This window comes from Frankia sp. QA3 (assembly GCF_000262465.1).
Taxonomy (GTDB): Bacteria; Actinomycetota; Actinomycetes; order Frankiales; family Frankiaceae; genus Frankia.
Genome location: NZ_CM001489.1, coordinates 5,863,710 through 5,961,351, shown reverse-complemented (window position 1 = coordinate 5,961,351; position 97,642 = coordinate 5,863,710). Strand labels below are relative to the sequence as shown.

Here is a 97,642-nt window from a genome sequence, read left to right as displayed (position 1 = left end):
CCGGCGCCGTGCGGATCGCCGCCAGCTCGCGCGCCCGCTGCCGCTCGACCCGCCGACGGTGACGGTCCCGGGCCAGGCCCTGCAGGGTCAGCTGGACCCCCGCGACCACCAGCACCCCGGTGGCGAGGCCTAGCACGAACAGGCCCCAGATGTCGAAGGAGAGGGACTGCCCCATGATCATAACGTCTGTATGGCCGCTGTTCTCCAGCACCAGATCGGCGGTGAAGACCCCCGCTACCAGCAACAACACGACACCGACGGTTACCACCGGTACCTCCAGAACCATGGACGTGGGCGAAACTGGCCGCGAAGAGCCGATGGGCTCGGCCTACCCGTCTTTGGTCGCGGTGGAACCGCTCCGTCGCAGTGTGATCCGCGGTTCAGCCGACCGCGCCGGTCACCGCGGTGAGAAGGCGCCAGGCGGCCGCCTTGTCGAGCGGCTCGTTGCCGTTGCCGCATTTCGGCGACTGCACGCAGGATGGGCAGCCGGCCGGGCATTCGCACGCGCCGATGGCGTCTCGAGTGGCGGCCAGCCAGGCCCCGATGCGCAGAAAACCCCGTTCGGCGAATCCCGCACCGCCGGCGTGGCCGTCGTAGACGAAGACGCTGGTCCGGCCCGTGTCCGGGTGCAGGGCGGTCGACACGCCGCCAATGTCCCAGCGGTCGCAGGTAGCGAACAGCGGAAGCAGGCCGATGGCCGCGTGCTCCGCGGCGTGCACCGCGCCGGGTACATCCGCGGCCTCGACGGCGGCGCCCGCGAGCAGGTCGTCGGTGACGGTGTACCAGACGGCGCGCGTCCGCAGCTGCCTCGGCGGCAGGTTCAGCGGCTCCTGGCCGAGCACCTCGCCGGTGGCGACGAGCCGGCGCTGGTAGCCGACGACCTGGTTGGTGACCTCGACCACCCCGAGGTGCACCTCCACGTCAGGCAGGACGCGCGACCGCGACGACTCGACGATCCGGATGTCGGTGTGCTCCCGCGCGACCGTCGTCCACTCCGGGGACTCCTCGTGGACGAACGCGACCGACTCGGGCAGGTCCAGGTCGTCCACGACGAAGCTCGAACCCTGATGGAGGTAGACCGCACCGGGGTGCACCGCGGAGTGCGCAGCCGCCGCGTCGACCGTGCCCAGCAGGCGCCCGGTGGCCGTCTCGACGATGCGGACCGGCGGGCCACCGGTCCCCCGGATATCCACCTCCGGCCGGGCCCGCTGGGTCCAGAACCAGCCCGTGGGCCGACGGCGCAGCCGCCCGCGGCGGACCAGGTCGTCGACGACGCGCGCCGCCGCCGGGCCGAACAGGCCCAGGTCCGCCTCGGTGAGGGGCAGCTCGGCGGCGGCGCACTCCAGCTGCGGCGCGAGCACGTAGGGGTTGTCCGGGTCGAACACGCAGGCTTCCACCGACCGGCCGAACACCGCCTCCGGATGGTGGACGAGGTACGTGTCGAGCGGGTCGTCCCGGGCGACCAGCACCGCGAGCGACCGCTGCCCGTCCCGGCCGGCCCGGCCGGCCTGCTGCCACAGCGAGGCGAGGGTGCCCGGAAAGCCGGCGGTGACCGTGGCATCCAGGCCGCTGATGTCCACCCCGAGCTCCAGCGCCGACGTCGTGGCGACTCCGAGCAGGTCCCCCGCGCGCAGCCGCCGTTCCAGCTCGCGGCGTTCCTCCGGCAGATAGCCGGCTCGGTAGGCCGCCACCCGGTCCGCGAGGTCCGAACCGACCTGACCCAGCTCCCGGCGGGCGGTGACCGCCACGACCTCCGCCGACCGGCGGGACCGGACGAACACCAGGGTGCGTACGCCGTCGGCGACAAGATCGGCGAGCAGGTCGGCCGACTCGGCGGTGACCGACCGCCGGACCGGCGCCCCGTTCTCACCGGCGCCGCGCGGCTCGCCCGGCGCGCTGTCCCCCTCGCGCCCGGCCTGCCGCCTCCACAGCAGCGGGGGCTCGTAGAGGACGAAGTCCATCGGGCCCCGGGGCGCGCCGTCGTCGTCGATCACCTCGACGTCGACGCCGGTGAGCCGCCCGGCCGACAGCCCCGGGTCGGCGGAGGTAGCGGACGCGAGCAGGAACACCGGCTCCGACCCGTAGCGCGCGCAGACCCGCCGCAGCCGCCGGACCACCGCGGCGACATGCGCGCCGAACACGCCGCGGTAGCCGTGGCATTCGTCGATCACGACGAACCGCAGCCCGCGCAGGAACTGCGCCCACCGCCGGTGCTGAGGCAGGATCCCGCGATGGAGCATGTCGGGATTGGTCAGGACGAGGCCGGCGTGGGCCCGGACCCAGTCCCGTTCGGCGGCCGGCGTGTCGCCGTCGTAAGTGGCGGCCCGCACCCCGGTGAGTCGCAGCGCACGCACCGCCCGGAGCTGATCATGGGCAAGCGCCTTCGTCGGCGACAGGTAGAGCGCGCGGGCGCCGGGCTGCGCGAGCAGCCGGGACAGCACGGGCATCAGGTATCCCAGCGACTTCCCGGAGGCCGTGCCGGTCGCCAGCACGACGCTGCGACCGGCGTGGGCGGCCTCGGCAGCGGCCGCCTGATGCGTCCACGGCTCGTCGATCCCGGCGGCGACCCACCGCCCACGCAGCACCGGGTCGACCCACTCCGGCCAGGGCGCCCGCCGCCCCGGCCGGGCCGCAACCGGCTCGACGTGCGTCATGCACTGCGCGCGCCGCGCGTCGCGGCGCAGCCCGGCGAGGACCGTGTCCGCGCCGCCGATGTCCGCCGGCGAACCCACGACCGTCGAGGATATGCGCCGTGGCGCCGCAGCCGTGCCGAGGCGTCCGAGCGCCACGCGGCCACGCTCGCCGGCACCGGAGCGACCGCCCCGACCCGACCGACGGCAGGACGATAGGCGATCCACGGCCCACCACTCGACGGACCACCCGTCACGCAACCGCGACTCGGCGCCGCCTACCAGCCCCGTACTGACAAGATCAGGGATAGATTCCAGCAAGACGTCATCGACCACACCGCCGGAATACCGGTAACCGCGATCTGTGTCGCGGCCCACCGGATTGATCCTCCTCGTGGGAGGGTAATGGCGCCGTGATGTCGGTCGCCCGAAGCGCGGGACGGCCGGAGGCACCCAAGGAGGATCCGTGGACCTGTCCCTCACGACTCGCCAGGAAGGCAACCACACGGTCGTCGTGGTGGGCGGCGAGATCGACGTGTACACCGCTCCGAAGCTGCGCGAGCAGCTCATTGATCTTGTTTCCGGCGGGTCGTACCACCTGGTCGTCGACATGGAGGGCGTCGAGTTCCTCGACTCGACCGGCCTCGGGGTCCTGGTCGGCGGCCTCAAGCGCGTGCGCGCGCACGAGGGTTCTCTTCGCCTGGTCTGCACCCAGGAACGCATCCTCAAGATCTTCCGGATCACCGGTCTCACCAAAGTCTTCCCGATCCATTCCTCCATCGAGGAAGCGCTCGCCGCCAGCGAGTGAGTGAGCCGGACATCACGCCTTCGGAAAGGCAGGCACCGCCGTATGCCCACCGTTGAGCTGCGGTTCGCCGCCCTGAACGGACACGTCCGCACCGCGCGGATGATCGCCACGGCGGTCAGCCGCCGGGCCGGGGTCCCCGCCGGAGCCGCCGACGAGATCAAATTGGCGGTCACGGAGGCATGCGCCCGGGCGGTGCGCGTGAACCGCAGACACGCACCGGAGTCGCCGGTGCATGTCGCGCTCATCGACACGCCCGACACCTTCACCATCACCGTCGCGGACTGCGGGCGCACGGGGGACGAGGTCGCGCCGGGTCCCGACGGCGGCCTCGTCACCGCCTCCACGCTGCTGGACCTCGAACCCGAGGCGGCCGACCCGCCCTGGTGGTCCGAGACGCCCGACGACGACTCCGCCGAGGACAGCGCGGGGTTCCCGCCGGGCCTCGGGCTCGCCCTCATCGAGGGCCTCGTCGACGAGGTCGAGATCAGCCGGGGACCGGACGGGGTGGGCACCGTGGTGGCCATGACCTGGCACACCGGCGTCGAGGCCGCGCCCTACCAGGCGGCCCGGTAGAACCGCCCCAGCGGCCCACGGCAGGCGCAGGCGAGCGGGACCGGAAGAAGTAGGCCAGCGACAGATGACCGGCGGCCCCGGGAAGCAGGCCAGGGCAGGCTAGCGGCCCCGGTGAGCGGGCCGGCACAGGCAACACCTGAGAACCGTGCGGCACCTTGCAGCCGTGCGGCGCCCTCACAGCCGTGTAGCGGCGCCCTCACAGCCGTGCGGCGCAGCACGGCCCGCCGCAGAGCCAGGCGGCGCCGTGGACCGGCGGGCCCAGCGGCGCGGACGGCCTCGGACCCTTCGTCCAGCCTCCCGAACGACGGCCGGGGGCCGCCGCCCCGACGAGGTCACCACTCCGTAGAAGTCGCGCTTTTCGGCAAAAGGGTTTTTGCCCGCTACGCGGTTTTTCGGCCCGATCGGCCATTCAGGCCCGCGTTTACGTTATGCAGCCGAACGAGGCCGACCCGGCGGGCGACCGCAGAAAAAGCAGCGCACGTCACAGTCGTGTGGATAGACTCCGCCGCATCTCGCGGACGGTTGATCCAACCGTCGGAGATCCCCTTGTGCTCCCCGTGAGACCTACCGGAAGCGTCGAAAATCGGGATGAATCCGGCCGATCTCACTCCGGGCGTCGCCGGATGCGGCGCCCGGCCGTCACCGTCTCAATGCCGTGGTGTCCGCCGGAACCGGCACCGATGAGCCATCGAAACGCACGGAGGGTGCACAGAGCAGACCGGGAGGAGCCATGTCCCCGATCCACGCCCTGCAGTCCGAGGGCACTGGAGTCGACCTTAGTGGCAACGCCCTCGGCCTGGTCGCCGGTGTGGCGATAATCGCAGCCCTCGCGCTGCTCGTTGCCGGCTACCTGGTACGGGAGGTGTTGGCCGCCAGCCCCGGCACCGCGCGGATGGTGGAGGTCGGGCAGGCGGTCCAGGAAGGTGCGGCTGCCTACCTCAGACGGCAGTTCAAGACGTTGGCCGGATTTGTCGTCGTCATTCCCTTTATCCTGCTGCTCCTTCCGGCCGAAGATACCGGGGCCAAGGTCGGCCGATCGGTCTTCTTCGTGGTGGGCGCCCTCTTCTCGGCACTCGTTGGATTTGTCGGCATGTCGCTGGCGACCAGGGCCAACACCCGCACGGCGGCCGCGGCGATGAGCCGCGGCGAGAAGGCCGCGGTCCGCATCGCCTTCCGGACGGGCGGCGTCGTGGGCATGTTCACGGTCGGTCTGGGCCTGCTCGGTGCCGCGGTCGTCGTGCTCGTCTTCCGGGACTCCGCGCCGCAGGTGCTGGAGGGATTCGGGTTCGGGGCCGCCCTGCTCGCGATGTTCATGCGGGTCGGCGGTGGCATCTTCACCAAGGCCGCGGACGTCGGGGCCGACCTGGTCGGAAAGGTCGAACAGGGCATTCCCGAGGACGACCCGCGCAACGCGGCGACGATCGCCGACAACGTCGGCGACAATGTGGGCGACTGCGCCGGGATGGCCGCGGACCTGTTCGAGTCCTACGCGGTGACCCTGGTCGCCGCGCTGATCCTCGGGGTGAGCGCCTTCGGCGAGCGAGGCCTGGTGTACCCGCTGCTGATCCCGGCCGTCGGGGTCGTCACGGCGGTCATCGGCATCTTCGCGGTATCGCCGCGGGCCGGCGATCGGAGCGGGATGGCCGCGATCAACCGCGGCTTCTTCATCTCCGCGGTGGTGTCGGCGATCGGCGTGGTGATCGTCTCGATGCTCTACCTGCCGACGGACTTCGCCGGGTTCCCAGGGCTCGAGGCAAGCACCCAGTCGGGCAATCCCCGGGTCATCGCGATCAGTGCCGTTCTCATCGGAATCGTGCTCGCCGCCGCCATCCAGCTGCTGACGGGATACTTCACCGAGACGACCCGCCGGCCGGTGCGGGATGTGGCCCAGGCGTCGCTCACCGGTCCGGCCACGAACATTCTCGCCGGGATCGGCGTCGGCCTGGAATCTGCCGTCTATTCTTCCCTGCTCATCGGGGCCGCGGTCTTCGGCGCTTATCTGCTCGGTTCGGGCAGCGTCACGATCGCGCTGTTCGCGGTCGCGCTGGCGGGCACCGGACTGCTGACCACGGTCGGCGTCATCGTCTCGATGGACACCTTCGGTCCGGTGAGCGACAACGCCCAGGGCATCGCCGAGATGTCCGGGGAGATGGACGAGGAAGGAAGCGCCATCCTGACCTCCCTCGACGCGGTGGGCAACACCACGAAGGCCATCACGAAGGGCATCGCGATCGCCACCGCCGTCCTGGCCGCGACCGCACTGTTCGGGTCGTTCACCGACACGGTGACCAATGCTCTCGGCGACGCCGGCGCCCGACCGGAGACCAGCCGCGGCACCGTCGGCGGCCTGAACATCGCCTATCCCGACGCTCTGGTCGGGCTCGTCCTCGGCGCGGCCGTCGTCTTCCTGTTCTCCGGGCTCGCCATCAACGCGGTGGGCCGGGCGGCCGGGCGGGTCGTGATGGAGGTGCGCAACCAGTTCCGCACCAGGCCCGGAATCATGACCGGCAGCGAGAAGCCGGACTACGGCGCGGTTGTCGACATCTGCACCAGGGATTCCCTCCGTGAACTGATTACCCCGGGGACGCTGGCGGTCCTCGCCCCGATCGCGGTCGGCTTCGGCCTTGGTTATCCCCCGCTGGGGGCGTTCCTCGGCGGGGCCATAGCCGGCGGCGTCCTGATGGCCGTGTTCCTGGCGAACTCCGGCGGCGCGTGGGACAACGCGAAGAAGCTCGTCGAGGACGGAAACTACGGTGGGAAGGGCTCGGAGGTCCACGCCGCGACGGTGATCGGCGACACGGTGGGCGACCCGTTCAAGGACACCGCCGGGCCGTCCATCAACCCGTTGCTCAAGGTGATGAACCTGGTCAGCCTGCTGATTGCGCCAACGGTGGTGAAGTACTCGGTCGGCACGGACCGCAACACACCGCTGCGCATCGGCATCGCGCTCGCCGCGGTGGTCATCATCGCCGCGGTGATCGTCGTGTCCAAGCGGCGCAGCTCGGTGATCGCCGGAGATCCTCCTGTCGAGCAGCCGACAACCCCGAACCCGCAGAAGATCAACGCCTGAGGGGAACCCCGCCCCGCCGGCCGGCCGGCACGAGATCCGCTCCGCGCCCGCCGGCCGTCCGGGACACCTCCACCCCGCCCGGCCGTGCGCTCGACCCATTGGCACGGCCGGGCCGCCGCACGGGCACGAACATCGGGGATCAATCACCCAAAGTAACAATCCTGGACCGGGAGTCGTAGCTTCATACCACTGCGGCGCACCCCCGGTCGGGCCCGGTCGGGCCGTCCAGGCGTCATCGGGTGTGCCGTGGGTAAGCGTCGGGCTACCGGGGTCATACCCGGACGGGAAGCTCCGCGGAATCCGACAGCGGCGTACGGTGCTGCGAGGCACCGCTCGCACACCGGCGGCCGCCGCTTGCCCGATCAGCACCCGCCGGACGCACGTTCGCCAGGCCATGCCAGCTCCAGCACCGCGCTCTACTCGAGCAACATCCGCCATATCCGGGACCTACGCTCCGGAGAGGCGACCTACGCTTCGCCCACCGGTCATCGCACCGAGCACGCCGCACCGAGGAGAGAAGTGCCACCGCGCACGAAGACGACGACACGGACGACCGCGCGGTCATCCGCACCGGTCGCCGAGCCCGGCGAGCCCACCGGGACCGGCTCCACGCCGAGTCCCGGCGCGAGCGTGGCCTCGGCAGAGGTGCCCGCCACGCATACGAGCGGCCGGGCGGCCGCGAGCCGGGCCACGGGGAGCAGGGCGGCCGGCCGGTCGGCGACCGGTTCGAGCGGCTCCGCCGGTGCCGCGCCCGAACCGACGCCCGGGTCGGGCACCCGCCTGGTGATCGTGGAGTCCCCGGCGAAGGCGAAGACCATCGCCGGCTACCTCGGGCCGGGTTGGCAGGTGGAGTCGAGCATCGGCCACATCCGCGATCTGCCGCGCAGCGCCGCCGATGTCCCGGCCGCGCACAAGGGCAAGCCGTGGGCCCGGCTCGGCGTGGACGTCGACAACGACTTCGAGCCGCTCTACGTGGTCACGCCGGACAAGAAGCTGCAGGTCAGCAAGCTCAAGGCGTTGGTCAAGGACGCCAGCGAGCTCTACCTCGCGACAGACGAGGACCGCGAGGGCGAGGCGATCGCCTGGCATCTGCTCCAGACGCTGAAGCCGACAGTGCCGGTGAAGCGGATGGTGTTCCACGAGATCACTCCGCAGGCGATCCGCCGCGCTGTCGACAACCCGCGCGAGATCGACGAGAACCTGGTCAACGCGCAGGAGACCCGTCGCATCCTGGACCGCCTCTACGGCTACGAGGTCTCCCCCGTGCTGTGGAAGAAGGTCATGCCAAGGCTGTCGGCGGGCCGCGTCCAGAGCGTGGCGACCCGGGTCCTGGTGGAGCGGGAGCGGGCCAGGATGCGGTTCCGCTCGGCGGAATACTGGAACATCGAGGGCCTGTTCGGCGCGACGGTCGCCCGCCAGAGCTGGCCCGCCGGAACCGACGGCGCAGACGCGGGCGGGGCCGGCGCAGCGGGCGGGGCCGGCCCGGGAGTGGAACGGACGCCGCTGCCGGCGACGCTGGTCGCCCTCGACGGCAACCGGATCGCCACCGGCCGGGACTTCGCGCCGACGGGCGAGCTGACCGCGTCCGGCGTGACCCGCCTCGACGAGGCGGGCGCGCGGGCCCTCACCGACCGGCTGGCCGACGCCGCGTTCGCGGTGCGCTCGGTGGAGACCAAGCCGTACCGCCGCTCGCCGTACCCGCCGTTCATGACCTCCACGCTGCAGCAGGAGGCGGGCCGCAAGCTGCGGTTCTCCAGCCAGCGCACCATGCAGATCGCGCAGCGGCTGTACGAGAACGGCTACATCACCTACATGCGCACGGACTCGACGAACCTGTCCGAGACGGCGCTCGCCGCCGCCCGCAGCCAGGCGGAGAGCCTGTACGGGCCGGAGTACGTGCCGGCCCGGCCGCGTACCTACACCAAGAAGGTCAAGAACGCCCAGGAGGCGCACGAGGCGATCCGGCCCGCCGGCGATCACTTCCGCACCCCCGGGGAGGTCCGCGGCGAGCTCGATCTCGACTCCTACCGGCTCTATGAGCTGATCTGGCAGCGCACCGTCGCGAGCCAGATGGCGGACGCCCGGGGGACCAGCGCCACGATCCGGCTCGGCGCCACGTCGTCGGCCGGGGAGGACGTGGAGTTCTCGGCGTCCGGCAAGGTCATCACCTTCCCCGGCTTCCTGCGCGCCTACGTCGAGGGCGCCGACGACCCCGACGCGGAGCTGGAGGACCGCGAGCGGCGCCTGCCCGACGTCCGCGAGGGTGACCCGCTGGCGGTCCGCTCGCTGACTCCCCGCGGGCACGCCACCAGCCCGCCGGCCCGCTTCACCGAGGCCAGCCTGGTCAAGACGCTCGAGGAGCTCGGGATCGGCCGGCCGTCCACGTACGCCTCGATCATCGGCACGATCCAGGACCGCGGCTACGTGTGGAAGAAGGGCTCGGCGCTCGTGCCGAGCTTCATCGCGTTCGCCGTCGTCGGCCTGCTGGAGGACCACTTTGGCCGGCTGGTGGACTACCGGTTCACCGCGACGATGGAGGACGACCTCGACGACATCGCGGCCGGCACCGCGGCGTCCACCGACTGGCTGACCCGCTTCTACTTCGGCACCGGGGATGGCACCGATCCCGCCACCTCGGCCGGGCTCAAGCACCTCGTCAGCGAGCGGCTCGGGGAGATCGACGCCCGCGAGGTGAACTCGATCCCGCTCGGCGAGACCGACGACGGTACGACGGTCGTGGTGCGGGTCGGGCGGTACGGCCCCTACGTCCAGCTCGGGGAGAGCCGGGCCAGCGTGCCCGACGACCTGGCCCCGGACGAGCTCACCGTGGCCCGTGCGCTGGAGCTGCTGGCCGCCCCGAGCGGGGACCGGGTGCTGGGGGTGGACCCGGCCACGGGTGCGACGATCACGGCCAAGGCCGGCCGGTTCGGTCCGTATGTCACGACGGACACCGACCCGCCGCGCACGTCCAGCCTGCTGCGCACACAGTCGCTGGAGACGCTGACCCTCGACGACGCCGTGAAGCTGCTGACGCTGCCGCGAACCCTGGGCGCCGCCGAGGACGGCGAGGAGGTGACCGCACAGAACGGGCGGTATGGCCCCTACGTGAAGAAGGGCACCGAGAGCCGGTCACTGGAGTCCGAAGATCAGCTTTTCACGGTGACGCTCGAGGCGGCGCTGGCACTGCTTGCGCAGCCCAAGGCGCGTGGACGCCGCCAGGCCGTGCAGACGCCCCCGCTGCGCGAGCTCGGCAACGATCCGGCCAGCGGCAAGCCGATGGTCGTCCGGGAGGGGCGATTCGGCCCCTACGTGACCGACGGCGAGACCAACGCGAGCCTGCGCAAGGGCGACGCCGTCGAATCGATCACCGACGAGCGCGCCGCGGAGCTGCTTGCCGATCGCCGGGCCCGTGGTCCGGCCACCTCGAAGCGCGCCGCCCGAGGCACCGCGAAGACGACGCCGGCGAAGAGCGGCGCCGCGAAGTCCACAACGGCGAAATCCACAACGGCGAAATCCACGACGGCGAAGTCGACAACGGCGAAGTCGACAACGGCGAAGTCCACGACGGCGAAGACGGCCGCCAAGTCCGGAACGACGAAGTCCGGCACCGCTGCCAGGAGCTCGGCGGCGAAGTCGGGCACGGCCAGGACCAGCGCGGCGAAGAGCAGCGCGGCGAAGACGGCCGGCGAGGAGTCGGCGGCCACCGGGTCGTCCGCTCCGGACGACGGCGGTGACGCCGCGGGCGCGACGTCCGGTGGCACCCGCCGGACGGGCTGATGGTCTCGCCGATCGGTCCGGCTCCCGGGCCGGCCGACGCGGCGGGGGACGGCTCGGCGGCGGCGACCGTCGGACCCGACATGGCCAGCTCGACCACGACCATCTCCGTGTCCCCCACGACCGTGTCCCCCACGACCGCGGACGGTCAGCCGGCTTCCGACCGGAGCTCGGAGACGAGCGGCGCGACGACGACGTCGGGAGACGGCGCGAGTCCGGATACTAGTGGTCCAAGTTTGGACAGTAGCGGCTCACCCGACTTCGAGCGCCCCGCCGTCGAGCAGAGCTCTGACCGGCCGAGCTCTGACCGGCCGAGCTCTGACCGGCCGAGCTCTGACCGGCCGAGCTCTGACCGGCCGAGCGCCGAGGGGCCGAACGCCGAGGGGCAGGCCGGCGACATCGACGCGGGTCTGCGCCGCGGTGGCGGTCGGCGACCACGGATGCGGCGCATGCAGAGCCGGCATCCGGTCACGACGGTCCCCTCCCCGCCTCCGAGGTCAAGCAGCGCGACCGGCGACGAGAGCGACATCCGCGCCGTGCTGCGGATCCCCGAGTTCCGTCGGATGTGGATCCAGCTCAGCCTTTCCAGCCTCGGCGACTGGATGGGCCTGCTGGCCACGACCGCGCTGGTCACCCAGCTACAGAACAGCTTCTCGGGGCAGGCGTACGCCATCGGCTCACTGCTGATCGTCCGGCTGATGCCGGCCCTGATCCTCGGGCCGCTCGCCGGAGCGCTCGCCGACCGGCTGGATCGCCGGCTGACCATGGTCGTCACGGACGTGATCCGCTTCGGGCTGTTCGTCTCGATCCCGCTCATCGGCACGTTGGAATGGCTGCTCATCGCGTCGTTCCTGGTCGAGGCGGTCACCCTGGTCTGGGCTCCGGCGAAGGACGCCAGCGTCCCGCACCTGGTCCCCCGGGAGCGGCTCGCCGCGGCGAACACGCTGAGTCTGATCATGACGTACGGCACGGCCCCGCTCGCCGCCGCCATCTTCACCATGCTGGCGACGATCTCGCGGACGCTGGGCTCCAGCGTGTCGTTCTTCCGGGATTCCTCCGTCGACCTCGCCCTGTACTTCAACGCGGCGACCTTCCTCGGCTCGGCCATCGTGATCTGGGGGCTCAAGGGCATCGGCCGGGCGGCCCGCCCGGAGACCGGTCCCGAGCCAGGTTTCCTGGCGTCGATCACCGAGGGTTGGCGCTACGTCGGGCAGGACCGGCTGGTCCGCGGGCTGGTCGTGGGCATCCTCGGCGGGTTCGCCGGGGCTGGTTGCGTGATCGCCCTCGGCCGGCTCTACGTCGAGATCCTCGGGGGCGGTGACTCCGCGTACGGGGTTCTGTTCGGAGCGGTTTTCGTCGGGCTGGCCGGCGGGATGGCGGCCGGGCCGAAGCTGCTCGGCGACTACAGCCGGACCCGCCTGTTCGGCGTCTGCGTCACCGGCGCCGGCATCACGCTGGTGATCGTCGCGATCATTCCGAACCTGGTCATCGCCTGCATCCTGGTGGTCGCGGTGGGGGCGTTCGCCGGGGTCGCCTGGGTGACCGGTTACACGCTGCTGCAGGCCGAGGTCTCCGACGAGCTGCGGGGGCGGACCTTCGCCCTGGTTCAGTCGCTGGTCCGCATCGACCTGCTGCTGGTGCTGGCCGCGGCGCCCGCCCTCGTCGGGCTCATCGGCTCGCACGGCATCCACCTGTGGGGCGACATCACCGTGCGGGCGGACGGTGTCACCGTCGTCCTGCTCGGCGGGGGCCTGCTCGCGGTGGCGGTGGGGCTGTTCGCCTACCGGCAGATGGACGAGCGGGTCGGGGTCGCGGTCTGGCCGGAGCTGTGGAACGCGATGCGCGGCCGGAAACCGGCGCCGAGGCGACCGCGTCACGCCGGTCTGTTCGTCGCGGTGGAGGGGGCCGAGGGGGCCGGGCGATCCACCCAGGTGGAGCTGCTGCGGTCCTGGCTGGCCTCCAGTGGGCGCGAGGTCGTCGTGACATCCGGCTCCGGCGGCACCGTCACCGGCGCGGGGCTGCGGGAGCTGCTGTTCGATCCCTCGACGCGCCTGCACGCCCGCACCGAGGCGCTGCTCGCCGCCGCCGACCGTGCCGAGCACGTCAGCCGGGTGATCGAGCCGGCGCTCGCTCGGGGCGCCATCGTCATCACGGACCGCTACATCGACTCGTGGATCGCCTTCCAGTGCGCGAGCCGGTCGGTCGATGCCGCAGAACTGGCCGTGCTGGCCCAGTGGGCCACCCACGCCCTCGTTCCCGACCTGACCGTGCTGCTGGACCTGCCCGCCGAGCTCGGGCCGCGGCGGGCGGCGGGCGGCCCGCCCCAGCTCCCCGCGGACGCGCGCGACGGCGCACGGGCGGACGCCGTCACCGACACGGACACAGGCACCGACACGGACACAGGCACCGGTGCGATCGGCGCTGAACCGGGCGACGGATCGGGCGAGGAGGCAGGAGCCGAGCTGCTCGCCTACCGCAGCCGGGTGCGCGACGGGTTCCGCCGGCTGGCCCAGGAGGAGCCCGCGCGTTACCTCACCGTCGACGCGAACCGCCCCCGGGAGGAGATCCACGCCGAGATCCGCGCGGCCGTGGCCAGCCGAGTGGAGCGCCGGGCCGTGCCCCTGGGCGTCTGAGCCGGCCGGCGAGCACCGCCGCCCCCGGCCGGGGGGATGATGTGCTCGTGACGGTGTGGGAGACGTTGGTCGGCCAGGAGGCGGTCGTCGCGACGCTGCGGGCGGCCGCGGTGGCGGCCTCCCCCGGCATCCGCGCGGCCGCGGGCGGCGGTGACGGCCCGGCCGGCGCGCGCTCCGGGATGACCCATTCGTGGTTGTTCACCGGCCCCGCCGGCGCGGGGCGGCAGGAGGCGGCGCGCGCGTTCGCCGCCGGGCTGAACTGTGAGCGGGAGCCACCCGGCTGCGGGGAGTGCACCGGCTGCCACACGGTGCTCACCGACACCGCCACCGACCTGCGCACCGTCACGCCGGAGGGGCTCTCGCTCGGCGTGAAGGACGTCCGCGCCCTGGTCCGGGACGCCGCCAGCGCCCCCACCGCCGGCCGCTGGCGGATCCTGCTGCTCACCGACGCCGACCGGCTCACCGAGGCGGCGGCGAACGCGCTGCTCAAGGCGTTGGAGGAGCCGGCGGAACGCGCCGTGTTCCTGCTGTGCGCACCGTCGGTCGAGGACGTGCTGCCCACCATCCGCTCCCGCTGCCGGACGGTCGCGCTGCGGCTGCCCTCCGCCGCGGACGTGCGCGACATGCTGCTGCGGGAGGGCATCGACGAACAGCTGGCCCAGACGGCCGCCCGGGCGTCGCAGGGGCATCTCGCGCTGGCCCGCCGCCTTGCCACCGATGAGGTGGCCAGGACCCATCGGGCGGCGGTGCTGCGCATTCCAAGCCGCCTTGGCCGCGTCGGGGACTGCCTGGCCGCGGCCGCGGACCTCGTGGGTGCAGCGAACGCCGACGCCGAGGCCGCGAACGCCGAGCGGGACGAGGTCGAGACGGAGGCGCTGAAGACGGCGCTCGGCGTCGGTGCGACGGCCGCGGGCGGGAAGTCGAGGTCGGCTCGGGCCCCGAAGGCGGGCGTCAAGGCCCGGTCGATGGTCGTGCGGGGCGCGGCCGGGGCGCTCAAGGAGCTGGAGCGGACCCAGAAGAGCCGCGGGCGGCGCACCGTCCTCGATTCCCTGGACCGTGCTCTGGTCGACCTCGCCGGCCTGTACCGCGACGTGCTCGCGGAGCAGCTCGGCGCGCCGGTCGACCCGATCCATGCCGACCATGCGGCCGAGGCCGCGGGCCTCGCGGCGGGCTCGACCCCGGAGCAGACGCTGCGGCGGCTGGAGGCCGTGCTCGCGACCCGGGCGGCCCTCGCCGACAACCCCGGCCTCGTCCCGCTGCTCGCGGTGGAGTCCCTGACCCTCGCCCTGCGCGACGGCTGACTCCGGCTGCCCGCGCTCGCCCGAACGCCGCCGGCGAACGGGGCGGTCTGGCAAAACGGGCAGCCAACCCGCAAGTCCGGGCATACTCTGATCTGCGACGCAGATCACGCCCGTGAGCGGTTCCGGCACGCCCCGCCCGCCCCGGCGCTGCCGCGCATCGAGCCCGCCTTCCACGCGGGCCACCGTTCCGGCCGGCCAGCCGGCCCGCGGGCCAGGAGAGGTGACGGGCCGGATGCCGATGATGTGCGCGGTGGCGTTCTCCCCGCGCGGCAAGCTCTACTACGCCGATCCGGGTGCCCACACGCCCCGGGTCGGCGACCAGGTCCTCGTGCCCACCGATGATGGTCCCGAGGTCGCCACCTGCATGTGGGCGCCGCAGTGGGTCTCCGACGACATCGGGGACCTGCCCGTGCTCGCGGGGATGGCGCAGGCGGCCGACGTGCAGCGCGCCGAGCTGTCCCGGCGCCGGCGCGCCCGCGCCCGGGTCGCCGCCCGCCGGCTGGCGCGGGAGCACGACCTACCGATGAAGATCGTCGGCGTCGACCACGTGCCGGACACGGGCGGCTACACGATCTACTTCAGCGCGGAGAGCCGGATCGACTTCCGGGAGCTGGTCCGCGACCTGAACCGGACGCTGGCCGCGCGGGTGCGGCTGCGGCAGCTGTCCGCCCGGGACAGCGCCCGGGTGCAGGGCGGGATCGGCTCGTGCGGGCGCGATCTGTGCTGCGCGACGTTCCTCACCGACTTCGAGCCGGTGAGTCTGCGCATGGCCCGCGACCAGAACCTCGCCCTCAACCCGATGCGCATCAGCGGGGCCTGCGGCCGGCTGATGTGCTGCCTGCGCTACGAGCACCCGCTGTACGAGGAGTTCGCCGGGGCCGTGCCCGCCGTGGGGGAGCGGGCCTGCACGCCCCAGGGAGAGGGCCGGGTCGTAAGGCACGACGTGCCCCGCCAGCAGGCGGTGGTGGTGCTCGACGCCGGCGGGCGGACTTCCTGCGAACGAGCCGACGTGTGCCCGTCCCGGCAGGCGCACGAGGCCGCCTACGCCCCGCGCGAGGCCGAACCCCGCCCGGATCCCGGCCCCGCCCCGTCCGGCACCGACCACGCCGGCGTCCACGGGGGCACCGATGACCTCGGCGCGAACCACGCCGACGCCGACTGCGAGGGGGCGGAGTACGACGGTGCGACGGGCGGCGACCCGGGACGTTCCCGCCGACGCTCCCGCCACCGCCGGCGCCCCTGACCGGTCAGGGGCGCCGGGCGGATCACGGGTCGAAGCGGTAGCCCATCCCGCGCAGCGTGGTCACCAGCCGCCGCTGCGGCGGGCGGCCCTCTACCTTGGTGCGCACCCGCCGGACGTGCTCGGTGACGGTGGCAGGGTCCTGGAAGCGGGTACCCCAGACCTGTTCAAGCAGCTCCTCGCGGCTGAACACCCGTCGGGGGTGGCGGGCGAGGAAGGCCAGCAGCTCGTACTCGCGCGCGGTCAGGTCGATCCGCTCGCCGGCAACGGCGACCTCGCGGGCGCGCAGATCGATGGACACGTCGCCGTACACGAGCGGGTCGTTGCCGTCCCCGCTTCGCTGCGGCGGCGGCTCGGCGGGCCGGCGGCGTAGCCGGGCCCGCACCCGGGCGACCAGCTCCCGCAGCGAGTACGGCTTCACGACGTAGTCGTCGGCGCCCAGCTCCAGGCCGACCACGCGGTCGACCTCCTCGGCCCGCCCGGTGAGCATGATCACCGGCACCTCGCTGGTCTGGCGCAGGCGGCTCAGCACGGCGAAGCCGTCCATCCGCGGCATCGCGACGTCCAGCACGACCAGATCGATCTCGGTCGTCTGGAACAGCCGGAGGGCAGCTTCGCCGTCCGCCGCCTCCAGCACGCGATAGCCGAATCGTTCGAGGCTGCGCGCAAGTGCCACGCGCGATGCCTCATCGTCCTCAGCGACGAGGAGCGAGGCTCCTCGTGTCGCCGCTGCTGCAGGTGCAGCGTCCCCGGCCCCGGTCATGAAGCGAAACCCTACGCATCCTCACCGGAACCACTGCAACCGGGGTAGCGGTTTGCGCCGTTCGACGGGCCAGGAGCCGAAAATTGTGACAAGAACTGGATTGCGTGAAAACCGATTGTCACGTCAGTGGCTTCCTTCCCGGGTCGCCATGACAGGCTGATGGGGTGGGATCGCCGGATCGTTTCCGATTTCGCGCCCCAGCGCCCGCCGGATGGCGCCCACGGTTGCCGGGGCGCCCGCCGCGGGCGGGAGCCGTGCAGGAATCCGGGCCAGGCTGCCGGCGCCCCCACACCACCACGCGGCAAGCAGCCGGCCGAGCACCACCGGTCGGCACCACCGACGCATCTGGCATACTCGATCCGGGCCAGTGCGATCCTGGCCGATCGCCGGAGTAGCTCAGTGGCAGAGCAATCGCCTCGTAAGCGATAGGTCGCGGGTTCAATCCCCGCCTCCGGCTCACTCCCCCGCCAAGACGGGCCCTGGCCGGCACGCGGTGCGACAGCCGGGCACGCCCGGGGCGGCGTGTGCGGCGTCCTCGGGTGCGACAATCGATCTCATGACCACGGACGTCACGATCCCCCCGTACGGGGTGCGTAACCGGGTCGAGCGCACCGGGCCGGCGATCCGGGCCGCGCTCGGGCCCGAGCAGCGGGCCGAGTTCGAAGCCGACTTCCACGCGGCCGCCGTCGAAACCGACGACACCCTTGACCTGGCCCCACTGCACCGGGTCATCGACCGCTGGTGGCCCCAGGCCGTGCTCTGCGCCAACCCGGAGATCCAGGCCGGCATCGACGCCGACCGGCGCCGGCTTGCCGCCGGTGACCTGTCCGTGCTTGGGGGGACCACGACCTATCCCCACGCGGACAGCACGGCCGACTAGCTACCCATGGCCCGCTACACGGTCCGCTGGCTCACCTACGCCGAGCACCAGCGAGACGACCTGCCGCCCGCCGGTCACCGTGAGCTCAACCGGCTGCTGGATCGGTTGACCGCAGACCCTCCCCTGCAGGGCACCTGCGACAAGGACAGCGAGCAGTGGACCGCGGCCTTCGGCAGGCACGGAATTCTGCTTTACACCATCGAAGATCGCTGGATCACGATCACCGTACTCCGCGTGACCTGGCTGAACGGCTGATACCGCCGCCGGCCAAGGCCGCCGGACGGCCGGCGCGAGGAGCGCCTCTTCATCCACGAAGCCCGCGGGCCCGTGCATGAAGAGGCGTCGCCGCCGCGCCGGTCGGCGATCACGCAGACCTGGGCTCGGCCTCCTGGTCGTGCCCGTCCACCCCGGCGGCCTCCGCCTCGCGCAGTCGCTTGATGGAGGCGAGAATCTCCCGCTCGGCCTCCTTGCGGTCCACCCAGGAGGCGCCCTCGACCGACTTGCCGGGCTCCAGGTCCTTGTAGACCTCGAAGAAGTGCTGGATCTCCAGCCGGTCGAACTCCGGCAGGTGCCGCAGGTCCCGCAGGTGCTCCTGCCGAACATCGGCGACCGGGACGCACAGGACCTTGTCGTCCGGGCCCTTCTCGTCGGTCATCTCGAACATGCCGATCGTCCGGCACCGCACCAGGCAGCCCGGGAAGGTCGGCTCCTCCAGCAGGACGAGCGCATCCAGCGGATCCCCGTCCCGTCCAAGGGTGCCCTCGATGAACCCATAGTCCGACGGGTAGTGGGTGGAGGTGAACAGCATCCGGTCGAGCCGGATGCGCCCGGTGTGGTGATCCATCTCGTACTTGTTGCGCTGACCCTTGGGGATCTCGATGGTCACATCGAACTCAAGGTCCACTCCGCTCCCTGTCTCCTTCATGCTCAGGCCGGCCCGGTCCGCTCCGGGCGGCCGCCACGTGTGAACTGCTCGTCGGTGCGGTGGGCACGCGCCGGGACACCCGACGGACGCGGCGAAGTGTCGCGGACGACGACCGCCGCCCTCCCAGTGTCCCGGAAGCCACCTCCTGCCCGAGCCACCCGGTCGGCAACGCCACTGCCCGTGCGCCGCCGCGACCGCCACGGCCCCGCGGACGGCACCGCCGGGCGTCGTTCGTACCAGTGCCCACCGACCCCGCGCCGCGGTGCCAAGGTGACGGCGCCACCGCGCGGAACATCCCGGGGACGCGACCGGCGAGCGGGAGCCCGCCTCGCAGGCAGGTGTTCCCCCACCGGCCGCCGTGACCCGCCGGGCGGGCGGGAAAACGCGCCGGACGGCGGAGACGGCCGGGCCCACCCGTTGGTCACCCGGACCGGCGCGGGTCGGCTCACGGCTCGCGCCATACGGTGACACAGCGGCACGCCATGCGCCACCGAGAGCGCCCCGCGCCCAGACCGCCGCGCATCCACCCCCAGCGGCCCACACCCGCCGAGGTGGGCGGCGCCGTCGGCGTCGCCCACCCGCCTTGCGTAGTGTCCGGCGGGTGACGTCAGCCGCGCCGGTCGCTCGGATAGGGGCGCTCACCGCACTGGCCGGCGCCCTGCTCGCCGGTTCCCTGTCCGCCGGTGGCGCCACCGGCGGACCCGTTGCGCCCGGCGCCGGACCGGCCCGGGCGGGGGCCGCGGTCCTCGCGGGTCTGGACCCGGCCGCACCCACGCCCCAGCCCGCGGCGGTCGCCGCTCGCCTTGCCGGCCCGCTCGGCGACCCCGTCCTCGCCGGACCCGCCGCCTTCGTCGTCGACGCGCTGACCGGTCGCGTGCTGCTGGACAACCGCGCCCGAACCCCGGCCGTGCCGGCGTCGACGCTCAAGACGGCGGTCGCCACGGCGGCGCTCGTCACGTTCCCGGACACCCGGCTGCGGACGTCGGTGCTCTACAGCCCACCTCCGGGCGGCACCGGCCTCGCGCCCGGCGGCACGCTGTGGCTCGTGGGCGGCGGCGACCCGACGCTGACCGCGTCGCCCGAGACCGGCGGCTACCCGGCGCTGGCCCGACTCGCCGATCTCGTCGCCCAGGTCAAGGCGGCCGGCATCATCTCGGTGGCCCGGGTGGTCGGCGACGCGTCGTTGTTCGTCGGCCCGGACCGGGCCCCGGGCTGGCGCGACAACTACGTGACCGACGGCGACGTCGCGCCGGTCTCCGCACTGGAACTCGACGCGGGGCGCTCCGCCCCCGGCGCCGAGGGTCCGCGCAACCCCATCCCCGCGGCGGCGGCGACGGCGGCATTCGCGGGGGCGCTCGCGGCCGCCGGGATTCCGGTCGGTGCGGTGGATCTCGGGCGCGCCGAGGCGGGGGCGCGCCGCGTCGCCGCGGTGGACAGCCCGCCGGTGCGGGTACTCGTCGAACGCATGCTCACCGAGTCGGACAACGACCTGGCGGAGAGCCTGGGCCGGCTGGTCGCCCTGCGTCGCGGACTGCCGGCCTCGTTCGCCGGGGCCGCGAGGGCGGTGACCGATACGGTCACCGAACTCGGCATCCCCACGACGGGGATGGCCCTCAATGACGTCAGCGGCCTGTCCACCACCGATCTGATCGCCCCCGCCACCCTCGTGGCGCTGCTGCGCGCGGCCGTCATCCCCACCCGGCCCGCCCTGCGCACCGTGTTGACCGGACTGCCGGTGGCCGGCTTCTCCGGCACCCTGAACGACCGCTATGCCACCGCGGACACGGCGCCGGGCGCGGGTGACGTGCGGGCCAAGACCGGCACGCTGCGCAACGTCAGCAGCCTCGCCGGCCAGCTCGTCGACGCCGACGGGCGGCTGTTGCTGTTCGCCTTCCTGTCGCCGGCCGAGGAGGGGGGCGGCACCAAGGCCGCGCTCGACCGGGTCGCGGCGGCGCTCGCGGGCTGTGGCTGCCCCGCGCCGGCACCGGCCGCGCAGGGCGCGCAGGGCGCGCCGACCGTCCCGACCCGCTGAGACGGCGGTTATCTCGGAAACGACCCGTGACGGCTCAGCCGGCGCCGCGCCCCGGCGTCGGCGACGCGGGAGCAGAGCGCGGGCCGGCCCGGTACGCTCGGATTCGTGGACGCCGAGCTGGTCGACTGGGAACTCGCCGTGACGACGGCGAGAAGGCTGGTCCGCCCCGGCCCGCAGATCACCCGGGAGCAGGCCGGCGAGGTCGTCGCCGAGCTCCGCCGCCTCGCGGTGGAGGCCGAGTGGCACGTGGAGGACTACACCCGCCTCGCGCCGGCCGGCGCCATCACCCCCATCAACGTGGTGGACCGGCCCGAATGGGTGCGTTCCAACGTCGCCGGCCTGCGGGTGCTCACCACGCCCCTGCTCAGCAAGCTGTCCGACCAGCAGCGCGGCACCTTCTCCACGGCCGTCGGCCGGCGGGTCACCGGCATCCAGCTCGGCACGGCGCTGGCCTACCTCGCCAGCAAGGTGCTGGGCCAGTACGAGGTGTTCCTGCCGCCAGAGGAGTACCTCACCGGCCCCGACGGGTCGGCCACGCCGGACGCGGTCGGCCGGCTGAGCCTGGTCGCGCCGAACATCGCCCACGCCGAGGCCACGATGGGCGTCGTGCCGCGTGACTTCCGGATGTGGGTCTGCCTGCACGAGCAGACCCATCGGACCCAGTTCACCGCCGTGCCGTGGCTGCGGTCCCACCTGGAGTCCGAGATCACCGCGTTCATCGAGGCCACCGATCTCGATCCGGACGTCCTGGCGGACCGGGTCCGCTCGGCGGTGGCCGCGGTGCGCGGGGCGGTGTTCGACCGCAGCGCCGACAGCCCGAGTGTGGTGGAGGCGCTCCAGACCCCGGCTCAGCGGGCGGTGCTGGACCGGCTCCAGGCGATCATGACGCTGCTGGAGGGCCACGCGGACCAGGTGATGGACGCCGTGGGACCCCGGGTGGTCCCCACCGTTGCCGACATCCGGTCGAAGTTCGAGGGCCGCCGCGACGGCGGCTCGCCGCTCGACCGGTTCATCCGCCGCCTGCTCGGGCTGGACCTCAAGCTCCAGCAGTATCGCCAGGGCGGCGCCTTCGTGCGGGCCGTCGTCGCCGAGGCCGGGGTGGCGGGCTTCAACACCGTCTGGGAGTCGCCGACGACGCTGCCGACCCGCGCGGAGCTGGCCGATCCCACCGCATGGATGCAGCGCGTCCTCGGCAGCCGCCCGTCGATCTCAGCGTGACTGCCGTGGTCCGCGGGGCTCCCACCGGCTCTTCCAGCCGCCGGCCGGCGCGGTGACCCGGTCCGCCACCGGCGGTGACCACTACGGCGAGGCGGCCGGACCGGTGGGCGGGACGGCTGGCACCTCGCCCGGCCGGGCGGTGCGGGCTGGTCGGGCGCCGGATCCCGCGGTAGCCGCGGTCCGGCTCGCGGTCCGCAACGCGGTCGCCGATCTCGACCCGGGCGCGCTGGTGCTCGTCGCCTGCTCCGGCGGGCCGGACTCGCTGTCGCTGGCCGCGGCGCTCGCCTTCGTCGCCCCCCGCCGGGCCCTGCGGGCCGGCCTGCTGGTGGTCGATCATGGTTGGGACGTCGACTCGACCGAGCGCGCGCGCGGCGTCGCCGAGCTGGGGCGGACCCTCGGGCTGCGCCCCGTGGAGGTACTCACCGCGCACACGCCGCGATCGGAGGGCGCCGCCCGCGACGCCCGCCGCGGCGCGCTGCTGGCCGCGGCGGACCGGCTGGGCGCCCGGGCCGTGCTGGTCGGTCACACCCTGGACGACCAGGCCGAGACGGTGCTGCTGCGGCTCGCGCGGGGCTCAGGGGCCCGCTCGCTCGGGGGGATGCGCCCGCGCGACGGCCTGGTGCGCCGCCCGTTGTTGGGCCTGCGCCGTACGCAGACCCGGGCCGCCTGCCTCGCCGAGCGGCTGCCGGTCTGGGACGACCCGACCAACCAGGACCCGGCGTTCGCCCGGGCGCGGGTGCGCCACCGCGTCCTGCCGCTGCTGGAGGCCGAGCTCGGGCCGGGCATCGCCGAGTCCCTGGCCCGCGGCGCCGAGTTGCTGCGGGCCGACGCGGACGCGCTGGACACGACCGCCGCCGATGCCTACGCCGCGGCCGTCACTGCACCCCCCGGCCCGAACGCGGGCCCGAGCACCGGTCCGATCGCCGCTGCGGCCTCGGGTCCGGGCGGCGGCGAGATCGGCTTCGGTGTGGCGGCGCTCGCCGCCCTGGCCGCCGCGATCCGCGGACGCGTGTTGCGCCGGGCCGCCCTCGACGTCGGCGCCTCGGCATCGGCGTTGCGCGCCGAGCACGTCTGGGCGGTGGAGGAACTGGTGACGCGCTGGCGCGGCCAGAAGCCCGTGCCACTGCCGGGCGGTGTCCTCGCCCGGCGCTGGGCGGACCGGATCACACTCACCGGACCGGTGGCTGCGCCGTGGCCACCCGCCGGACCCGCCGGCCGCGGGCCGGATGCCGCCGCAGCGGCGTACATCGAGGAGGACGATCAGGTGAGCCAGGCCGCGACGACGACGCCCGACGCCGGCAGTCCCCACGACGGCCCGCCGGCGGCCGCCACGCACCCCGACATCGACGAGGTCCTCGTCACCGCCGACGAGATCGCCGCGAAGATCGCGGAGCTCGCGGCCCGGGTCGACGCCGACTACGCCGGCCGGGAGATCCTCCTGGTCGGCGTGCTCAAGGGCGCCGTGATGGTGATGGCCGACCTCTCCCGGGCCCTCGCCGTCCCGTTGACCATGGAGTTCATGGCGGTGTCGTCCTACGGGTCGTCGACCTCCTCCTCCGGGGTGGTGCGCATCCTCAAGGACCTGGACCGCTCGATCGAGGGCCGCGACGTGCTCGTCGTGGAGGACATCATCGACTCCGGGTTGACCCTGTCCTGGCTGCTGAAGAACCTGCGCTCGCGCGGGCCCGCCTCGCTGGAGGTGCTGGCCCTGTTCCGCAAGCCGGAAGCGATCGCGGTCGACGTCGACGTCCGGTATGTCGGCTTCGACATTCCCAGCGCTTTTGTCGTCGGGTACGGCCTTGATTACTCTGAGTATTATCGGACCCTTCCCTTCGTTGGGACCCTGACACCCGCGGCGATCGAGCGCGGGGCCCCGGCCTGAGCCGTCCAGCGCGGCCCGCCCGGCATCGGCGCCGCGGGTGCACCTCCGTGCACCACCGGATCGTCCGGCCCGGAACAGTGCGGGCCGCCGGTCCGTTGGTCGGATGTACGCGCGGTGAGATGCGCGCACCGGCGGTACCCTCGGCACAAGGGAATCCCGATCGAGGGCAGTACACACGTCAGGAGGGTGGAGCGCTCGTGTCCGGCGCTCCAGACAGATGACTCCAAGAAGAATCTTCCGCGGCTGGGTGCCACTGCTGCTCCTGGTCCTGTTCGTGATCATTCTCACGACGGGTGTCCTCTCGGGTCCCAGTGAGTACGGCAAGAGAGACCTGAACTTCGTTCAGCAGCAGATCGACGAAGGCCAGGTGACGAAGGCCAAGATCGAGGACTCGAAGCAGCTCATCCAGATCCAGACGAAGGACGGCCGGAAGTTCGAGTCGTCCTATGTCACCGAACAAGGTGTCGTTCTGGCCAACGAGCTGCGGAACAAGCGCGTCGCCTACGACGTCTCCGTCGACCGCGGAAACATCCTGGTCTCCCTCCTGCTCAACCTGCTGCCCGTGCTGCTGGTGGTCCTGCTGCTGTTCTTCTTCATGAACCAGATGCAGGGCGGCGGCAACCGGGTCATGAACTTCGGCAAGTCCAAAGCCAAGCTGGTGAGCAAGGACACACCGAAGACGACCTTCGCGGACGTGGCCGGCGCGGACGAGGCGATCGAGGAACTCCAGGAGATCAAGGAGTTCCTGGAGAACCCGAGCAAGTTCCAGGCGATCGGCGCGAAGATCCCCAAGGGCGTCCTGCTCTACGGCCCGCCGGGTACCGGCAAGACCCTGCTGGCCCGGGCCGTCGCCGGCGAGGCCGGCGTGCCGTTCTACTCGATCTCGGGTTCCGACTTCGTCGAGATGTTCGTCGGTGTCGGCGCCAGCCGGGTCCGGGACCTGTTCGAGCAGGCCAAGGCAAACGCGCCGGCGATCATCTTCGTCGACGAGATCGACGCCGTGGGCCGCCATCGCGGGGCCGGGCTCGGCGGTGGGCACGACGAGCGCGAGCAGACCCTCAACCAGCTTCTCGTCGAGATGGACGGTTTCGACGTCAAGGGTGGCGTCATCCTCATCGCGGCGACGAACCGGCCCGACATCCTCGACCCGGCGCTGCTGCGGCCCGGCCGCTTCGACCGGCAGATCGTCGTCGACCGCCCGGATCTGCTCGGCCGCGAGGCCATCCTTCGGGTACACGCCAAGGGCAAGCCGATCGGCCCGGACGCCGACATGATGGTCATCGCCCGGCGTACCCCCGGCTTCACCGGCGCGGACCTGGCCAACGTGCTGAACGAGGCCGCCCTGCTGGCCGCCCGGTCCAACCTGAAGTTCATCTCCTCGGCGCTACTGGAGGAGTCGATCGACCGGGTGATGGCCGGGCCGGAGCGCAAGACCCGGGCTATGAGCGACAAGGAGAAGAAGCGCATCGCCTACCACGAGGGCGGCCACGCCCTCGTCGCGCACGCGCTGCCGAACTCCGACCCGGTACACAAGATCACGATCCTGCCCCGGGGCCGCGCGCTCGGCTACACGATGCAGCTCCCGCTGGAGGACAAGTACCTGTCGACCCGCTCGGAGATGCTGGACCGGCTCGCTGTGCTGCTCGGCGGTCGCACGGCCGAGGAGCTGGTGTTCCACGACCCCACCACGGGCGCCAGCGACGACATCGAGAAGGCGACGCAGATCTCCCGGGCGATGATCACCCAGTACGGGATGAGCGACAAGCTCGGCGCGATCAAGTTCGGCACCGAGAACAGCGAGGTCTTCCTCGGCAAAGAGGTCGGGCACCAGCGCGACTACTCCGAGGAGGTCGCCAGCGAGATCGACGTCGAGGTCCGCCGGCTCATCGAGGCCGCGCACGACGAGGCGTGGGAGATCCTGGTCACCTACCGCGACGTGCTCGACAACCTCGTGCTGCGGCTGATGGATACCGAGACGCTGAGCAAGGACGACGTCGCCGAGGTCTTCGCGACCGTGCAGAAGCGGCCTGTGCGCGGCATCTACACCGGGGTCGGTCGGCGCATCCCCTCGGACCGCCCGCCGGTGCAGACTCCGGCCGAGCTGGGGCTGGTCCCCACTGGCGTCGCCGACCTGGTGAAGGACCCCGGTCACGGCAACGGGGCCACCGGCCACGGGGGAACGGGCAACGGTGCGCCCGGAGTGGATCCGGCCGGGCACGGTGGTCCGGTCGGCCCGGTCGGGAATGGGAATGGCGGCCCGGGTGGGCACGGTTATCCCCAGAGCCAGGGTTCACCGGCTCCCACCGGTGGCGACGGTCCGCCCGAGGGGCCGCGGATCGCCAACCCATGGGCCCCGCCGAGCTGGCCGAACGACGACGACAGGAGACGCCGTTGACGTCCGACTCCCACGAGGCGTTCACGGACGAGCGGGTGCACTCCGCAGCGGTGTCCGAGATGGACGCCACCGGATCGAACGGCCTCGGCGGTCCGGGTCCTGGCACCGACGGCAACGGTTCGGCCGCGGCAGCCTCCCCGGTGTCACTGGTCCGGGATCGGGGCAAGCCGCAGCAGGTGCGCCCGTTCGACCACGACCGGGTGGCACGTGCCGTGCGTGAGCTGCTCATCGGGATCGGGGAGGACCCGGACCGCGAGGGGCTGCGCAAGACTCCGGACCGGGTCGCCCGGGCCTACCGGGAGGCGGTGGAGGGCCTCGGTCGGAATCCGTCCGATGTGCTGACCACGGTCTTCGACGAGGGCCACGACGAGATGGTGCTGGTCCGCGACATCGACTTCTCGTCGCTGTGCGAGCACCACCTGGTGGTGTTCTCGGGCCGGGCGCACGTCGCCTACATCCCGAACAACAGGGGCCAGATCACCGGCCTGTCGAAGCTGGCCCGGCTGGTGGATCTCTATGCCCGCCGGCCGCAGGTCCAGGAACGGCTGACCTCCCAGATCGCCGACGCTCTCGTCGACGTCCTGGAACCGCGCGGGGTGATGGTCGTCGTCGAGGCGGAGCACCTGTGCATGTCGATGCGTGGGGTGCGCAAGCCGGGGGCTACCACGGTGACCTCAGCGGTGCGTGGCCAGTTCCTCAGCACCGCGACACGCAGCGAGGGTATGTCGCTGATCCTGGGCAGCCGCCGCTGAGCCGCCGGTCACCCGGGCCCAGCCTCCGGGTGACCGCTCGGCGGCCCGCCATCGTCGCCGGGATGGAAGGCAGCGGGATCGAACGGGACGAAGGCGAGCGTTACAGGCGGCAGGCCTGGATGCCGGAGACGAGGATCCCGCGGGCGCCGAGGTCCCACAGATCGTCCATCGTCCGATTGACCTCCGCGCGGGGCACCATCGCCCGCACGGCGACCCAGTCCTCCCGCTGCAATGGGGAGATCGTCGGCGATTCGTAGCCGGGCGTGATGTCACACGCCTTCTCCAACACCGCGCTCGGCACGTCATAATCCATCATCACGTACCGGCGAGCGACGAGGACGCCCTGCACACGGCGCAGCAACCGCTCGTGTGCCGTGGACAGCTCCGCCCCCCGCTTGGCGATGATGATCGCTTCGGACCGCAGGACCGGCTCCCCGAGCAGCTCCAGCCCGGCGGCCCGCAGCGTGCGGCCGGTCTCGACCACGTCGGCGACCGCGTCCGCGACCCCGAGCCGCACCGCCGTCTCCACCGCACCGTCGAGGGTCACGATGCTCGCCGGAGTGATGCCGCGGCCGGCAAGATCCGCCCGCACCAGCGCCGGGAACGATGTGGCGATCCGCCTGCCCTGCAGCTCCGCCACGTCCGCGAGCGTGCCCTCCGGGGCGGCGTAGCGGAAGGTGGCGTGCGCGTACCCGAGCGGCAGCAACTCCGCCGCGGCGGCGTTGCTGTCCAGGAGCAGGTCGCGGCCGGTGATTCCGAGATCGAGGCGCCCCGAACCGACGTATACGGCGATATCGCGTGGACGGAGGAAGAAGAACTCGATGTCGTGCTCGACATCGGTGACCACCAGCTCCGCGGACTCGCGCCGGGCCTGGTAGCCGGCGTCGGCGAGCAACTGGCTGGAGGCCGCGGACAGCGACCCCTTGTTTGGAACCGCGATACGAAGCATCGTCACTACTCAGCGTCTACGGAGGACAGGGGCGCGATCACAGGTGGGAGTATACGTCGTCCAGGGAAAGACCCAGGGAAATCATGAGGAGCTGACTCCAGTAGAGCAACTGCGAGATCTCCTCGGCTGCCCGGTCGCGGCCTTCGTACTCGGCCGCCATCCACGCCTCGGCGGCCTCCTCGACGAGTTTCTTACCGAGATGATGAACGCCCTTGTCGAGAGCGGCGACCGTACCCGAGTCGGGTGCCCGGCGCTGCCATTTGTCGGCAACCTCGGCGAAGAGTTCGTCGAATGTTTTTCCGTTGGCTGTATTCGGCGCGGCGGCGGTGTGCGTGCTGCCGATCGCCGCGGTGAGATCGCCGGCGGCCTCGACGGGGCGGGGCGCATCCCCGTCCGCCCCGGGTCGGGACAGACGCCCGGACGGCGACGACCCGGGCCGATTGGCAGGAACCATGCTCGGCATGCTACCTGCCACCGGGCCGGCGGCAGCCGCGCCGAACATCGACTTCGACCGCGGACCTCGACAGCCGCGGCGGGACATCGTCGGAGCTCGGTGGCCGCCGGCCCGCGGCCGGGGGCGATGCTGGCGGATTCCGCCGTGCCAGCGCCGCGTTGCTGGTTGACTGGGTGACTGTGTTCCCGCCTGCCCTCGTCGCCACTGATCTGGACGGGACGCTGATCCGCAGCGACGGCACCGTCTCGGCGCGTACCCGCGCGGCTCTGCGGCGGGTGGAGCGGTCCGGGGCGACCGTCGTGTTCGTCACCGGGCGGCCGAGCCGGGTGATGGCGGGCGTCGTGGCGCAGACGGCGGCCTCCGGCCTCGCCATCTGCGCGAACGGAGCGCTCGTGTTCGATCTGGACGCGGGCGTGCCGGTCAGCCACCGGTATCTGGAGCAGGCGACCGCGCTGCGGCTGGCCCGCGCCATCCGCGCCGCGGTGCCGGACGCGGTGTTCGCCGTGGAGAGCGGCGTCCGGTTCGGCCGGGAACCGGCCTTCGAGACGATGTGGCCGGATCCCGAGGAGCTGGTCGCGACGTTCCCCGAGCTGCTGCTGGCCCTGCCGGCGACGAAGCTGCTGGTCCGCCGGGGTGGTCAGCCGTTCACCGAGGTGTATCAGGCGATCGTCGAGCTTGCCGGCACGGACGCCGTGGTCACGACGTCGAGCGTGGACCTGGTCGAGATCGCCGGGCCGGGGGTGTCCAAAGCCGTGGCACTGGCGGAGCTCGCCGCCGAGCGTGGGATGACCGCCCGCGACGTCATCGCCTTCGGCGACATGCCGAACGACCTGCCGATGTTCGCCTGGGCCGGGTACTCGGTCGCCGTCGCGAACGCCCATCCGGACGTCCTCGCCGCCGCCGACGAGGTCACCGCGTCGAACGACGAGGACGGGGTGGCGCTCATCCTGGAGCGGCTGTTCCCGGCGGTGGGCTGAGCTCTCCGCCCCGGGTGGGACCGGCCTCGGTCGCGGCGGTGTTCGCCTCGGTGGGGGTGTTCACGGCGGTGGGGGTGTTCACGGCGGTGGGGGTGTTCGCGGAGTCCACGGGGTCGGCGCCGTCGCCGGCGTGGCGGCGGGGCGCGAGGAGTTCGGCGTAGCTGCGCGTGTACCTGGCGAGAATCTCGCGGAGGTCGGAGGCGGTCAGTGCGGCATACTCCTCGAAGATCTTCGCGTAGATCCGGACCTGGTCTGGATGGTTGTATCCGGTGGCCTCCAGCGTCTCGACCACGACAAGGCTGTCGTCCAGAATCGTGAAACCCTGCACGTGCGGATACTCCAGCTCGGCGGAGCTCGGCACGATCCGTACAGTAACGTTCTCCAGTTCCGCCACTGCGGCAATCCGCTTGATCTGTGCGATCATGTACTCCGGCGGCGCGAAACGGTTACCGAGGACCGACTCCATCAGGATGAACTCGAACCGCCGGGTCGCATCGTAGAGCAGATTCTGCCGCCTGATCCGCAGGCTGACCTTCTCCGCGGTCCGCTGGTACCATGCACCCTCGTCGCCACCGATGGTGATGCGGTGGTAGCCGTTCACGACCCGGCGGGCGTATTCGCTGATCTGGATCAGCCCGGGCAACAGGATCGGCTCGAACTCCCGGATGAGTGTCGCCTCCCGCTCGGCGTCGAGGATCTCCTCCTGGTCGAGGCTCACGCCCTGCCGCCGGGTCTGCATCCCGGTCCCGCCGCCGCGCCGGCGCGGCGTGCGGCGGGCGGCCGACGACTGCAGCCGTTCGGCGAGGTCGACCAGATGCCGGACGAGGTCGGGCGGAGCCTGCAACGTCCGGGCGATCCGCTCCACGTCGGCGGGGCTGGGCCGAAGCAGACCATTCTCAATCTTGGAAATCGTGCTCTGGCTGATGCCCACGGACGAGGCGAGAGCCTGGCCGGTCATCCCGCGGGAGTGGCGCAGCTGCGCGAGTTCGACCCCAAGCCGGTCCGGCGGCGTGGCGTCGGGAGCAGCCGCCGCAGGGGGCGCGCCCTCGCCCTCCATGACCACCTCCGAGGTCGGTCCGTCCCCGCCGGCCACCGCGTGCGCCCCGCCGGCTACGCCTGCGCCGGCAGGCCGCGCGCGGCCGCCAGGAACACGCTGCGGGGGATGCGCACCAATGCCTCGCCGGGCGGCACCTCGCCGGTCGGGATCCGCTGGTCCACTACCGCGTAGCCCTGGACGAAGATGTCCTGATCCTCATCGTTCACATACACCGTGGGACAGTTCGCGCTGGCACACGACGCACTGGCCACCGGGACGAGCCGCATCGCTCCTACCTCTCTGCACCACTGCGCTTCATCCTAGGGATCACGCTCGAGTCAGGACATAGCGCAGTAATAATGATCAGCTCTACGGCGGCGACGCGAATATTCCGGCCGCCCGCGGCATATTGTCACTCTAGGCTGACGACTTGACACCGAAGGCGATAACCGAACGTCACCGCCTGCTCGGTCGAGCCCATCCTCCAGCAGGCACTACCGCGACCTCAAGCAATTCCATAACCACCAAGAGTCGCCATGCGTCGAGACACAACGCCGAGCGGGACCACCACAAATAGTACCGAAACGCGTGAACTAGCAGCCTCTTCGGGCTACCCGCCCACGGGGTGCGGGAACGGAACGTGAGGGTGACGACGGCAACAGTCAGACTCGCCAATCACTGATCGTAGTGTCACGAATATTTTGAGACTCGGTCGGGACAGTCGGCTCCAGGCGAGGCCCGAGCCAAGTCCCGCCCGCCGACGCCCGGTGACGAGATCCGACCCCGGGCAACCACCGGCCGGGGGCGACACCGGCGGGTGCGCCCCTTCGGGCCACCGCACGGATGGGCCCGCGCCCGTCGTGACCGGTGGCACACTCCGGCAATGCCGGGTGTGGTGCGCTTTGCCCGGCGCGGACCGCCCGGAGCGGGCAAAGTGCCCCGTGGCAGGCGCGGCGCAACACGCTTGGCGGACGTTCGGGCGAATAGGCGGGTTGCTCCCGGTGGGCTCGCCCCACGGTAGGCCGGTCGCCCGCAGGCATCGCCGCCGGTGGTCGACCACCGGTGGTCGACCACCGCGGGCGCTGTCGGTCGGAGCCGGGCGCGCCGGGCGCGGCTCGCCGGACGTCGAGCGGGTCAGGCGCTCGAGCCGCAACGATTCCGGCTCGAATCTGAATATTCAGAAATTCTCTTGAGATTCAGGTCATCGTCCCGGATGATTCGGACTAGAGCATCTCGTCGGCCGACGGTCCCGCGGCCCGGATCCTGGCCCGGCGGTCTCCGGCCGCCACTCCGGCAGTCCTCGTCGTCACCTCGATCGACACGGGGGCTCGCCCGACAGGAGGGAAGGCCGCATGCACATCGCCAGCCGGCCGTCCGCGCCACCCTGGAGCGACCCCGACCCCGACCCCGACCCCGACCGCGAGCCCCGCCCGGCCGGGCTGCGGCTGGGCACGATCATCCCCGCCACGGCGCTCGCCCCGGCCGACCTGGCCGGCGCGGCCCTCCTCGGCGCACCGCCGTCCTGGCCGCTGTTGCTGACCTGGGCGATGGTCGCGACCTTGCTCGTGACCGCGCCGGCTGTCGGGCGCGCCCGAGACGGCCGCCGCAGCCGGCCCCGCGCCCGGGGGCTGGCTCAGACGCCCCGTACGCGGCCGATTCCGCCGCCCACGCGGTCCGGTGGCGCCGCCCATCGCTTCGACCCGGCGGGGTTCGAACCTCTCGCGGACCGAATGGCCTTGCTGCTGCGCGACTTCCTCGCCGCCGCCGTCCCCAGGCCGGACCGGCCGGCCCGGCTCGACCTGCGTGCCCCCGCGACGGCCTGGTTCGTCGACGCCTTCACCGCGGCCTCGGACCTGCTCGTCGCCACCAGCCAGGCCGATCGCCCCGCAACCCTGGCCGCCGCCGTGCGGGAGGCCGAACGACGGTGGGGGCTGCTCGACGCGTGGAGCCGCGAGACGGCCGGGTCAGACAGATCCGTCCACCCGAGACCGGATGATCCGGACGCGATCGATCACGATCCGCAACCGACATGAGGCCGCCAGCCCGTCATCGACCACGCGGAGTCGACGGCGGGCGCCGCCACGACACCGCCCGCACGGGCCGGCGCCCCATCGGTCGCCCGCGCGGGCCAGGATAGGGACATGGCGACACCCGTCCATCAGGACCCGGCCTCATCCGGGCTGCCGGCGCACGAGATCGACGCGGAGTTCCTCGCGCTGCCGCGTTCCACACTCACCGACGCGGCCCTGCAGACCGCGCGCGACCTCGGCGCCACCCATGCCGACATCCGCATCGAACGACTGCGGGACTCCTCACTGTCCTTCCGGGACGCCGCCCTGGAGAGCCGCCACGAGGGCGCCACGCTGGGCCTCGCCGTGCGAGTCGTGCACGCCGGGACCTGGGGCTTCGCGGCCGGCGTGGACCTCACCCCGGACGAGGCGGCCCGGCTGGCCCGCGAGGCCGTCGAGATGGCGCGGGTGGCGGCCCCGCTGAACTCCGAGCCCGTCGAGCTCGCCCAGGAACCGGCGCACTCCGACGCGGTCTGGGTGTCGGCGTATGCCGCCGACCCCTTCGCCATCGACGCGCGGGAGCGGATCGAGCGGGTCGGGGGGCTGTGCCGCACCCTGTTCGCGGCGAATGACGTCGACCACGTCGAGGGCCGGTTCGGCGCCGTGATGGAGAACAAGTACTACGCGGATCTGGCCGGCACCTCGACGACGCAGCAGCGGGTGCGGGTGCTCTGCCAGATCGAGGCGACGCGCGTCGACCCGGGCGGCGGCTTCGAGACGATGCGCACCATCGCCCCGCCCGTCGGCCGCGGCTGGGAGTGGATGGTCGCGGGGCCCGCGGCGGGCTGCTGGGACTGGGACGGCGAGATCGCCCTCATCCCCGGCCTGCTGGCGGAGAAGGCCAAGGCGTCGTCGGTCGAACCCGGCCCGTACGACCTGGTGATCGACCCGTCGAACCTGTGGCTGACGATCCACGAGTCCGTCGGCCACGCCACCGAGCTCGACCGGGCGCTCGGCTACGAGGCGGCCTACGCCGGCACGTCGTTCGCCACCCTGGACCAGCTCGGTGCCCTGCGCTACGGCTCCCCGGCGATGACGATCACCGGTGACCGCACCGCCCTGCACGGGCTGGCCACCATCGGCTACGACGACGAGGGCGTGCAGACCCGCCGGTTCGACATCGTGCGCGACGGCACCCTCGTCGGCTACCAGCTCGACCGGGCGATGGCAGCCCGCAACGCGAGTGTGCTCGGGGTGGAGCGCTCCAACGGCTGCGCCTTCGCCGACTCCCCCGGCCACGTGCCGATCCAGCGGATGGCGAACGTGTCGCTGCTGCCGGCGCCGGGCGGCCCGTCGACCGAGGAGCTGATCAGCCGGGTCGACCGCGGCATCTACATCGTCGGCGACAAGAGCTGGTCGATCGACATGCAGCGGTACAACTTCCAGTTCACCGGGCAGCGGTTCTACGAGATCCGCTCCGGGCGGATCGTCGGCCAGCTGCGTGACGTCGCCTACCAGGCGACGACGACGGACTTCTGGGGCTCGCTGGAGGCCGTGGGCGGCCCGGAGACCTACCTCCTCGGTGGCGCGTTCAACTGCGGCAAGGGGCAGCCCGGCCAGGTCGCGGCGGTCAGCCACGGCAGCCCGGCCGCGTTGTTCCGCGGCGTCAACGTCCTCAACACGCGGCGGGAGGCCGGCCGATGAGCCAGGTGACCGGAGCGGAGACCACCCGGGCCGACCGGGCGGGCGCGGTGCCCGAGGCCGCCCACGAGATCGTCGAGCGAGCCCTCGCGCTGTCCCGGGCGGACGGCTGCGTGGTCATCGCCACCGAGTCCAGCTCGGTCAACCTGCGCTGGGCCACCAACACCCTGACCACCAACGGGGCGAGCCGCGACCGGTCGATCACCGTCGTCAGCGTCGTCGGCCGCTCGTTCGGGGTGCGCACCGCCTCCACGATCGACACCCCGGTCGGCGGCCGGGGGGCACGGCCGGGCGACCTGCCGCATCCCACCGACGCCGACGGCCTCGCCGAGCTCGTCCGCGCCGCCGAGGAGGCCGCCCGCGAGGCGCAGGACGCCGAGGACTACGCCGACCTGCTCGGGCCCGCCACCGCCGGCCTGGCCGCGGGCGCCGGGCCGATCGCGGGCGGCGGCGCCTTCACCGACCCGGCGGCCCGCACCGGCACGGCGGTGTTCGCCGCCTTCGCCCGCGACCTCGCCGAGGCCTTCGGCGCCGCGCGGGCGCAGGACAGGCGGCTGTTCGGCTTCGCCCAGCACGACGTGACCACCACCTGGCTGGGCACGTCCACCGGCCTGCGGCTGCGGCACAGCCAGCCGACGGGCAGCGTCGAGTGGAACGCCAAGAGCGGCGTTCCCGGCGGCTCGGTGTGGCACGGGCAGTCCACCCACGACTTCACCGACGTGGACGTGGCCGCCACCGACGCGGCGTTGCGCTCCCGGCTGGCCTGGTGCGAGCGTTCGGTGGAGCTGCCCGCGGGCCGCTACGAGACGTTGCTGCCACCGTCCGCGGTCGCCGACCTGATGATCTACCTGTACTGGTCGGCCGCCGGGCGGGACGCCGCCGAGGGCCGCACGGTGTTCAGCCGGCCGGGCGGCGGGACGCGGATCGGCGAGGCGATCGGGCCGGCCGGGCTGCGGCTGTCCAGCGACCCCGCGGACCCGGAGCTGGCGACGACCCCGTTCGTGACCGCCGCGTCGTCGTCGTCGATGTCGAGCGTGTTCGACAACGGGCTGGCGCTCGGCGCCACCGACTGGATCCGGGACGGCGCGCTCGGTGCGCTCGTGCAGACCCGCGCCTCGGCCCGGGCCACGCAGAGCGCGGTCACCCCGATGATCGAGAACCTGACCCTGGATGCGGGGGGTTCGGCGTCGCTCGACGAGATGATCGCCTCGACTCGGCGCGGCCTGCTGCTGACCAGCCTGTGGTACATCCGCGACGTCGACCCGGAGGTCCTGCTGCTGACCGGGCTCACCCGAGACGGCGTCTACCTGATCGAGAACGGCGAGGTCACCGGGGCGGTGAACAACTTCCGGTTCAACGAGTCGCCGGTGGGCCTGCTGGGCCGCACGGCGCAGATCGGCGCGGCCACCCGCACCATGGCCCGGGAGTGGGCGGACTGGTTCACACTCACCCGGATGCCACCGATGCGGGTGCCGGACTTCAACATGAGCTCGGTCAGCCCGGCGAACTGACCGCCGGGCCGCCTTGGGGTGCCGGCGCCGTCACAGGTAGGCGCCGCGCCCGAACGCCTCCCCGCCGGGCTGCTGCTGCCCGCTCGGCAGCGCCCGGCGGCGCATCTCCTCGAGCTGCGCCCGGGCAGCCATCTGCTGGGCGAACAGCGCCGTCTGCAGGCCGTGGAACAAGCCCTCCAACCAGCCGACGAGCTGCGCCTGGGCGATCCTGAGCTCCCCGTCAGACGGGGTGTGGCCCTCGTCGAAGGGCAGCGACAGCCGCTCCAGCTCGGCCCGCAGCTCCGGGGCCAGCCCGTCGGAGAGCTCACGGATCGAGCTGCGGTGGATCTCCCGCAGCCGGATCCGACTGGCGTCGTCCAGCGGCGCGGCGCGTACCTCCTCCAACAACTGCTTGATCATCGTACCGATGCGCATCACCTTGTCGGGCTGGGAGACCAGCTCGGCCACGGGGTTGCCGCCGGCCGGCTCCCCCTCCTGCTCACCGTTCGGGTTCACCGACCGGGCCGGCCGGCCGAGCGCCTCCTGCGCGCTCTCGTGCAGGGCTCCGTCGGGCCCGACAATCACGACGCGGGGTTCCGGTTGATCCGTCATGACCCCTATCCTGCCCCGTCGGAGCGCGCCACACGGCGCCGGTGCGGCACCGGCCAGTCGGCCGTGGCCGGTCGCGGACAGCCACGGTCGGCCCGCGGCCCGCAACCGTCAGCGCGGGATGGTGAGGATCACCTTGCCGACGTGCCCGAGACCGGCCACATGCCGGTGCGCCGCCGCCACCTCGGTGATCGGGAGCACCTGGTCGATCACCGGCCTGATCGCGCCGCGTTCGACCGCCGGCCAGAACTCGGCGCGGACCCCGGCGACGATCTTGAACTTCTCCGCCGGCGGTCGTGCGCGCAGCGAGGCGGCATGCACCACCGCCCGCTTGTTCAGCAGGGCCCCGAGGTTGAGCTCGCCCTTCACCCCGCCCTGCAGGCCGATGACGACGAGCCGCCCGCCGACGGCGAGCAGCGACACGTTGCGCGGCAGGTAGGCCGCACCCATGTTGTCGAGGATGACGTCCGCCCCGTGGCCGTCGGTGGCCTTGCGGATCACCTCGACGAAGTCGGCGTCCCGGTAGGAGACGGCCACGTCGGCGCCGAGCTCGCGGACCCTGGCCAGCTTCGCCGGGGTGCCGGCGGTGGTGGCGATGACCGCCTCCGGCCGCAGCGCGCGGACCGCCTGGATCGCGAACGTGCCGATCCCCGATGCGCCGCCGTGCACGCAGAAGACCTCGCGGTCGTGCAGGTCGGCGATGCCGAACACGGTCGAGTAGACGGTGGCCGCGACCTCGGGCAGGCCGGCGGCCTCGACCAGGTCGACTCCCGCCGGGATCGGCAGGAGCTGGCCCGCCGGCACGTTCACCCTGCTCGCGTACCCGCCGCCGCCGAGCAGGGCGCACACCTCGGCGCCGATCTCGAACCCGGACACCTCGGGCCCGACGGCGGCCACCCGGCCGGAGCACTCCAACCCGATGATCGCGGAGTCGCCGGGCGGCGGCGGGTAGAGACCCTGCCGTTGCAGCAGGTCCGCCCGGTTGACCGCCGTGGCGACCACGTCAAGGGTTACCTCACCCGGCCCGGGCGCGGGCGGGTCCGCCACGCTGGACCAGGACATGACCTCGGGCCCGCCGGGGGCCGACACCGTCACCGCATGCACCCTCCACACGCTACGACGCCGCCGGCGCCCGCGAGCCCGCCGACCCCGGAGCCCGCCGACCCCGGAGCCCTCACCGACCCCGGACCCCCGGCGAGGACGGCTACCAGCGGTCGTGGTGGAGGACGCTCGCCAGCGGCTCCCGCGGCGCGGGTCGGAAATCCGTACCGATGGTGTAGGCGACGGGCAGCAGCACGCCCTGGCTCACATTCGGCGGGATGCCGAGCAGCTTCGCGACCTCGTCGGCGTAGCGCAGGTGCAGCGACGTCCAGGCGCTGCCGAGGCCCCGGGCCCGCAGGGCGAGCATGAAGCTCCACGCGGCCGGGAGCAGCGACCCCCAGAAGCCGGCCTGCAGCTGCGCCGGGACCTGCGTCGCGTCGCCCTCCAGGCAGCCGATGACGTGCACGGGGACCCGGTGCAGGTTCTCGGCGAGGTACCGGGCGGAGTCGGTGACCCGCTGCTGGACGGCGAGCCGCTCGCCCTCGAAGGAGTCCCGTGCCGGGCCGCCGGCGTCGAGATAGGCGGTCGAGGCGCGCCGGTAGTACTCGGCGATGCCCGCGCGCAGCTCCGGGTCGGTCACCACGATCCAGTGCCAGCCCTGCTGGTTGGAACCACTCGGCGCCTGCAACGCGATCCGCAGGCACTCCTCGACGACCTCCGGCTCGACCGGGCGGTCGAGGTCGAGCCGCCTGCGCACGCTGCGGGTCGTCGTCAGCACCTCGTCAGGGGTGAGGTCGAGCAGGGTCACGATGAGCTCCTTCGTGGCCGCCTCCCGCGCGCGTCACCGGATCAGACCGGTTCGGGTTCGGGTTCGGCGGGTGAGTCCGGCGCCGGCTCGGTGTACGGAGAGGGTTCGTGCGGCGCAGGGGGCAGATCCGGCGTGTCGGGCAGCAGCGGGCCCGGGTCATCCGGGATCGGGGCGTCCGGGTCGAGCGGCGGCGGCGAGTCCGGATGGTGCGGACGGACACCGGCGGACACCGCGGCACGCGGGCACGTCGGGATGGTCGAGGTGAACAGGCTGGACATAGAACCCGCCGTACCCGGTGGTCGGAGCCGCGGAAACATCGTCCCAGCATCGCATGGCCACCGGCCCGCCCACCCGGGGCCTCGCGCCCGGCCCCGAACGGGTCCGGTCGACACACCGACATCTCCATGGAAACAACAAACACGCCATGGTGACAACCAAAGCGATCCCGCGACACGCATGGGCAAACAACAAAACAGCCGGTCCACAACGAACGCCCATTCGGGTGGCGCCGGCCCGCCGAAGGTGCCCGCCGACGGGACCGGTCCGGCCCCCGACCTGGATGGCCGGTAAGTCACAGCGGAGATGGCGGTCCGCACGAGGTGCGGCGCCCGTATCGCCGTATTAACGGTACAGGAACTGATCGGCACTCAGGTGCCACGACATACAGCTGATCCAGTCGCTACCGTCATATGCGCATCACCCTGAACTTTTGGTTCTCTGCAACCAGTCACAGACGACCACAGCATCGACTGTCTGGCCGGCTCCGGGGACGCGCCGGCCAGGACGGGCCCGGGGAGCGTGCCAGTGGAAGCGGTCGCGGCCGACGACGAGCACGAACATCCCCACAGACAGGCGGAGTTCCACGCGTTCTTCGAGAGCCATCACCGTGCGCTGAGTCGCTTCGCGTACCTGCTGACCGGCGACCATGACGCGGCCGACGACATCACCGCCGAGGCGCTCACCGCGGCCTGGTCCAGCTGGGACCGGGTGCGCTCGGCCGAGCTCCCGCTGGCCTACGTCCGGCGCATTGTCGCGAACCTGGCGGCGGACCGGGTCCGCAAGGTCGTGCGTGAGCGGCGCGGGCTGCTCGTGCTCGGGCAGCGCGCCGAGCGATCCGCCCCGGTGCCGGACGTGCCGGCGGTGGTCGACCTGCGCACCGCCCTGATGAGCCTGCCCCCGGGCAAGCGGGCCTGCGTGGTACTCCGCTATGCCTTCGACCTGTCGGAAGTGGAGACGGCCCGGACACTGGGCATCTCCGTCGGGACGGTGAAGAGCCAGACGGCCAAGGGAGTTGCCGAGCTGGAGCGAATCCTAAAGAGAACCGAACTGCCGCCGGCCGAGACGACCCAGGAGGAGGTGACCTCCCGCATGACGCCCGAGCACCCCGACATGCCCCAGGGCGGCACGTCCCGGCCAGGCACGTCCCGGATCAGCGGCGTGCGCCCCGGCTCGGGCCGGCCCGGCGGCGGGCCCGGCACCGGCCAGTCCGATGAACCCGCCGGGCCCGACCGGTCCGCCTTCGCACGGACGGACGAGGCCGAGCCGGCTCCCGGGGCCGGGCGGCACCCTGGCGGCGAGCCGTTCCCGGGCCCCGGACGGCTGTCCAGGCCCGTCCCGCTGCCCCGGCGCGAACCACCGCGGCGCAGACCACTGCCCTGGCACGAACCCGTCGCCTGGCGCGAACCCGTAGCCTGGCGCGAACCACTGCCCTGGCCCGAACCCGCACCCCGGCTTGAACGACCGGGCTGGCCGGGACGACCGAGCTTGGCGGGGTCACCGACCTGGCCCGAGTCGCTGCCCTGGCCGCGACTGGCCTGGCCGGTGTGGCGGGTCGGCGAGGCGTAGATGACACCGAGCACGTCGGGATTCCAGGAGCCCGACCATGATCTACCAGCCGGGTCGGGCCCGGTGAGCGGCGCCAGCACCACGTTCCACGAGGAACTGCGCGGCATGCTGGGCACCGAGATGGCCCGGCACCAGCCCGACTCCGACCGGATCCGGCGCCGGCTCGCAGCGGCCGTCGGGCAACCGCTGGGCGGGTCGTCCGTCTTCCCGCTGCGCCAGCCCGGTTCCGTCTCCCCCTTCACCACCCGGCCGGGCGCCGTCCCCCACGACCGACCGGAAGCCGCCGCGCCGACCGTCGCGGGGCCGCCGCCCGCCCCCTACGCCGGCCCGGAGAGCACCACGCCGACCGTCGTCGGGGCGGGCTTCACCCCGTACGGCGAATCCGCCGCCTACGCCGAATCCGCGCTGTACGCCGAGGCCGAGCCGTACACGGACGCCGAGGTGGCCGCGTCGGGCGGCCTCGGTGCGCTGATCGACCTGGCCGGTCCGCCTGATCTGGACGACCCCACCGAGGAGGCGGACCGCGCCGGTGCGACGACGCCACTGCCGCTGGATGCGCTCTACGGCACGCGGCGCGGGCACGCGTCCGCGGCGCCGCCGAGGCGGGGCCAGGGCCTGCGCCGCACCCGGCCCGGACGTGGTGCGCCGCGGGGGACGGGTCGGCGCCGCACCCAGGCGCTTGTCGGCGCGGCCGTCACCGTGCTGAGCCTCGCCCTGGTCGCCCTGGTCGCCCTGCTTGACCTGCCGGGCTCCGATTCCTCGGACCCCCCGACCACCACGGTGACCGCGCGGCCCAATCCCACGGAGACGCCGTGGGCGACCACGAGCGCCACGCTGGCACCGTCCCGCCCGCCCGCCGTCCATTCCCCCCCGCCTCCGGGGCCCTCGGCCGGCGTCCCGCGGGGACAGGCCAGCCCCGCGGGCAGCACGGCGGCGGCAAGCGCGGCCGGCGCGGCCGAGCCGGGGGATGCCGCGCGGCCGTCGAGCGGGACGTCTGCGCAGCCGTTGACGAGGGGCACGAAGCCCGACCCGGCCGCACCGGCCCAGGACGGCGCCGGTGCGGTCGGCGCCGGCCAGGCACCCAACACCGGCCTGGCGCCGTCCGCTACCGGCATCTACACCAACTCCGTCGCCCCGTTCCCGGCCGGCTCACGGGTCCAGATCCCCGGTGCCCAGGCCGCGGACTGGGCGCTGTTCGGCGCCGGATGGGGCGGGGTGCAGAACCGGGCGGCGCTGCCGGTCCCGCTGCTCGCCGCGAGCGTCGTGGGCGTCCCGACGACGTCGTCTTCGGGCTTCGACTGGAGCGGCGGGATGCCGACGGCGAGCGGCACCGACGACACCGACCGGCTGGCGGTGCAGGGCACGGCCGCGTTGTCGACCTTCGTCACGCAGGCACGCACGCTGGAGATCTACCTCGGGTCGTCGTCGGGACGGGTCGAGATCACCGTGTCGTCGCTCGCGGACAGGCGGACCTTCACCGTCCAGCTGCCGTCGACGTTGGTCGACGGTTCGGCGGACGCCCGGGTGAGCGTGTCGCTGCCGGCGGGGATCGGGGCCACCACCGTGTCGATCTCCAGCGGGAGTTCCGCGGCATGGACGCTGGCGGCCGCCGTGCTGCGCTGACGACAGCCGGGGTCACCAGGCCAGGTGGGCCGGGGGCATCGCGGGCTTCGCCTGGCCCCACCGTCTGTCCGGCTGCCCGGCCCGGTTTTCGGCCTCCGGGTCGGGGTTGTCCCCACAACTTGCCTAGCCCATTCGAGTCATCTCACCGAGGTCTCGAAAAAAAATAAAAAATCTTGCCCCGGGCGGCAACCAAACGACACCCCCCGGACGACTGACCATGTGAACGCCACACCGGCCCCCGCGCCAGGAGGTCCGGTCGGCGTTTCGGTCCGTTCGTCCGGCTAACCCCCCCCAGCCGAGCGAACGGGCCGTCGAGCGGTACCGGGGCTGGCCGGTCAGGCCAAGGCCGGCCAGCCCCCTCGCCACCGCCGCATCCGGTCGCGCCTGGCATCCGGCCGCCGTGCCGCTCCAGCCGCCGTGCCGCTCCAGCCGCCGTGCCGCTCCAGCCGCCGTCCCGGCCGCTTCGCCTCGGGCCGGGCCAGCTCCGTCGCCCGGCCTACCGACCGGACCCTCGCCCCGGCCACCGCCCCGCCCTGTCGCCCGGTGGAGTCATCGACGGTGTGAGTCTGGTCGCGGACACCTACCCCGCGACCTACGCGGACCGGACGTGGAGAGGTAGCGTCGACAGCGTGCGCCGGCTGTTGTTTGCACCCTCGTGGATCGCGCGTCATCTCCTCGCGCTCGCTCTGATCGCGCTGTTCATCCGCATGGGGGTATGGCAGCTGACCAAGGGCGAGTCCCCCCAGGGCTCGTTGCAGAACCTCTTCTACGGGGTCGAGTGGCCGATCTTCGCCGCCTTCGTCGTGTACTGGTGGTACAAGATGATGAAGGAAGAGCTGGCGCCCAAGGACCCCAACGGTCCCCAGTGGGGCGCCGGCGGGCGGATTGCACCCGAGGCGCCCTGGCGGCCGGATCTGAACGGCCCCCGGATGTTGACCGCCGCGTCGGACTCGCCCGAGGAGGACGACGAGCTCGACGCCTACAACCGCTACCTCACCTCGCTGTACGAGCGCGACGTGCTGAGCGAGGCCCTGAAGCAGATCAACCCGAAACAGATCAACCCGAAACAGATCAACGCGAAACAGATCAACGGAGCCCGCTGATGACCCCCGCCCCCTCCCGCGCCGCCGGGGGACGTTCCGCCGCGCCCGCGGTCCGAGCCGCCCTGCTGCGGTACCGCGTGATCGCCTACGTCGTCGGCGTCGGCCTGATCCTGCTGGTCTGCGTCGGTATGCCGCTGAAGTACGCCGGCGACAACGACACCATCGTCGCGGCGGTCGGTCCGATCCACGGCTTGCTGTACATGGTCTACCTGGCCTGCGCGTACGACCTGGCAAGCCGCTGCCGGCTGCCGCTGCAGCGGACGATCCTGATCATGCTTGCGGGCACGATCCCGTTCCTGTCGTTCGTCGCCGAGCGCCGGGTCAGCGCCCTGGTCCGCCGCGAGCACCTTGCGGCGCCGGCAGGCGCCAAGGCGGCCCGCCCCGCCACCGGCGAGGCGGCCGAAGCCCCCGCCCGCTGACCCACCGGCCCCACCGCCCCTTCTGCGAGCGAGGCTCCCCACCGTCGTGCCGGGCGGCCTGGCCGTCACGGGCAGCCGGCCGGGGCCAGTCCCGGGGCCGGCTCGGCGCCGGATCGCGGGCGGACCGCCGCGAGCGCGGGGCGGTGACGCCGGGCGGGCACGGTGACCGTGAGGACCTCGCCGGACCCGAGCCGCCGCAGCCTGGCCGGGCGGGACAGCCCGCCACCGGCGGCCGACAGCACCTGGTCGGTCTCGGTCCCGAAGGCGAACACCCGCCCGTCCGACCAGGTGACCAGCTCGGTGGGCGCGCCCGACGGCCGGGCGAGGACCAGCCGGGCCCGCACCGGTTCCCAGACGACGGTGACGGTGCCGGCGGCGGGGCGCAGCAGGGCCCACTGACCGCCGGCGCGGTAGGCGGCGGCTGACGCCCGCGCCGAACGGCGGGAGCCGGCGGCCCGCGGCGGATGGTCGGCGATCACCACGAGCCCGGCGTCGTCGACGGCGATCGGCGGGGTCGGGTCCGCGTCCGGATCCGCGGCGCTCACCGCTCCGAATGCCCCGTCGGTGTGCACCCCGCGCGCTGCCGGAAGCCCGGAGGCGGAAGAGGCCAGCATCGTGGTGAGCACCGCCCGCCGCACGTCGACCCCGTCCAACCGGACCAGCCCGCAGACCGTCATCGGCTCCTCCGTCCTCCTGCCCCGCCCAAGGGCACGCGACCGCGGCGGCCGGCGCCACGGCGCAGCTCGCGCGCCACGGCCGGGCGAACGCGCCGGCGGCGGGCGGCCACGGGTGCTCCAGCGCCGGAACGTAGCAGTTCCGCGACCGCAGCACCGACCCGTTGACCGCAATCGCAGTCGGAGCCGGGAAACAGGCAGCCGGCGGAGTTTCGGCCGTCCGGCGGGAAACACCGGACGGGCCCGACGCCGACGGAATCGGACCGGTCAGGCGACTCCGACGCCAGACTGTTCGGGTTCCCGCTTCACCCGCCGGGCGGCGATGACCGGATGGGCCGGGCATTCGACCAGATGGTCGTCGAAGCCCTGCACGCTCGGCCAGGACTGATGGCATGAACCGCAATGGGTCGTGGCCGGATCGGTCCACCGCGTGTCGCAGCCGGCACAACTGGCCGTAACCGAGATATGCGCGCCGGCCTCGGGCTGCCGGCGGCGGGGCACCTGGATCGGCAGTGGCGGTTGCCGGCTGGACTGGTCCGGATCGGGGTGAAGGGTCACGGAAATCGCGCGGGGACGCCGGGGCGAGGAGACGGCGGCCGGGATCGCGCGAGGGGATGTCGACCGACGGGGAGGCACCCGGCCATCCTGTCGCAGACCTGCACAAGCGTCACGCAACCGGCCGTCGAGTCTTCAGGGTGTTTGTCCAGTGCCAACGCTCCGGAGACGGTCAGGTCGGGGCGATCCCGCCTACTCCGGGCATCTCGCGCAACCTTTAGGGCCACTCAGGACAGACGTCCGTGGCGGACATCATCGAACACGAAAATCACAATACATGGACACTTGATCTTGCAATGGCGAACGACGGCACGACCGGCACCAGCGGGACTGGCTACGGTTGCACTCATGACGACCCCCTCGGCGGGACCCGGCACGGAGGACCCGGCGCACGGGGGTGCCCGGATGGGCGTGGGCGTGCTGCTGCGGCAGTGGCGGGAACGACGCCGACTCAGTCAACTCGAACTGGCACTTCGGGCGGATAGCTCCGCCCGGCACATCAGTTTCGTCGAGACCGGCCGGTCCGCGCCGAGCCGGGCGATGGTGCTGCGGCTCGCCGAACATCTCGACGTCCCGGTGCGGGACCGCAACGCGCTGCTGATCGCCGCCGGCTATGCCCCGGCCTATCCGGAGACCCCGCTGCACGACCCGGCGATGACCGCCGTGCGCGCCGGGTTGGAGCAGCTGCTCGCCGCCTATGAGCCGAACCCGACACTGGTGCTCGACGGCCACTATGACGTTGCACTGACCAACCGCGCAGTGCTGGTTCTGCTCACCGGCGTGCCGGCGGATCTGCTGCGCCCACCGCTGAACGCGATGCGCCTCACTCTGCATCCGCGAGGGCTCGCGCCGCGGATCGTGAATCTGGCGGAATGGCGGGCGCACCTGCTGGAGAGAATGCGGCGGAACATGATTCTGCGTGGCTCGCCGGCCCTGAACGCGCTCTACGACGAGGTGTCCGCCTATCCCGTTCCCGACCCGCCCGCCGCCGATGATCCGGGCCCGGACGCCGGCATTGCGCCCGCTGCGGTCCCGCCGCCGCTCGCGCTGCCGATGCGGATCGTCGTCGAGGGCCACCTGCTCTCGCTCATCTCGACGGTGACGACGTTCAACACCCCGATGGACGTGACCGTCTCCGAGCTGGCGGTCGAGACGTTCCTGCCCGCCGACCCGGAGACGGCCAAAGCCCTCGCGGCCCTCGGCGAGCGGCGGTGAACCGGCCGGCGCGCGAACCGGCCTGCCTGCCTGGCGAGGCTGTCGGCCTCGGCGCGCCACGTCGGCCAGCCGCGATCCTCGAGCCACGCGCTGCGGGCGCGGATCAGGTCGGCCACGGCGGAGATATCGGCGGCCGTCGTGGGGCGCATCAGCACACCGAATGCCTTGTCACGAGGCGCGGGCGAATCACGTCGACTGCCGGCGCGTAGACCAGACCGAGCGGAGGGCGTGGGATTCGAACCCACGAAGAGGATCACTCCCCTTAGCGGTTTTCAAGACCGCCGCCATCGGCCACTAGGCGAGCCCTCCCACCTGGCGTTGCGCCAGACAAGCGAGCTCATCCTACAAGATCCGATCATCGCCTGGTCGCCGGCGCGGCGCGACGGAGGGGCGGCTACCGGTCGGCGACGCGGGTGGGGCGGGGCCAGGGATTGCCGTTCTCACGCTCACAGGTGATGTTGAAGCGGCCGAGCATCTCGGCTAGGCGCCGCATGTCCTCGAGGGTCCAGTCCTCGAAGAGCCGGCCGAGTGTCCCCAGGACGATCTCTCGGTCGGCATGCAGGCGCTCCAGCCCCCGCGGCGTGACCGCCAGCTTGCGGGCCAGCCCGCCGTCGGGGTCGGGGATGCGCTCGACCAGGTCGGCCTGCAGCATCGCCGCGGCCTGCCGGTTGACGGTGGAGACGTCGAGGGAGAAGGCGTCGGCGAGCTGGCCGATGGTCATCGGCCCCTCCGCCTCGATCCGGCTCAGCAGCAGGTACGCCGAGCGGTCGAGGGTGCGGCCGTGTTGCTTGTGGGTGGACGTGGGCAGGATGTGATGGCGGGCGAGCAACATCAGTTCCCGCTCGATCTCCTGCAGGTCCTCGAGCACACTCGCCTCCGCCGCGCATCCGGGCACCTAGGCCCTCGTCTGACCGTGACCTTTCTCCCAGACTATGCGGAGCACCGGCGTCTGTGCACTGTCCACATAGCATGTATGGTGCACATCAGCGATCGTCCGTGGCTACCGAAACGATCTCACGAATCCCCCCTTGCAAGCGACATGGTCGTGCCGCACCCGCGATCCCTCGCGGTCCGCGCGCAGACGGTCACCTTCCGTCGGCGCTCCTCGCCATCATCCACCCGGAGGCTCCCATGGCACAGGCGTCCGCCGACCCGACCAGTCGGCAGGAGGGCGCGCCCGCGCCCGGGCTGATGATCGGGGCCCTGGCCACAGCCGGGGTCGTGGTCTCGGTCATGCACACCCTCGTGGTGCCGCTCATCTCGGACCTTCCCGAGCTGCTGCATTCATCCGCCTCGAACACGGCCTGGGTGGTGACCGCGACCCTGCTCGGCGCCGCGGTCTCAACCCCGATCGTGGGCCGGCTGGGCGACATGTACGGCAAGAAGCGAATGATGATGGTCAGCCTCATGGTGCTGATCGTCGGCTCGGTCGTCTGCGCGCTGAGCACCGCGCTGCTGCCGATGGTCGCCGGGCGTGCGCTGCAGGGTCTGGCCACGGGTCTGATCCCGCTGGGTATCAGCGTCATGCGTGACGAGCTCCCGCCCGAGAAGCTCGGCTCGGCGCTCGGGCTGATGAGCTCCTCGCTGGGCATCGGTGGCGCCCTCGGCGTCCCGCTGTCGGCGATCATCGCCCAGCAGGTGAACTGGCACGTGCTGTTCTGGGGGGCGGCCGGGCTCGCCGTGTTGACCCTGTTCGTCATCTGGAAGGTCGTCCCCGAGTCGCCGGTGGGCGACAAGACCCACGGCCGCTTCGACTTCGTCGGCGCTCTCGGGATGTCCGCCGGCGTGCTGTGCCTGCTGCTCGTCATCTCCAAGGGCAGCGACTGGGGCTGGACCAAGGGCACCACGCTGGGGCTCGGCGTCGCGGCCGTCGTGATCCTGCTCGTCTGGGGCTTCTGGGAGCTGCGCACCCCGAGCCCGCTGGTCGACCTGCGGATCAGCGCCCGCCGTCAGGTCCTGATGACCAACCTGACCTCGGTCATCATCGGATTCGCGATGTACGGCATGTCGCTGATCATCCCCCAGCTCCTGCAGGCCCCCAAGGGCACGGGCTACGGTTTCGGCCAGTCGATGATCGTCGCGGGCCTGTGCTTCGCGCCGTTCGGCCTCGTGATGATGCTGGCCTCCCCGGTCACCGCCCGGCTCTCCGCGGCCTTCGGCTCCAAGGTCACCCTGATGCTGGGTGCGGCGACGATCGCGGTCGGCTACGGGCTGGGTCTGGTGCTCATGAGCGAGGTCTGGGAGATCATCTTCCTCGCCTGCATCATCGGCCTCGGGGTCGCCCTGGCCTACGCGTCGATGCCCGCCCTGATCATGGCCGCGGTGCCGCCGACCGAGACCGCCGCCGCCAACGGCCTGAACACCCTGATGCGCTCGCTCGGCACGTCGTCCTCCGCCGCGGTGGTCGGCGTGGTCCTCGCGCACATGACCACGACCTTCGAAGGCGCCGCGTTGCCGTCCGAGGGCGGCTTCCGGCTCGCGTTCGTCCTCGGCGCGGGGTCGGCCCTGCTCGCGCTGCTGCTGGCCACGTTCATCCCCGGCCGACAGGCGAGCGCCGCGGTCACCGTCCCCTCGCAGCGGGAGATCAACACCACGCCCGCCGGCGCGGAGACGGCGGACGCGGTCCAGGCCTGATCCGAATCCCGCTCCGTCGTGTGGCGTGACCCGCCGCACGACGGACCGAAGCCGTGGGCACCCGCGCCACTGGTGCCCACGCCGGCATCGGACGCTTCTCACCGGCGGCCGGCCGATCACCCCTGCGGCCGGGGCGATCGGCCGGCCGTCGGCGTTTCGGCGTCACCCGCCGCGTCACGGCCTCGACGTGCCCGTCCGCAGGCCGGGCCCGCGGTGTGGGTCCCCGGCCACCCGGGCATCTGGCTAGGGTGAGCAGACACGCCCACCAGGACGGTGACCGCGAGCGCGGCCGGCAAGGCGACCGCGTCGACGGCCGCACCACCCGTCGGGACGGTGACCCCGGCCATCCGGACGGCCGCGGCGGCCACCTGGATGGGCAGCGCGGGCGCAGCGGCCGACTGGACCGCACCCGGCCGGATCTCGACGACGCGACCGCCGACGCGGTCGGCCGGCTCGGCGAGGCGCTGGAATGGGTGGAACGTGCCCGCGGTGCGCTGTACGAGTTCCACCAGCTCTCCGGGCGGGCGGATCTCATCCTCATAGATGCGATCAACGAGTTGGAGGACGCCGGGCACACCCGGACCGCCGCCTTCGTCCGTGGTGAGCTGTATGGGCGCAACGTGCTCGACGGACGCTGGACCTTCCAGATCGTCGAGGAGTACGACGAGCTGTACTACCGCCCGTTCACCGAGGTGGACGAGGAGGTCCGGCGGCGGCTCACCGACGGGATGCGCCACGTCCACGAGGCCCGGATGAAGGCGCGGGAACGCGCCCGGGCCGGCCGCGACCTGTGGGGCCCCGGCGCCTGAGCCGCGGTGCCCGGCCCGGCGGCCAGGGCGCGGACCGCCCCGGTGAGCCGGCCGCGCAGGCCCTGGAGCACGGCGAGGTGCTCCGCGCGTTCGACGATGTCGAGCGCGGCCACCACCCCCGCCCGATCGCCCGTGGCGAGCGCCGCCCGGACCCGGACGAGGGCACAGCGCCGCACCGCGTCGAGACCGCCCGGCCTCACGGCGTCCGGGAAGACCGGAGACGCCGGGAAGATCAGAGACGCCGGGAAGACCAGAGACGCCGGGAAGACCGGAGACGCCGGGGCGGATGAGGGCGGCTCGGTCCGGGCCGCCAGCGCGTCGGCCAGGCTCAGGTACCACCGCCGCAGCTCGTCGAGGCTCTCGAGGAGCTGCGGACGGCAGCGGAGCAGCCCCGCCCAGGGGCCACCCCGTCCCGTGGCTGGCGAGCCGGCGCCGACGATCTCGGGTCGCAGCGGGTGGGAGCCGGTCAGCCGCAGGACCTGCGCGGTACGCCGGATCCGCAGCGCACCGGCGGAGACCAGCATGAGCGCGTCGACGTCGAGCTGGCCGGCGGGCCGTTCGGACAGGTACTGGCGGACCGCGTCGTCCAGCAGCCGCCCAGCGCGGACCGCCGTGCGCGCCATCCGGGCGGTCTCCCGCGCGCGGGCCGGCTCCGGCGCGGCGGACGGCGGCGCCGCGGCGACCCGGACGAGGAACTCGATCGCGGTCCGGTACGCGGTGGCGGCCCGATCTCGCACCAGTCGGGCCGCGGCCCCCGTCGGCCACAGCAGCGCGCCGACGACGATGCTGATCAGGAAGCCGAGGACCACGTCCTCGATGCGGACGAGACCGACCCGCCAGCCGACCGGCTCGACGATGTTGAACAGCAGCACGACAGCGACGGTGAACCCGGCCTGGCCGACCGCGAACGCGTTCGCTTTACGGGCATAGGCGGCGATCAGCACCGCGACCGGCAGCAGCGCCCACAGGATTGGCCCCGTCGTACCGGCCACGACGACGGCGAGCCCGCCGACGGCGATCCCCGCCGCCGTGCCGACCAATGCGCGCACCACTGTGGTCCCCGTCGCCAGCGCGTTCGACCGCAGCACCGACAGGGTGCCGAGCACCACCCAGAACCCGTGCTCCAACCCCGTCGACCGGGTCACCGCCACCGCGAGCGTGAGGCCGGCGGCGCCGCGCACGCTGTTGCGGAACCAGATCGCCCGTACGTCGGCGTAACCGGCGGCGAGCTCGCGGGTCAGCCGCAGCCGGGCCCGGACTCGCTGCCATCGCGCCGTGCTCGGCGTCGGCCGCTGGGGCCGGCGCTCCCCGGTCGCCACCAGTGTGTGCACCGCGAGCTGCCGGGTGCCCAGGGCCAGCTGGCGCAGCCGGAACGCCTCGGCCGCCGCGGCGCCCGCTCCGATCGGGTCAACCGACTGCCCGGCCGGCCGGCCAAGCGCGTCGAGCAGCGCCTGCCCGATCGTCCGGGCCGCCCGGTCGAGTCGCTCGACCCCCAGCCATACGCCGCGACGCTCGTCCCCGGCCGATCGGCCGGCCCGGACCGCGGCGGGGGTTTCGGCGCGGGGGGCGAACCGCTCGAGCCGGTCGGCGGCCCCGTGCAGGGTGTCAACGACGGCCGCCAGGAGCTCTGCGGCCGGTGCGGGGAAGCAGTGCCGGCGTGCCCGTTCCCCGCTGGGGACGGCGAGCACGAAGGGGACGATCCAGTCCAGATCGACGATGGCGTGGCCGAGAGCGGCCGCGGAGCCGCCTGCCCCGGTCGGGCGGTACGAGGTCGCGGCGAAGCGCCGGCGGACCTCCGCCACCGCCGAGCGCACCACGGTGACCATCACCTCCGACCCCCCGGTGGTGACGCTGGCCGGGCGGGCGGCGACGCAGTCGGCCAGGGCACGGTACGCCGCCGCCAAGGCCCGGCGGACCTCGTCCGGCGGCCGCGCCGGCCACAGCACCACCAGCGAGAGCAACGCGGCGACCGCGCCCAGGCCCCAGCCGGCGAGCCGTTCCGGCACTGCGGACAGACCCGCCGGATTCGTCACCGGCAGCACGAAGGACAGCAGCAGGGCGGGGGTCGCGACCGCCAGGTACGCGTTGATCACCCCGGCGAACAGCACGGCGAACGCCACCACCGCCATCCCCCCGCACGCCGCCAGCGACGAACCGGAACACAGCGTGCCCAGGGTGATCAGTGGCAGCCCCGCCAGGGCAAGCCCGCCGTAGGCGGCGATGCGCACCCGGGCCGGGCCGCCGAAGTCGACGAAGACGAGCAGGGCGAAGACCGCGAACCAGGCGAACAGGCTCAGCAGGATCCGGTCGAACAGGTAGTAGCCGGCGGCCAGCACGGCGGGCGCGACGACGGCGGCCCGCAGCGCGCTGCGCAGCAGAAACGGATCCACGCCGGGGAGGACGACCCGGCGACGGCCGCGCCCCGCCAGCCCGAGGCGGCCGAGGCGGCCGGGCCGCCTCGACCCGCCGGCCGTCAGGCGTCCCGGCGCTTGGCCAGGATCAACCCGACGAGGAACAGGCCCACGCACACCGCGGCGTAGTACACCAGCGAGCCCCAGGGCCCGAACGGCATCCCCTCGATCGCGGGCGGGCCGTCGGCGGTCTCGGGCTGGCCGGCGACAATGAAGTTGTTACCGACGGTGTACGGCAGCCAGTGCTGGATGTGGTCGCCGATCCGGGGGATCGCCGGCAGCAGGTTCTCCAGCAGGAGCAGGTAGATGAGTTCGATGACGACGGCGCCGGCGGACTGCCGGACGATCAGCCCGACGGCGAGGGCGAGCAGCGCGGACAGCAGGTAGATCAGGCCGACGCCGAAGACGTTGCGGTACTCCTGCGCCGTGTCCAGCCCCAGCGGCGCGTCGGGCTGGATGAGCGTGGCCACGCCCCAGGAGGCAACCGCGGTGATCTCCCCGACGATCCCCGCCAGCACAACGACGACCGCGGCCTTCGCGACCAGCGCCGGCGTGCGGGTGGGGACGGCGAGGAAGGTCGACCGGATGGTGCTGAACCGGTATTCGGTGGTGACCGCGAGCGTGGCCATGACCATCATCACCACGAGCCCGAAGCTGTACGCGAACTGGGTGGCGCTCGGGGTGAGATCGGTCAGCTCGGTGGTCTTGGTGGTGGCCGCGAAGATGGAGGTCAGCCCCACCGTGAGGGCGGTCGCAATGATCATGCACCACCACGGCGAGCGGGTGGAGAACAGCTTGATCCGTTCGACGGTGAGCAGAGTCATCGCGCGTCGCCTCCCCGCGTCGCGTCCGCCGCCGCGGCCTCGGTCCCCCGCGGCAGCGCTGCGGTGGGCTGCGCCGGGGCGACGGGCGTCCCGGTGGGCGGCGAGCCGTTCCCGGGCCCCGCGAGCGCCCCGGCGTGGTACTCCACCTCGCCCCCGGTGAGCTGGATGAACGCCTGCTCCAGCGAGCCGCGCTGGGCGGACAGCTCGTGCAGCACCAGGCCGACCTGCCCGGCCAGCTCGCCGACCTGTTCGGTGCTGCTGTTCGACACGAGCAGCGCCGCCGGGCCGTCGTCACCGGCGGGCACGTCGCGCACCGCGAGCCCCTGACCGGTGAGCACCCCGTGCAGCCGCTCCATCTCGGGGCCACGGACCCGGACCGCCGACTCGGACGCCATGTCGATGAAGGCCCGGGTGCTGGTCTGCGCGATGAGCCGCCCGCGCCCGATGACGACGAGCTCCTGGGCGGTCAGCGCCATCTCGGAGAGCAGATGGCTGGAGACGAAGACCGTCCGACCCTCGTCCGCAAGCCGGTGCATGAAGCGGCGGATCCAGAGGATCCCCTCCGGGTCCAGGCCGTTGACGGGCTCGTCGAACAGCAGGACGCCCGGATCGCCGAGCAGCGCGGTCGCGATACCGAGCCGCTGCGCCATGCCGAGCGAGAAGCCGCCGGCGCGCTTGCCCGCCACGCCGGTCAGCCCGACGATCTCCAGCACCTCGTCGACCCGCTTCGCCGGGATCCGGTTGGACGCGGCCATCCAGCGCAGGTGAGAACGCGCGGAACGGTTGGGATGCACCCATTTCGCCTCGAGCAGCGCGCCCACCTGGCGCAGCGGCTGCTTCAGCTCGGCGTACCGCCGGCCGTCGATGCGGACCGTGCCCGCGCTCGGGTTGTCGAGCCCCAGGATCATGCGCATCGTGGTGGACTTCCCGGCGCCGTTGGGCCCCAGGAATCCGGTCACCTTGCCGGGCTGCACCGCGAAGGACAGGTCGTTGACGGCGACCGTGCGTCCATACCGCTTGGTGAGCCCTTGTGCCTCGATCATTCGCCCCCTTTCGATAGAGGTCGTTCCGTAGTACGAGATGACCGGCCCCACGAAACCCCGACCGTGCCGGCGCGCCGGCCACCCGGGGCATCGCCCCGGTGGGCATCATCGTCGTGGAGCCACCACGGTCAGGCCAGGCATCGCCGTCGGCGGACCATGTCGTCCTGACGACAGTGAACAGGTGGGAGGTCAGAGGACCCGTTGCCGGGCGAGGATCTCCTCGGCCAGCTCGGAGACCCGCCGACGCTCGTTGCGTGCGGTCCGCCGCAGGGTCTCGAACGCCGAGACCTGATCCGTCTTCATCGTCGCCATGAGATAACCGACGGCCCGCTCGATGGGAACCCGGTACTCCAACGCGTACTGGAGCTGCCGGGCAAGCTTGTCGTTACGATCGGCGATGAGCCCGGCGAGCAGCAGGTTCTCGAGAACCGCGCCGAAATGCACCATGGCGTCGCGTTCCGTGTCGTTCCAGGCGCGCGGCTTGTCAGCGGCGACGTTGAGGGTGCCGATCGGACCGCCCCCGAGCCGCACCGGGACGCCGAGGACGGCCCGTATCCCGCCCTCCACGAGGGTGGGGGTGACCCGGGGCCACCGCGGGTCCGAGGCGATGTCCGCACACACGACGATCTCGTCGGTGATGAACGACTCGACGCAGGGGCCCTCGCCGAACTCCTCCTGGGCACGTTCGAACAGCGCCCCGTTGCTGTCGGACGCGGCGATGCTGCGCAGCGCCCGGTCCGCGTCGACCAGCAGGACGCCCGCGCCGGTCAGGTCGAAGATCTCGGTGACGGCCTGGACGACCTCGCTGACCAGCTTGGCGAGCTCGACCTGACTCGGCACCAGATGGTGCAGCCGGGCGAGACTGGCATCCAGCAGCAGTTTGTCGATCTCCATCGTCGTTCCCCCGCTAGTACGGCGCGATCCGAGCGCCGCAACCCGGCCGTCCCATCCTGCCGGATCACCCCCAGGGTTATCCCGCAGTTGCCGCGGACGCGGGGGCGGTCGATTCGGAGCCGGTTACTGCTTGCCATGCTGCATCTACCGTACGGAATCGAGGTATGCCCTGGGGGGTGAGGATGGTCGCCATCCGGTCCACGACCTGCGAGCACCCGGTGAGCGCGACCCGGATGCCCCGTTCCCGGCCGGCCCGCCAGAGCAGATGCAGCGCGGTGAACCCGCGGACGTCGACGAACACACCGGTCAGGTCGACGATGAGCGCGCTCGCGCACCCGTCCAGGCACGCCCACAGCAGCGCCCGGGCCATCTGCTCGGCGGCGGTGTCGAGATCCCCCTGGAAGGCAACCGTGAACCCGCCCGGGCGGGGCCGCACCACGGCGGCGAGCCGGCCCGACCCGGCGATGCGCACCCGGACCTCGCCGGCCGCCGGGGCCTGCACCCCGGGCCCAAGCACCCCGGGCCCACTCACCCCGGCCTCACTCACCCCGGCCTCACTCACCCCGGCCTCACGCACCCCGGACCGGATGGCGGCGGGGCCCGCCGGGTCCAGGGCCCTCACCGCACTCCCCCCGGAGCGCCGCGTCCCTCAGCCATCGCTCGCCCCGCCACGAGACCCGTCCGCGCCCGGCTCACCTGGATCATCGGCCGCGTCCGGCGCGTCCGGCGCGTCGGGATCCGTCGGGTGGCGCGACGAGCGCCGGCGGCGCACCCCGACATCGACCTGGCGGCGGACGGTCCCGTCGATCGCGGCCGACCGCTCGGCCGCGATCGACGAGTTGATCATTCCGAGCAGGCGGTTCTGCTCGTCGGCGGACATCCCTGACATCAGGCTGGCGACCAGCTCCGACCCGGTGTCCACCGCGACCGCCGTCGCGGCGGCCTCCGCGGGCGCGGCAAGCGATGGCGCCGACTTGCCCTCGCGGGCGGCGGGGATCGCGGCGGTGTCGTCGCCGTGTTCGGAAACGCGTTCGGCGTCCGGGGACGGGGTACCTGGGACGTCTGCGGGCATGCGTCACTCTCCGTGACTCGGCCGCAGACACAGGGCAGGCGAATTGATCGGTTGTCGAGAAGACTACCCCATGATGTTCCGCCTGCTCAGGGGGACGCGAGGGCGTTGATCGCGCCGGCGAGACGGTCCCATTGCGCGAGCGGGAGCTGGGTGGGCGTCGGGGTCAGGACCTGCACGGCGACGTGGTCCGCGCCCGCCTGGTGATGCTCGGCGATCCGAGCCAGGACGGTGTCCAGGTCGCCCCAGGCGACCAGGGCGTCGACGAGTCGGTCGGAACCGGTCCCGGCCAGGTCGGCGTCGGTGAATCCGAGCCGGCGCAGGTTGTTGGCGTAGTTCGGCTGCCTGAGGTAGAAGGCGAGCCCCTGACGGGCCACCGCACGGGCGCTGCCGGGGTCGGGGTCGAGCACGATCTTCTGCTCGGGGGCGAGCAGCGCGTCCGGCCCCATGATCTCCCGCGCCCGCCGGGTGTGCTCGGGCGTGACGAGGTACGGCAGGGCACCTGCGGTGCGCCGGGCCGCGATCCCCAGCATCCGGGGACCGAGCGCCGCCAGCGCCTGGTCGGACCGGGGAACCCCGAGCTCGTCGAGCGTGTCGAGGTAGTCGAGGAGGACCTCGACCGGCCGCTCCCAGCGGCGGCCGGTCAGCTTCTCCACCGGGTCCCGGTGCCCGACGCCGAACCCGAGCAGCAGCCGGTCGGGGTGGGCCTTGGCGAGCATCGCGTAATGGTCGGCGACGATGTCCGCCTTCTCGGTCCAGATATTCAGGATGCTCGTGCCGACCACGAGCCCTTCGGTGCCATCCAGGATGGCGGCGGGGAGCTCCAGATCCCCGCTGGCGCCGCCGATCCACAACGTCGGGATACCCATCGCCGCCACCTCGGCGGCGACCTCCGCCCGCGACCGGACGTCCGTCGGCCACTGCCGCTGGGCTGCCCAAAGCCCGATCCTGCCGACTTCAAGTACCACGACGAGCCCCTTCCGCGCAGGGAACTGCGACTGTCCGCATCATTGCCCGTGCACCATTGCTACCCCGTGCGTACGCCCGCTATGTCGGCAGGTTTCATCGAACCGGGTGGGAACGGCGGGCGGGCCGCCGACGCAGGCGGGAGCTGACGGACAGGGCCTGGCGAAACGGGCGCCGCGCCCGAGGTGCCCGGGTCAGGCGGACAGCGGCAGATCGGGCACCGCGGTGGTCTGCGACACGGCAGCCTCGGGCCGCAGATCCTCCAGGGAAAGCTGGTGGACGGGCGGGCCGTCGAGCACGATCCGCGACGTCACCGTGAGATCGGCCGCGACGTGGAGCAGCTCGCCGCTTTCCATCAACCGCCAGCGCGGATCCTCGTCCATCCGCTCGCTCTCGACCACCACCGCCGGCTCGTCGAGCAGATCGAGGGACCGGACCCGGATCTCGCTGAACGGGCTGGCATGGTCGAGATGGCGATCGTTGCGTCCGCCGGCGCCGCGCTGGAGCACGTAGAGGCCGTTGGTGTCCGGGTAACGCAGCGCCCACAGCTCCCGGTCGGTGATGAGGATCATGTTGATGGAGTAGAGGGGGAGGTTCTGCGCGGCCCAGCGCGCCGCCGAGGCGATGCCCTCGCCGACGTCGCCGTCATGGGCGTCGATCTCCCGGGTGACCAGCGCGAAGAAGCGCTCGGAGTCGGTGTCGCCGAGGACCGGCAGGCCGGCCGTGCCGAGCTCCGCGTCCAGCTTGCCCAACCCCTCGATCACCCCGTTGTGAGCGAAGATCCGCCCGTCGCGGACGAACGGGTGCGTGTTGGCGTCGCTGGCCCGGCCGGTGGAGGCGTGCCGCACGTGCGCGACGAAGGTCGACGAGATGACGTCCTGGGCCTCCCGGGCGAACGCCGTGTCCGCGCGGCTACGGATGGCCTGCCTCACCACCTGCGGGACCCCGTCTGCGTCGAAGGCGCCGAGCCCGGCGCCGTCCGGCGTTCGCAAGGTGGCCGCGCGTGGGCTCTCGGGCGCGTCCAGCAGCCAGAACGTGGCCTTGATCCGCTTCGGGCCACTACTCATCGCGAACAGGTGGCACATCGACGCCCTCCCTCACAGTCTCGACGGCCCCGGTCTGGTGGTCTCCGGCCGGGGCCCGATTCACCAAGGCACGCGGATCCGCCGGTCCGGCACAGGGATCGCCGTCGGCGGAGCGAAAAGGGCAACGCTACCTCCGACCCGAAGCGCTGGCGATCGACTCGACGCCCGAGACCGGCGACCCGCGGCACGTTTGGTGAAGCACCCGCGGATGACCTGTTCCCCGCAACGATCCGGCCACTCTCGGCGCATGCGGCGCGTCCCACGCCGGAGCTCGGCGGCCTCAGCGTCGTATCCGAGTTGTCCGGATGACCGGATTGTTGTTTCGTTCCGTTTCGTCATGCTTACACAATGGAAGATGGGGCCGGATGATGCCGGTGCGCCACGAGCCGGACGCACCATGAGCCGGACGCACCATGAGCCGGACGCACCACGGACGGCATCGCCGTCACCCGCCGGCGTCGGCACGAACCCCGAGCCCGCCGCGAAAACTTCCGACGCAGAACCATCCCTCCCCCGGCGCCTGCCCCCGTCCCACCGCACTGACCCCGTCCCACTCCGACCGGCTGCCGAGCCTCCCCCGGGGAGAATTCGGTCGGGGCGGGGCGGCACGCCGACCGCAGACCCCCGCCCACGGGAATTGCGACGGCCTGCCCCGACCCTCCCTGATCACATGGCCGGCCGCCAGGAATTCGTTTCCACGCCACGGTAAACAACCATCAAGGTGATTCGCTATCGCCCGCCTCGGTAATCTTCCGGTGGTCCGGTAGCTGCCGCTACCAGGCCGAGAAGCGCGGATCAGAAGCCATCGTGTTCGCGCCGGAGCCGTCCTCGGCATGGCCGGATACCCTCGACCTCCGGCAAAAGACAGCGACCCACTTTTGCCCGCAAGCTCGGACGAACAACCGACTCCCGACCGATCATCGACGGGATCGGACCTGCCCGGACAATATCGGCGGAGCATCGCGGGATGCAATTCCACCGCACCCAGCCGGACCATCCATGGCGAATCGCCGAACGCTCACCGGCAATCACCCGGCCACTCACGAGGTCCGCGGTAACGTATTCCCATCATTCCCGCATGCTCCGGCGACCGGACTGGTAGAAACGGAGACGCATGGCGGATTCGGTCCGATCGTTACGCGCCCTGTGCATCCTGTTCTTCTGCGAGCAGTACCCGCCGGTCGTCTGGGACGGTGCGGGCAGCTACACGGCGACGCTGGCCGTCGCGCTCGCGAGGCTCGGGCACGAGGTGCACGTGCTCTGCGCCCAGGGTCACCGGATCGTCGACTCCGTGCAGGACGGGGTGCACGTGCACCGGCGGCCGCTGCTGCGGGTCCCGGTCAGCCGCGGTCTGGGCCCGGTCGGGGCGCGACTGCGCGGGCCCCTGTACCCGCGGGACTCGATCACGCTGCGGGCCAGCCTGCCGTTGTCCTACAGCTTCTGGATGCGCCGCCTCGGCCTGCGCCCGGACGTGATCGAGACGCAGGACGGGGAGACCCGCGGCCTGGTCCAGGCGCTGTACCGCACCCGCCCGCTCGCCATCCACCTGCACTGCCCGACCATGCTCACCGTCCAGCTCGCCGGCCAGCCGATCGGGCGCAAGGGCCGGCTCGCCGACCGGCTCGACCAGATCTCCGCCGACCTCGCCGCCGTGGTGACCTCACCTTCGCAGCTGCTCGTCGACACCCTGCGCGAGCGCGGCTGGTTGGGTCGACGCGCGGTGGAGGTGATCCCGAACCCGTTCGACGCCAACCCCTGGCGCGACGTCCCGGACGTCGCCGGCACGGCGCCGACGGTCGCCGCGGTCGGCCGCCTGGAGGCGTACAAGGGAGTGGACGTCCTGCTCGACGCGTCCGCGCGGCTCAACCGCGCGGGCATCGCCCACCGGCTGGTGCTCGCCGGCCGCCCCGCCGGCACGATCGGCGGCGCCCCCGCCGGCACCTGGCTCGCCCGGCGGGCGCGCGAGCTCGGCCTGGACGTCGAGTTCCCCGGCCATCTGTCCGGTGCCGAGGTCCGCGACCTCTACCGGCGGGCGCGCGCCGTCGCCGTACCCAGCCGCTTCGAGAGTTTCTCGATCGCCGCCGTCGAGGCGATGGCAGCCGGCCGGCCGGTGGTCACCACGACCCGGACGGGCGTGGCGCCGTTCGTCGAGCGCTGGGGGTCCGGGACCGCGGTCCCCCCCGGCGACGCCGAGGCGCTGGCCACCGCGCTCGCACCGTTCCTGCTCGACCCTGCGCGCGCCGCCGCCTGCGGCACCCGGGGCCGGCTCGGCGTTGCCGAGATCGACCCGGTGACGATCGCCCGCCGCAAGGAGGACGCCTACCGCCGCGGCATCGCCCAGTTCACGGCGGCCGCCGCGGCCCTGCCGGGCGTCGGGCACCGAGGCCATCCGCCACACCCGCTCCGCCTCCCCCGGCCGCGCCCGGCGCCCCCCTCCCTGCCCGCCCACACCCAGCCCGCCCACACCCAGCCCGACAGCCAACAGGGAGGACCCGATCGAGCGGACGCCGCGCGTTCCTGAGATCTCGCCGGTCCGCAGGCACGCGGCGTCCACCGGACCCCGGCGGCGCGCGGCCGGTCCGACGGGAGCGATTCCGCCTCCTGCGCCTGGCGGGCCCTACACCGACGGGTCCGGTAGGCCGAACACCAGCTCACGGAGCTCGCCGACGGTGGGAAGCGCCTCGTAGGCGCCGGCCCGGCTGACCGTGAGGGCCGCGGCCGCCTGCGCCTGCCGGACGGCGGTGGCCGGGTCGCGGCCCACGACCAGGCGGGCGGCGAGCACGGCGGTGAAGGCGTCGCTGGCCGCGGTCGTGTCGATCACTCTCGCCGCGGCGGCGGGGTGGGTGGTCGTCGCGCCGCCGGTCCGCAGCACACATCCTCGTTCGCCGTGGGTGACGCAGACGGTCGGGACGCCGAACGTCTCGGAGACGGCCTCGGCGAGCCGTCCGGCGGGCCCGTGGGCGGCGGCCCGCCCGGCGAGTAACGCGCGAGCCTCGGCCTCGTTGGGAACGAGGATGTCGACCAGCTCCCACGGAACGGTCTCGACGACCGCCGGGTCGACCGGCGCCGGCGCCGGGTTGACGACGACCCACAGGGCGACCTTGGCGGCCGCGGTGATGAGGTCGGCGGCCCGCTCGGCGAACTCGAACGTCACCAGCGCCGCGTCGACCGGACCACCCGCCGCCGCGGCGTGGACCTGATCGGGGGTGACGGCCAACGCTTCGGGAACCCGCCAGACGACCGCCTTCTCGCCGTCGTCACGGACGTGGACGACGCAGACGGGCGTCGGCGCGTCCGGGACCGCCGCCATCGCCGACACGTCGACCCCCTCGCCGACCAGCGCCGCCCGGACGGCCGCACCCACCACGTCCGCTCCCACCGCCCCCACCGCGGCCACCCGCACACCGAGCCGGCCCAGGGTCACCGCCTGGTTGAGCGCCTTCCCGCCCGGAACGGTCCACATCGCCTCGGCACGAACATCCTGGCCCCAGCCCGGCAAGCGCGGCGTGCTGACCAGGCAGTCGAGCACGAACGCCCCGACGACGAGGAACCGCCCCCCGCCGACCGCCCACCCGGGTTCGATGGCGAGAGCCCGCCGAATCGGGCCAGGTGAGCACCGACCCCCGACCGCATGTCCGCCCGGGTGCCCGGTCCCGTGACCGACCCACGGGCCGACCGCGTGCCCGCACCGCCCCGACGGGCGGCCCGCGTACGGCGCGCCACCGATCACCACCGGCCCCGCAGAACCAATCCGACCAGCCCCCGCCTCGACCCATCCCCGGAACCCGGCGGGAACGCCAACCGCATGCACGCAGTGCCGCCCACAGCCCGGCCGTCAACCCCGATACCCGGCCGAACGGCCGCCCAGAGTCACGGTAGATCCACCACGAATAAGTGATCAGAATGGGCTACTACAAGCCCCCGAGCCCAGCGCACCACCCCACACCACACCGCAATCGTGGGGGGTTCCGGGGGGCTCGGCCCCCCGACAGACATTGCGAAACGCCCTGGTCAGACCTCGTCTGACAGACGACTCCCAAAGTGGAGCGGGCGACGGGAATCGAACCCGCGTTGCAAGCTTGGGAAGCTCGTGTTCTGCCTCTGAACTACGCCCGCATGGTGCATCCGCATCGTACCGGATGGATGGGCTGGCGCGGCGCGGCGGGGGCGCGGGAAAGCCCCCGCGCCCGCCGTCGCGCGCTCAGCCGTCCACGCTGCTGCCGGTACTGGAAGGGACTGCACCAGCGGCGCTGCCGACACCGCCGCGGCCGCCGGTGTGGCCGCCGACACCGCCGTGGCCGCCGCCGATGCTGGCGGCGCCACCCGCGCTGGAGCCCACGCCGGGGCTCGGCTGGCTGCCCTCGCCGGGCGGGCGCAGGAAGCGCAGCGGCTCGCGGCCAGGGGGCTGTCTGGGGCGTTCCAGCACGGGGGCGGGCGGCACGTCCAGGCTCACCGGGTCGCGGGGCTGGACCCGCACCGTCTGGCCGTGGTGGAGCAGGGTCATCGCCGGGCCCTCCGAGACGGTGTAGGTGGCCGTCGCGTCGGACACCTCCACCCGCAGGTGGCGTCCGCGCACGCACAGGCCGAAGGCGAGCCTGGTCAGGCCCTCGGGCAGGCGGGGGGAGAAGGCGATGACCTCGCCGCCGTCGCGCAGGCCGCCGAAGCCCTCCACGAGAGCGATCCAGCTGCCCGCGAGCGACGCCATGTGCAGGCCGTCGCCGGTGTTGTGCTCGATGTCGCGCAGGTCCATCAGCGCGGCCTCGCGCAGGTAGTCGTGGGCGAGGGAGAGGTGGCCGCACTCGGCGGCCATCACCGCCTGGCAGCAGGCCGACAGCGACGAGTCACGGACGGTCAGCGCCTCGTAGTAGGCGAAGTTGCGGATCTTCTCGTCCATGGTGAACGCGTCGCCGCAGCGCTGCATCGCGAGCACGAGGTCCGCCTGCTTGACGACCTGCTTGCGGTAGAGGTCGAAGTAGGGGAAGTGCAGCAGCAGCGGGTACTGGTCGGGCGTGGTGTGCTCGAAGTCCCAGACCTGGTGCTCGGTGAATCCCTCGGACTGCGGGTGGACCCCGAGATGGGGGTCGTAGGGGATGAACATGTCCTCGGCCGCGTCCCGCCAGGAGGCCGTCACCTCGGCGTCCACGCCGAGCTCGGCGGCGCGGTCGGGATGACGGCGGGCGGCGTCCGCGGCGGCGATGAGGTTCCGCTGCGCCATCAGATTCGTGTAGACGTTGTTGTCGGCGATCGCCGAGTACTCGTCCGGTCCGGTGACGCCGTCGATGCGGAACCGGCCGTCGAGGTCGTGGTGGCCCAGCGAGCGCCACAGGCGGGCCGTTTCGACCAGGATCTCCAGGCCGACCTCGCGCTCGAACCGCTCGTCCTCGGTGACGTTGACGTAGCGGGCGACCGCGTCGGCGATGTCGGCGTTGACGTGGAACGCCGCCGTCCCCGCCGGCCAGTACCCGGAGCACTCCTCGCCGTGGATGGTGCGCCAGGGGAAGGCCGCGCCGGCGAGGTCGAGCAGCTCGGCCCGCTCCCGTGCCAGCGGCAGGGTCGCGTGCCGCCAGCGCAGCGCGTCGCCGGCGGCAGCGGGGGCGGTGTAGGTCAGCACCGGCAGCACGTAGGTCTCGGAATCCCAGAACGCGTGCCCGTCGTAGCCCGGACCGGTCAGGCCCTTCGCCGGGATGGCGCGCCGCTCGGCCCGGGCGGCCGACTGCAGGACGTGGAACAGCGCGAACCGGACGGCCTGCTGGACCTCCGGGTCGCCGCCTACCTCGACGTCGGCGCGGCGCCAGAACGCGTCGAGGTACTCCTTCTGCTCGCGCACCAGCCCGCCCCAGCCGGTCTGGCGGGCGGCGACGAGCGCGGCCGCGGCCTGGTCGCGCAGCGCCGGCAGGGACCGCTGCTCGGACCAGCCGTAGGCGAGCCATTTGACCATCCGCAGCTTCTGGCCGGGCAGGAGCACGACCGTGGCCGTGACCCGGCCGGCGTCCGGCTCGCTCTCCGAGGAGATGCCCAGCGAGTCGGGCCCCTCGAAATGGTGGTCCATGGCAGCGGCGACCCGGATCTCGCTGTGCCGGGTGATGTGGACGGTCTCGACCTTGGTCCCGTCGGCACGGTGGCGCTCGGAGACCAGCGGCGACTCCAGCACGGCGGCGGCCCGCGGGTCACCGCGCCAGGTCGGGAGCTGCTCGTTGGCCACCAGCTCCGACTGGATGACGACCCGGGCCGGATCGCCGATCGCCTCGATCTCGTAGTAGAAGGCGGCGATGGAGCGCTGGGAGAACGACACCAGCCGCTCGGAATGCACCCGGATCATCTGGCCGGCCGGTGAGACCCATTCCACGTCGCGGCGGAGCACGCCCTCCCGGAAATCGATCATCCGCTGATGCGAACGCAGTTCGCCGTACCGGATGTCGAACGGCTCGTCGTCCACCAGCAACCGGATGATCTTGCCGTCGGTGACGTTGATGACCGTCTGGCCGGATTCCGGATAGCCATACCCAGCCTCGGCGTACGGCAAGGGACGCAGTTCGTGCACGGAGTTCAGGTAGGAGCCGGGCAGGCCGTGCGGATCGCCCTCGTCGAGATTTCCGCGCAGCCCGATATGGCCGTTGGACAAAGCGAACAACGATTCGGACCGGCCGAGATCGTAGAGGTCGACCCCGGATTCCCGGATCGCCCACGGCTCGATCAGGTAGGACGCTTTGTCGATCATGCCGGGCCGCGTCCGGGGCCGGACGGCGCGGACGGCGCGAGCAGATCGGCCAGGTCCTCGACGACGACGTCGGCACCGTGCTTGCGCAGCTGCTCGGCGTGCCCCTCCCCGACCCGATCGACGCCGACCACATAGCCGAAGCCGCCGGCCCGGCCGGCCTCAACGCCGGCCAGGGCGTCCTCGAACACCACTGCCCGCTCCGGTGGCACACCGAGCAGCTTGGCGCCGGCGAGGAAGGTGTCCGGCGCCGGCTTGCCGGCCAGGTGCTCCCGGGCCGCGACCACGCCGTCGACGACGGCGTCGACGAGGGCGTCGAGGCCGGTGGACCGCAGCACCTCCACGCAGTTGGCGCTGGAGGAGACCACGGCCCGGGGCACCCCGTGCTTCGCCAGCTCCTCCAGGTAGGTCCTCGAGCCCGGGTAGACCTTCACGCCGTCGGTCCTGATCCGCTCCAGGAGCAGGATGTTCTTGCGGTTGGACAGCGCGTTCACGGTCAGCGCGGACGGCGGGTCGTCCGCGGTCCCCTCGGGCAACCGGATGTGGCGGGCGGCGAGAAAAGCGCGCACCCCGTCGGCCCGGGGCCGGCCGTCGACGTATTCGCCGTAGTCCCGGCCGACGTCAAACGGGACGAACGGGTCACCGGACCGGCTGGCCCAGTTCTCCAGGAAGTCGTCGAACATCTCCTTCCACGCGGCCGCGTGCACCGTCGCGGTATTGGTGAGCACACCATCGAGATCGAACAGGCACGCCTGGATGTGATCGGGTAGCCCGAGCATGCTTCTCCCGCCTGTGTCTGCATTCCCCGCCTTTCCGCCGGGGACGCCCCGTTCCGGCCGGGCGTTCCCCGAGCGGACACGTCTCTCCTACCCCTGTCACGCTACGTCTCACTCCCCTCGATCGAGCTCCCGGCCGGTGGCCGGCCGGGCGGACGGGCGGTGAAGATCGACCGCGCATGCTCTAACGTCCACGGCGTGCTGTTGTCCGACCGGGACATCCGGACCGAGATCACCGCGGGCCGGATCCGCCTCGATCCCCACGACCCCGCCCTGATCCAGCCGTCCAGCATCGACCTGAGGCTGGACCGCTGGTTCCGGGTCTTCGCCAACCACCGGTACAGCCACATCGACCCGTCGATCGAGCAGGAGGATCTCACCGAGCTCATCGCGCCGGACGGCGACGAGCCGTTCGTGCTGCATCCGGGCGAGTTCGTGCTCGGCTCGACGCTGGAGATCGTCACCCTGCCGGACGACCTGGCGGGCCGGCTGGAGGGGAAGTCGAGCCTGGGCCGGCTCGGGCTGCTCACGCACTCGACGGCCGGCTTCATCGATCCCGGCTTCTCCGGGCACGTCACGCTGGAGCTGTCGAACGTCGCGACGCTGCCGATCAAACTCTGGCCGGGCATGAAGATCGGCCAGCTGTGCCTGTTCCGGCTGACCTCGCCGGCCGAGCACTCCTACGGCTCGGCCGTCTACGGCTCCCGCTACCAGGGCCAGCGCGGTCCGACCCCGTCCCGCGCCTACCGCGACTTCACCCGCGCCCCCGTCCCGAACGGGGAGCTCCCCCCCGGCTGACCCGCCCGCGGACCCCGCCGCCGGCCCGGACCTGCCGCCCGCCCGACCCGCCGGACTCACGCACGACCCTCACCGACCGCCGCGGCCTTCCGCCTCCGGGTCCCTGCCTGTCCAGAGGTTTCGCGTCCGTTTTATCCCTCTGGACAGGCAGGGTGGCCGGCAGGGCAGGGAAGCCGGAACTATCAAGAACGACCCGGGACTCTCGCGGGTGGCGAGGGTCCCGGGTCGCGGGGATGACGGGGTTGGCCGCAGGTCAGCCGACGGGCTCGGCGGGGGCCGCCGCCGGGGTCGCCGGGGCCAGCGAGCGGGCCAGCAGCTGCGAGACGTCGAGCACCTCGACGCTCTCCTTCGCCTCACCGGCGAGCTTCTTCTCGGTGACGGCGTCGGTGAGCATCACGATGCAGAACGGGCACGCGGTGGACACGACGTCCGGGTCGAGACCGAGGGCCTCTTCCATCCGGTCGACGTTGACCCGCTTGCCGATCTTCTCCTCCATCCACATCCGCGCGCCGCCGGCGCCGCAGCAGAAGCCGCGGTCCTTGCAGCGGTGCATCTCCTGGCCCCGGATGCCGGGGATGGCCTCCAGGATCTCCCGCGGCGGGGTGTAGACCTTGTTGTGTCGGCCGAGGAAACACGGGTCGTGGTAGGTGACCGAGGAGTCGATCGGGGTGACCGGCACCAGCTTGCGCTCCTCGACGAGCTTGCCGAGCAGCTGGGTGTGGTGGACGACCTCGTACTCGCCGCCGAGCGAGGAGTACTCCCGGGCGAGGCTGTTGAAGCAGTGCGGGCAGGTCGCGACGATCTTCTTGACGCCCGTCTCGTTCAGCAGCTCGATGTTCGCCTTGGCCATCTCCTGGTAGAGGTACTCGTTGCCGAGCCGGCGGGCCGGGTCACCGGTGCAGGACTCGTTGGTGCCGAGGATCGCGAACTCGACGCCCGCGGTGTGCAGCAGCTCGGCGAAGGCCCGCGCGACCTTCTTCGCCCGGTCCTCGATGGCACCGGCGCAGCCGACCCAGTACAGGTACTCGACGTCCTCGGGGATCTGCTCGCCGTCGCCGATGATCCGCACCTCGAAGGGCAGGCCCTCGGTCCACTCGGTGCGGGTCCGCTGCGACACGCCCCAGGGGTTGCCGTTGTTCTCCAGGTTGCGCAGCATGACGCCGGCCTCGGACGGGAACGCCGACTCGATCATCACCTGGTAGCGGCGCATGTCGACGATGTGGTCGACGTGCTCGATGTCCACCGGGCACTGCTCGACGCAGGCGCCGCAGTTGGTGCACGACCACAGCACGTCGGGGTCGATGACCCCGCCCTCCTCCGCGGTCCCGACGAGCGGCCGGTCCACCTGCGGCTGGCCGGGCTCGGGCACCCGGCCGAAGCCGGACTCGGGCACGCCGTGGTGGGCGTGGGCGTCCTCGGAGACCCCGGTGACCGCCTTCGGCGCCTGCTCTCCCTCGGCCTCGCCCTTGGCGGACAGCAGGTAGGGAGCCTTGGCGAACAGGTGGTCGCGCAGGTCCATGATCAGCAGCTTCGGCGACAGCGGCTTGCCGGTGTTCCAGGCGGGGCACTGGCTCTGGCAGCGCCCGCACTCGGTGCAGGTGGCGAAGTCGAGCATCGCCTTCCAGGTGAAGTCCTCGACCTTGCCGACGCCGACGATCGGCTCGTCCTCGTCCATCAGCTTCTCGATGTCGGGGGTGCTGCCGAGCGGGCCGAGGGCCACCGGCTCGCGCTTGAGCACGACGTTGATCGGGGCCAGGCCGATGTGCAGGTGCTTGGAGTACACCACCAGCACGGAGAAGCCCATGATGACGGCGATGTTGAGCAGCAGGAAGGCCGTCTCGATGTCCTCGTTCACGTCGTGCGAGAGGCCCGAGAAGATCCGGCTGACGACGTAGGAGGCGAAGGCCCACTTGGTCTGGCCCTGCGGCAGGTTCCCGGTGTTGTACTGGGCGCCACGGTAGATCAGCAGGGTCCCGACGACGGCGGTGATCAGGCCGAGGATGACCCAGGCCGGACCGGTGTGCGAGCCGTAGAAACGCGACTTGCGCTCCAGCCGGGCGGGGGCGTTCTTGATCCGGATGATCGTGAAGGCGAGCAGCCCGGCGAGCACCGCCACGGAGAAGAAGTCCTCCAGGAAGCCGATGGCCGCCCAGTGACCGAACCCGGGGATGTGGAAGTCGTCGTCGAACAAGCCGCCATAAGCCTCGATGACGGTCAACAGCAGGATCGTGAAGCCCCAGAAGGTGAAGAAGTGCGCGATGCCCGGCACCGACCACTTCAACAGCTTCCGTTGACCGCCGACCTCGCTGATCTCGGTCCAGATGCGCTTCGGCAGGTCGTCCAGCCGGCCCTGCGCCGGCTGTCCCGACCTGATCAGCCGGAACAGCCAGAACACCCGGCGTCCGGCTACCGCGAGAGCGATCAGCGTGATCGCTCCACCGATCGCAATTCTCACAGCATCCTCCATCTGGCACCCACCATCGCGGGTGAGCCTACTCGTACCGGCCAGTAACAAAATGGGACGAGTGATCCGCACCACCCGTTCGACGAGCCCCGTCCCATCCGCCGGCCGAAGTCGTTCTCGCAAATCCGGATGCGGACAGCGGTGACTTCGGAGCCGGCGGCGAGCCCGCCTACCACCGACCCTGCCACGACGTGGTCCGAGCGGCCCGATATAGGGGGTCCGAAGGTCCGATCACCCGCGCCAGGTGCTCTGGACTGCTACTTTCAGTGGCAGATGCCCAACCGACGCGCAACGCCTCGCATCGCCACGACTACCGCGCCGTCACGCATCCGCACACCCGCGCCGGTCGCGGCGGGCGGACGCCGGCGGTCGCGGCGCCAGCACCGTCCCGACCCCGTCCCGACCACGTCCGCGCCGCGCCGCGCCGCGAAGGCACCCGAGTCGATGATGTCAACCCTTGTGCTACAAGGACCTTCGACGCACCATAGGGACGGCCCTTCGCCCGCGGTGACCGGGCGATCGTGTGTTCCGCGGTGCATGCTTCCCCGAGGCGTGCGCGGGTCTGGTGCCAGCGCTGTCGCGACGATGCCCGGCGTTCCCGGCGGACGGGCCCCTACCAACGTTGACGACTCCTGCGAACCATGGTGGGCACGATGGCAACGATCACCCGGCCGACGATGACCCGAGTCGGCCGTCCCGGGCAGTCCCTGCAGACGGAGTACCAGCGGGCCCGGGAGAACCAGGCACTGGTCCGGCGGGACCGGCTGACGCGGCAGGTCCCCCGCATCGCGGCGCGGGCCGCGGTGGTCGGCCTCGTCCTCGCCCTGGTCATCGGCTTCGGGGTCGGCCAGCCCGGCATCGCGATCGCCGTGTTCTTCCTGGTCTTCCTGGCCTGGCCGGCCGGCATCATCATCGCCGCGTACGGCACCGCGCCGGACATCGAGTCGCTGCGCGAGGGCGCCGAGGCCGAGCGCAAGACCGCCCGGGCCATCGCCCGGCTGCGCCGACAGGGCTACATCATCCTCCACGACCGGGCCGTGCCGTACTCCGAGGCGACCATCGGTCACCTCGTGATCGGGCCCGGCGGGGTGATGGTGATCGGTAGCGACAACAGCAAGGGGACTGTGCGCTACACCAAGGGCGGGGCGATCTGCGACGGCGAGTCGCTCAAGCCGGTGATCGACCGAGCCTCCTGGCTGGGTGGCGAGGTCCGCAGCCAGATCCGGGCCGCGCTGCCGATGCTCAAGATTCCGGTCAATCCGATCCTGGTGATGGTCGAGGCCAACGTGCTGTGGAGCGACGGCGCCCTCGACGGCGTGACGATCATCAGTATCAAGGACGTCGCCAACTTCATCCGGCACAAGCCCGGCCGGCTCAACCCCGGCGAGGTACGGCAGATCATCGCCGCGTCCGAGCGGCTGTTCCCGGCCTTCTCCGCCAACCGGCTGGCCGACCAGGTCACCGTCGACCGCGACCAGTGGCTGACCCTGATGGACGCGCTGCGCACCATCCGCGAGCGCGACGGCGACGCCAGCGACATGCTCGACCGGCTTGCCCAGATCGAGGCCGACCTGGGCCGGCAGGCCGACCTCAGCGAGCGGACCGGGATGCCGCTGGCCGTCCCGGGCCGCGAGGCCCCTGCCGAGGCCGCCGACCTCGGCGAAGACGGACTGCCCGACGCCTCCGGCGGCCCGGTGACCTCGATCGGCCTGGCCGCGCCGGGCGGCGGGGGCGCCCGGCCACGCGCCGGCGCTCGCCGGGGCCGCATCCTGGCCGCCGTGCGCCCGCCGCGGGAAGCCCCCGAGCCACCCCGGACCGGCGCCGCGGGCACCGCGGGCGACCCGCCCGACAGCTCCCCGTCCGGAGACGCGAAGCCGCAGCCGCCCGCCGGCTCCTGACCGGGCACCGCCCGCCACGATTCCCGCGCCCGACGCCGCCCGCCGGACCATGACCCGGCGCGGCGGGGTCGGGCCTGCGGCGTGCCCGCAGTCTCCCGAACGCCGGCCGTCGCCTAGGCTCCCGCGCCCCTGGCCAGCGCTTACCGGACGCCACCCGCGGCCGAGGCGCCGCCACCCGCAGCCGAGGTTCGCGTGTCCACGACCGGGGGGTCCCGCGGCGCCCGACGGGAGGTTCCCGCGCCGCCCGGCCGGGCGACCCCGCGCGGTGACGCCCGTCCGCGCCCGCCATTCGCCGGGAGGCTGGATACGACCCGCCGCGCCACCGGTCGGCGACCCCCGCCGACCGCCTCGGGTGGGAATCCCGCCGAGGATCGCAAAGTTGAGTCTGGATGACTCACCTCTGTCGGGTTATGCTTGGAGCCGTCATCATGAGTCACACAGGCTCAACCTACTGATACGTCCTAGCGTTAGCGGAACCGCGCTCTCCGGGTGATCCTGGGAGAGCCGGTCCACCGAGAGGTTCCACCCCACGAGGTCGGCTCGCACGCACCGTCCGCGGCGCCGACATGGATCGAGAGGCACACAGACATGGCACGAGCGGTCGGCATCGACCTCGGCACCACGAACTCCGTCGTGAGCGTGCTCGAGGGCGGCGAACCCACGGTGATCGCGAACGCCGAGGGTTCTCGCACGACCCCGTCGGTCGTGGCCTTCGCGAAGAACGGCGAGGTCCTGGTCGGCGAGGTCGCGAAGCGGCAGGCGGTCACCAATGTCGAGCGCACCATCCGGTCGGTCAAGCGCCACATGGGCACCGACTGGAAGATGAAGGTCGACGCGAAGGACCTGACTCCCCAGGAGATCAGCGCCTTCATCCTGCAGAAGCTCAAGCGGGACGCCGAGTCCTACCTCGGCGAGTCCGTCGCGGACGCGGTCATCACCGTCCCCGCCTACTTCGACGACGCCCAGCGGCAGGCCACCACGGAGGCCGGCACGATCGCGGGCCTCAACGTCCTGCGGATCGTGAACGAGCCGACCGCGGCGGCCCTCGCCTACGGGCTGGACAAGGGCGAGAAGGAGCAGACCATCCTGGTCTTCGACCTCGGTGGCGGCACCTTCGACGTCTCGCTGCTCGAGATCGGCGACGGTGTCGTCGAGGTGAAGTCCACCTCCGGTGACACCCACCTCGGCGGTGACGACTGGGACCAGCGGATCACCGATCACCTGATCAAGACCTTCAACGGTCAGCACGGGGTTGATCTCGGCAAGGACAAGATGGCCCTGCAGCGGCTGCGGGAGGCCGCGGAGAAGGCGAAGATCGAGCTCTCCCAGTCCAGCCAGACGTCGATCAACCTGCCCTACATCACCGCCTCGGCGGAGGGCCCGCTGCACCTCGACGTGTCGTTGACGCGGGCCGAGTTCCAGCGGATGACCTCCGACCTCATCGACCGCTGCAAGCACCCCTTCCAGCAGGCGGTGAAGGACGCGGGCATCAAGGTCAGCGACATCGACCACGTCGTGCTCGTCGGCGGTTCCACCCGGATGCCCGCCGTCGTCGACCTGGTCCGCGAGCTGACCGGCGGCAAGGAGCCGAACAAGGGCGTCAACCCGGACGAGGTCGTCGCCGTCGGCGCCTCGCTGCAGGCCGGCGTGCTCAAGGGCGAGGTCAAGGACGTCCTGCTGCTCGACGTCACCCCGCTGTCGCTCGGGATCGAGACGAAGGGGGGAATCATGACCAAGCTCATCGAGCGCAACACCACGATTCCCACCAAGCGCTCGGAGATCTTCACCACCGCCGAGGACAGCCAGCCCTCCGTGCAGATCCAGGTTTTCCAGGGTGAGCGCGAGATGGCCGCGTACAACAAGAAGCTCGGCATGTTCGAGCTGACCGGCCTGCCGCCGGCGCCGCGTGGCCTGCCCCAGATCGAGGTGACCTTCGACATCGACGCGAACGGCATCGTGCACGTGTCCGCCAAGGATCTCGGCACGGGCAAGGAGCAGTCGATGACGATCACCGGCGGGTCCGCGCTGCCGCGCGACGACATCGATCGGATGGTCCGCGACGCCGAGCAGTACGCCGAGGAGGACCGCAACCGCCGCGAGGAGGCCGAGACCCGCAACAAGGCGGAGACCCTCGTCTACTCCACCGAGCGGTTCCTGGCCGAGAACGGCGAGAAGATCGACGCCGCGGTGAAGTCCGACGTGGAGGAGAAACTCGGCACCCTGCGTGGCGCCGTCGCGGGCACCGACACGGCGGCGATTCGGGAGGCCGCCGACGCGCTGGCCGCCGCGAGCCAGGCGATGGGCCAGGCCATGTACGAGCAGGCCGCTCACGAGGGGGCGGGTGCTCCCGGCGCCGGCGGACCTGCCGACGACGACGTGGTCGACGCCGAGATCGTGGACGAGGAGGACAAGAAGTGACCTCCGGTCAATCCGGTGACTGGTGGGGTGCGGGCAGGTCCGACAGTCGGGACGACGGGGAGGAGCCTCGCGTGGTCGTGCGCGACCGGCGGCGGATTGACCCGGAGAGCGGCGAGGTGCGGCCAGAGGCCGCTGCCGCACCCGGCGGGGTAGCGGGCAGCGCTCCCGTCGGCGCCCCCGCCCAGGAGGCCGACGGCGAGCTCGTCGCATCCCTGCAGCAGCAGATCACCGAGCGCACGGCGGACCTGCAGCGGCTGAAGGCGGAGTTCGACAACTACCGCCGGCGGGTCGAGCGGGACCGCCAGCAGATCGGCGAGCAGGCGACCGCCAAGCTGCTCGCCAGCCTGTTGTCGACCCTCGACGACCTCGGCCGGGCCCGCGACCACGGGGATCTCGAAGGCCCGTTCAAGGCCATCGCCGAGGCCCTGGAGGCAACGTTGGAAGCCGCCGGGCTGGAGCGCTACGGGTCGCCGGGCGACGAGTTCGACCCGTCCGTCCACGAGGCGCTCATGCACTCCTACCGGGCCGACGTGACCGGCCCGACCTGCGTGGACGTCTTCCGGGCCGGCTACCTGCACGCGGGCCGGGTTCTGCGCCCCGCGCAGGTGTCGGTCGCGGAGCCCACGGGCGAGGTGGCCGCGCCGGCCGAGGCCGAACCCGGAGGCGGGCCCGGACGACCGGACGAGCAGGCGGAGCGGCCGAGCCCGGTCCCGGACGACACCGGCAGCATCCCTGGCCCGGACAACGGCGGGCCCACTGTCAGCGCCGACTGAGGGTGGCGGCCAGGTCCGCCCGGCCGCCCGCGTCGTGGCGGCACTGCTCGGTTCGCCACGCGAGCCGAGACCTGACGGACGTGGCCGGCCGTCCCGCCCGGGCGGACAGCCCGCGCGGGACGACACGATGAGGAAAGGAGGGGCGCCGTGAGTGTTCGTGACATGGTCGAGAAGGACTATTACGCCGCTCTCGGCGTTCCGAAGGACGCCTCGGCGGCCGACATCAAGAAGGCGTACCGGAAGCTTGCCCGGGAGCTGCATCCGGACAAGAACCCGGGCGACGCAAAGGCCGAGGCGCGCTTCAAGGAGGTGTCCGAGGCCTACGACGTCCTCTCCGACGAGAATCGTCGACGGGAGTACGACGAGGCCCGGGCGTTGTTCGCGGCCGGCGGTCGGCCGGGCGGCGGTCGGACCGGCGGGTACGGGGGCTTCGGTACGCCCGGCGGTTTCGGCGCGCCCGGCGGAGGTTACGGTGGCAACCCGAACATCAACTTCGAGGATCTCCTCGGCGGGTCGGGCGGTGGTCTCGGCGGTTTCTTCGACATGTTCCAGCGGTCGTCGCCGGGCCGCGGGCCGCGCCGGGGTGGCGACATCGAGGCCGAGGTCACCATCCCGTTCGAGAAGTCGCTGACCGGGCTGGAGGCGTCGGTGCGACTGCCCGGCGCCGCGACCTGCACCACCTGTGAAGGCAGCGGGGCCCGGCCGGGGACCACCCCGCGAACCTGCCCGATCTGCCGAGGGCTCGGCGTGGTCTCCCGTTCCCAGGGCGGATTCGCGCTTTCCGAGCCATGCCGCGACTGCCTGGGCAAGGGCACGCTCATCGATCATCCCTGTCCGGACTGCCGGGGTTCTGGTCGCCGCGAACGCGAGCAGCGCATCCGCATCCCCCCGGGCGTCAGCGACGGGCAGCGGCTGCGGGTGCGCGGCCGCGGCACGCCCGGGGAGCGCGGCGGCCCGGCCGGCGACCTGGAGGTGACGGTCCACGTGCTGCGCCACCCGGTCTTCGACCGGGAGGGCAACAACCTGACCATCACGCTCCCCGTCACGATCACCGAGGCTGCCCTGGGCGCGTCGGTACGGGTGCCAACTCTCGACGGCGCGCCGCTCACGGTGAAGGTGCCGGCCGGCACCTCCAGCGGACGGCGGCTGCGGGCCCGCGGGCGAGGTGTCCCGGTGGCGGGCGGGGGAAACGGCGACCTCATCGTGACCTTGGAGGTGACCGTGCCCAAGCCGGCCGATCTCTCGCCGCGCGCACGCACGGCGTTGCTGGAGTTCGCCCAGGCCCATCCCGAGGACCCGCGGGCGCCGCTGACGGAACGGATGGAGGCAGAGGGATGACGGCGCGTCCGAATCGCACGTCCGACCCGCCGGCCGCGCCGCACGCGCGGACGGCTCCGGCACGGCGGGCAGGGGAACGACCGCCGCCGGACCCGATGGCCTCGGCCACCGAGGTCCGGCCGGAGGGGTACTACCCGACCGGTCCGCTGCCCGGCCCCGCCCACGACGAGGACGCGCCGGTCTACGTGATCTCGATTGCGGCACAGCTCGCCGGCATGCACCCGCAGACCCTGCGGTCCTACGACCGGCTCGGGTTGGTCACCCCAGGCCGCACCGCGGGGCGGGGGCGGCGTTACTCCGCCCGGGACGTCGCCCTGCTGCGGGAGGTCCAGCGCCTGTCCCAGGAGGAGGGCGTCAACCTCGAGGGCATCCGGCAGGTCCTGCGCCTGAGCGCTCAGGTGATGGCGTTGCAGGCGCAGGTCCGCCAGCTCACCGAGGAACTCGCCCGGGCCCGCGTCGACGCGGAGCGGCAGGTGGCCGAGGCGCATGCCAGCCACCGGCGCGACCTCGTCCCGGTCGACCGCGGGGCAATCGTGGTATGGCGGCCGCTTCCCCGCCGTTGACGGCCCGGCCGGCAAGGGCGCCGGCCGGTGCGGCAACCCGACCCTCAGGGGGCTTCTCCCGGTCCGTGGCGGGCCACGAGGAGCCCCTTTCGCCTTTCCAGGAACCTCCCCGCGGCGAACCAAGGTTGAGTGGGAACGACTCAGGTATGCTGAGCGTTGAAACGGACGACACCGTACGCACCTGACCACCCTGGGATCCGCCATGAACGCTGAACGCCTCACCGCCCGCTCGCAGGAGGCCCTCTCCGCGGCGATCAGTCGAGCCACCGGCGACGGGTCACCGCTCGTCGACCCCCTCCACCTGCTCACCGCGCTGCTCGAGGCTCCGGACGGGGTCGGTGCGGCGCTGCTGTCCTCGGCCGGCACCTCCGTCGACGCGGTCCGGGCCAGGGCCGAGGCCGCGGTGTCCCGGCTGCCTCGAGCCACCGGGATGAGCGTCTCGGCGCCGCAGCTGTCCCGCCAGCTCCTCACCGTGCTCAACAACGCCGAGCGGCAGGCCGGCCGGCTGGGTGACGAGTACACCTCGGTGGAACACCTCGCCGTCGCGCTCGCCGAGGAGGGGGGCGAGGCAGGCCGCATCCTGACCTCTGCCGGCGCGACCCCGGACGCGCTGCGCGGCGCCTTCGACAAGGTCCGCGGCGGCGCCCGGCGGGTGACCAGCCGCGACCCCGAGGGGTCCTACCGCGCGCTGGAGAAGTACTCGATCGACCTCACCGAGCGGGCCCAGCAGGGCAAGCTCGACCCGGTGATCGGCCGGGACGCGGAGATCCGCCGGGTGATCCAGGTGTTGTCCCGGCGGACCAAGAACAACCCTGTCCTCATCGGCGAGCCCGGCGTCGGCAAGACCGCGATCGTCGAGGGCCTCGCGCTGCGGGTCGTGGCGGGCGACGTGCCCGAGTCGCTGCGCGGCCGGCGGATCGTCTCGCTCGACCTGGGCTCGATGGTCGCCGGTTCCAAGCTGCGCGGCGAGTTCGAGGAGCGGCTGACCTCGGTGCTCAACGAGATCCGCGAGGCCGAGGGGCAGATCATCACGTTCATCGACGAGCTGCACACGGTCGTCGGCGCCGGCGGCGCCGAGGGCGCGATGGACGCGGGCAACATGCTCAAGCCCATGCTCGCCCGCGGTGAGCTGCGCATGATCGGCGCGACCACCCTGGAGGAGTACCGCACCCGGATCGAGAAGGACCCGGCGTTGGAGCGGCGCTTCCAGCCGGTCCTCGTCGGCGAGCCGACCGTCGAGGACACCATCGGCATCCTGCGCGGCCTCAAGGAACGCTACGAGGTGCACCACGGGGTGCGCATCACCGATGCGGCGCTGGTCGCCGCGGCGACCCTGTCCGACCGCTATGTCACCGCCCGCTTCCTGCCGGACAAGGCGATCGATCTCATGGACGAGGCCGCGTCCCGGCTGCGGATGGAGATCGACAGCCGCCCGGTGGCGATCGACGAGCTCGAGCGGGCCGTGCGCCGGCTGGAGATCGAGGACATGGCGCTGTCGAAGGAGAACGACGACGCCTCCCGGGAGCGGCGCGGCCGGTTGCAGCGCGAGCTGGCGGACCGGCGCGAGGAGCTGTCGAGCCTGACGGCACGCTGGCATCGGGAGAAGGACTCGATCTCCGAGGTCCAGAAGATCAAGGAGGAGTTGGAGAACGCGCGGCGGGCCGCGGAGCTGGCCGAGCGCGACCTCGACCTGGCGAAGGCCGGGGAGCTGCGCTACGGCACGATCCCGACGTTGGAGAGGCAGCTGACCGACGCCACCGATGCGCTGGCCGCCGCGGACTCCCCCGGCGGGGCGATGCTCAACGAGGAGGTCGGCCCGGACGACGTCGCCGAGGTCGTCGCCGCCTGGACCGGCATTCCGGCCGGCCGGCTACTCGAGGGTGAGACGGCGAAGCTGCTGCGGATGGAGTCCGAGCTGCACGCCCGGGTGATCGGCCAGGACGAGGCGGTGCGGGCGGTGTCCGACGCGGTGCGCCGGGCCCGGGCCGGCATCGCCGACCCCGACCGGCCCACCGGCTCGTTCCTCTTCCTCGGCCCGACTGGCGTCGGCAAGACGGAGCTCGCGAAGGCGCTGGCCGACTTCCTGTTCGACGACGAGCGGGCGGTCGTGCGTATCGACATGAGCGAGTACGCGGAGAAGCACTCGGTCGCCCGGCTGATCGGGGCCCCACCCGGTTACATCGGGTTCGAGTCCGGCGGGCAGCTCACCGAGGCGATCCGCCGCCGGCCCTACAGCGTCATCCTGCTCGACGAGGTCGAGAAGGCTCACCCCGACGTCTTCGACGTGCTGCTGCAGGTCCTCGACGACGGGCGGCTGACCGACGGTCAAGGGCGCACGGTCGACTTCCGCAACACGATTCTCGTCCTGACCTCGAACCTGGGCTCGCAGTTCATCGCCGATCCCACCCTGAGCCCGCAGGTGCGGCGCGAGTCGGTGATGGTCGCGGTGCGGGATGCCTTCAAGCCGGAGTTCCTCAACCGGCTCGACGACGTCCTCGTCTTCGACCAGCTCGGCCGGGAGGAGCTGACCCGCATCGTCGACCTCCAGCTCGATCGGCTGCGGGCGCGGTTGCAGGAGAGGCGGATCGGCCTCGAGGTCACCGACACCGCCAAGGGATGGCTGTCCGACGTCGGTTACGACCCGGTGTTCGGGGCGCGGCCGCTGCGGCGCCTCGTCCAGACGGCGATCGGCGACCAGCTCGCTCGGGAACTGCTCGCCGGGCAGGTCCGCGACGGCGACGACGTGCTGGTCGACGCCGTGCCGGGTGGATCCGGGCTGATCGTCTCCACTGCGACCAAGGCGATCGTCAAGGCGCTGTGAGGGCCCGGCCGGTGCGGCCGGGCGGCGGTGTCCGGGCGCGCGACGCAGGCTGTGGCGCGCCCGGACCGGTGGCGTCCCGGTCACGCGAACCCGGCGAGAGGTTACGGTAAGCAGTGGTCGATCGCCGTGCACAAGCGAGTCCGCGCCGAGGGTGGGAGCCGACGATGTCCGTACTTCCCGATCCCGACACCGCGTTCGGGGCGAAGGTCGCTCGGCGGCTGGGCGAGGACCGGATCGCCTGGCTGACGTCCACCGACCGGTCCGGCACCCCGCAGCCAGCGCCGATCTGGTTTCTGTGGGACTTCGCCACCGCCAGCGCCCAGCTCTACAGCGAGCCCACCGCGCGGCGGCTAAGCCGGATCCAGGCGAATCCCCGCAGCTCCCTGCACCTCGACGACGACGGCCGCGGCGGCGACTTCGTCGTGCTCACCGGCGTGCTCACCACCGACCCGGACGCCGCGCCCGCGGATCAGAACCCCGGGTACCTCGCGAAGTACAGCGAGTGGGCGAAGAACGTGTTCGGTTCGGTCGAGCGGTTCGCGACGCTGTACAGCGTGCCGCTGCGGTTCCGGGCCGAGCGGGCCCGCGGGCAGTGAGACGCGGGCAGTGAGACGCGGGCAGTGGGTGAGACGCGGGCAGTGAGTGCCCACGCCACCGCCTGCCACGGGCCGGTCACCCCGCCCGGACCGCCGGCTCCCAACCGATCGGGCGGGGGCGTCGCGGCATAAGGTCGGCCCATGGCGGGCAGATCGAACATCGTCGTCTCGGAACCCGTGCGGGATGCGCTGGCCGCCGGAGCGCCGGTGGTCGCGCTGGAGTCGACGTTGATCGCGCATGGGCTGCCCCGGCCCCGCAATCGCGAGGTCGCCCTGGAACTGGAGGAGCAGGCCCGCGAACGAGGCGTGACCCCCGCGACGATCGCGGTGATCGACGGCGTGCCCCGGGTTGGCCTGGACGAGCCGGATCTGCGCCGCATCGCCGACGACGCCAACGTGGTCAAGCTGTCCGTGCGTGATCTGCCGGTCGCCTGCGCGACCGGGTGGACAGGAGCGACGACGGTCGCGGCCACGGCGCTGCTCGCCGCCCGCGTCGGGATTCGGCTGTTCGCCACCGGAGGCCTCGGCGGGGTGCACCGCGGCGCCGGGGACAGCTTCGACGAATCCGCCGACCTGGTGACCCTGTCGACCACGCCGATCACCGTCGTGAGCGCCGGGGTCAAGTCGATCCTCGACATCGCCGCGACCCTCGAACGGCTGGAGACGCTGGGGATCACCGTCGTCGGCTATCGGACGTCGACCTTCCCCGGCTTCTACCTGCCGCGCACCACCTACGACCTGGACTGGCGGGTCAGCGACGCCGGTCAGGTCGCTGCGGCGATGACCGCGGCGGACACGCTGGGGCTGACCTCGGCGATCGTCGTGGCCAACCCGCTGCCCGCCGACCAGGCCCTCGACCCGGCCCTGCACGACAGGGTGCTGGCCGACGCCCTGGCCTGGGCCGAGGAACGCGGCATCCGCGGCAAGGCCGTCACGCCGTTCCTCCTGGAGACCTTCCACCGGGAGACCGGCGGAGCGAGCCTGACGGTCAACATCAACGCCGTGCGGAACAACGTCGCCGTCGCGGCCGAGATCGCCCTGGCCTGGGCCACCCCAGACCGGGCCACCCCAGACCGGGCCACCTCAGACCGGGCCACCCCAGACCAGGCACCTCAGCCGTAAGCGACCCCTGCAGCCGGAACTCCTCGCAGCCGCAACCCACCGCATCATCCTGCCCTCCCCCGCGGCAGCGCCGCGGGCGGTCGATGATCGACAGAGCCGCCCACACGGCATCCAGGCCGCGGAGCTGCGACGATTCCCGTCAGGGCCGCGACGCCGAGTGAGCCGGTAGATCCCGACGGCACCGCGGGAATCACCGCCCGGCGCCGCCTGCCGGCGGACGGGGCGCAGCACGGCCGAGGAGGGGGGCTGGCGGGTCGTGTCATGGGTGATCGGACACCGGTCGGCCTGGCTGATCATTGTCTTCTGGCTCGCGGTCGGCGCGGCGGCGAGCCCGCTGGCGTTCCGCCTCGCCGACGCCCAGAAGAATGACGCGAGCGCGTTCCTCCCGGCGGATGCCGAGTCGACCCGGCTGCTTGCCGCGCAGCGCCACTTTCCCGGCGGCGACGCCGTCCCGGCCGTCGTCGTCATGACCAGGCCGGACGGCCTGACCCCGGCGGACCGGTCCGCCGCCACCGACATCGGTGGGGCGCTGCGAAACTTCGCGTCCGGGCCGGTCCTCGGGCCCGTCGTCTCCCCCAACGGCCGCTCACTGATCCTCACCATCCCACTCGCCCAGCTCGACGACGCCTCCCAGTTCACGGACAACCTGCGCGAGATGCGCCGGATCGCCGCCCGGCTCGCCCCCGCCGGGACGGAGACCGCGATCACCGGGCCGGCGGGGCTGGTCGCCGACGCCTTCCAGGCGTTCAGGACGATCGAGAGCCGGCTGCTCATCGTCACCACGGGGATCGTCGCCGTGATCCTGCTGGTGGTCTACCGAAGCCCGCTGTTGTGGCTGGTCCCCCTGGTGTCGGTGGGCATCGCGGACCAGACCGCGGCGGGGATCATCAGCCTGCTCGCCCGGCACGGCGGGCTGACCGTCAACGGGCAGAGCTCGGGCATCCTGCGGGTGCTCGTCTTCGGGGCCGGCACGGACTACGCCCTGCTGCTCATCGCCCGCTATCGGGAGGAACTCACCCGCCACCGCGATCCGCGTCACGCCATGCACGAGGCGATGCGGCACGCCGGCCCCGCGATCCTGGCCTCCGCCGGCACCGTCGTCATCGGGATGCTCTGCCTGCTGTTCGGGGTGCTGGCCTCCGACCGCGGGCTCGGGCCGGTCGGCGCAATCGGCATCTCGACCGCCCTGGTGACGATGACCACGCTGCTGCCGGCGGCGATGGTGCTCTGCGGGCGCCGGCTGTTCTGGCCGTTCGTCCCCCACTTCGGGGAGCATCCCCCGGTCACCGACACGGCCCGCCGGGGACCGGCTGCGCGGGCCGCCCACGAGAACGCGCTGTCCGCGCCCACCGCCCCCGGCCATGAGGACCTCACCGAGTTCGACCTCGCCGAGGAGCCGGGGCGCTGGGTCAGGATCGGCGCGGCGATCGACCGGCGTCCGCGGGTGGTGTGGGTGGGGACCTCGCTCGCGCTGGGCGTGCTCGTCGTCGGCCTGCTGGCGATGGACACCTCGTTGCGGCAGGACCAGGGCTTTCGGGACCGGGTCGAGTCGGTGCGCGGCATCGAGCTGATCTCCACGGACTTCCCGCCGGGAGTGGCGGCGCCGACGTACGTCATCGCCGCCGAACGGGCAGCGCCGCGGGTCGCCGCCGTGATCCGGACGACGCCGGGGGTGGCGGGGGTCGCCGAGATCGGCCGCGCCGGCGACCGGGTGCAGTTCCTCGTTGTTCTGAGCGATCAGCCGGACAGCCCGGAGTCGTTCGACGCCGTGCGCGAGTTGCGGTCCCGGGTGCACCGGGTGCCGGGCGCCGGCGCGCTGGTCGGGGGGAACACGGCGGTGAACCTCGACGTGCGGCAAGCGGCGGTGCGCGACCGCGAGGTGATCATCCCGCTGGTTCTCGCCGTCGTACTCGTGGTGCTGATGTTCCTGCTACGCTCGCTCGTCGCCCCGCTGGTGCTCATGGCGACGGTGGTGCTGTCCTACCTCGCCGCGCTCGGCGCGAGCACCATCGCCTACCGCTGGATCTTCGGCTTTCCCGGCGCCGACCCGTCGCTGCCGCTGCTCGCGTTCATCTTCCTGGTCGCGCTCGGCGTGGACTACAACATCTTCCTCATGACCCGGGTCCGCGAGGAGGCCGAGCGGATCGGGCCCCGGCCCGGCGTGCTGCACGCGCTGGCCGTCACCGGCGGCGTCATCACCTCCGCGGGCGTCGTGCTCGCCGCCACCTTCTCCGCTCTGATCATCTTTCCGCTCGTCCAGCTCGCCGAGGTCGGGTTCGTGGTCGCGTTCGGCGTCCTGCTCGACACCCTGGTCGTGCGGTCGATCCTGGTCCCGGCGCTGACGCTGGACATCGGCCGGCGCATCTGGTGGCCCAGCCGGTTGGCCCGCGCGGACGACGCCGCCGGCGGTCCACCCCCGCCGACCGCCCCCGCCGCGCCGACCGGGCCCATGGGCGGCGCCCCGGTCCCGCCGCCGCGCCCGCAGCCACCGCGCCATCCGGTGTAGCCCCGCGGCCACGCGCCGACCTCCCCCACCCCCACCATCCGGCCACGGCGACCCCACCGGCCGAACGGGAGGGGCCGCCACCACAGCCGAACCCGCGCCGGCCAGCGGACGCCGCGGTCCGCTCGTCCCATTCGGGTCAGACGTATCCGGGGCGCGACTTATCGTTGCGACATGCCCGACGCTCTCCTGCCGGATTCCGACCAGTGGCGGGTCCTGCCGCCGGACCTCCGGCGGCTGCGACGGACGCTACTGGTCCTCGGGGCTGTCCCGGCGGTGGCGCTCACCCTGCTGATCTCGGTCGTGGTGGGTGGCTGGCCGTGGGTCCTGTTCACCGCCGCGCCGTTGCTGGCGGCCGCCTGGGCCTGGCGGTCCATCGGTGCGGGCTGGCGGGCATGGCGCTACGCCGAGCGGGAGGACGATCTGCTGATCAGCCGGGGGGTGCTGGTGCGCCGCCTGGTCGTCGTGCCCTACGGGCGGATGCAGCTCGTCGACGTCACCGCCGGGCCGCTCGCCCGGCGCTTCGGCATCGCCAAGGTGCAACTGCACACCGCGGCGGCGGCCAGCGACGCCGTCATCCCCGGGCTGCCCCCGCGGGAGGCCGCCCGGCTGCGTGACGCCCTCACGGAACGCGGCGAAGCCCGGTCGGCCGGGCTGTGACCGCCAAGCGGAGGATCGCCGACGACGACGCTCCCTTCCCGGATGGGCCCGTGGCCGCGCCGGACGGGTTCCACCGGCTGCACCCGCTCACGCCGTTCCTACGCGGCTGGGTGATCGTCGCCGCGTTCGCCGCGACCGTTGGGCGCAACCTCGCCGAGGATGTCACGCCCCGCGTCATCGGCCTCACCCTGATCTTCCTGATCCCGGCGGCCGGCACCTACGGCTACTGCGCCTGGCGGTTCACCCGCTACCGGATCGAACGCGACGGCCTGCGGCTCGACACCGGGCTGCTGGTCCGGCGCACCCGCTACGTCCGGCTGGACCGGCTGCAGTCGGTGGACATCGTCCAGCCGCTGCTCGCCCGGATGGCCGGGCTGGCCATCCTGCGCCTGGACCTGGCGGGCCGGGAGCGCCGGGAACGGTCCGACTCCGACGGCGGCGACTCCGGGTCCGACCTGCGGTACCTGTCGATCGGGCACGCCCACCGGCTGCGCGCCGAGCTGCTCGCCACCGCGGCCGGGCTCGCCCGCGACGTCGGCGAAGCGCCGCACCATCCCCTCGCCGAGGTGCCGCCAAGGCGGCTGATCGCCGCGATCGCCCTGTCGCCCGCGCCGTGGGCGGCACTGTTCGGGGCGGCGGCGATCGCCACGCCGTCGCTGCTCACCGGCACTCTCGCCGGCGTCCTGGGCGCGATCCCGCTGCTCGGCTGGCTCTGGCACACGACCTTCCGGATCTTCGCCGCCGGCTACCCGTACGCCGTGTCGGAGTCGCCGGACGGGCTGCGCATCGACAGCGGGCTGCTCGAGCGCGCCCACGCCACCGTCCCGCCGGGACGGGTTCAGGCGATCAGCATCGGGGAGCCGATGCTGTGGCGCCCGTGCGGCTGGGTGACCATCCGGATGAACGTGGCCGGTGGCGGCCCGTCGGTCCTGCTCCCGGTCGCCCGCCGGGACGAGGCACTGGAGCTGATCGGCAAGCTGCTGCCCGGGGTGGACGTGGCCGCGGTCGAGCTGGCCCGCCCGCCGCGCCGGGCTGCGCTGCTCGCCCCGATCCACTGGCGGGTGCTGTCCTGCGGCGCCGACGACGTGGTCTTCGTCGCTCGCCACGGACTGCTACGCCGGCACACCGATCTCATCCCGCACGGCAAGGTGCAGAGCATCCGCCTGGTGGCGAACCCGTTGGCCCGGGTTCTGCGCCTGGCCGACGTGCACCTGGACACCACCGGCGGACCCGTGCGGGTGCGGGCCGGCCTGCGCGACGGTGCCGAGGCGCTGCGGATCGTCGCCGCGCAGGCCGAACGGTCCCGGCTGGGCCGCCGCGCGGGCGTGCCGGACCGGTGGATGACCTGAGCGCCCAGCCTGACCGAGGCCCGGCCTCGGGGGTGGCCTCGGGGAACGGGAGCCAGGGGCCGCTCAGCCGAAGGTCGGGAACTCCGGGCCGAACACCGAGCCCCACAGGGCCACAGCCTCCTCGTGGTCCCCGGCCTGCTCCGCGTCGACCGCCTTCGCCGAGTAGATCCGGGCGAGGCGGATGGTCTCCCCGAGCGCGTCGACGTCCTCCGGGCGCAGATAGGCGGACAGGTCACCGCCGACGTCCGCCGGGTCCGCGGCCACCAGGCCGACCTCGTCCATGTGGCGGAACACCTCGGCAAGCCCCTGCCGGGTGTTGAGCCCGCGCCCGGCGAGAACCTGCCCGGCGAGCGCCTCGATGTGGAACGAGCGCAGGTGACTGCCGCACACCCGGTTCCACGCCTTGAGTAGGCGCACCGCCGAGATCACCCGGGGGCCGAGATCGGCGGTCCAGCTCGTGTGCCGCTCCGGGCGGGTCGGCAGCCAGCCACCGACCCGGTCGGGCATGACGTAGCCGGCCCGGGGGTGGTCGAACGCCGGGACGAGGTGCACGTCCGGCGGCGAGTCGTAGACGATGCGCAGCGCCTGGCCCCGGCTGCCGATCGTCTGGATCCGCTCGCCGCCGATCGCGTTGCGCACGCAGAGCACCAGGTCGCGCGAGTCCCAGCGGAACCGCTTCCAGGCGCTGTTCGCGGCGGAGAAGACGGCGAAGATGTCGACCTCGTCGAGCGGCCGGATCATGGTGTCCCGACCGGCCGACCCGATCGTCGCGACGCCGACCAGCGGCAGCGCGCACCGGGGCGGGAAGATCGCCCGCAGCGCCCGCTCGGCCTCGTCCCGGCGGGCGGCGATCACCGCCTTGTCCTCGGCGCTGAGCCGGATCAGGTCATCCAGCTTGGCGAAGGCCCGCGCAGTCGTCCCGACCAGCAGAGGGCCGGTCATCGCCCCGGTCGTCGGGTTGATCGGTGGCGGGGCCGGCTGGGCAGGCGCGCCGCCATTGGGTGGAAACAACGCGTTGGGCGCGCCGGGCGTGGACTCGTTGGATCGCCGCCAGTGCGACGGAATGATCAGATGGTCATAGGTGACCTCTCCCGGCCGGACTCCGGCCGGTGTCCCCCGAGGGGTATCCACGCTCATGGTGCTGACCTCCCAGGCGCAGGTAGCGCCGAACCGTTCGGGCTCCCCTCCCCGGACGCGCGGCGGACCTCCCACGGACCGCCCCGGACGCCCCGCCCTCACTCGGCCCGTCGGCCAACGGTCGCGACATCGCTTTACATGGTGCCCCAGGGCATCACGGTCTGAACAGGGGGCTGCCGCCGCGGCGTGTCCACCGCTCGCCGTGTGACGACGAAACTACGAGAAGCCGGCTGTCGGGCGGCTGACAACAGGACACCGCAACGGCAACGCCGACACAACACTCCACAGCGGCGTGAAACAGCGCTGGGCAGGTGCTTTCCGGTCCGGCGAGCGCGAAACGGCCGGTAGCGGACGCGGGGAGCGCCGGGACGGCCGCGGTGGGGCCGCACCGACGGGCACCCGACCGGGCCACATGACGGTGCGTGACGCCGGGGATGATCAGCCCGTCGGCGGGCGCAGCCAGATCCGCCACCAGTCGGCTATCAGAACGGGGGTGGGCACGAACGAGGTCGCCTGCCCCAGCCGCTTCCCGACGCCGTCGCCGCGGCGAATCCTCGTCTCCACCAAGGCGCCGCGGTACTCGAACCAGCCGGCGACCGCGCGGACGGCCTCGGTCGCGTAGCCCTCGCGCCGGCAGCCGAGCACGATCGACACCCCGACCACGGCGCGGCGGCCGTGGGTGTCCGCGGCGACCAGGCCGACGGCCGCCGGCCCCGACTTGCGCCGCAGCACCCAGGTCAGCATCGACCGCCCGGCGCCGGCCCGGCGGCGCAGCTCGCGGCGCAGCGAGCCGGCCGGGTCGAGGGGATCCGGGGCGGCGGCATGCGGATCGGTGCCGACGATCCCGCCGTAGGGGCCGACCCCGTCCCCGCCGCGCCCGCCCGATCGGGCGACGACCGCCGTGAACGCCAGCGTGGGCGCGAGTTCCTCGGCGACATAACCTGCGTTCCAGACGGTCAACGGCAGGGCGAGCAGCCGGGGCGTGGTGAGGGTCGGCCCTTCACCCACGGCGCGACGGTTCCCGGACCCCGAGCAGGCCGCGTTCGCGCAGCCACGACTCGGTGCGGTCCATGCCGTCGGCGAGTGGAACGGCGGGCGACCAGCCGGCCAGGCTGCCGATCCGGGTGATGGAGAAGCCGGCGTCTCGGGTCAGTTCGCGCACGCCGAGCGCCCCGAGGTCCACCCGGGCGCGCGGGTCGACGCCGGCAACGAGCCGGGCCCCGAGGCCGCGGACCAGGGCGCCGCCGGGCCGGCCCGGCACGGGCGCGGCGGCCACCGCGGCGGTCCCGGCCGATCCCGGCGCGTCCACGGCAGGCGCACCGCCCGCCGACGCCGGCTGCCTCGGTGCCGCCAGGTCCGCCCCTGCCGGGTCCCCCGCTGCCAGGTCCCCCGGGGGGAGGTCCGCCGCCGGGGTGCCCGGCCCGGTCGCGCCGCGCTCCCGGTAGCCCTGCGCGAACGCCCGGACCCGGTCCCACGCGTCCACGGCCTCGAGGAGCCGGCCCGGCACGGACCGCGGCGACGGCAGGTCCAGCATCCGGCTGTAGTACCCGAAGAACTCGGCGGCGCTCACCTGCTCGCCCCCGGTGACGTGCAGCACCTCGCCGGTGACCGCGGCCCGGTCCGCGGCGGCGACCGCCGTCACCGCCGCGACCACATCGTCGACGTGAACGGGGCTGAGGACCCCGCGCCCGCCGTCCACCAGCACGAACCGCCCGGCCCGCATGAGCAGCACCGGCCACAGCGTCCAGCGCCCGGCGCGGGGGCCGTAGGCGTCGCCGATGCGCACCACGGTGGCACCGAGGCCGTGCGCCGCGGCCGAGCCCACCGCCTGCTCGGCGGCGGCGAGCGCGTCGGCACGCACGTCGCCCGTGAGGCCGACCGGCGCGGTCTCGTCCACCAGCGGCCCGCCCACCAGGCCTGCTTCGGCCCGTTCGCCGCCGCGCGGCGCCACCCGCGACAACACGTCCACGCAGGACAGGTGCAGGAAACGCGCAACCCCGGCGCGAGCGGCCGCGTCGAGCAGGGCAGCGGTGCCGCCCAGCGTCACGCGCCGGACCTCGGCGCCGGAGACCCGCAGCGGCGCCCCGGCGCGCCCCGGGCGCACGGGGGTGAGTTCCGCGACGCCACCGGTCCCCACGGCGGCGGCGTGGATGACCAGCTCGGCCCCGTCGAGCGCCCGCTCCCACCCACCTGGCCGGCTGATGTCGGCCTGCACCACGCCGGGGCCGCGCCGGACATCCAGCGCGACGACGTCGACGCCCTGCCGGCGCAGGGCATGCGCCAGCGCTCCACCGAGAAACCCGGCCGCGCCGGTAACCACCGCCCGAACCACGGCCACTCCTCCTACCCGGGTCACCCACGCCCGGGTCACCCGCGTCGACGGTCCTGTCGCGACCGCCGCAGTCAGCTCCGCCGGCCGTGCCGCACTCGCTGCCGTCGGCGACGACGTCCCGACCCTACGGGATCGACCGGTCTGCGGCCGCGGACCATCGGCGCGAGTCCACCCGGCCGGCCGGCCCCCGTTCCCGCGCGCGACCGGAACCCGCCGGTGCCTGGGGCGGTCGGCAGGCGCGGGACCAGACCGGGGGATCGCGTCAGGGGCCCGTTTCGGGGGTCGCGAAGTCCTGCGTCCAGTAGTAGCCGTAGGCACCGCCCGTCGCGAGACCGACGCCGATCCGAGTCAGCGAGCAGGTGAGGATGTTCGCCCGGTGCTCGGGGCTGTCCATCCAGTCCCGGACGACCTCGGCGGCGCTGCGCTGCCCGGCGGCGATGTTCTCCGCGGCGACGGAGAAGTCGAAGCCCGCGGCCGTCATCCGGTCGAACGGGCTGCGGCCGTCGGGGCTGTCGTGGCGAAAGTAGCCGGACACAGCCATGTCGACGCTGTGCGCCCAGGCCGCCGCGGCCAGCACCGGATCGGCCACCAGGTCCCGGCAGCCGACCGCCCGTCGCTCCCGGTTCGTGGCGGCGATCACGTCGGTGACCAGCCGGGTCCGGCCCGCCGGCTGGCCGAGCGCGACGAGGCCGGCGGCGCCCGCGGGGGCCGTTCCCGCCGCGCCCGCACCGGTCTTCGGCGCCGGCTGCGCACCGGCCGTGCCGGCCAGGGGCGCCGCCAGCGCTCGCGCCGGGGTGCGCGCCGCGGTCAGGGTGCGCGACCCGGCCTGGCCGGGGGATGCGCCGGCGGCGGCCCCGTCGGGGCTGCCCGTGGGCGAGCCGGCACCGCCGGCGGCCCACAGCGTGAACACGAGCGTGACCAGCAGGACGCCCGCCGCCGCGCCGCACGCGGGCAGCACCGGGCGCCGGGGCGCCCGGTGCCGGTTACGCGTGCGCTGCATCGAACCCTTCGCTCGGTCTGCCCCCCGACCGCGTGCCTGGATCGATCAAGGCTAGCCAGGTGTAGTCAGGAACTACCACCCTCAGCACCCATTGCCTACCCGATGCGATCGGGTAGCGATGTGGTGGAGATTACCCTCCGGATTGATCAGAGCAGGGGCCCAGCCCCGGGGGGCACGAAGGGACAACGCCCCGTCCTCCGCGGCGGCGGACGGCGGTGAACTGCGGCGCGGACCCGCGGCTCACCGCTCCCGGTCGGCCACCGAGGCCGCCGAGGGGTCCGGTTCCATAGCCGGCACCGGTCCCGGCACCGGCGCACCGTCACCCGGATGATGATCATCACTCGCCGGCTCCCGATCGGCGGCGGGCCCGGGGGCCGACTCCCCGCGAGCGGCCCGGCCCCGGGCGGCGCGGCGGCGCAGCAACTCGCCCCCGACCCCCGCCAGGACGGAGACGACAACCACCACCAGCGCGAGCCAGCCCGTGGCGTCACGCAGGCCAGGGATCGCGGAAGCCGCGTAGCCCAGCAGGATCAGCCCGGTCCCCCACACCACCGCGCCGGACACCACGGCGATCAGGAACCGGTGCCACGGCATGGCCACGGCCCCGGCCAGGACCGGGGCGAACGTCCGCGCCCACGGGACGAACCGGGCGGCCACCAGCGTGACGGCTCCGAACCGCCGGTAGAACTCCTCCGTTCGGGCCAGGGCCGAGGCGTACCGGCGCTCCAGGAAGGGCCGGCCCAGCCGGTGCCCGGTGTAATAGCCGGCGGCGGCGCCGGCACTCGCGGCAATGGCGACCCCGACCGACAGGACATAGATGGATACATCCGCGCCGGCGTCCGCGGCGACCAGTCCGGCCGCGAACAGGATCGTGTCCCCGGGAAGCCAGAATCCGACCAGGATCCCGCTCTCGGTAAAAATCATCGCGAAAAGGACGATGTACAGCGTCGTCCCGGACAGGCTGCCGACGTCCACCAGACCAGTGTGCCGGGCCGGCCCGCCCCGGTGGTGAGCGCGTCGCCGAGGTTCACGTCCCGGGCCTGCCGACGGACCACACCCGCATGGGCCATCCCACCCCAGTCCCCTGGTCGCGGCGCATGGCCGCCCCTGGTCGCCCCGTCGGACGGGGACCACCCGCCTGCCATTGCCGGACCACGAGCGCGCCGCCACGCCGGGAGCGGGGCCACGTTTCGGCCATCGGCGCACCCGCCGGCCGGCGGGCCCGGCGGATCGCTCCGTGGCGCCGCCCCGGGCCACCCGCGAGCCGCGCACCGGCCACCGGACAGCCGTGCGAGAGACCCGCCCCGGGACGGCGCGCGCCGACGCCGTGTCGGGAACCGGGGTTGACCCGGCGACGTCGGCCGCATCCGACCACCCCGACGGGGCGAGCCGTCATACCCTTCGCCCACCAACAGTCCAACGGCGGTCTGAAGGCCCCATCGGGCTGCCCAGCGCCGCCGTATATGGCTGATCGGCGCCCCGACAGCTTCGACAAGGAGCCCCACCGATGCCCATCGCCACGCCAGAGACCTACGCCCAGATGCTCGACCGGGCGAAGTCCGAGTCCTTCGCCTACCCCGCGATCAACGTCACCTCGTCACAGACCCTCAACGCCGCCCTGCGGGGATTCGCCGAGGCGGGCAGCGACGGGATCGTGCAGGTTTCCACCGGCGGTGCGGAGTACCTGTCCGGTTCGACGGTGAAGAACATGGTCCTGGGCGCGGAGGCCCTGGCCGAGTACGCCCACCACGTCGCGAAGGCCTACCCGGTCACCATCGCACTGCACACCGACCACTGCCCGGCGGACAAGCTCGACACCTACATTCGGCCGCTCATCGCGATCTCGAAAGAGCGGGTCGCCGCGGGCCGCGAGCCGCTGTTCCAGTCCCACATGTGGGACGGCTCGGCCGTCGAGCTCGAGGAGAACCTCAAGATCGCGGAAGAGCTGCTCGCTGACGCCGCCGCCGCGAAGATCGTTCTCGAGGTCGAGATCGGGGTCGTCGGCGGCGAGGAGGACGGCGTCGTCGGCGCGATCGACGAGAAGCTCTACACCACGCCGGGCGACATGTGGCGGACCGCGGAGGTCCTCGGTTCGGGCGAGAAGGGCCGCTACCTGCTGGCCGCGACCTTCGGCAACGTGCACGGCGTGTACAAGCCCGGAAACGTCAAGCTTCGCCCGACGATTCTGCGCGATGGCCAGGATCACGTGGCCCAGCAGCTGGGTCTGCCGGCCGGGTCGAAGCCGTTCGACCTCGTCTTCCACGGCGGCAGCGGCTCGGACCTCAGCGAGATCCGGGAGACCCTGGACTACGGGGTCGTGAAGATGAACGTGGACACCGACACCCAGTACGCATTCACCCGCCCCATCGTGGACCACATCTTCAAGAACTATGACGGTGTGCTCAAGGTGGACGGCGAGGTCGGGGCGAAGAAGGCATACGACCCGCGCACCTATGGAAAGCTCGCCGAAAGCGGTATGGCGGCCCGCGTGGCCCAGGCGTGCGAGGACCTCCGCTCCGCCGGTCGGTCCCTCAGCAAGGCATAGCCACCGCTCGCTCCCGAGCCCGGCCCGGCCGGAACCGTCCCGGCCCGGAGGACGACACCCGGCGATCGTCGCCCACGGTCCGCCGCCGGGCACCGTCCGGACCGATCCGGACAACACCGGGCCGGCCCGGGCCAGCCGGGTGGCATTCACCGAATCTGCCGGTTTGGCCTGCCGCTGCGGCGATCCGGCCCCCTCGCCGGCGCGTGCCGGCGGCGATTCCGACGGGCGCGCGGATTCCGGCGGGCCCCGGCGGCCAGGACGGAGCGACCGACGCAGAACGGACATCGGGCTGGTTCCGCACCACCGACAGTCCGGACGATGTCCCGTATCATGCGGGCACCCACGGTCCCCCAGTTGCGTCACGCGACTGGGGGACCACTGTTTTTCGCCGAGTGGTCCGCCTCGGGTCCGTTGCCCGGTCACGCTTAGCAGCTAGCAGGTTTCGGCCAGATCGACCCGCACGAGGCGGACGTGCGGCCGCGTCGGACGCCCCGTGGGCCCAACCAGGACATCCTCCCCCGGGACCTGGACATCCGAGCGCCGCCACACCGCTGCGTGCCCGGTCGGACGCGCCGCGCACTCGAATGACAGCAATGTGAGTCACGACCAGGTTTCCGTTGTTTTTCTCACAGAGGTAGGCTGCACGGGACGAACCGGGGTAAGCGGGCCAATGCGCCCATCGGGCGCGTCGGCCCACAGTCGATATTGCTTCTCCGCAGGTCACCCATTCGGTGCGATTCACCACGCTCTGCTCGCCGTCACCCATCGGCAAACAGGGTGATCAGCCGGACACAAATACCCCCGTCCGCGATACCGCCAGGTTGATGAGCGGGCGCGCACGCGCGATACCAGTCACCCCACGGCCATTCAAGCAGGCGCGCCGACTGTGCTCTTTTTCACGTGCCCTATTCAATGCTTGGCGACTCGCCGGGCGGCATGGTTATGGTCTTCGCCGTGCCGGCCGACAACGTCCGGCATTCGTCGGGCGGCACGCCGAATCCTGCCCTCGACCGACGATTTCTCCAGACCAGACGGCAGGAACGGGGGAACCATCTCCGAGCGTCGAAAGGATTCGATGCTCTCGGGGTGAAGCCATGAGCGACGGACGCACGAGGGTCTTTCGTGCGAGCACACGTCCCCAGGAAATCCCTGGCATGGCCGGGCAGTTCCCAGCCCGAATCCGACAGCTCACCTCGCAGGCGTGGGGAAGGACCACAAACATATGTCCGACGCACGTACCAGTGGCCGACAATGGAGCGCCGGCACCCGTATCCGGGCGCGGGCCCTCATAGTTGCTCCGGTTCTCGCGGCGGCGGTCGGCGGCTCCCTTGCGGTCAGCCAGCCGGCCGAGGCGGCGACAACCTGGGCGGGTCTGCGGCAGTGCGAGTCCGGCGGTGACTACACGACGAACACCGGAAACACTTACTATGGCGCCTACCAGTTCTCGGCCAGCACCTGGCGCAGCCTGGGCTACGGCGGACTGCCACACCAGGCGTCGCCGGCGGTCCAGGACGAGGCCGCGCTCCGGCTCGCCCAGCGATCCGGCTTCGGCCAGTGGCCGGTGTGCGGTCGCGGGATGGGCGCCGACCAACTCGCGGGGGGCTCGTCGGCGAGCGGCGCGGTGCAGGCGTCGCGCTCGGCGCAGCGCAGCGGGCTGAGCGTCAGCCCCGTCGCGTCCACCACCCCGCACTTCACCCACAACCTCACGGCCGCGCTGGTCAGGCAGGATCGCGCCGATGTGCGCGCCTGGCAGACCCGGATGAGCCAGCTCGGTTACCCGATCGCGGTCGACGGCCACTTCGGGCCGCGCTCGGCCGCCGCCGCCCGTGCCTTCCAGGGCGCCCACGGTCTGGCCGTCGACGGCATCGTCGGCCCGGCGACCTGGCGCGCCACCTTCGGCTGAGCGCCGCATCACGCGCGGTAGCCATCCGGCCGACCGTCGCGCCGCCGAACGGCACCTTCCGCACGTAGTCCATCCGACCCGGGACGCGGGGACGCGCGTCACGGCCACGGACGACCTTCCCACCCCGGTGACACCGGCCAGGGGAGCTCACCAGCCCGACCCGACCGGCCCGCCCGGACGCCCGGACGATCTCCGCTGCGCGTTCCGAAACGGGCCGGTCGGCCGCCAGCACCACACCGGACGTGCCATCCGCCAGGGAGATACCCGGCGCCGCCGCCGGCACACCCCGTCGCCCGATCGGACGGCACTCTCGGGCTCCGCCGTTCGCGCGTCCCAACCTGGTTACTCCGAACCACCCCGGTTTGCGCCCCTTGGATCGTTATCGCTAGAGTGCCGATCACTCGCCACCCGGCGAGGCCGCTCGGACGGACGCCGAGTCCTGCCCGACGTGCGAGCGGCTGGAACTAGTACGCACCGCAACGGGCAGGAGTGGGGGACCCACCATTTCGGGCGTCTTGGACGTCCTTGGGGTTAAGCAGGCTCGTCCCAGCCATCCGGTGGGGGAACGATTCCCACGCACCACCGAAGGCCCGGGGCGGACCGGCCGGGCCATCCCAGCCCGCACCCGACAGCTCACCCCGCAGGCGACGGGATTGGACTGACATGCCGTCAGGACGGCGTGGTGGTAAACATCGGGCCCCGCAGGCTCCTTCGGCCGCGGGTCGCATCCTTCGCACCACCGGCGCGGTGACGGCCATCGTCGGCAGCGGGCTCGCGGTCACCGCGGCCCCGGCCGGCGCCGCCACCGCCGGCGACTTCGCCAAGCTCCGGCAGTGCGAGTCCGGCGGGAACTACTCCATCAACACCGGCAACGGCTTCTCCGGCGCGTACCAGTTCGACGATCAGACCTGGCACGGCCTCGGCTACTCCGGCCGGCCCTACCAGGCCTCCCCCGCCACGCAGGACGAGGCGGCGGCCAAGCTCTACAACTCGCGCGGCTGGCAGCCGTGGCCGTCCTGCGCGCGCAAGATGGGCCTGACGAACAACGGCCCGGCCTCGGTCGGCAGCTCCGGCTCCGGCGACGTCGTCGAGCAGGCCCTCACCCCCGTCGAGCCGCCGATGACGCTGGACCGCGCCCGCCAGGAGATGGGCGACAACTCCTACAAGGGCACCGTCCTCAACGCCGGCTACGGCGACGACGTCCGCCCGGACGCCTTCGTCTGGCAGGCCGCGATGCGCAACAAGAGCTTCATGCTCACCGTCGACGGAAAGTTCGGCCCGCAGTCCCAGGGCATCGCCGCCCTCTACAGCTACCTGACCCGGGTCAGCGACGGCCAGCCCGGCACCGTCGGCCAGAACCTGTGGAACGTCACCGTCCGATCCTGACCCGGCGCGACTCCTCGCCCCGCCCATGCGGCAGGATGCACCCATGACGACGCCGTCCGACCCGGGCCGCAACCTGCTCTCCGGTCCGCCGCCGACGCTGCTGCCATCCGACGCCATCGCCACCGACGCTCTGGCCGCGGGCGAGGCGCCGGCCGCCGTGGCCGCCGCCTCGCCCGCGCTGAGCGCCCCGTGGGCCGCCCTCGCCGAGCTCGCGCTGGCCGGCGACCGGCCTGTCGAGGCGTACGCGTACGCCCGCACCGGATACCACCGGGGGCTCGACGCGCTGCGCCGCGCCGGCTGGCGGGGCAACGGGCCGATTCCCTGGTCACACGAGCCGAACCGCGGCTTCCTGCGTTCCCTGGCCGCGCTCGGGCGCGCCGCGGCGGCCATCGGGGAGACCGAGGAGGCCACCCGCTGCCGGACCTTCCTCACCGACAGCGATCCCGCCGCTGCACGCGAACTCGGCTTCGACGCATCGTGAGCTGCCGGCGCCGGCCGGTGCGAGCATCGCGCGACTGGCCACGCGTGGCTGCCATCCCTAGTAACCTCGCCCGGTGCCCGCTCTCGTCCTCATCGGCGCCCAATGGGGCGACGAGGGAAAAGGAAAGGCGACCGACCTCCTAGGCGGCGCCGTCGACTACGTCGTCCGATACCAGGGCGGCAACAACGCCGGCCACACGGTGGTCATCGGGGAGGAGCACTACGCCCTCCACCTGATCCCCAGCGGCATCCTGCGGGCGGACTGCGTGCCGGTGATCGGCAACGGGGTCGTGATCGACCCCGGCGTCCTGCTCACCGAGATGGACGGGCTCGCCGCCCGCGGCATCGACGTCTCGCGCCTGCTGATCAGCGCGAACGCCCATCTGATCATGCCGCATCACCGAGCCCTGGACCGGGTGACCGAGCGCTACCTGGGCAAGGCGCGGATCGGCACCACCGGCCGCGGCATCGGCCCGACCTACGGCGACAAGGTCGCCCGCACCGGCATTCGGGTCCAGGACCTGCTCGACCCGGGCATCTTCCGCAAGAAGCTCGAGCTCGCACTGCGGGAGAAGAACCAGGTCCTGGCGAAGGTCTACAACCGGCGCCGGATCGAGGTGGACGAGGTGGTCGAGGAGTACGCGGCCTACGCCGAACGCCTCGGCCCGCACATCGCCGACACCAGCCTCGTCCTGGACCGGGCACTGCGCGAGGGCAAGGTCGTGCTGCTGGAGGGCTCCCAGGGCACGCTGCTCGACGTCGACCACGGCACATATCCGTTCGTGACCTCGTCGAACCCGACCGCCGGCTACGCGGCGACCGGCGCCGGCATCGGGCCGACGCGGATCAACCGGGTGGTCGGGATCATCAAGGCTTACACCACCCGGGTGGGCGCCGGCCCCTTCCCCACCGAGCTGGACGACAAGGTCGGCGAGGAGCTGCGGCGCATCGGCGGCGAGTTCGGGGTGACGACCGGCCGGGCACGCCGCACCGGCTGGTTCGACGCGGTGATCGCCCGCTACGCGGTGCGGGTCAACGGCCTGACCGACCTGTTCCTCACCAAGTTGGACGTGCTGTCCGGCTTCGACCGGGTGCCGATCTGTGTCGGCTACGACATCGGTGGCGAGCGGGTCGACGAGATGCCGATGACGCAGACCGAGTTCCACCACGCCCGCCCGATCTACACCGAGCTGCCGGGCTGGCACGAGGACCTCTCCGGGGTGCGGAAGTACGCCGACCTGCCCGCGGCCGCGAAGGACTACATCCGGACGCTGGAGGAACTCTCCGGCGCCCCCGTGTCCGCGATCGGCGTCGGCCCGGGCCGGGACCAGACCCTGGTCATCAACGACCTGGTCTGACCCCGCCCGGCGCCGCTCCCGGACGGCCGCCCCGCATCCACCCCCACTTGCGTAACGCAGCGTTACCGTCGAGGCTTGGACGGTAACGTTCAGCGATGACGGGTGGGGGTGAGGACGGTGGCCGGTGCAGGGGCCCGCCCGTCCGGCGACGATCACTCCGTGCCCGGCCAGATGCCGGCACCGCCCACCCCCGTCGCGGCCGACACCCGCACCGCGGAGACCCGCACCGCCGACACCCGGCCGGTCACGGGGACCCGGCCGGCCACGGGGACCCGGCCGGCCATGGGGACCCGGCCGGCCATGGGGACCCGGCCGGCGTTGTGGGCGCCGGCGGTGCAGCACCGTTACCTGCGCCCGACTGACTCCGACGCCTGGCCCGTCGGTTTTTCCCCCACCGGCGAAGCGCTGCCGGAGACGCTCACCGACGTGCTGCTGCGCGGCAGCCACGCCATCCGCAGCTCGAAGCGGGCCGAGGCGCAGCGGCTCGAACGCGCCGCCGCGGTCGCGAACCACGTCGACGCCCAGATCCGCGACTTCCTGGACTTCTGCGCCGCGGAGAGCCTGGTGCCACCGGTCACCGTGCGCTCCCGCGGCACCCTGCCGCACCGGACCACGGGCAGGCACGGGTCCCGTCCGCACCCGGGCGTCGACCCGCACGGGAGCATCCCCACACGGGTCGCGGCGGATGCCGGCGACGAGCCGGCCGCCGGTGGGCACCCGGCGCACCGGGTGCACCGGGTGCACCGCCGCGAGCGGCTGAAGGCCTGGCCGCTGCTGTACTGGCGCTGCGAGTCCTTCCCCGCCGCCGGGCGGTCGCTGCACCTGTTCGTCGAGCCGGGCGGGCGCGCCTTCGAGGGCCGCGACGACCCGGCGCCGCTGACGGTGCTCGGCCGGGAGGTCCGAGTCTGGCCGGTCGACGCGGCCGTCATCGTCGCCGGCATGGCCGAGGTGGACGCCCGCCGCTGCGCCCTGCACCTGGTGCACGGGATGGCTCACCTGCTCTGGCGCGCGGGCGTCGGCCTCTAGACCGAGTGATTCCGCACCGCTAGTTGACCCTGGGTCATCGTTAGTCAACCCTGCTCGCACGGCTCCGGCCGCTGCCCGCCAGGCAGGCTACCGGCCGGATAGCAGCCAGATCGTGCCGAGGCCTACTCACGGTTCTGCGGCCCAGAACCGCGGCTAAGCCTCGGCACGATTCCGTGCGCAACTGGTGGCAGAAGGATGCGGCGGTTCCGCGGAACACCATGATTGCCGGGGCCGGTGCCGGGGCCGGGGCTGGGGCCGGGGCCGGTGCTGGGGCTGGGGCCGGGGCCGGGGCCGGTGCTGGGGCTGGGGCTGGGGCGCGACTGGGCTCGCACCGGGCTTCGCCCGATTTGTCCCGATGGATGACCGTCAACGGGTGGGCGCGGGACACCTGATGATCAGCTGCGCGCTAGGCTGGAACGGTGACCCGATCCGACCGCCACGGCTCCCGGCTCGTTCCGGCGGTCGTCGGGGTGCCGCGCCGATCGGCGCGCCCGCGACGGCTCCCCTCCCCGGCGCCGCGCGTCGGGGACCAGCGTTGACGGCCGCCCCCGGCCCCCGCCTG

74 protein-coding genes, 3 tRNA genes, 1 pseudogene and 2 riboswitches are annotated in these 97,642 nt (G+C 72.7%); of the genes and pseudogenes, 45 read left to right on the top strand and 33 right to left on the bottom strand.

From position 1 onward, the window contains the following. Both FRAQA3DRAFT_RS36285 and FRAQA3DRAFT_RS24445 read right to left on the bottom strand, forming a co-directional pair. The coding region (locus FRAQA3DRAFT_RS36285) for a hypothetical protein (RefSeq protein WP_009741730.1) at nt 1-268 on the bottom strand (268 nt) is incomplete at its 3' end. 112 nt (nt 269-380) lie between these two features. Further along, nucleotides 381-2,732: a DEAD/DEAH box helicase gene (locus FRAQA3DRAFT_RS24445; protein WP_035921443.1), complete on the bottom strand. Its 2,352-nt coding sequence runs from the start codon at nt 2,730-2,732 to the stop codon at nt 381-383. Between the two features lie 364 nt (nt 2,733-3,096). Between FRAQA3DRAFT_RS24445 and FRAQA3DRAFT_RS24440 the strand changes: the two genes are divergently transcribed. From FRAQA3DRAFT_RS24440 to FRAQA3DRAFT_RS24405, 7 genes are all read left to right on the top strand, one after another. After that, nucleotides 3,097-3,438 carry an STAS domain-containing protein gene (locus FRAQA3DRAFT_RS24440; RefSeq protein ID WP_009741728.1) on the top strand — a complete coding sequence of 114 codons (342 nt, stop codon included), beginning with the start codon at nt 3,097-3,099 and terminating at the stop codon, nt 3,436-3,438. Between the two features lie 42 nt (nt 3,439-3,480). Further along, nucleotides 3,481-4,011: an ATP-binding protein gene (locus FRAQA3DRAFT_RS24435; protein WP_009741727.1), complete on the top strand. Its 531-nt coding sequence runs from the start codon at nt 3,481-3,483 to the stop codon at nt 4,009-4,011. Nucleotides 4,012-4,741: 730 nt separating this feature from the next. Then, a complete protein-coding gene (locus FRAQA3DRAFT_RS24430) occupies nt 4,742-7,081 on the top strand; it encodes a sodium-translocating pyrophosphatase (RefSeq protein WP_009741726.1) in 2,340 nt (779 codons plus the stop codon). A 519-nt stretch (nt 7,082-7,600) separates the two neighbouring features. Further along, entirely contained in the window at nt 7,601-10,858 is a 3,258-nt protein-coding gene (topA, locus tag FRAQA3DRAFT_RS24425; RefSeq protein ID WP_009741725.1) for a type I DNA topoisomerase, read from the top strand. 446 nt (nt 10,859-11,304) lie between these two features. Further along, nucleotides 11,305-13,488: a dTMP kinase gene (tmk, locus tag FRAQA3DRAFT_RS24415; protein ID WP_369809375.1), complete on the top strand. Its 2,184-nt coding sequence runs from the start codon at nt 11,305-11,307 to the stop codon at nt 13,486-13,488. 47 nt (nt 13,489-13,535) lie between these two features. Then, nucleotides 13,536-14,789 carry a DNA polymerase III subunit delta' gene (locus FRAQA3DRAFT_RS24410; RefSeq protein WP_009741723.1) on the top strand — a complete coding sequence of 418 codons (1,254 nt, stop codon included), beginning with the start codon at nt 13,536-13,538 and terminating at the stop codon, nt 14,787-14,789. A 232-nt stretch (nt 14,790-15,021) separates the two neighbouring features. Continuing rightward, nucleotides 15,022-16,032, top strand: a complete 1,011-nt coding sequence (locus FRAQA3DRAFT_RS24405; protein ID WP_035921439.1) for a regulatory iron-sulfur-containing complex subunit RicT — start codon at nt 15,022-15,024, stop codon at nt 16,030-16,032. 22 nt (nt 16,033-16,054) lie between these two features. Here the strand turns inward: FRAQA3DRAFT_RS24405 and FRAQA3DRAFT_RS24400 are convergent, their stop codons facing one another. Next, nucleotides 16,055-16,792 (bottom strand): response regulator transcription factor, encoded by a 738-nt coding sequence (locus tag FRAQA3DRAFT_RS24400; RefSeq protein WP_009741721.1) that lies wholly within the window; start codon nt 16,790-16,792, stop codon nt 16,055-16,057. Nucleotides 16,793-17,177: 385 nt separating this feature from the next. Here FRAQA3DRAFT_RS24400 and FRAQA3DRAFT_RS24395 point away from each other — a divergent pair. The 3 genes from FRAQA3DRAFT_RS24395 to FRAQA3DRAFT_RS24385 all read left to right on the top strand — a co-directional run bounded on the left by FRAQA3DRAFT_RS24395 (nt 17,178) and on the right by FRAQA3DRAFT_RS24385 (nt 17,927). Further along, a tRNA-Thr gene (locus tag FRAQA3DRAFT_RS24395) sits at nt 17,178-17,249 on the top strand. Between the two features lie 99 nt (nt 17,250-17,348). Continuing rightward, complete coding sequence (locus FRAQA3DRAFT_RS24390; RefSeq protein WP_009741720.1) at nt 17,349-17,672, top strand: DUF6247 family protein; 324 nt, start codon at nt 17,349-17,351, stop codon at nt 17,670-17,672. 6 nt (nt 17,673-17,678) lie between these two features. Further along, nucleotides 17,679-17,927, top strand: coding sequence for a hypothetical protein (locus FRAQA3DRAFT_RS24385; protein WP_009741719.1), 249 nt, complete (start codon nt 17,679-17,681; stop codon nt 17,925-17,927). A gap of 109 nt (nt 17,928-18,036) precedes the next feature. Here the strand turns inward: FRAQA3DRAFT_RS24385 and FRAQA3DRAFT_RS24380 are convergent, their stop codons facing one another. Further along, a complete protein-coding gene (locus tag FRAQA3DRAFT_RS24380; RefSeq protein WP_009741718.1) occupies nt 18,037-18,576 on the bottom strand; it encodes an inorganic diphosphatase in 540 nt (179 codons plus the stop codon). A 622-nt stretch (nt 18,577-19,198) separates the two neighbouring features. Here FRAQA3DRAFT_RS24380 and dacB point away from each other — a divergent pair. From dacB to folE, 5 genes are all read left to right on the top strand, one after another. Next, the gene (gene dacB / locus FRAQA3DRAFT_RS24375; protein WP_009741717.1) at nt 19,199-20,629 is read left to right on the top strand and encodes a D-alanyl-D-alanine carboxypeptidase/D-alanyl-D-alanine-endopeptidase; all 1,431 of its coding nucleotides are present in this window, start codon (nt 19,199-19,201) and stop codon (nt 20,627-20,629) included. A 105-nt stretch (nt 20,630-20,734) separates the two neighbouring features. Then, on the top strand, nt 20,735-21,847 hold the full coding sequence (locus FRAQA3DRAFT_RS24370) for a zinc-dependent metalloprotease (protein ID WP_009741716.1): 1,113 nt from the start codon (nt 20,735-20,737) through the stop codon (nt 21,845-21,847). A 52-nt stretch (nt 21,848-21,899) separates the two neighbouring features. Further along, complete coding sequence (gene hpt / locus FRAQA3DRAFT_RS24365; protein ID WP_009741715.1) at nt 21,900-23,729, top strand: hypoxanthine phosphoribosyltransferase; 1,830 nt, start codon at nt 21,900-21,902, stop codon at nt 23,727-23,729. Nucleotides 23,730-23,946: 217 nt separating this feature from the next. Then, on the top strand, nt 23,947-26,124 hold the full coding sequence (ftsH, locus tag FRAQA3DRAFT_RS24360) for an ATP-dependent zinc metalloprotease FtsH (protein WP_009741714.1): 2,178 nt from the start codon (nt 23,947-23,949) through the stop codon (nt 26,122-26,124). Then, nucleotides 26,121-26,876: a GTP cyclohydrolase I FolE gene (gene folE, locus FRAQA3DRAFT_RS24355; protein ID WP_009741713.1), complete on the top strand. Its 756-nt coding sequence runs from the start codon at nt 26,121-26,123 to the stop codon at nt 26,874-26,876. The genes ftsH and folE overlap by 4 nt, the downstream gene beginning before the upstream one ends. 100 nt (nt 26,877-26,976) lie before the next feature. Here folE and hisG read toward each other — a convergent pair whose 3' ends face one another. Together hisG and FRAQA3DRAFT_RS24345 are read right to left on the bottom strand one after the other, a co-directional pair. Beyond that, nucleotides 26,977-27,825, bottom strand: coding sequence for an ATP phosphoribosyltransferase (gene hisG, locus FRAQA3DRAFT_RS24350; protein WP_009741712.1), 849 nt, complete (start codon nt 27,823-27,825; stop codon nt 26,977-26,979). A gap of 37 nt (nt 27,826-27,862) precedes the next feature. Continuing rightward, on the bottom strand, nt 27,863-28,327 hold the full coding sequence (locus tag FRAQA3DRAFT_RS24345; RefSeq protein WP_255346975.1) for a phosphoribosyl-ATP diphosphatase: 465 nt from the start codon (nt 28,325-28,327) through the stop codon (nt 27,863-27,865). A 125-nt stretch (nt 28,328-28,452) separates the two neighbouring features. On the opposite strand from FRAQA3DRAFT_RS24345, the gene FRAQA3DRAFT_RS24340 reads away from it, so the two are divergent. Next, nucleotides 28,453-29,256, top strand: coding sequence for an HAD family hydrolase (locus tag FRAQA3DRAFT_RS24340; RefSeq protein ID WP_009741710.1), 804 nt, complete (start codon nt 28,453-28,455; stop codon nt 29,254-29,256). Here FRAQA3DRAFT_RS24340 and FRAQA3DRAFT_RS24335 read toward each other — a convergent pair. Then, the gene (locus tag FRAQA3DRAFT_RS24335) at nt 29,222-30,313 is read right to left on the bottom strand and encodes a helix-turn-helix transcriptional regulator (protein WP_009741709.1); all 1,092 of its coding nucleotides are present in this window, start codon (nt 30,311-30,313) and stop codon (nt 29,222-29,224) included. The two genes, FRAQA3DRAFT_RS24340 and FRAQA3DRAFT_RS24335, sit on opposite strands and share 35 nt — an antisense overlap. 53 nt (nt 30,314-30,366) lie before the next feature. Further along, nucleotides 30,367-30,519: a hypothetical protein gene (locus tag FRAQA3DRAFT_RS24330; RefSeq protein ID WP_232291734.1), complete on the bottom strand. Its 153-nt coding sequence runs from the start codon at nt 30,517-30,519 to the stop codon at nt 30,367-30,369. 1,125 nt (nt 30,520-31,644) lie between these two features. Here FRAQA3DRAFT_RS24330 and FRAQA3DRAFT_RS24325 point away from each other — a divergent pair. From FRAQA3DRAFT_RS24325 to FRAQA3DRAFT_RS24315, 3 genes are all read left to right on the top strand, one after another. Then, nucleotides 31,645-32,325: a hypothetical protein gene (locus FRAQA3DRAFT_RS24325; RefSeq protein WP_009741707.1), complete on the top strand. Its 681-nt coding sequence runs from the start codon at nt 31,645-31,647 to the stop codon at nt 32,323-32,325. Between the two features lie 108 nt (nt 32,326-32,433). Further along, complete coding sequence (locus FRAQA3DRAFT_RS24320; protein WP_009741706.1) at nt 32,434-34,005, top strand: TldD/PmbA family protein; 1,572 nt, start codon at nt 32,434-32,436, stop codon at nt 34,003-34,005. Beyond that, the gene (locus FRAQA3DRAFT_RS24315; protein ID WP_009741705.1) at nt 34,002-35,513 is read left to right on the top strand and encodes a metallopeptidase TldD-related protein; all 1,512 of its coding nucleotides are present in this window, start codon (nt 34,002-34,004) and stop codon (nt 35,511-35,513) included. Before FRAQA3DRAFT_RS24320 ends, FRAQA3DRAFT_RS24315 begins: the two co-directional genes overlap by 4 nt. Before the next feature lie 30 nt (nt 35,514-35,543). Here FRAQA3DRAFT_RS24315 and FRAQA3DRAFT_RS24310 read toward each other — a convergent pair whose 3' ends face one another. The 4 genes from FRAQA3DRAFT_RS24310 to FRAQA3DRAFT_RS24295 all read right to left on the bottom strand — a co-directional run bounded on the left by FRAQA3DRAFT_RS24310 (nt 35,544) and on the right by FRAQA3DRAFT_RS24295 (nt 38,228). Beyond that, entirely contained in the window at nt 35,544-36,104 is a 561-nt protein-coding gene (locus FRAQA3DRAFT_RS24310; RefSeq protein WP_009741704.1) for a bacterial proteasome activator family protein, read from the bottom strand. Between the two features lie 108 nt (nt 36,105-36,212). Further along, on the bottom strand, nt 36,213-37,205 hold the full coding sequence (locus tag FRAQA3DRAFT_RS24305) for an NAD(P)H-quinone oxidoreductase (protein ID WP_083873663.1): 993 nt from the start codon (nt 37,203-37,205) through the stop codon (nt 36,213-36,215). A 100-nt stretch (nt 37,206-37,305) separates the two neighbouring features. Further along, the gene (locus FRAQA3DRAFT_RS24300) at nt 37,306-37,950 is read right to left on the bottom strand and encodes a nitroreductase family protein (RefSeq protein WP_009741702.1); all 645 of its coding nucleotides are present in this window, start codon (nt 37,948-37,950) and stop codon (nt 37,306-37,308) included. A 41-nt stretch (nt 37,951-37,991) separates the two neighbouring features. Continuing rightward, nucleotides 37,992-38,228 carry a hypothetical protein gene (locus FRAQA3DRAFT_RS24295; RefSeq protein WP_009741701.1) on the bottom strand — a complete coding sequence of 79 codons (237 nt, stop codon included), beginning with the start codon at nt 38,226-38,228 and terminating at the stop codon, nt 37,992-37,994. Between the two features lie 520 nt (nt 38,229-38,748). Between FRAQA3DRAFT_RS24295 and FRAQA3DRAFT_RS24290 the strand changes: the two genes are divergently transcribed. The 4 genes from FRAQA3DRAFT_RS24290 (at nt 38,749) to FRAQA3DRAFT_RS24275 (ending at nt 42,940) form a co-directional block, all read left to right on the top strand. After that, nucleotides 38,749-39,795: a SigE family RNA polymerase sigma factor gene (locus FRAQA3DRAFT_RS24290; protein WP_157467634.1), complete on the top strand. Its 1,047-nt coding sequence runs from the start codon at nt 38,749-38,751 to the stop codon at nt 39,793-39,795. Then, complete coding sequence (locus FRAQA3DRAFT_RS24285; RefSeq protein ID WP_009741699.1) at nt 39,796-41,418, top strand: hypothetical protein; 1,623 nt, start codon at nt 39,796-39,798, stop codon at nt 41,416-41,418. Between the two features lie 560 nt (nt 41,419-41,978). Then, a complete protein-coding gene (locus tag FRAQA3DRAFT_RS24280; RefSeq protein WP_009741698.1) occupies nt 41,979-42,521 on the top strand; it encodes a hypothetical protein in 543 nt (180 codons plus the stop codon). Then, entirely contained in the window at nt 42,521-42,940 is a 420-nt protein-coding gene (locus FRAQA3DRAFT_RS24275) for a DUF3817 domain-containing protein (RefSeq protein WP_009741697.1), read from the top strand. The genes FRAQA3DRAFT_RS24280 and FRAQA3DRAFT_RS24275 overlap by 1 nt, the downstream gene beginning before the upstream one ends. Before the next feature lie 65 nt (nt 42,941-43,005). Here the strand turns inward: FRAQA3DRAFT_RS24275 and FRAQA3DRAFT_RS24270 are convergent, their stop codons facing one another. Further along, complete coding sequence (locus FRAQA3DRAFT_RS24270) at nt 43,006-43,617, bottom strand: hypothetical protein (RefSeq protein ID WP_009741696.1); 612 nt, start codon at nt 43,615-43,617, stop codon at nt 43,006-43,008. Between the two features lie 900 nt (nt 43,618-44,517). On the opposite strand from FRAQA3DRAFT_RS24270, the gene FRAQA3DRAFT_RS24260 reads away from it, so the two are divergent. Then, a complete protein-coding gene (locus FRAQA3DRAFT_RS24260; protein ID WP_009741695.1) occupies nt 44,518-45,384 on the top strand; it encodes a helix-turn-helix domain-containing protein in 867 nt (288 codons plus the stop codon). A gap of 220 nt (nt 45,385-45,604) precedes the next feature. On the opposite strand, the gene FRAQA3DRAFT_RS24255 is transcribed toward FRAQA3DRAFT_RS24260, so the two are convergent. Next, nucleotides 45,605-45,693 (bottom strand) — tRNA-Ser (locus tag FRAQA3DRAFT_RS24255). An 85-nt stretch (nt 45,694-45,778) separates the two neighbouring features. Continuing rightward, nucleotides 45,779-46,252 carry a MarR family winged helix-turn-helix transcriptional regulator gene (locus FRAQA3DRAFT_RS24250; RefSeq protein ID WP_009741694.1) on the bottom strand — a complete coding sequence of 158 codons (474 nt, stop codon included), beginning with the start codon at nt 46,250-46,252 and terminating at the stop codon, nt 45,779-45,781. A gap of 263 nt (nt 46,253-46,515) precedes the next feature. On the opposite strand from FRAQA3DRAFT_RS24250, the gene FRAQA3DRAFT_RS24245 reads away from it, so the two are divergent. Both FRAQA3DRAFT_RS24245 and FRAQA3DRAFT_RS37600 read left to right on the top strand, forming a co-directional pair. Then, entirely contained in the window at nt 46,516-48,018 is a 1,503-nt protein-coding gene (locus tag FRAQA3DRAFT_RS24245) for an MFS transporter (protein ID WP_009741693.1), read from the top strand. A 248-nt stretch (nt 48,019-48,266) separates the two neighbouring features. Next, on the top strand, nt 48,267-48,827 hold the full coding sequence (locus FRAQA3DRAFT_RS37600; RefSeq protein WP_009741692.1) for a hypothetical protein: 561 nt from the start codon (nt 48,267-48,269) through the stop codon (nt 48,825-48,827). An 836-nt stretch (nt 48,828-49,663) separates the two neighbouring features. On the opposite strand, the pseudogene FRAQA3DRAFT_RS37595 reads toward FRAQA3DRAFT_RS37600, so the two are convergent. The 8 genes and pseudogenes from FRAQA3DRAFT_RS37595 to FRAQA3DRAFT_RS24200 all read right to left on the bottom strand — a co-directional run. Next, a pseudogene (locus tag FRAQA3DRAFT_RS37595) lies at nt 49,664-50,653 on the bottom strand (FUSC family protein); the annotation flags it as partial. A 647-nt stretch (nt 50,654-51,300) separates the two neighbouring features. Next, nucleotides 51,301-52,062, bottom strand: a complete 762-nt coding sequence (locus FRAQA3DRAFT_RS24230; RefSeq protein ID WP_009741690.1) for an ABC transporter permease — start codon at nt 52,060-52,062, stop codon at nt 51,301-51,303. Then, nucleotides 52,059-53,105, bottom strand: a complete 1,047-nt coding sequence (locus tag FRAQA3DRAFT_RS24225) for an ABC transporter ATP-binding protein (RefSeq protein ID WP_009741689.1) — start codon at nt 53,103-53,105, stop codon at nt 52,059-52,061. The genes FRAQA3DRAFT_RS24230 and FRAQA3DRAFT_RS24225 overlap by 4 nt, the downstream gene beginning before the upstream one ends. Before the next feature lie 189 nt (nt 53,106-53,294). After that, a complete protein-coding gene (locus tag FRAQA3DRAFT_RS24220; protein ID WP_009741688.1) occupies nt 53,295-53,999 on the bottom strand; it encodes a GAF and ANTAR domain-containing protein in 705 nt (234 codons plus the stop codon). A gap of 76 nt (nt 54,000-54,075) precedes the next feature. Continuing rightward, entirely contained in the window at nt 54,076-54,621 is a 546-nt protein-coding gene (locus FRAQA3DRAFT_RS31785) for an STAS domain-containing protein (protein WP_009741687.1), read from the bottom strand. Between the two features lie 27 nt (nt 54,622-54,648). Then, nucleotides 54,649-55,071, bottom strand: coding sequence for a hypothetical protein (locus FRAQA3DRAFT_RS24210; RefSeq protein WP_009741686.1), 423 nt, complete (start codon nt 55,069-55,071; stop codon nt 54,649-54,651). A gap of 86 nt (nt 55,072-55,157) precedes the next feature. Then, nucleotides 55,158-56,036, bottom strand: coding sequence for an LLM class F420-dependent oxidoreductase (locus FRAQA3DRAFT_RS24205; RefSeq protein ID WP_009741685.1), 879 nt, complete (start codon nt 56,034-56,036; stop codon nt 55,158-55,160). 192 nt (nt 56,037-56,228) lie between these two features. Next, nucleotides 56,229-57,119: a class II glutamine amidotransferase gene (locus tag FRAQA3DRAFT_RS24200; RefSeq protein ID WP_009741684.1), complete on the bottom strand. Its 891-nt coding sequence runs from the start codon at nt 57,117-57,119 to the stop codon at nt 56,229-56,231. Nucleotides 57,120-58,233: 1,114 nt separating this feature from the next. On the opposite strand from FRAQA3DRAFT_RS24200, the gene FRAQA3DRAFT_RS24195 reads away from it, so the two are divergent. Beyond that, nucleotides 58,234-59,640, top strand: coding sequence for a glycosyltransferase family 4 protein (locus tag FRAQA3DRAFT_RS24195; protein WP_009741683.1), 1,407 nt, complete (start codon nt 58,234-58,236; stop codon nt 59,638-59,640). Between the two features lie 96 nt (nt 59,641-59,736). Here the strand turns inward: FRAQA3DRAFT_RS24195 and FRAQA3DRAFT_RS24190 are convergent, their stop codons facing one another. The 4 genes from FRAQA3DRAFT_RS24190 to FRAQA3DRAFT_RS24175 all read right to left on the bottom strand — a co-directional run bounded on the left by FRAQA3DRAFT_RS24190 (nt 59,737) and on the right by FRAQA3DRAFT_RS24175 (nt 64,613). After that, complete coding sequence (locus FRAQA3DRAFT_RS24190; RefSeq protein ID WP_232291732.1) at nt 59,737-60,648, bottom strand: carbohydrate kinase family protein; 912 nt, start codon at nt 60,646-60,648, stop codon at nt 59,737-59,739. Nucleotides 60,649-61,161: 513 nt separating this feature from the next. After that, nucleotides 61,162-61,235, bottom strand: a tRNA-Gly gene (locus tag FRAQA3DRAFT_RS24185). Nucleotides 61,236-61,320: 85 nt separating this feature from the next. Further along, nucleotides 61,321-63,837, bottom strand: coding sequence for a glycoside hydrolase family 65 protein (locus FRAQA3DRAFT_RS24180; RefSeq protein ID WP_009741681.1), 2,517 nt, complete (start codon nt 63,835-63,837; stop codon nt 61,321-61,323). Beyond that, nucleotides 63,834-64,613, bottom strand: coding sequence for an HAD family phosphatase (locus FRAQA3DRAFT_RS24175; RefSeq protein WP_009741680.1), 780 nt, complete (start codon nt 64,611-64,613; stop codon nt 63,834-63,836). Before FRAQA3DRAFT_RS24175 ends, FRAQA3DRAFT_RS24180 begins: the two co-directional genes overlap by 4 nt. Nucleotides 64,614-64,808: 195 nt before the next feature. Between FRAQA3DRAFT_RS24175 and dcd the strand changes: the two genes are divergently transcribed. Next, a complete protein-coding gene (dcd, locus tag FRAQA3DRAFT_RS24170; protein WP_035923414.1) occupies nt 64,809-65,408 on the top strand; it encodes a dCTP deaminase in 600 nt (199 codons plus the stop codon). Between the two features lie 253 nt (nt 65,409-65,661). On the opposite strand, the gene FRAQA3DRAFT_RS24165 is transcribed toward dcd, so the two are convergent. After that, the gene (locus FRAQA3DRAFT_RS24165) at nt 65,662-67,863 is read right to left on the bottom strand and encodes a (Fe-S)-binding protein (RefSeq protein WP_009741678.1); all 2,202 of its coding nucleotides are present in this window, start codon (nt 67,861-67,863) and stop codon (nt 65,662-65,664) included. A 662-nt stretch (nt 67,864-68,525) separates the two neighbouring features. On the opposite strand from FRAQA3DRAFT_RS24165, the gene FRAQA3DRAFT_RS24160 reads away from it, so the two are divergent. The 11 genes from FRAQA3DRAFT_RS24160 to FRAQA3DRAFT_RS24110 all read left to right on the top strand — a co-directional run bounded on the left by FRAQA3DRAFT_RS24160 (nt 68,526) and on the right by FRAQA3DRAFT_RS24110 (nt 83,913). Next, nucleotides 68,526-69,770 carry a nuclease-related domain-containing protein gene (locus tag FRAQA3DRAFT_RS24160; RefSeq protein ID WP_009741677.1) on the top strand — a complete coding sequence of 415 codons (1,245 nt, stop codon included), beginning with the start codon at nt 68,526-68,528 and terminating at the stop codon, nt 69,768-69,770. Nucleotides 69,771-70,358: 588 nt separating this feature from the next. Continuing rightward, nucleotides 70,359-72,188, top strand: coding sequence for a molecular chaperone DnaK (gene dnaK, locus FRAQA3DRAFT_RS24155; protein ID WP_009741676.1), 1,830 nt, complete (start codon nt 70,359-70,361; stop codon nt 72,186-72,188). 77 nt (nt 72,189-72,265) lie between these two features. Next, the gene (gene grpE, locus FRAQA3DRAFT_RS24150) at nt 72,266-72,961 is read left to right on the top strand and encodes a nucleotide exchange factor GrpE (RefSeq protein ID WP_157468717.1); all 696 of its coding nucleotides are present in this window, start codon (nt 72,266-72,268) and stop codon (nt 72,959-72,961) included. A gap of 147 nt (nt 72,962-73,108) precedes the next feature. Continuing rightward, nucleotides 73,109-74,299, top strand: coding sequence for a molecular chaperone DnaJ (gene dnaJ, locus FRAQA3DRAFT_RS24145; RefSeq protein ID WP_009741674.1), 1,191 nt, complete (start codon nt 73,109-73,111; stop codon nt 74,297-74,299). Then, nucleotides 74,296-74,862: a heat shock protein transcriptional repressor HspR gene (locus FRAQA3DRAFT_RS24140; protein WP_009741673.1), complete on the top strand. Its 567-nt coding sequence runs from the start codon at nt 74,296-74,298 to the stop codon at nt 74,860-74,862. The genes dnaJ and FRAQA3DRAFT_RS24140 overlap by 4 nt, the downstream gene beginning before the upstream one ends. 202 nt (nt 74,863-75,064) lie before the next feature. Beyond that, the gene (gene clpB, locus FRAQA3DRAFT_RS24135; RefSeq protein ID WP_009741672.1) at nt 75,065-77,683 is read left to right on the top strand and encodes an ATP-dependent chaperone ClpB; all 2,619 of its coding nucleotides are present in this window, start codon (nt 75,065-75,067) and stop codon (nt 77,681-77,683) included. A 164-nt stretch (nt 77,684-77,847) separates the two neighbouring features. After that, nucleotides 77,848-78,279 carry a TIGR03667 family PPOX class F420-dependent oxidoreductase gene (locus tag FRAQA3DRAFT_RS24130; RefSeq protein ID WP_009741671.1) on the top strand — a complete coding sequence of 144 codons (432 nt, stop codon included), beginning with the start codon at nt 77,848-77,850 and terminating at the stop codon, nt 78,277-78,279. 141 nt (nt 78,280-78,420) lie between these two features. Further along, entirely contained in the window at nt 78,421-79,401 is a 981-nt protein-coding gene (locus FRAQA3DRAFT_RS24125; protein WP_009741670.1) for a pseudouridine-5'-phosphate glycosidase, read from the top strand. 256 nt (nt 79,402-79,657) lie between these two features. Continuing rightward, nucleotides 79,658-81,907, top strand: coding sequence for an MMPL family transporter (locus tag FRAQA3DRAFT_RS24120; protein WP_009741669.1), 2,250 nt, complete (start codon nt 79,658-79,660; stop codon nt 81,905-81,907). A 171-nt stretch (nt 81,908-82,078) separates the two neighbouring features. After that, nucleotides 82,079-82,564: a PH domain-containing protein gene (locus FRAQA3DRAFT_RS24115; RefSeq protein ID WP_009741668.1), complete on the top strand. Its 486-nt coding sequence runs from the start codon at nt 82,079-82,081 to the stop codon at nt 82,562-82,564. Between the two features lie 50 nt (nt 82,565-82,614). After that, entirely contained in the window at nt 82,615-83,913 is a 1,299-nt protein-coding gene (locus FRAQA3DRAFT_RS24110) for a PH domain-containing protein (RefSeq protein ID WP_157467632.1), read from the top strand. Nucleotides 83,914-83,976: 63 nt separating this feature from the next. Here FRAQA3DRAFT_RS24110 and FRAQA3DRAFT_RS24105 read toward each other — a convergent pair whose 3' ends face one another. The 5 genes from FRAQA3DRAFT_RS24105 to FRAQA3DRAFT_RS24085 form a co-directional block, all read right to left on the bottom strand. Continuing rightward, on the bottom strand, nt 83,977-85,050 hold the full coding sequence (locus FRAQA3DRAFT_RS24105) for a nucleotidyltransferase (RefSeq protein WP_009741666.1): 1,074 nt from the start codon (nt 85,048-85,050) through the stop codon (nt 83,977-83,979). A gap of 438 nt (nt 85,051-85,488) precedes the next feature. Further along, nucleotides 85,489-86,058, bottom strand: coding sequence for a hypothetical protein (locus tag FRAQA3DRAFT_RS24100; protein ID WP_009741665.1), 570 nt, complete (start codon nt 86,056-86,058; stop codon nt 85,489-85,491). Then, nucleotides 86,051-87,382, bottom strand: coding sequence for an NAD(P)-dependent oxidoreductase (locus tag FRAQA3DRAFT_RS24095; protein WP_009741664.1), 1,332 nt, complete (start codon nt 87,380-87,382; stop codon nt 86,051-86,053). Before FRAQA3DRAFT_RS24095 ends, FRAQA3DRAFT_RS24100 begins: the two co-directional genes overlap by 8 nt. Nucleotides 87,383-87,644: 262 nt before the next feature. Further along, on the bottom strand, nt 87,645-88,382 hold the full coding sequence (locus tag FRAQA3DRAFT_RS24090) for a CAP domain-containing protein (protein ID WP_009741663.1): 738 nt from the start codon (nt 88,380-88,382) through the stop codon (nt 87,645-87,647). 240 nt (nt 88,383-88,622) lie between these two features. Continuing rightward, nucleotides 88,623-89,357 (bottom strand): DedA family protein, encoded by a 735-nt coding sequence (locus FRAQA3DRAFT_RS24085; RefSeq protein ID WP_009741662.1) that lies wholly within the window; start codon nt 89,355-89,357, stop codon nt 88,623-88,625. Between the two features lie 532 nt (nt 89,358-89,889). Here FRAQA3DRAFT_RS24085 and fbaA point away from each other — a divergent pair. The 6 genes from fbaA (at nt 89,890) to FRAQA3DRAFT_RS24055 (ending at nt 97,080) form a co-directional block, all read left to right on the top strand. Further along, nucleotides 89,890-90,927 carry a class II fructose-bisphosphate aldolase gene (fbaA, locus tag FRAQA3DRAFT_RS24080; protein ID WP_009741661.1) on the top strand — a complete coding sequence of 346 codons (1,038 nt, stop codon included), beginning with the start codon at nt 89,890-89,892 and terminating at the stop codon, nt 90,925-90,927. A gap of 981 nt (nt 90,928-91,908) precedes the next feature. Beyond that, nucleotides 91,909-92,142, top strand: a riboswitch (cyclic di-AMP (ydaO/yuaA leader). 7 nt (nt 92,143-92,149) lie between these two features. Next, nucleotides 92,150-92,830: a transglycosylase family protein gene (locus FRAQA3DRAFT_RS24075; protein ID WP_009741660.1), complete on the top strand. Its 681-nt coding sequence runs from the start codon at nt 92,150-92,152 to the stop codon at nt 92,828-92,830. Nucleotides 92,831-93,292: 462 nt separating this feature from the next. Next, a riboswitch (cyclic di-AMP (ydaO/yuaA leader) is annotated at nt 93,293-93,491 on the top strand. A 2-nt stretch (nt 93,492-93,493) separates the two neighbouring features. Further along, on the top strand, nt 93,494-94,216 hold the full coding sequence (locus FRAQA3DRAFT_RS24070) for a transglycosylase family protein (protein WP_009741659.1): 723 nt from the start codon (nt 93,494-93,496) through the stop codon (nt 94,214-94,216). A gap of 43 nt (nt 94,217-94,259) precedes the next feature. Continuing rightward, nucleotides 94,260-94,697, top strand: coding sequence for a DUF3151 domain-containing protein (locus FRAQA3DRAFT_RS24065; RefSeq protein ID WP_009741658.1), 438 nt, complete (start codon nt 94,260-94,262; stop codon nt 94,695-94,697). Between the two features lie 73 nt (nt 94,698-94,770). Continuing rightward, nucleotides 94,771-96,054, top strand: a complete 1,284-nt coding sequence (locus FRAQA3DRAFT_RS24060) for an adenylosuccinate synthase (RefSeq protein WP_009741657.1) — start codon at nt 94,771-94,773, stop codon at nt 96,052-96,054. A gap of 117 nt (nt 96,055-96,171) precedes the next feature. After that, complete coding sequence (locus FRAQA3DRAFT_RS24055; RefSeq protein WP_009741656.1) at nt 96,172-97,080, top strand: hypothetical protein; 909 nt, start codon at nt 96,172-96,174, stop codon at nt 97,078-97,080. Nucleotides 97,081-97,642 lie beyond the last annotated feature (562 nt).

Excerpts from the sequence above, each read along its gene's own strand:
- FRAQA3DRAFT_RS24245 (WP_009741693.1), top strand. The coding sequence starts at position 46,516 with ATGGCACAGGCGTCCGCCGACCCGACCAGTCGGCAGGAGGGCGCGCCC.
- FRAQA3DRAFT_RS24310 (WP_009741704.1), bottom strand. The coding sequence starts at position 36,104 with ATGACGGATCAACCGGAACCCCGCGTCGTGATTGTCGGGCCCGACGGA.
- FRAQA3DRAFT_RS24090 (WP_009741663.1), bottom strand. The coding sequence starts at position 88,382 with ATGCAGCGCACGCGTAACCGGCACCGGGCGCCCCGGCGCCCGGTGCTG.
- FRAQA3DRAFT_RS24285 (WP_009741699.1), top strand. The coding sequence starts at position 39,796 with ATGACACCGAGCACGTCGGGATTCCAGGAGCCCGACCATGATCTACCA.
- FRAQA3DRAFT_RS24230 (WP_009741690.1), bottom strand. The coding sequence starts at position 52,062 with ATGACTCTGCTCACCGTCGAACGGATCAAGCTGTTCTCCACCCGCTCG.
- FRAQA3DRAFT_RS24325 (WP_009741707.1), top strand. The coding sequence starts at position 31,645 with ATGCACATCGCCAGCCGGCCGTCCGCGCCACCCTGGAGCGACCCCGAC.
- FRAQA3DRAFT_RS24130 (WP_009741671.1), top strand. The coding sequence starts at position 77,848 with ATGTCCGTACTTCCCGATCCCGACACCGCGTTCGGGGCGAAGGTCGCT.
- FRAQA3DRAFT_RS24345 (WP_255346975.1), bottom strand. The coding sequence starts at position 28,327 with ATGTTCGGCGCGGCTGCCGCCGGCCCGGTGGCAGGTAGCATGCCGAGC.
- FRAQA3DRAFT_RS24275 (WP_009741697.1), top strand. The coding sequence starts at position 42,521 with ATGACCCCCGCCCCCTCCCGCGCCGCCGGGGGACGTTCCGCCGCGCCC.
- FRAQA3DRAFT_RS24125 (WP_009741670.1), top strand. The coding sequence starts at position 78,421 with ATGGCGGGCAGATCGAACATCGTCGTCTCGGAACCCGTGCGGGATGCG.
- FRAQA3DRAFT_RS24295 (WP_009741701.1), bottom strand. The coding sequence starts at position 38,228 with ATGTCCAGCCTGTTCACCTCGACCATCCCGACGTGCCCGCGTGCCGCG.
- FRAQA3DRAFT_RS24430 (WP_009741726.1), top strand. The coding sequence starts at position 4,742 with ATGTCCCCGATCCACGCCCTGCAGTCCGAGGGCACTGGAGTCGACCTT.
- FRAQA3DRAFT_RS24160 (WP_009741677.1), top strand. The coding sequence starts at position 68,526 with ATGGCAACGATCACCCGGCCGACGATGACCCGAGTCGGCCGTCCCGGG.
- hisG (WP_009741712.1), bottom strand. The coding sequence starts at position 27,825 with ATGCTTCGTATCGCGGTTCCAAACAAGGGGTCGCTGTCCGCGGCCTCC.
- FRAQA3DRAFT_RS24315 (WP_009741705.1), top strand. The coding sequence starts at position 34,002 with ATGAGCCAGGTGACCGGAGCGGAGACCACCCGGGCCGACCGGGCGGGC.
- FRAQA3DRAFT_RS24320 (WP_009741706.1), top strand. The coding sequence starts at position 32,434 with ATGGCGACACCCGTCCATCAGGACCCGGCCTCATCCGGGCTGCCGGCG.
- FRAQA3DRAFT_RS24220 (WP_009741688.1), bottom strand. The coding sequence starts at position 53,999 with ATGGAGATCGACAAACTGCTGCTGGATGCCAGTCTCGCCCGGCTGCAC.
- FRAQA3DRAFT_RS24405 (WP_035921439.1), top strand. The coding sequence starts at position 15,022 with ATGCCGATGATGTGCGCGGTGGCGTTCTCCCCGCGCGGCAAGCTCTAC.
- FRAQA3DRAFT_RS24225 (WP_009741689.1), bottom strand. The coding sequence starts at position 53,105 with ATGATCGAGGCACAAGGGCTCACCAAGCGGTATGGACGCACGGTCGCC.
- FRAQA3DRAFT_RS24195 (WP_009741683.1), top strand. The coding sequence starts at position 58,234 with ATGGCGGATTCGGTCCGATCGTTACGCGCCCTGTGCATCCTGTTCTTC.
- FRAQA3DRAFT_RS24335 (WP_009741709.1), bottom strand. The coding sequence starts at position 30,313 with ATGGAGGGCGAGGGCGCGCCCCCTGCGGCGGCTGCTCCCGACGCCACG.
- FRAQA3DRAFT_RS24210 (WP_009741686.1), bottom strand. The coding sequence starts at position 55,071 with ATGCCCGCAGACGTCCCAGGTACCCCGTCCCCGGACGCCGAACGCGTT.
- FRAQA3DRAFT_RS24140 (WP_009741673.1), top strand. The coding sequence starts at position 74,296 with ATGACGGCGCGTCCGAATCGCACGTCCGACCCGCCGGCCGCGCCGCAC.
- FRAQA3DRAFT_RS24200 (WP_009741684.1), bottom strand. The coding sequence starts at position 57,119 with ATGTGCCACCTGTTCGCGATGAGTAGTGGCCCGAAGCGGATCAAGGCC.
- FRAQA3DRAFT_RS24260 (WP_009741695.1), top strand. The coding sequence starts at position 44,518 with ATGACGACCCCCTCGGCGGGACCCGGCACGGAGGACCCGGCGCACGGG.
- FRAQA3DRAFT_RS24400 (WP_009741721.1), bottom strand. The coding sequence starts at position 16,792 with ATGACCGGGGCCGGGGACGCTGCACCTGCAGCAGCGGCGACACGAGGA.
- FRAQA3DRAFT_RS24390 (WP_009741720.1), top strand. The coding sequence starts at position 17,349 with ATGACCACGGACGTCACGATCCCCCCGTACGGGGTGCGTAACCGGGTC.
- FRAQA3DRAFT_RS24105 (WP_009741666.1), bottom strand. The coding sequence starts at position 85,050 with ATGAGCGTGGATACCCCTCGGGGGACACCGGCCGGAGTCCGGCCGGGA.
- ftsH (WP_009741714.1), top strand. The coding sequence starts at position 23,947 with ATGACTCCAAGAAGAATCTTCCGCGGCTGGGTGCCACTGCTGCTCCTG.
- FRAQA3DRAFT_RS24070 (WP_009741659.1), top strand. The coding sequence starts at position 93,494 with ATGCCGTCAGGACGGCGTGGTGGTAAACATCGGGCCCCGCAGGCTCCT.
- FRAQA3DRAFT_RS24435 (WP_009741727.1), top strand. The coding sequence starts at position 3,481 with ATGCCCACCGTTGAGCTGCGGTTCGCCGCCCTGAACGGACACGTCCGC.
- FRAQA3DRAFT_RS24180 (WP_009741681.1), bottom strand. The coding sequence starts at position 63,837 with ATGATCGACAAAGCGTCCTACCTGATCGAGCCGTGGGCGATCCGGGAA.
- FRAQA3DRAFT_RS24385 (WP_009741719.1), top strand. The coding sequence starts at position 17,679 with ATGGCCCGCTACACGGTCCGCTGGCTCACCTACGCCGAGCACCAGCGA.
- dnaK (WP_009741676.1), top strand. The coding sequence starts at position 70,359 with ATGGCACGAGCGGTCGGCATCGACCTCGGCACCACGAACTCCGTCGTG.
- clpB (WP_009741672.1), top strand. The coding sequence starts at position 75,065 with ATGAACGCTGAACGCCTCACCGCCCGCTCGCAGGAGGCCCTCTCCGCG.
- fbaA (WP_009741661.1), top strand. The coding sequence starts at position 89,890 with ATGCCCATCGCCACGCCAGAGACCTACGCCCAGATGCTCGACCGGGCG.
- FRAQA3DRAFT_RS24115 (WP_009741668.1), top strand. The coding sequence starts at position 82,079 with ATGCCCGACGCTCTCCTGCCGGATTCCGACCAGTGGCGGGTCCTGCCG.
- FRAQA3DRAFT_RS24075 (WP_009741660.1), top strand. The coding sequence starts at position 92,150 with ATGTCCGACGCACGTACCAGTGGCCGACAATGGAGCGCCGGCACCCGT.
- FRAQA3DRAFT_RS24175 (WP_009741680.1), bottom strand. The coding sequence starts at position 64,613 with ATGCTCGGGCTACCCGATCACATCCAGGCGTGCCTGTTCGATCTCGAT.
- FRAQA3DRAFT_RS24270 (WP_009741696.1), bottom strand. The coding sequence starts at position 43,617 with ATGACGGTCTGCGGGCTGGTCCGGTTGGACGGGGTCGACGTGCGGCGG.
- FRAQA3DRAFT_RS24065 (WP_009741658.1), top strand. The coding sequence starts at position 94,260 with ATGACGACGCCGTCCGACCCGGGCCGCAACCTGCTCTCCGGTCCGCCG.
- tmk (WP_369809375.1), top strand. The coding sequence starts at position 11,305 with ATGCAGAGCCGGCATCCGGTCACGACGGTCCCCTCCCCGCCTCCGAGG.